The 110964-nt window shown below is 37.7% G+C and carries 102 protein-coding genes, 4 tRNA genes, 1 pseudogene and 2 riboswitches; of the genes and pseudogenes, 86 read left to right on the top strand and 21 right to left on the bottom strand.

What is annotated here, in order from left to right:
- Positions 1 to 391 precede the first annotated feature (391 nt).
- On the top strand, positions 392 to 1585 hold the full coding sequence (locus HNQ98_RS08315) for an MFS transporter (protein WP_014973565.1): 1194 nt from the start codon (positions 392 to 394) through the stop codon (positions 1583 to 1585).
- A gap of 76 nt (positions 1586 to 1661) precedes the next feature.
- On the opposite strand, the gene HNQ98_RS08310 is transcribed toward HNQ98_RS08315, so the two are convergent.
- A complete protein-coding gene (locus HNQ98_RS08310) occupies positions 1662 to 2435 on the bottom strand; it encodes a TIGR01457 family HAD-type hydrolase (RefSeq protein WP_135197954.1) in 774 nt (257 codons plus the stop codon).
- A gap of 272 nt (positions 2436 to 2707) precedes the next feature.
- Here HNQ98_RS08310 and HNQ98_RS08305 point away from each other — a divergent pair, with 272 nt between their 5' ends.
- Positions 2708 to 3136, top strand: coding sequence for a hypothetical protein (locus HNQ98_RS08305; protein WP_135197955.1), 429 nt, complete (start codon positions 2708 to 2710; stop codon positions 3134 to 3136).
- Entirely contained in the window at positions 3136 to 3927 is a 792-nt protein-coding gene (locus tag HNQ98_RS08300; RefSeq protein WP_135198216.1) for a DUF6681 family protein, read from the top strand. The genes HNQ98_RS08305 and HNQ98_RS08300 overlap by 1 nt, the downstream gene beginning before the upstream one ends.
- A 62-nt stretch (positions 3928 to 3989) precedes the next feature.
- Here the strand turns inward: HNQ98_RS08300 and HNQ98_RS08295 are convergent, their stop codons facing one another.
- Complete coding sequence (locus HNQ98_RS08295) at positions 3990 to 4430, bottom strand: GNAT family N-acetyltransferase (protein WP_135197957.1); 441 nt, start codon at positions 4428 to 4430, stop codon at positions 3990 to 3992.
- Between the two features lie 49 nt (positions 4431 to 4479).
- Here HNQ98_RS08295 and HNQ98_RS08290 point away from each other — a divergent pair, with 49 nt between their 5' ends.
- From HNQ98_RS08290 to HNQ98_RS08275, 4 genes are all read left to right on the top strand, one after another.
- On the top strand, positions 4480 to 6690 hold the full coding sequence (locus HNQ98_RS08290; protein ID WP_184285044.1) for an LTA synthase family protein: 2211 nt from the start codon (positions 4480 to 4482) through the stop codon (positions 6688 to 6690).
- Positions 6691 to 6790: 100 nt separating this feature from the next.
- A complete protein-coding gene (locus tag HNQ98_RS08285) occupies positions 6791 to 7852 on the top strand; it encodes a glycosyltransferase (protein WP_135197959.1) in 1062 nt (353 codons plus the stop codon).
- Positions 7853 to 7897: 45 nt separating this feature from the next.
- The gene (locus HNQ98_RS08280) at positions 7898 to 8356 is read left to right on the top strand and encodes a MerR family transcriptional regulator (RefSeq protein WP_014973572.1); all 459 of its coding nucleotides are present in this window, start codon (positions 7898 to 7900) and stop codon (positions 8354 to 8356) included.
- On the top strand, positions 8356 to 9273 hold the full coding sequence (locus HNQ98_RS08275; RefSeq protein ID WP_172600995.1) for an RluA family pseudouridine synthase: 918 nt from the start codon (positions 8356 to 8358) through the stop codon (positions 9271 to 9273). Before HNQ98_RS08280 ends, HNQ98_RS08275 begins: the two co-directional genes overlap by 1 nt.
- A gap of 64 nt (positions 9274 to 9337) precedes the next feature.
- Here HNQ98_RS08275 and HNQ98_RS08270 read toward each other — a convergent pair whose 3' ends face one another.
- The 3 genes from HNQ98_RS08270 to HNQ98_RS08260 all read right to left on the bottom strand — a co-directional run bounded on the left by HNQ98_RS08270 (position 9338) and on the right by HNQ98_RS08260 (position 12675).
- Positions 9338 to 10072, bottom strand: a complete 735-nt coding sequence (locus tag HNQ98_RS08270; RefSeq protein ID WP_327059299.1) for an MIP/aquaporin family protein — start codon at positions 10070 to 10072, stop codon at positions 9338 to 9340.
- Between the two features lie 133 nt (positions 10073 to 10205).
- Positions 10206 to 12245, bottom strand: a complete 2040-nt coding sequence (locus HNQ98_RS08265) for a copper-translocating P-type ATPase (RefSeq protein ID WP_135197962.1) — start codon at positions 12243 to 12245, stop codon at positions 10206 to 10208.
- Positions 12235 to 12675, bottom strand: a complete 441-nt coding sequence (locus HNQ98_RS08260) for a CopY/TcrY family copper transport repressor (RefSeq protein WP_184285043.1) — start codon at positions 12673 to 12675, stop codon at positions 12235 to 12237. The genes HNQ98_RS08265 and HNQ98_RS08260 overlap by 11 nt, the downstream gene beginning before the upstream one ends.
- Positions 12676 to 12763: 88 nt before the next feature.
- On the opposite strand from HNQ98_RS08260, the gene HNQ98_RS08255 reads away from it, so the two are divergent.
- The 4 genes from HNQ98_RS08255 (at position 12764) to HNQ98_RS08240 (ending at position 16317) form a co-directional block, all read left to right on the top strand.
- Complete coding sequence (locus tag HNQ98_RS08255) at positions 12764 to 14203, top strand: o-succinylbenzoate--CoA ligase (protein ID WP_135197964.1); 1440 nt, start codon at positions 12764 to 12766, stop codon at positions 14201 to 14203.
- Positions 14204 to 14251: 48 nt separating this feature from the next.
- On the top strand, positions 14252 to 14962 hold the full coding sequence (gene ubiE, locus HNQ98_RS08250) for a bifunctional demethylmenaquinone methyltransferase/2-methoxy-6-polyprenyl-1,4-benzoquinol methylase UbiE (RefSeq protein ID WP_135197965.1): 711 nt from the start codon (positions 14252 to 14254) through the stop codon (positions 14960 to 14962).
- 67 nt (positions 14963 to 15029) lie between these two features.
- A riboswitch (THF riboswitch) is annotated at positions 15030 to 15134 on the top strand.
- A gap of 43 nt (positions 15135 to 15177) precedes the next feature.
- A complete protein-coding gene (locus HNQ98_RS08245; protein ID WP_135197966.1) occupies positions 15178 to 15756 on the top strand; it encodes a folate family ECF transporter S component in 579 nt (192 codons plus the stop codon).
- Between the two features lie 84 nt (positions 15757 to 15840).
- Entirely contained in the window at positions 15841 to 16317 is a 477-nt protein-coding gene (locus HNQ98_RS08240) for a DUF805 domain-containing protein (protein ID WP_135197967.1), read from the top strand.
- A gap of 53 nt (positions 16318 to 16370) precedes the next feature.
- On the opposite strand, the gene HNQ98_RS08235 is transcribed toward HNQ98_RS08240, so the two are convergent.
- From HNQ98_RS08235 to relB (HNQ98_RS08225), 3 genes and pseudogenes are all read right to left on the bottom strand, one after another.
- A complete protein-coding gene (locus tag HNQ98_RS08235; RefSeq protein ID WP_135197968.1) occupies positions 16371 to 17054 on the bottom strand; it encodes a DUF6198 family protein in 684 nt (227 codons plus the stop codon).
- 191 nt (positions 17055 to 17245) lie between these two features.
- Positions 17246 to 17524 (bottom strand): hypothetical protein, encoded by a 279-nt coding sequence (locus HNQ98_RS08230; protein WP_135197969.1) that lies wholly within the window; start codon positions 17522 to 17524, stop codon positions 17246 to 17248.
- A gap of 289 nt (positions 17525 to 17813) precedes the next feature.
- Positions 17814 to 18134 (bottom strand): annotated as a pseudogene (gene relB, locus HNQ98_RS08225) (type II toxin-antitoxin system RelB family anti-toxin); the annotation flags it as partial.
- A gap of 421 nt (positions 18135 to 18555) precedes the next feature.
- Here relB (HNQ98_RS08225) and adhE point away from each other — a divergent pair.
- The 4 genes from adhE to HNQ98_RS08205 all read left to right on the top strand — a co-directional run bounded on the left by adhE (position 18556) and on the right by HNQ98_RS08205 (position 25858).
- Entirely contained in the window at positions 18556 to 21258 is a 2703-nt protein-coding gene (adhE, locus tag HNQ98_RS08220) for a bifunctional acetaldehyde-CoA/alcohol dehydrogenase (RefSeq protein ID WP_184285042.1), read from the top strand.
- 114 nt (positions 21259 to 21372) lie between these two features.
- Positions 21373 to 23787, top strand: coding sequence for a YhgE/Pip domain-containing protein (locus HNQ98_RS08215; RefSeq protein ID WP_135198218.1), 2415 nt, complete (start codon positions 21373 to 21375; stop codon positions 23785 to 23787).
- 76 nt (positions 23788 to 23863) lie between these two features.
- Positions 23864 to 24364 (top strand): Rrf2 family transcriptional regulator, encoded by a 501-nt coding sequence (locus tag HNQ98_RS08210; protein ID WP_014973584.1) that lies wholly within the window; start codon positions 23864 to 23866, stop codon positions 24362 to 24364.
- 210 nt (positions 24365 to 24574) lie between these two features.
- Positions 24575 to 25858 carry a chloride channel protein gene (locus HNQ98_RS08205; RefSeq protein WP_135197973.1) on the top strand — a complete coding sequence of 428 codons (1284 nt, stop codon included), beginning with the start codon at positions 24575 to 24577 and terminating at the stop codon, positions 25856 to 25858.
- Between the two features lie 101 nt (positions 25859 to 25959).
- Here the strand turns inward: HNQ98_RS08205 and HNQ98_RS08200 are convergent, their stop codons facing one another.
- Positions 25960 to 26292 (bottom strand): VOC family protein, encoded by a 333-nt coding sequence (locus HNQ98_RS08200; RefSeq protein ID WP_014973586.1) that lies wholly within the window; start codon positions 26290 to 26292, stop codon positions 25960 to 25962.
- A gap of 27 nt (positions 26293 to 26319) precedes the next feature.
- Complete coding sequence (locus HNQ98_RS08195) at positions 26320 to 27579, bottom strand: MFS transporter (protein ID WP_135198219.1); 1260 nt, start codon at positions 27577 to 27579, stop codon at positions 26320 to 26322.
- A gap of 96 nt (positions 27580 to 27675) precedes the next feature.
- Between HNQ98_RS08195 and HNQ98_RS08190 the strand changes: the two genes are divergently transcribed.
- From HNQ98_RS08190 to HNQ98_RS08160, 7 genes are all read left to right on the top strand, one after another.
- Positions 27676 to 28626, top strand: coding sequence for a helix-turn-helix domain-containing protein (locus tag HNQ98_RS08190; RefSeq protein ID WP_135198220.1), 951 nt, complete (start codon positions 27676 to 27678; stop codon positions 28624 to 28626).
- Positions 28627 to 28646: 20 nt separating this feature from the next.
- Entirely contained in the window at positions 28647 to 30203 is a 1557-nt protein-coding gene (locus HNQ98_RS08185) for an ABC-F family ATP-binding cassette domain-containing protein (protein ID WP_014973587.1), read from the top strand.
- Between the two features lie 3 nt (positions 30204 to 30206).
- The gene (locus HNQ98_RS08180; protein ID WP_135197976.1) at positions 30207 to 30662 is read left to right on the top strand and encodes a DUF6314 family protein; all 456 of its coding nucleotides are present in this window, start codon (positions 30207 to 30209) and stop codon (positions 30660 to 30662) included.
- A gap of 166 nt (positions 30663 to 30828) precedes the next feature.
- Positions 30829 to 32193: a sugar MFS transporter gene (locus tag HNQ98_RS08175; protein ID WP_135197977.1), complete on the top strand. Its 1365-nt coding sequence runs from the start codon at positions 30829 to 30831 to the stop codon at positions 32191 to 32193.
- A complete protein-coding gene (locus HNQ98_RS08170) occupies positions 32183 to 33202 on the top strand; it encodes an aldose epimerase family protein (RefSeq protein WP_135197978.1) in 1020 nt (339 codons plus the stop codon). The genes HNQ98_RS08175 and HNQ98_RS08170 overlap by 11 nt, the downstream gene beginning before the upstream one ends.
- Before the next feature lie 28 nt (positions 33203 to 33230).
- Positions 33231 to 34739, top strand: coding sequence for an FGGY-family carbohydrate kinase (locus HNQ98_RS08165; RefSeq protein WP_135197979.1), 1509 nt, complete (start codon positions 33231 to 33233; stop codon positions 34737 to 34739).
- A gap of 52 nt (positions 34740 to 34791) precedes the next feature.
- Positions 34792 to 35721, top strand: coding sequence for a sugar-binding transcriptional regulator (locus tag HNQ98_RS08160; RefSeq protein ID WP_135198222.1), 930 nt, complete (start codon positions 34792 to 34794; stop codon positions 35719 to 35721).
- 239 nt (positions 35722 to 35960) lie between these two features.
- Here HNQ98_RS08160 and HNQ98_RS09375 read toward each other — a convergent pair whose 3' ends face one another.
- The 4 genes from HNQ98_RS09375 to HNQ98_RS08140 all read right to left on the bottom strand — a co-directional run bounded on the left by HNQ98_RS09375 (position 35961) and on the right by HNQ98_RS08140 (position 38777).
- Positions 35961 to 36101: an LPXTG cell wall anchor domain-containing protein gene (locus HNQ98_RS09375; protein WP_223822750.1), complete on the bottom strand. Its 141-nt coding sequence runs from the start codon at positions 36099 to 36101 to the stop codon at positions 35961 to 35963.
- A gap of 244 nt (positions 36102 to 36345) precedes the next feature.
- On the bottom strand, positions 36346 to 37752 hold the full coding sequence (gene uhpT / locus HNQ98_RS08150; RefSeq protein WP_184285041.1) for a hexose-6-phosphate:phosphate antiporter UhpT: 1407 nt from the start codon (positions 37750 to 37752) through the stop codon (positions 36346 to 36348).
- A 135-nt stretch (positions 37753 to 37887) separates the two neighbouring features.
- Positions 37888 to 38406, bottom strand: coding sequence for a dihydrofolate reductase family protein (locus tag HNQ98_RS08145; RefSeq protein ID WP_135197982.1), 519 nt, complete (start codon positions 38404 to 38406; stop codon positions 37888 to 37890).
- A gap of 185 nt (positions 38407 to 38591) precedes the next feature.
- Positions 38592 to 38777, bottom strand: a complete 186-nt coding sequence (locus HNQ98_RS08140) for a hypothetical protein (RefSeq protein ID WP_019040410.1) — start codon at positions 38775 to 38777, stop codon at positions 38592 to 38594.
- Between the two features lie 716 nt (positions 38778 to 39493).
- On the opposite strand from HNQ98_RS08140, the gene HNQ98_RS08135 reads away from it, so the two are divergent.
- From HNQ98_RS08135 to HNQ98_RS08015, 24 genes are all read left to right on the top strand, one after another.
- Positions 39494 to 39934, top strand: coding sequence for a DUF536 domain-containing protein (locus tag HNQ98_RS08135; protein WP_135197983.1), 441 nt, complete (start codon positions 39494 to 39496; stop codon positions 39932 to 39934).
- 162 nt (positions 39935 to 40096) lie between these two features.
- Positions 40097 to 40507, top strand: coding sequence for a type II toxin-antitoxin system RelB family anti-toxin (gene relB / locus HNQ98_RS08130; protein WP_172600994.1), 411 nt, complete (start codon positions 40097 to 40099; stop codon positions 40505 to 40507).
- Positions 40508 to 40677: 170 nt separating this feature from the next.
- The gene (locus HNQ98_RS08125) at positions 40678 to 41433 is read left to right on the top strand and encodes a helix-turn-helix domain-containing protein (protein WP_135197984.1); all 756 of its coding nucleotides are present in this window, start codon (positions 40678 to 40680) and stop codon (positions 41431 to 41433) included.
- A 132-nt stretch (positions 41434 to 41565) separates the two neighbouring features.
- Positions 41566 to 42108 (top strand): biotin transporter BioY, encoded by a 543-nt coding sequence (locus HNQ98_RS08120; protein WP_135197985.1) that lies wholly within the window; start codon positions 41566 to 41568, stop codon positions 42106 to 42108.
- A 312-nt stretch (positions 42109 to 42420) separates the two neighbouring features.
- On the top strand, positions 42421 to 43401 hold the full coding sequence (locus HNQ98_RS08110; RefSeq protein WP_135197986.1) for a biotin--[acetyl-CoA-carboxylase] ligase: 981 nt from the start codon (positions 42421 to 42423) through the stop codon (positions 43399 to 43401).
- 35 nt (positions 43402 to 43436) lie between these two features.
- Complete coding sequence (locus HNQ98_RS08105; protein WP_014973613.1) at positions 43437 to 43973, top strand: biotin transporter BioY; 537 nt, start codon at positions 43437 to 43439, stop codon at positions 43971 to 43973.
- Positions 43974 to 44241: 268 nt separating this feature from the next.
- Positions 44242 to 44409: riboswitch (Lysine riboswitch) on the top strand.
- A gap of 78 nt (positions 44410 to 44487) precedes the next feature.
- The gene (alr, locus tag HNQ98_RS08100; protein ID WP_135197987.1) at positions 44488 to 45600 is read left to right on the top strand and encodes an alanine racemase; all 1113 of its coding nucleotides are present in this window, start codon (positions 44488 to 44490) and stop codon (positions 45598 to 45600) included.
- 29 nt (positions 45601 to 45629) lie between these two features.
- Positions 45630 to 46727, top strand: coding sequence for an aspartate-semialdehyde dehydrogenase (locus tag HNQ98_RS08095; protein ID WP_019040594.1), 1098 nt, complete (start codon positions 45630 to 45632; stop codon positions 46725 to 46727).
- A 13-nt stretch (positions 46728 to 46740) separates the two neighbouring features.
- Positions 46741 to 47694 carry a YdcF family protein gene (locus HNQ98_RS08090; protein WP_135197988.1) on the top strand — a complete coding sequence of 318 codons (954 nt, stop codon included), beginning with the start codon at positions 46741 to 46743 and terminating at the stop codon, positions 47692 to 47694.
- Positions 47695 to 47750: 56 nt separating this feature from the next.
- Positions 47751 to 49520: an ABC transporter ATP-binding protein gene (locus HNQ98_RS08085; protein ID WP_135198223.1), complete on the top strand. Its 1770-nt coding sequence runs from the start codon at positions 47751 to 47753 to the stop codon at positions 49518 to 49520.
- 2 nt (positions 49521 to 49522) lie between these two features.
- On the top strand, positions 49523 to 51325 hold the full coding sequence (locus HNQ98_RS08080) for an ABC transporter ATP-binding protein (protein ID WP_135197990.1): 1803 nt from the start codon (positions 49523 to 49525) through the stop codon (positions 51323 to 51325).
- A 180-nt stretch (positions 51326 to 51505) separates the two neighbouring features.
- Complete coding sequence (locus tag HNQ98_RS08075) at positions 51506 to 52243, top strand: amino acid ABC transporter ATP-binding protein (protein ID WP_041773116.1); 738 nt, start codon at positions 51506 to 51508, stop codon at positions 52241 to 52243.
- A gap of 119 nt (positions 52244 to 52362) precedes the next feature.
- Positions 52363 to 53229 (top strand): transporter substrate-binding domain-containing protein, encoded by an 867-nt coding sequence (locus tag HNQ98_RS08070; RefSeq protein ID WP_019040418.1) that lies wholly within the window; start codon positions 52363 to 52365, stop codon positions 53227 to 53229.
- Positions 53229 to 53870, top strand: a complete 642-nt coding sequence (locus tag HNQ98_RS08065; protein WP_014973623.1) for an amino acid ABC transporter permease — start codon at positions 53229 to 53231, stop codon at positions 53868 to 53870. Before HNQ98_RS08070 ends, HNQ98_RS08065 begins: the two co-directional genes overlap by 1 nt.
- 9 nt (positions 53871 to 53879) lie before the next feature.
- The gene (locus HNQ98_RS08060) at positions 53880 to 54539 is read left to right on the top strand and encodes an amino acid ABC transporter permease (RefSeq protein WP_014973624.1); all 660 of its coding nucleotides are present in this window, start codon (positions 53880 to 53882) and stop codon (positions 54537 to 54539) included.
- A 152-nt stretch (positions 54540 to 54691) separates the two neighbouring features.
- Positions 54692 to 56329 (top strand): peptide ABC transporter substrate-binding protein, encoded by a 1638-nt coding sequence (locus tag HNQ98_RS08055; RefSeq protein WP_135197992.1) that lies wholly within the window; start codon positions 54692 to 54694, stop codon positions 56327 to 56329.
- A gap of 84 nt (positions 56330 to 56413) precedes the next feature.
- Positions 56414 to 57331, top strand: a complete 918-nt coding sequence (locus HNQ98_RS08050) for an ABC transporter permease (RefSeq protein ID WP_014973626.1) — start codon at positions 56414 to 56416, stop codon at positions 57329 to 57331.
- Positions 57332 to 57342: 11 nt separating this feature from the next.
- Entirely contained in the window at positions 57343 to 58374 is a 1032-nt protein-coding gene (locus HNQ98_RS08045; protein WP_014973627.1) for an ABC transporter permease, read from the top strand.
- A 14-nt stretch (positions 58375 to 58388) separates the two neighbouring features.
- Complete coding sequence (locus HNQ98_RS08040; protein ID WP_014973628.1) at positions 58389 to 59444, top strand: ABC transporter ATP-binding protein; 1056 nt, start codon at positions 58389 to 58391, stop codon at positions 59442 to 59444.
- Entirely contained in the window at positions 59444 to 60376 is a 933-nt protein-coding gene (locus HNQ98_RS08035) for an ABC transporter ATP-binding protein (RefSeq protein ID WP_014973629.1), read from the top strand. Before HNQ98_RS08040 ends, HNQ98_RS08035 begins: the two co-directional genes overlap by 1 nt.
- A 97-nt stretch (positions 60377 to 60473) precedes the next feature.
- Complete coding sequence (locus tag HNQ98_RS08030) at positions 60474 to 62369, top strand: M13-type metalloendopeptidase (RefSeq protein WP_184285040.1); 1896 nt, start codon at positions 60474 to 60476, stop codon at positions 62367 to 62369.
- A gap of 178 nt (positions 62370 to 62547) precedes the next feature.
- Positions 62548 to 63441: a sodium:solute symporter gene (locus HNQ98_RS08025; protein ID WP_135197994.1), complete on the top strand. Its 894-nt coding sequence runs from the start codon at positions 62548 to 62550 to the stop codon at positions 63439 to 63441.
- Positions 63442 to 63495: 54 nt separating this feature from the next.
- Positions 63496 to 63578: transfer RNA gene (locus HNQ98_RS08020), tRNA-Tyr, on the top strand.
- 39 nt (positions 63579 to 63617) lie between these two features.
- A tRNA-Gln gene (locus HNQ98_RS08015) sits at positions 63618 to 63689 on the top strand.
- 109 nt (positions 63690 to 63798) lie between these two features.
- Here HNQ98_RS08015 and HNQ98_RS08010 read toward each other — a convergent pair.
- The 3 genes from HNQ98_RS08010 to HNQ98_RS08000 form a co-directional block, all read right to left on the bottom strand.
- Positions 63799 to 65223, bottom strand: coding sequence for an aspartate ammonia-lyase (locus HNQ98_RS08010; protein WP_019040990.1), 1425 nt, complete (start codon positions 65221 to 65223; stop codon positions 63799 to 63801).
- A gap of 209 nt (positions 65224 to 65432) precedes the next feature.
- Positions 65433 to 66116 (bottom strand): ribose-5-phosphate isomerase RpiA, encoded by a 684-nt coding sequence (gene rpiA, locus HNQ98_RS08005; protein ID WP_135197997.1) that lies wholly within the window; start codon positions 66114 to 66116, stop codon positions 65433 to 65435.
- Complete coding sequence (locus HNQ98_RS08000; RefSeq protein ID WP_135197998.1) at positions 66113 to 66397, bottom strand: GNAT family N-acetyltransferase; 285 nt, start codon at positions 66395 to 66397, stop codon at positions 66113 to 66115. Before HNQ98_RS08000 ends, rpiA begins: the two co-directional genes overlap by 4 nt.
- A gap of 240 nt (positions 66398 to 66637) precedes the next feature.
- Between HNQ98_RS08000 and HNQ98_RS07995 the strand changes: the two genes are divergently transcribed.
- The 7 genes from HNQ98_RS07995 (at position 66638) to HNQ98_RS07965 (ending at position 71939) form a co-directional block, all read left to right on the top strand.
- Positions 66638 to 67186 carry a dCTP deaminase/dUTPase family protein gene (locus HNQ98_RS07995; protein WP_014973635.1) on the top strand — a complete coding sequence of 183 codons (549 nt, stop codon included), beginning with the start codon at positions 66638 to 66640 and terminating at the stop codon, positions 67184 to 67186.
- The gene (locus HNQ98_RS07990) at positions 67186 to 67647 is read left to right on the top strand and encodes an NUDIX hydrolase (RefSeq protein ID WP_014973636.1); all 462 of its coding nucleotides are present in this window, start codon (positions 67186 to 67188) and stop codon (positions 67645 to 67647) included. Before HNQ98_RS07995 ends, HNQ98_RS07990 begins: the two co-directional genes overlap by 1 nt.
- Positions 67648 to 67664: 17 nt before the next feature.
- Positions 67665 to 69032 (top strand): DNA repair protein RadA, encoded by a 1368-nt coding sequence (radA, locus tag HNQ98_RS07985; RefSeq protein ID WP_081579526.1) that lies wholly within the window; start codon positions 67665 to 67667, stop codon positions 69030 to 69032.
- 17 nt (positions 69033 to 69049) lie between these two features.
- Positions 69050 to 69466, top strand: coding sequence for a hypothetical protein (locus HNQ98_RS07980; RefSeq protein WP_014973638.1), 417 nt, complete (start codon positions 69050 to 69052; stop codon positions 69464 to 69466).
- A 173-nt stretch (positions 69467 to 69639) separates the two neighbouring features.
- Complete coding sequence (locus tag HNQ98_RS07975) at positions 69640 to 70236, top strand: helix-turn-helix domain-containing protein (protein WP_014973639.1); 597 nt, start codon at positions 69640 to 69642, stop codon at positions 70234 to 70236.
- A gap of 52 nt (positions 70237 to 70288) precedes the next feature.
- Complete coding sequence (locus HNQ98_RS07970) at positions 70289 to 71008, top strand: SDR family NAD(P)-dependent oxidoreductase (RefSeq protein ID WP_014973640.1); 720 nt, start codon at positions 70289 to 70291, stop codon at positions 71006 to 71008.
- A 109-nt stretch (positions 71009 to 71117) separates the two neighbouring features.
- A complete protein-coding gene (locus HNQ98_RS07965; protein WP_135198000.1) occupies positions 71118 to 71939 on the top strand; it encodes an oxidoreductase in 822 nt (273 codons plus the stop codon).
- A gap of 133 nt (positions 71940 to 72072) precedes the next feature.
- Here the strand turns inward: HNQ98_RS07965 and HNQ98_RS07960 are convergent, their stop codons facing one another.
- The gene (locus tag HNQ98_RS07960; protein WP_014973642.1) at positions 72073 to 72684 is read right to left on the bottom strand and encodes a helix-turn-helix domain-containing protein; all 612 of its coding nucleotides are present in this window, start codon (positions 72682 to 72684) and stop codon (positions 72073 to 72075) included.
- A 172-nt stretch (positions 72685 to 72856) separates the two neighbouring features.
- On the bottom strand, positions 72857 to 73105 hold the full coding sequence (locus HNQ98_RS07955) for a hypothetical protein (RefSeq protein ID WP_014973643.1): 249 nt from the start codon (positions 73103 to 73105) through the stop codon (positions 72857 to 72859).
- Between the two features lie 238 nt (positions 73106 to 73343).
- Here HNQ98_RS07955 and HNQ98_RS07950 point away from each other — a divergent pair, with 238 nt between their 5' ends.
- Positions 73344 to 74225: a DegV family protein gene (locus tag HNQ98_RS07950; RefSeq protein WP_014973644.1), complete on the top strand. Its 882-nt coding sequence runs from the start codon at positions 73344 to 73346 to the stop codon at positions 74223 to 74225.
- A 144-nt stretch (positions 74226 to 74369) separates the two neighbouring features.
- A complete protein-coding gene (gene trhA / locus HNQ98_RS07945) occupies positions 74370 to 75008 on the top strand; it encodes a PAQR family membrane homeostasis protein TrhA (protein WP_014973645.1) in 639 nt (212 codons plus the stop codon).
- 78 nt (positions 75009 to 75086) lie between these two features.
- Here the strand turns inward: trhA and HNQ98_RS07940 are convergent.
- Positions 75087 to 75159 (bottom strand) — tRNA-Lys (locus HNQ98_RS07940).
- 183 nt (positions 75160 to 75342) lie between these two features.
- On the opposite strand from HNQ98_RS07940, the gene HNQ98_RS07935 reads away from it, so the two are divergent.
- The 3 genes from HNQ98_RS07935 to nrdG all read left to right on the top strand — a co-directional run bounded on the left by HNQ98_RS07935 (position 75343) and on the right by nrdG (position 79194).
- Positions 75343 to 76194 (top strand): undecaprenyl-diphosphate phosphatase, encoded by an 852-nt coding sequence (locus HNQ98_RS07935; protein ID WP_014973646.1) that lies wholly within the window; start codon positions 75343 to 75345, stop codon positions 76192 to 76194.
- A gap of 275 nt (positions 76195 to 76469) precedes the next feature.
- Entirely contained in the window at positions 76470 to 78677 is a 2208-nt protein-coding gene (gene nrdD, locus HNQ98_RS07930) for an anaerobic ribonucleoside-triphosphate reductase (RefSeq protein ID WP_014973647.1), read from the top strand.
- Positions 78613 to 79194 carry an anaerobic ribonucleoside-triphosphate reductase activating protein gene (nrdG, locus tag HNQ98_RS07925; RefSeq protein ID WP_014973648.1) on the top strand — a complete coding sequence of 194 codons (582 nt, stop codon included), beginning with the start codon at positions 78613 to 78615 and terminating at the stop codon, positions 79192 to 79194. The genes nrdD and nrdG overlap by 65 nt, the downstream gene beginning before the upstream one ends.
- Positions 79195 to 79251: 57 nt before the next feature.
- Here nrdG and HNQ98_RS07920 read toward each other — a convergent pair whose 3' ends face one another.
- Positions 79252 to 79923 (bottom strand): NAD(P)H-hydrate epimerase, encoded by a 672-nt coding sequence (locus HNQ98_RS07920; protein WP_014973649.1) that lies wholly within the window; start codon positions 79921 to 79923, stop codon positions 79252 to 79254.
- A gap of 135 nt (positions 79924 to 80058) precedes the next feature.
- Between HNQ98_RS07920 and HNQ98_RS07915 the strand changes: the two genes are divergently transcribed.
- From HNQ98_RS07915 to cysS, 28 genes are all read left to right on the top strand, one after another.
- On the top strand, positions 80059 to 80679 hold the full coding sequence (locus HNQ98_RS07915) for a carbonic anhydrase family protein (RefSeq protein ID WP_014973650.1): 621 nt from the start codon (positions 80059 to 80061) through the stop codon (positions 80677 to 80679).
- 111 nt (positions 80680 to 80790) lie between these two features.
- On the top strand, positions 80791 to 81735 hold the full coding sequence (locus tag HNQ98_RS07910; protein ID WP_014973651.1) for an AEC family transporter: 945 nt from the start codon (positions 80791 to 80793) through the stop codon (positions 81733 to 81735).
- A gap of 138 nt (positions 81736 to 81873) precedes the next feature.
- The gene (locus HNQ98_RS07905) at positions 81874 to 83385 is read left to right on the top strand and encodes a peptide chain release factor 3 (protein WP_014973652.1); all 1512 of its coding nucleotides are present in this window, start codon (positions 81874 to 81876) and stop codon (positions 83383 to 83385) included.
- Positions 83386 to 83968: 583 nt separating this feature from the next.
- Positions 83969 to 85246, top strand: a complete 1278-nt coding sequence (locus tag HNQ98_RS07900; protein ID WP_014973653.1) for a solute carrier family 23 protein — start codon at positions 83969 to 83971, stop codon at positions 85244 to 85246.
- Between the two features lie 497 nt (positions 85247 to 85743).
- A complete protein-coding gene (atpB, locus tag HNQ98_RS07895; RefSeq protein ID WP_014973654.1) occupies positions 85744 to 86469 on the top strand; it encodes a F0F1 ATP synthase subunit A in 726 nt (241 codons plus the stop codon).
- Positions 86470 to 86714: 245 nt separating this feature from the next.
- Complete coding sequence (gene atpE / locus HNQ98_RS07890) at positions 86715 to 86942, top strand: F0F1 ATP synthase subunit C (protein WP_004902064.1); 228 nt, start codon at positions 86715 to 86717, stop codon at positions 86940 to 86942.
- A gap of 26 nt (positions 86943 to 86968) precedes the next feature.
- Positions 86969 to 87478, top strand: coding sequence for a F0F1 ATP synthase subunit B (atpF, locus tag HNQ98_RS07885; protein ID WP_014973655.1), 510 nt, complete (start codon positions 86969 to 86971; stop codon positions 87476 to 87478).
- A gap of 11 nt (positions 87479 to 87489) precedes the next feature.
- Positions 87490 to 88032 (top strand): ATP synthase F1 subunit delta, encoded by a 543-nt coding sequence (gene atpH, locus HNQ98_RS07880; protein ID WP_014973656.1) that lies wholly within the window; start codon positions 87490 to 87492, stop codon positions 88030 to 88032.
- Between the two features lie 12 nt (positions 88033 to 88044).
- Positions 88045 to 89559 carry a F0F1 ATP synthase subunit alpha gene (gene atpA, locus HNQ98_RS07875; protein ID WP_014973657.1) on the top strand — a complete coding sequence of 505 codons (1515 nt, stop codon included), beginning with the start codon at positions 88045 to 88047 and terminating at the stop codon, positions 89557 to 89559.
- Between the two features lie 15 nt (positions 89560 to 89574).
- Positions 89575 to 90483, top strand: a complete 909-nt coding sequence (locus HNQ98_RS07870; protein ID WP_014973658.1) for a F0F1 ATP synthase subunit gamma — start codon at positions 89575 to 89577, stop codon at positions 90481 to 90483.
- A gap of 120 nt (positions 90484 to 90603) precedes the next feature.
- Positions 90604 to 92004: a F0F1 ATP synthase subunit beta gene (atpD, locus tag HNQ98_RS07865; RefSeq protein WP_014973659.1), complete on the top strand. Its 1401-nt coding sequence runs from the start codon at positions 90604 to 90606 to the stop codon at positions 92002 to 92004.
- A gap of 14 nt (positions 92005 to 92018) precedes the next feature.
- A complete protein-coding gene (locus HNQ98_RS07860; RefSeq protein WP_014973660.1) occupies positions 92019 to 92462 on the top strand; it encodes a F0F1 ATP synthase subunit epsilon in 444 nt (147 codons plus the stop codon).
- Positions 92463 to 92782: 320 nt separating this feature from the next.
- A complete protein-coding gene (locus tag HNQ98_RS07855; RefSeq protein WP_014973661.1) occupies positions 92783 to 93829 on the top strand; it encodes a phosphate/phosphite/phosphonate ABC transporter substrate-binding protein in 1047 nt (348 codons plus the stop codon).
- Positions 93830 to 93946: 117 nt separating this feature from the next.
- Positions 93947 to 94693 carry a phosphonate ABC transporter ATP-binding protein gene (gene phnC, locus HNQ98_RS07850; RefSeq protein WP_014973662.1) on the top strand — a complete coding sequence of 249 codons (747 nt, stop codon included), beginning with the start codon at positions 93947 to 93949 and terminating at the stop codon, positions 94691 to 94693.
- Positions 94693 to 95514, top strand: coding sequence for a phosphonate ABC transporter, permease protein PhnE (gene phnE / locus HNQ98_RS07845; protein ID WP_014973663.1), 822 nt, complete (start codon positions 94693 to 94695; stop codon positions 95512 to 95514). Before phnC ends, phnE (HNQ98_RS07845) begins: the two co-directional genes overlap by 1 nt.
- Positions 95515 to 95526: 12 nt before the next feature.
- Positions 95527 to 96336: a phosphonate ABC transporter, permease protein PhnE gene (gene phnE, locus HNQ98_RS07840; protein WP_014973664.1), complete on the top strand. Its 810-nt coding sequence runs from the start codon at positions 95527 to 95529 to the stop codon at positions 96334 to 96336.
- A gap of 43 nt (positions 96337 to 96379) precedes the next feature.
- Positions 96380 to 97885 carry a bifunctional metallophosphatase/5'-nucleotidase gene (locus HNQ98_RS07835; protein ID WP_014973665.1) on the top strand — a complete coding sequence of 502 codons (1506 nt, stop codon included), beginning with the start codon at positions 96380 to 96382 and terminating at the stop codon, positions 97883 to 97885.
- A 150-nt stretch (positions 97886 to 98035) separates the two neighbouring features.
- Positions 98036 to 98668, top strand: a complete 633-nt coding sequence (locus tag HNQ98_RS07830; protein ID WP_014973666.1) for a LysM peptidoglycan-binding domain-containing protein — start codon at positions 98036 to 98038, stop codon at positions 98666 to 98668.
- A gap of 79 nt (positions 98669 to 98747) precedes the next feature.
- Entirely contained in the window at positions 98748 to 99992 is a 1245-nt protein-coding gene (locus tag HNQ98_RS07825; protein ID WP_041773121.1) for an NADH-dependent flavin oxidoreductase, read from the top strand.
- Between the two features lie 77 nt (positions 99993 to 100069).
- Positions 100070 to 100141 (top strand) — tRNA-Glu (locus HNQ98_RS07820).
- A 127-nt stretch (positions 100142 to 100268) separates the two neighbouring features.
- Positions 100269 to 102632, top strand: a complete 2364-nt coding sequence (gene helD / locus HNQ98_RS07815; RefSeq protein ID WP_014973668.1) for an RNA polymerase recycling motor HelD — start codon at positions 100269 to 100271, stop codon at positions 102630 to 102632.
- Positions 102632 to 103309, top strand: a complete 678-nt coding sequence (locus HNQ98_RS07810; RefSeq protein ID WP_014973669.1) for a nucleoside/nucleotide kinase family protein — start codon at positions 102632 to 102634, stop codon at positions 103307 to 103309. Before helD ends, HNQ98_RS07810 begins: the two co-directional genes overlap by 1 nt.
- Positions 103310 to 103405: 96 nt before the next feature.
- A complete protein-coding gene (locus HNQ98_RS07805) occupies positions 103406 to 104908 on the top strand; it encodes an MDR family MFS transporter (RefSeq protein ID WP_014973670.1) in 1503 nt (500 codons plus the stop codon).
- Position 104909: 1 nt separating this feature from the next.
- Complete coding sequence (locus HNQ98_RS07800) at positions 104910 to 105587, top strand: DUF4811 domain-containing protein (RefSeq protein WP_014973671.1); 678 nt, start codon at positions 104910 to 104912, stop codon at positions 105585 to 105587.
- A 114-nt stretch (positions 105588 to 105701) separates the two neighbouring features.
- On the top strand, positions 105702 to 107153 hold the full coding sequence (locus HNQ98_RS07795) for a glycosyltransferase (RefSeq protein ID WP_014973672.1): 1452 nt from the start codon (positions 105702 to 105704) through the stop codon (positions 107151 to 107153).
- Positions 107143 to 107976 carry a glycosyl transferase gene (locus HNQ98_RS07790; protein ID WP_014973673.1) on the top strand — a complete coding sequence of 278 codons (834 nt, stop codon included), beginning with the start codon at positions 107143 to 107145 and terminating at the stop codon, positions 107974 to 107976. Before HNQ98_RS07795 ends, HNQ98_RS07790 begins: the two co-directional genes overlap by 11 nt.
- A gap of 81 nt (positions 107977 to 108057) precedes the next feature.
- A complete protein-coding gene (locus tag HNQ98_RS07785; protein ID WP_014973674.1) occupies positions 108058 to 109275 on the top strand; it encodes a phosphoglycerate kinase in 1218 nt (405 codons plus the stop codon).
- Between the two features lie 137 nt (positions 109276 to 109412).
- Positions 109413 to 110825, top strand: a complete 1413-nt coding sequence (gene cysS, locus HNQ98_RS07780; protein ID WP_014973675.1) for a cysteine--tRNA ligase — start codon at positions 109413 to 109415, stop codon at positions 110823 to 110825.
- The last annotated feature ends 139 nt before the right edge of the window (positions 110826 to 110964 follow it).

The raw sequence follows: 110964 nt of genomic DNA, 5'->3' as shown, positions 1-110964 counted from the left end.
GAGCACTGTGTTGATAACGCAGGGGTCACAGGTTCGAGTCCTGTCAGGCCCATCAGATGAAGCAAGTCACGTGAGTGCCTTGCTTTTTTTGTCTTTGAAAATGACATTTCACTAACTATTTATTTAATTGTCTATTGATTAACTCCTAGTTGTCAACGTACTTTACAATTAAATGAGATTGTGAAATTTTTTTGCGCTGCTTGTGAAAAAGTGGTACTCTAAGAACAGCCGTTTTTTATTTACAATTGTTTGTGTAAAGAATAGTGCAAAAATGAATGAAGGTTTCTGAAAATGGATAGCGTAAAGACCGTATTAAGATTGTCCCCATCACCCACGTAGCAATATTTTCTTGAAAAAAATGTTGTGTCGGTGAAAAATTGAGAATGGACTTATGGAAGACAAATTATTTAATAAAGGTTTTATTACAATTACGATTATTAACTTTATTGTGTATCTTGTGTATTATCTAATGATGGTTATTATTGCTGTCATTGCACACAATGAATTACATGCGAGTTTTGGACAAGCTGGAATGGCATCAGGAATTTACATTATTGGTACCCTGCTAGCACGATTAATTATGGGAAAAGAACTAGAATTAATCGGACGAAAACGCGTAGCACGTTGGGGAGTGATTTTTTATTTAATTACTACAATTGCTTACTTAACAATACCAACTATAGGTACCTTAGATATTGTTCGTTTATTAAACGGATTTGCGTATGGAATGACATCAACAGCATTAAATGCTATTGTTACCGAATTTATTCCTGAAAATCGTAAAGGTGAAGGTATTAACTATTACGGATTAAGTACGAGTTTAGCTGCAGCTATCGGACCGTTTATTGGTTTACTGTTGTTAAATATGACGAGTTTCCACTTTATTGTGTTGCTATCAGTTGCTATGATTGCTTTGTCAATGATTGCGCTGTTTGCTATTCAAATTAATAATGTAAAATTAACTGCAGAACATTTAGCAGAATTAAAGTCTTGGAAAGTTTCAAGTTTTATTGAATATAAAGTATTATTGATTGCTTTCATTGGATTTTTGATGGGGCTCTCATATTCAAGTGTTCTATCTTTCTTAGCATCATATGCACAAAGCATAAATCTTGTATCGATTAGTTCATTCTTCTTCGTAGTTTATGCTGGTATAGTGACGGTAACACGCCCTATGTCTGGTCGCATCTTTGATCGCTATGGTGAAAACTATGTGATGTATCCGAGTTACATTTTCTTGACACTTGGTTTAATCGTGCTAGGATTGACCACGAATGGATTAATGTTATTAGTATCAGGTGCATTTATTGGTTTGGGATATGGTACATTTATGTCCAATGGACAGGCAGTTACTTTGAAATTGGTATCTAGTCATCGAATTGGTATTGCGCTGTCAACCTACTTCATCGGTTTGGATCTTGGTTTAGGTGTAGGACCATATGTCTTTGGTGCATTGCACGGACAAGTTTCATTTAGAGGATTATACTTTATTGCAGCAGCAATTCCAGTAGTATCTGCAATTCTTTATCTTCTTTTCTATAAGTCAGGTAAAAAGAGTTCACAACCTGCTAAAAAATTAGCCTAAATGTCTATCATTTAAAATAAAAAATAGCAAAAACCCATTGGTGGTATTTTTATACCACCAATGGGTTTTTGCTATTTTATAATTGCCAATCATCAAGTGTTTCTACTTCGTGGGTAGGTTTAACAGAGGTATTTTGAATTTGTTCATGTGTTGAGACACCAGAATAAACCAATAGCGTGTCAATATCATTATTAATGCCTGCCAGAATATCTGTATTATAGTTGTCGCCAACCATGATAACGTCTATTTTTTGCAAATTCATACGCTTTAAGGCACCAGTCATAATAGGAGATTCGGGTTTTGCAATGACTATTGGGGTGGTTTGTGTCGCTGTTTGAACGGCAGCAATTAAGGCGCCAGCTCCAGGAGTCATACCACGTTCTGTTGGCAAATTTGTATCACGGTTTGTGGCGATAAATTTTGCACCGGCGTTAATCGCTAATGTGGCGACTGTTAGTTTTTCGTAGTTAATATCACGATCTAAACCAACAATGACTGCTTGTACATCTGTATCAGATGATAAATTAAAGCCTGCGTTTAATAAGGCTTCGCATAATCCAGGCTCACCAATGACATATATTTTAGCATGTGGTGGTAGGATAGTTATCAAATAATCAGCTGTTGCCAGCGCACTAGTGTATATTTGATCTGGAGTAGTGGTGATATCATGATTAGTCGTTAAATTGGCCGCGACATCAGCAGGGCTTTTAGTAGAATTATTCGTAACAAATAAGTAAGGTATATTTTCTTTTTTTAAACGATCAATAAATCGTTTGCCACTAGGGTATTTTGTTTTACCACGATAAATTGTACCATCTAAATCAATGAAATAAGCTTTGTATTTTTTCATATTTTGTATTTAATCTCCATTTAATTTCAATTAATTATATTATATACATCAACAAGTGTTGATATCAAACAACGAATCAACGGACTTCTCTCCAATCTCAATCTCCCTAAAATAAAATCTCCTAAAACATTTTATAAAATGTCCGCCCACAAGTAATTGTGGGTTTTCGTTTTCTAAAGACATTTTTATACAGATATAATATCAAACGAGTAAAATAGAATTATGCAATTCGGGCTGTATCATGTATGGCCGAATAATCTTTTGGAGAAATCATGGCAAAAAAATATCGAACACCCCCATTTTTAATACCTTCAGCAATTGTTTCATTTATTATTGCCATTAGTGCGGCTAATTTAGCCGTTAATGTTGCGACAGGAACTAATGAAGGTGGTAAAAGACCACCAGAACAAAGTAGTGTAATGCCTTCAGAAAGCGATTCTCAAACAAGTAGTTCAAAGATGGTGGATAAGTCGAGTAGTAGTAATAGTACATCAGATGCGTCTTCAGAATCAACGTCAGAGTCATCAGCGGCAACAACAACGAGTGACAGTGATGCATCATCTTCTTCTGTAAGTTCATCATCTGCGTCTAATGCTAGCAGTGGACAACAAGAAAATAAAGATGGCAGTACATCAAGCGCTAATACATCCTCAGCTGTTTCACAAAATAGTGCCACCAGTAGTTCGGAGGAAACACAATAATGTTAACAATTCTTGATCTGATAAACCATTATCTTGGTTATTTTACCACTAATTCAAAGACAAAAGGGCGTATTTATACAGTTGTTAGCGCCATAGGTGTGTGGTACCTATTGTATTTGGCATATCGCTTCTTCGCCAACGGGCGTTGGTTACGTGGCACGTTGATTGCTGGCGTGTTTATACTGTTATTATATTTTGTCTTTTTAAATATTTTGTATTATTTTACAAAATCAGTTACAAAGTGGGATGTGTCACCGTATATTGAAAAATTGTTAGGAGGCCCCCATATTGAAGAAGAAACACAGCAGCAGACAGTTATTATGCCAGCTAATGGGCTTTATGAGCGTCAAGATGTTATGCCAGGTGTAGTCGATACCAACGCTACACAACAGGCTAATATGGACCTTTTAGCAACTGAATTAGAGCAATTAGGATTGATGAGCACTAATTATGGACATCTTGGAACGCAAGCACAGCGTCATATTATAGCACAGCATGATATTATTTTTGCTAACCATCCGGGCACGTTATTACCTTATTTTGATATGGTGACAACAGATAATACGGTAAAAATAATGGGGGGTGTTAACCAATTGCAAGCACGTGAGTTAGCGACATTGAGCATGGTTGGCATGGTACCAGCTCGACAGGCGATGGAGAAATATCATCTTGCACTAGCATCAGTTGTCCTCAATGGAGGTATTGGTCATACAGCAACACGGACAGAGCTGATTGAAACTGAGGGGCCATACAGTCTAAAAGTTGAAGTCGCTTATGAAAAAAGACGTTAGGGTAATATAAAACCTCGACATCAGTTAGTATGTCGAGGTTTTATATACATAGCGAGTGGTAATTAACAGGATTTTTTCATGTGAACATGCCAGATACCAGCATCCAAAAATTCATCACCATAAGAACTAAAACCAAGGCGCTCATAAAATCCTTTGGCTTGAATTTGAGCACCTAAATATAGTGTGTGAATATCATAATTGGTTGCAGTATTTTCTATGAAAGCTATCAAATTAGCGCCCAAACCCTTACCACGTAAGGGGTATAATGTCGCGACACGTTGAATATGCCAGACACCAGGTTCTTCTTCTAACGCACGTGCAGTAGCCGCAAGGGTACCATCAACATAGGCTACAAAATGGCGTGCAGATTCTTCATTGCTGGGTGTGTCTATTTCATCAACGAGACTAACGCCTTGTTCGGCAACAAAAACGGCTTTACGGATTTTAAGTGCATCATCATGGACTTTTCCTAATCCAACTTGGTGTGTGATTTCTATTGTCATGCTGTTATTATAACAAGATTTTATACAAGATGCATAGGTTATTGGTATAATGGAAATTATGAAAAAACGAGCAAAAAAAAGTTTAAATAATTTTTGGGATCATATTTTATCACCTAAAAATTGGTTAAATCAATTAAATACCCGCATAGGTTTTTTTATGTGGACAATTGTTTTCTTAACGCTTAAAACTATTCTAGCTTATGGCGCCGATTTTCAGTGGTTACATGTTCAAGACTTGTTTCAAATTATTTTAATGTTAGTGAATCCAATTGGATTCACTGTGATGCTCTTTAGTTTAATCTTGTTTATTAAATCAAAGCCGATTTATTATGGGGCATTAATTATCTTAAATGGGTTAATGTCATTATTGTTATATCTGAATGTCATTTATTTTCGTGAGTTCTCGGATTTTATGTCAATTAATACGATACTTGGCTATAAAACAGTGAATCAGGGTGGAAAAGCAGCTGGTGCGATAGCTTTTAATATTCATGACATTTTATTTTGGGTGGATATTATCATATTAATTGTCTTGCTTGTGTTGCGAAAAATTAAGTTTGATAATCAATTATTACCACGTTTTAAGCCATTTAAAATATTTACAGTTGGTGTATTTATCTTCATGGCTAACCTATTATTTTCCGATATTGATCGACCACAACTACTCACACGTCAATTTGATCGAGAATATATGGTTAAATATCTGGGTCTCGGACCATTTACGATATTTGATGCTTTTAATACATACCAAACAGAACAGGTACGTAAAAGTGCAACACCAAAGGAATTAACTCAGGTAAAAGATTATGTTTCCAAGCACTATGCTGGCATTAACCCTGAGTTTTATGGTAAAGCAAAGGGTAAAAACGTTATTGTACTTCATTTGGAAAGTTTCCAACAGATGTCAATTGATCGGCGCATTAATGGACAAGAAGTGACACCGTTTTTGAATAGCATTTATCATGATCAAGGAACAATTGCTTTTGATAATTTCTTTAATCAGGTGGGGCAGGGTAAAACTTCAGACGCTGAAAACATGCTAGAAACTTCTACCTTTGGTTTGCCACAAGGATCGCTATTTTCCAAATTAGGCAACGATCAAACCTTTCAGGCCATGCCAGGTATTTTGCAACAACGTGCTGGCTATTCAAGTGCTGTGTTCCATGGGAATCAAGGTACATTTTGGAATCGTAACAATGTTTATAAACATATGGGATATCAAAATTGGATATCTAGTGATTATTTTGACTCTACTGGTAAAAAAGCCACAACATGGGGCTTAAAAGATAAGTTATTATTCCGTGATTCGGTACCTTATTTAGAATTATTGCAACAGCCATTCTATGCGAAATATCTGACTGTGACAAACCATACGCCATTTACCTTAGATCGAGCAGACTTAGACCCAGAGTTTGTAACATCAGATACAGGATCGGCATTGGTCGATAATTATTTTGTGACCAATCATTACTTAGATGAAGCTGTTAAAGAATTCTTTACCTATTTGAAAAAATCTGGTCTATATGACAATACAATGGTAGTCATGTATGGCGATCATTATGGTATTCCAAATACAGATGCGAAGTATTTAGCCTCTGTTTTAGGCAAAGATAGTGATAAATGGGGGGATTTGGATAACGCGAATCTACAACGTGTGCCGTTCATAGTACATATTCCTGGTATGAAAAAGGGATATATTGACCACCAGTTTGGTGGTGAAATTGATGTGGCCCCAACAATTGAGCATTTGTTAGGCATAAGTACTAAATCTTATATTCAACTTGGACAAGATCTATTGAGCAAAGATCGTTCCAATGTTGTTGCTTTCCGTAATAAGGACTGGATTACACCAACTTATGCGAGTTTATCTGGGCGCTATTGGTCTGTTAAAACAAACGAGATCATTGTGAAACCAAGCGCGAGTTTGCAGAAAAAATTTGATGATATTCAGAGTAGTGTTAACAAGAAACTGGCAATGTCAGATAATTTGAATCAAAAGAACTTATTATGTTTTTATACACCTAAAAAGTTTAAACCAATTGATGCTGATAAATTTAACTATAGTAAGATAGCAACTCAAAATCGTTTAACCAAGCAAAATAAATCACTCGGGCAAGATTCAAAGAGTTTATTGGCAAAAAATGGCAATAAATCGACTCTGAGTCAGTATGTCACTGACGCGCCTGAGGCAAATGATGAAACAACTGATTCAACACGTTTGATGCCAAGGAACGCAGATGACTGGAGTCAAAGTGAGTAAGTCAACAATACCAACTGCTGGTGGTATAAATAGTCAGCAGTTGGTTTTTTTGTTGACTTTTTTGGTACAATAGAGGCAATGTCACATGGGAGAGATGCACATGACAAAAATATTGATTGCTTTAGAGAACATTGGTTTAGGCGGTTTGAAGCGTGCGACAACTGTTGTTGGTAACGCTTTGGTTGAAAATCATGAGGTGTCATATTATAGCTTTTCCGATTTAGAACCATTTTATAATTTAGAAGCGCCGCTGATTTTCGGTAAAACACCAGTAACACTGGATAATGGCGTAAAGCCTTTTGAGCGGTTTGCTACTCAAATTTCAGAATTTAATCAAGTAGCAAGTGATTTTGATGTCGTTATTTTGTCAGGTGGTCTATTGTCAAGTTTTGCGGCACGTTTAACGTTACCTCATACACAGCTCATTGGTTGGATGCATAATAATGTCGTGACTTATTTAAAACAGTATTATGCTGACCTTGAAGATGAGTTTATTGCTGGTTTGCGTGCCCTAGATGTTATTGTATCGTTGACGGAATCTGATTTATCTGGGTTTTCTCAATATAATAGAACCGTTAAAATATGGAATCCATTAACAATTACGCCCAGTGGTCACTCAGATTTATCGCAACATCTGATTGCTTTTACAGCTCGAATTGCCATTCAACATAAGGGAATTGATTTTGCAGTACAGTTAGCGGCTAAGCTACCCGATGATTGGCAACTAGCTATGGCAGGTGGTGGTAGCGATGAAGATATGGCAATATTTAAGTCATTGATTGAAAAATATCATGCTGAGAACAAAATTATTTATAGAGGTTCTTTGAAGGATGATGCGTTAAGATCACATTATCAAAATGCTAGTTTATTTGTACAAACTTCACGTTGGGAAGGGCTGCCTTTAGTTTTAGCTGAAGCAATGAGCTTTGGTTTGCCAATTGCGGCTATGCGTAATACAGGCGCAGCGGAAGTGTTAAATGAAGGGCAATATGGTATTTTAACTGATAATGGCGATGTTAATGCATTCTATGAGGCAATTGCACCATTATTGCATGATAAGAAGTTACGACAGACGTATGCTGATCAAAGTTTAGCACGCGTTGAGGATTTTAAAATAGCACCTATTTTAACGCAATGGGAAACGATTTTTAGTGAAAAATGAACAAATAACTCATCGCATATATCAAATTATTAGAGGCTTTCGAATATGAATCAAGAATCAGATTTAAAACAATTTAAAAAACCGACGTTTGAGAATATGAGATTTCGAATTGGTGAATTAGCACGAATGACAGGTGTATCGACACGTCAGTTACGGTACTGGGAGAAGCAAGGTTATGTATTAGCTATTGACCGCGGTGGTGACAATGAGTCACGTTTGTATGGTTTACACGCATATGTTAAGGTATCTATCATCAAACAACATTTAGATGATGGCGAATCACTGCATGACGCGGTTATTGCTGCTGAAAAACAGTTCGAAAATTTTATGATTATTAAACAAATCGTGAAAGTAGCTTTTCAAGGGCTAGAAATAGATGGCGATAAGTCCAAAATTAATCTAGGATACTTTGATGATACAGAAACACAGTGGTTATATGCCTATCTTGAGGACGATAAAATTAAATATCGTTTGGTCGATACGGCAAATAATGAATGCACATGATGACAAGTTGGCATTATCAAATCACTGTTTGCGATGGGCAGGTTGGCAAAACAATTAAAGCGCTATTTATTAGTTGGCTTATTCCACAACGTATTCGCGGTGCACTACGAATGAAACAACATTTTCGTGTTAATGATCATGAGGTACCAACGAATTATGTATTAAAAACAGGTGATGTGCTGACGCTATTGTTTGAAAATGATGATTTTCGAACGAGTGAATCGCATTATTTACCAAATGATAAACAACAAGTAGCGATTGTTTTTGAAAACGATGATTTTGTTATCGTTGATAAACCAGCTGGTATGAAGATGCACCCACATTCAATAACAGAAACAGATACCTTATTGAACTATTTAGCCGCTAATTTTCAGATGCGGCAACTGCTGAGTGCGAGTGCGCAGGCCAAGCCTTATATGGTCCATCGTATTGATCGTGAAACGTCAGGTCTAGTTATCGTCGCAAAGAATCCGGTGGTTGTGCCAATTTTAAATCGATTATTATCTGAAAAAATAATTAAGCGTACGTATTTAGCCTGGGTCACAGGTGCAATGGGCGAGCGAAATGGGAGCATTAATGTGCCGATCGGTGTTGATTTCTTGAATGATCGCAAACGGTGGATTAATGGTATAGATGCGCAAACAGCAATAACGCATTGGACGTGTATTCATACTGTTTATCAAAATTCACTTCTTCGTTTACAGTTAGAAACTGGTCGTATGCATCAAATTCGAGTGCATCTCGCTAGCGTTGGGCACCCTATTATTGGTGACTCACTGTATGGTTCACAGAGTGAAGCAACGCGTATGATGTTACACTCTGTCAGTATTGAATTACCATTGCCTTTTGATGGTGGTCATAAAATCATTACTGGCGCGTTGCCTGTTGATTTTCCGAGACAGCTGATGATTGATTAGGTATTGATAAACAAAAAGAACATCTCATATGAGATGTTCTTTTTGTTTATCAATAAACGTTTAATTAATCTTGGGTAGCAGGTGCTTCAGATTTTGAGTTAAAGAAGTTAGCTACGAATGCTGCTAAGACACCACCAAGTAAGTCGGCAACAATGTATACCCAAACATTGGTCAAAGCCTTACCTTGCACGAAGATGGCTGGTGACAAAGCACGAGCTGGGTTGAATGCACCACCAGTAATTGGCAATGCAACAATGATTAAGACAGCTAAGAATAAACCAATCACAACTGGTGCAGGCACGTTGGCAAGCTTAGTCACAATAGAAATAACAAGAATAAACAAGAATGTCAAACCAAATTCAAATGCAAAAGCTGAAATACCTTGACCATCAGTGAAGTTTGTTTGACCCATACCAGCTAAGTCAATGAATTGTTTAACTGACATTTTTTGACCAGATAAAGCTTGAGTCACTGTTGATGTTTTTAAGTAACTGGCAACACCACCTAGAACAGCTGCTGAAGCCACAATAGCACCCAATAATTGCGCCACAACATACCAAGCGAAATCAAGCCAAGATAGGCGTTTTTGGATGGCCATTGATAATGACACAGCTGGGTTGAAGTGACCACCAGAAATATGACCGAAGGCATAAATGGCCACCATCAGAGCCAAACCAAAGGCTAAACCAATGGTCAAGGGTGATTGTGCAGTAGCGGATGAATAAACGACACTACCAGTTCCGACGAACACTAAAATAAATGTTCCTAAAAATTCTGCGATGTATTTACGCATGAATATCTTTCTCCTTAATATATCTAAAATTACCAATATATTTAATTATACACGTCCAGATTAAGTAATTGTTAAATGACTTAGAAAAATTAATATAACATAAAGAATAGCTAAGTCATAATTTTTTGTGTTAATCGGTTTAATATTTTAGTGTTAATGCATTTAAGGCAACAATAACAGTAGATATTGACATGGCAATGGCACCAAACATTGGATTGATCATTAAACCAATCCATGCAAATACGCCGGCCGCCAATGGAATGGCAATGATATTGTAACCTGTTGCCCACCATAGATTTTGGATTTGTTTTGCATTGGCATGTTTAATGAGTGAAAGGAAAGTAATGATTTTAGGCAATTGGTCAGCAATTAAAATAGCATCGGCAGATGCCTGAGCAACTTCGGTACCAGCACCAATGGCAATGGATAGGTTTGCTTGTGCTAGAGCAGGCGCGTCATTAATGCCATCCCCAATCATCAAAACATCACCGCGAGCCTGGTATTGTGTGATGAGATCAATTTTTTCTTGAGGCGAAACTTGTGAATGAACATCTGTAATACCGAGTGTTTCGGCTGCAGCTGAAGCAGCTTTTGTGTTATCACCAGTAACTAACACGGGTTGAATATCTTGTGCTACGAGATGATTGACGAAATCTTTTGCAGTATCTTTAATAGTGTCACCTTGAACGACTGCAGCAATGACTTGGTTATGACGCAAGAGATACGAAATTGAACCGTCATCTGTCAGTGGTGTAAATGCTACCTGGTTTTCTTTTAAATAACGTGCCGAAACTAATAAGTAGTGCATGTCATCGATCATACCAGAGACACCGTACCCTGCAATATTTTCTACGTGCTGGGCATGCTGATGCGGTGCGTTAGTACTTTTAGCATAGTTAACAATTGATTTGGCGAGTGGATGTGTTGATTGCCTATCAAGGGCAGCCATGATGGATATAGCTTTCATTTTGTCGAAGTCATATGTGACAATGCGTGTGATGGTAAATTGACCGGTTGTCAGGGTGCCTGTTTTATCCATTAAAGCATATCGTAAATGATTACCAGCTGTCAGTGCTTTGCGGTTTTTAATTAGAATACCTTGTGAAGCGGCAATTGACTTTGTACGTTGAATCACTAGCGGTACGGCCAAACCCAATGCGTGGGGGCAAGCGATGACCAGAACGGTCACTGCGATATTGGTTGCTGCACTGACACCGCGTAAATAAGTCCAAATAACGAACGCAGTGATGGCAAAAGCCAGAGCAATCCAGAAAAGGTAAGATGCAACGCGATCGGCGAGTGTTTCTGCACGCGATTTTTTGTCTTGTGAATCTGATAAGATCGTTTGTAGTTGACCAATAAAAGACTTCGAACCGACATTGGTCACGCGAACGTCTAATGTACCATTACCATTTATTGTGCCACTTATGATAGGGCTATTTTTAGTTTTGTCGATGAGTTGGCTTTCGCCAGTCATTAACGATTCATTAACTTGGCTATACCCACTTAGTACGGTGCCATCAGCTGGAAAAGCTTCGCCAGCCAATACCTGTATCACCATGTCGTTTTTAAGCGTAGCAATGGGCATATCCATGATTTCATTACCATGTTTGATATGAGCAATATTGGGCAAGAGTGCCCGAAGTTTGGATGTCGCGTCGCCGGCTTGCATTGTGGCGGTCATTTCAATACGATGGCCTAATAACATGATGACGGTCAAAGTCGCGAATTCCCAGAAAAAATCCATGATATGTTCCACGTGAAACAGTTGGTTTACAATTAGGGCATATATGGAATACCAAAAAGTAACGAATAGCCCCATAGTAATTAAACTCATCATGGCTGGTTTTCTGGCTTTGATTTCATTTTTGGCACCCTCAAAAAAAGGTTTGGAACCAATGATATAAAGGATGAGTGATAGTATAGCTGTTAACCAAATACTACCGGGAAATGTTAGAGTGAATGGCAGTGTGATGCCCATAAACGGTGTGATGACAATGATTGGTATCATTAAAGCAAATGACCACCAGAAACGACGCTTCATATCATGCATGTCCATTGATGCCATACCCGGACTAGTCATAGACAGATGTGATGTCTCATTATGCTGTGAATGATTATGGGACATGTGATTTTCTTGTTCGTGATTCATTTGATGATTGTGTGGATTAGTGGACATGGTGAGTGATCCTTTCTTTTGGTAAACAATCACAGGCAACTGTGGTTGGTGCTTGTGTTAATTTCTTTTGTAATACGCTTTGTAATTGGGTAATGTCATCGCGAGACAGTGTGATATCAGGTAGCACCTCTGCTAGTGACTGACCAACGTACATCGCACACATCGCGCCAATTGTGTGTGCTAGTGCATGATGCATGGCTTCTTGTTCGCTGATAATCGGTAAATAGAGACGGTCGCGTGGCGCACCATTATCAGTTAAGTAGCCTTTTTTTTGTAGACGGGTAATGAGTGTTTTGACAGTGGAAGGGGCCCAATTCTTTTTGAGGCGCATAAAATGAATAATTTGTTTACTGGTGGCCTCATTTAATGTCCATATGATGCGCATTACTTCCCATTCACTTGTTGTCATTGTTTGTTCATGTGTTATCATATCTTTAGTTTACAACTGTAGATTAATAAATGCAAGGTAAATTTGTCAGTAATGGTATGATAGTATAGTTATTAAAGAGGTTAACATCATGGAAAACTGGCTGACAAAACGTGCACGTCTAACACCGAATCGTGTGGCCGTAACTTATCAAGACAAAGAATTAACATTTTTAGAAGTGAATCAACAAGCACTCCGAGTAGCTGGTAAAATTGCAGCCATCGGTGACAAAAATGACAAAATTGCAGTGATTATGACGAATAACTTGAGTGGTTATTTAGTAATTATGGCATTGCAACAATTAGGTCAAACAATTGTATTTATCAATCGTCGGTTATCCGTTGATGAAGTTAATTATCAGCTACAGGATGCAGGTGTCACGTTATTATTAACGGATGATGCCTATGATGGGGTATTGGCTGTTAATCGTCAATTAAAATTTTCATCCCTACCTGAAGGGGAAAAGATCCAGCCAATGGCCGAGTTTCCTGATGAATTTGTCACGAGCATCATGTATACTTCAGGTACATCAAATCGACCAAAGGGTGTGATGCAAACTTTTCATAATCATTTTATGTCAGCAGTGGGCAGTGCTTTGAACCTTGGTGTGACAGCTGAAGATAGTTGGCTGGCGGTTGTACCAATTTTTCATATTAGCGGCTTTTCCATTTTAATGCGTAGTTTGATTTATGGTATGCACGTGATATTAATAGATAAATTTGATGCAGAAAAAATCAACCATATGTTAGTTCATGATACAATTACAACAATGTCTGTTGTACCGGTAATGCTCCAACAATTAGTGGGTCAGTTACCTGAGCATGCCAATTATAATCGGCAGTTTAGAGCCATGCTTTTAGGTGGTGGGCCGACAGACCGAATAACGTTAGAAAAGGCACAATCACATCAAATTCCAATTATTCAGTCCTATGGTATGACAGAAACAGCATCACAAGTTGTGGCACTTGATGCCGCTAGTATAACAACTAAACTAGGATCTGTTGGCAAACCACTATTCCCAGTGTCAGTTGAAATACGTGATACCCAAGGTAAGCCAGCGACTACCGGTAATATTTGGATCAAAACGCCAACCTTGACGGTAGGGTATTTAAATAATTCCCAGCAATTATCTAATAATATAGTAGATGGTTGGTTTAATACAGAAGATTTTGGTTATTTTGATGCGGATGGTTTTTTATATATTCAAGGGCGTGAAGGGGATATGATTAGCTCTGGTGGTGAAAATATTTTCCCAGATGAAGTAGAGTCAGCATACGCCAACATGCCGGGATTGGATGCGATAGTTGTTTTTGGCGTGGCTGATGATAAGTGGGGTTCAGTCCCAGTTGCAGTCGTTTCAGATACGCATGTATCTGCGCGTCAATTAAGGCAATTTGGTCGAGAAAAATTAGCGCATTATAAAGTACCACAGCATTTTTACGTTGCTAAACAATGGTATCGTACGGCTAGCGGGAAAGTGCAAAGACGTTATTTCGCAGCAGACGTACCTGAATTAGAGGAATTACAATAACAGAGGAGGAAAGCTTGAGAACATGTCACAGTATCAAGCTTAAATAATATGGCTTTATCACCCAAAAATACAGATGTAAAGGCATTGTTTAATACAATTGCGCCTGAATATGACAAAATGAATAATATTATTTCTTTCGGTACACACAAAAAATGGCGTCAAAAGGTTATGGCTAAGATGACAATACCTATGGGCGCACAAATTCTTGATTTAGCGACAGGTACGGCCGATTGGGCTTTGGCTTTGGCTGATAGTAGTGACGAAACGACTCACGTCACTGGTCTTGATTTTAGTGAAGAAATGTTGGCTATTGGTCAAAAAAAGGTGGACTTGAGTGATTACCCTGATAGAATTACCCTTGTGCAAGGGGATGCAATGGCTTTGCCTTTTGATGATCATACATTTGACATTGTAACAATTGGTTTTGGCTTGCGAAATTTACCAGATCCAACACTAGGTTTGCAAGAAATGTTTCGTATTTTAAAACCAGGTGGTCAATTAGTTGTACTAGAAACATCACAACCTGATAATCGTATAATCAAACCATTTTGGAAATTATATTTTGGTAAAGTGATGCCTGTTTTCGGTAAAATATTTGCTAATGGAAAATATACTGAATATCAATATTTAGATCAAACAACTGAAAATTTTATGGACTATATGACGCTTGGTAAGCTGATGTTAAATACGGGCTTTAAAAAAGTAACCATTTCACGCTTTAATTTAGGCGCGGCTGCAGCACATTATGCCACAAAGTAATTAATAATTGTTTTGTCATTGTTCGTGTTGAAAGATGTTATAATATGGAAGTCAATATGACAAAATAAACGGGGTAGATATCTGCGCGTTAAGTGTGAAGGAAACGGAATGTGGGCCTTCAACGAAGTAAATGGTAAAACATTTATGCGGTGCGGATATCACATTCACCAAAATGTACCTTTTTCGGTGAACACTCCACTCGGAGGTTCAGAACTATGTCAGTTCAAAATTCTACAAGTGTTAGGAACACTTGGACTTTACCCAAATTAGACATTCGTCAATTTGTGGTACTTGCTTTGCTTATGGGGCTTGATTTAGCTCTTGGGAAACTAACTGTTGGAACGAATGTTCTTAAAGTGAGTTTTGTGTTTGTTGCGATGTCACTGATTGCTAAATGGTACGGTCCTATATGGACGATGTTTATTGCGGCTATATTGGATGTCGTTAATGCTACCATTGTGAATCCAAGTGGTACATTTTTTCTTGGTTTTACATTGAGTGCTATTGTTGCGGCGTTCATTTATGCACTGTTTTATTATGAACAGTTACATGTCAGTTGGCTGAGAATATTAATGGCAGTTGGGTTAATTACACTAGTTGTGAATGTTGGGTTAAATACAGTATGGCTATTTATTATGTATTCCCATGTGCACACGGTTGATTCATTTATTACATTATTAATACCACGTGCGATTAAGTCTGCCATGATGTATCCTATTCAAGTTATCATTACTTATGCTTTCTTGAATAATACAGCAGTGAAACAGGCAACAAAACAGATTTTTCATAAATAATCGTCAAACAGCTTAGGCTGTTTTTTTTATTGTGATAAAAATCAAACAATGTTATGATAATATTTGATTTTAGGGGGAGTATATATGTCGGCTTGGGAATCATTAGTTGATTTTTTTAAGAAGTACCATACATTTCGAGGCTCAAGTTCGCGTAGTGCTTACAATTGGATGGCTTGGTTTTGGGGATTAATTTACATCAGTTTAGCGATAGTGATTGTGCTTATTGCAGGACTAGGTACTTTTTTTGGTCAACATGGTCATTTTCAGAATAATTCATCATCTTTTTTAGAAACAGTAATTGTGGTATTAGTGATTTCTGTTTGTATGTCAGTAGTGGTTATTTTGCCTAATTTAGCTTTAAAAACTAGGCGACTGCATGATATGGGTTATTCAGGTTGGTGGCAACTATTACCAATAATTATAGCTTGTATTGCGGCAGGGATTTTACTCGCGTTAGGCTTAGACATAGCGCCTTACGAATCTTTCTTGATGGTACCAAACTTACTATTTACACTGTGGCTGACGTTTACTAAAACGAATAAACGTTCTAAATACCAATAAAAAAGCGTAGACGAGAAGTCGGCGCTTTTTTATTGGTAAAATATAAGGTTAGATTACGAATTACCGTGAATATCACCATGTACGAGGTGTTTGAAAATGTGGCGGTCTGTCCAAGCGATATTACGACCTTGGAATAGAAAAGCAAATAATGTGCCAATACCTAAGGCGACAACACTGTGTTTAACAGTTAAAGCTATGAGTGATATTGCAATGGCAATAATGAAATTGCTCATTTGTGCTTTTGATGCATTACCATGAAAGTAATCAAAACGTAAAATATTGGTTAAATCATCTAAAGGATGTAAAATCCAGTTGGTGCGTTGATAAATTGAAATTGCGACGCCAATTGTCCAAATTGAGAAGAAATTTAGTGGTAAACGCCACCACCAGGCTAGAGAATCGACACCTAAACTGATAAAAAAGTTAGCGAAAACACTGACCAAAAAACTAAAAGACAGGCCGAAAAAAACATTTCCAATCAAACGTGGCCAATTAATGCTCATGGCTAACCACATATTTAAAAAAGCAACAACCGTTGCAAAGATAGCTAGGAAAATACCAATTTGCCACCCTGTAATGTGAGCCAAGTTTGCTGCACCGGCAGTCCAAGGTGCTGATCCCATTGCAGTTGCAACACTTAAACCATTGCCAAATGAATTAATGACTAGTGAGATAGTGAAAAAACTTATTTTTTGTTTTAATCCTAGTGGATAAAATTGTCCGTCGATATAGTACATAGTATTCTCCCAGAGATGATACTAATTAATTATAGCAGTAATGGCAAAGTAAGTAATGCATTTTATGCTTTGAAATGCATTAATGACGTTAAATATTACTACCTAGGATAGGTATTCAATAAAAATACAAGCTAAAAGTCCTTAGAATTGATTAATTCTAAGGACTTTTAAAATGATGTTTCGAACAATTGTTAGTGAGCCTTATCAGCTGTCTTTTTCCCAGCACGATAGCCGCGAATAAATTCTGATATTTCTATGGCTTTATTATTGGATAGCGTATTCAATAATATCATTGAGAAATGAGGATAATGATGATGCATTTGACCACTTTTATAATCAGCAAGCGCTTGCTGATAGCCCTGCTGATAATCTGAACTTGCTGTTGGGGGCGTAGTTGTTTGGTAATCATATGCGTAATCACCATTTTGATAGTGATTCTTAATATAGTTATGTAACTGACGTAATAACATGGATAATAATCTCCTTGAGTAATCTACTAAGTATGATACTTAATGAGCATGTATGTGGTCTCTTTTTTGTAATAGATAGAGTATAGCTATAGGAACAATAGCCAATGTAAGCGTCAACATATATTTTAAAATAGCGCTACTGATACTTATGTCGTTGATTAAGTTAAAAATGATGGTTACTAAGTAGTAACCAGGAAAAGCTTTTTGAATTGGTGTGATGATGTTGGCAAATGTACCTGAAAGCCAAGTATTAAAAGGGATCATCAATATAGCTGTGAACATAGTCAGTGGCACCTAATAAAGCAATGCGATCACGACCATAAATTGATAAATTGATACCTTGTAATACTGGCTTTTCAAACGACTTGCTGATTTGATGTAATTCTAATATGAGATCTGTGGCTGTTTGTTTGCCAGCTAACAAAAAATCCAAGTCGACTGATAAAATTTCAGATAAAGCAATCAATTTATCGATATCTGGTTCAGCGTCGCCATTTTCCCATTTTGAAACAGATTGTCTTGACACATACATTTTTTGTGCCAGTCCTTCTTGTGAGAGGCTACTCTGTTGGCGCAGCATATTCAATTGTGATTTAAAGATATTTTTCATATAACATTTCTCCTTGTTCATACAGACACGAGCTGTGTGAAATTGAATAATTATGATTATACAGATAATTAATCGTAGGGGAATGCTTTTTCAAATATAGCTGTAACATATTGTTTGCGTAGGGTGCAACCTAAGGTTGCGAGTTGAAAAATAACTGGTCTAGATGATTTTTTTGTTTGAATTCACGAATGCATGTTGATTTGTGGTAAATAAATCTCTGATATGACTTTATAAGCTAGTAAACGCTTAAAAACAAACGATTTGTAAATGAATGCACAAGAGTAAATTGGGACATGTAATCGCTTACAAACGCTATTTTATATGCATTTTAAAATGTTTTATGATAGATTGTTGCTTTTTTAACAAAGGTGTTATATACTTATATTGTTAATAAATGAGCAAACAAAAAGGAGTACATACGATGGCAAATGCAACTGAAAAGAAACCTGAAAAAAAGGTTTTAACACCAGAAGAAAAGGCAAATTTACAAGCACAAGCTGAAAAAATGACTGCCGAGTTAGTTAAAAAATCACAACAGGCGTTAGCAGAATTTTCAACTTTCACACAAGAACAAGTTGATACAATTGTGGCGGCTATGGCGTTAGCTGGTTCGCAAAATTCATTGGTATTGGCTCACGAAGCACATGATGAAACTGGTCGTGGTGTGGTTGAAGATAAAGATACTAAAAATCGTTTTGCATCTGAATCAGTTTATAATGCGATTAAGTTTGATAAGACAGTTGGTGTCATTAATGAAGATAAAATTCAAGGGAAGGTTGAATTGGCTGCACCACTTGGCGTGTTAGCTGGTATCGTACCAACCACGAATCCAACATCAACAACAATCTTTAAGTCAATGTTAACAGCAAAGACACGTAATACAATTATCTTTGCTTTCCACCCACAAGCGCAGAAATCATCAGCACATGCAGCCCAGATCGTTTATGAAGCTGCAGTTAAGGCTGGCGCACCAAAGAACTTTATCCAATGGATTGAGAAGCCCTCAATTTATGGTACAAGTGCTTTAATCCAAAATACAGGCATCGCCTCAATTTTGGCTACCGGTGGTCCTTCAATGGTCAATGCAGCGTTGAAATCAGGAAATCCATCAATGGGTGTTGGTGCAGGAAACGGCGCAATTTATCTTGATGCAACTGTGGATACAGATCGTGCAGTTTCTGACTTACTATTATCAAAACGTTTTGATAATGGTATGATCTGTGCCACAGAAAACTCAGCAGTCATTCAAGCACCAATTTATGATGAAGTACTAAAAAAGTTGCAAGATCAAGGCGCTTACTTAGTTCCTAAGAAAGATTACAAGAAAATTGCTGACTATGTCTTCAAAGCAAATGCCGAAGGTTACGGTGTTGCTGGACCGGTTGCTGGTATGTCAGGACGCTGGATTGCTGAGCAAGCTGGTGTTAAAGTACCCGAAGGCAAAGATGTTTTGCTGTTTGAATTAGATCAAAAAAATATTGGTGAAGCATTGTCTTCAGAAAAGTTATCACCATTGCTTTCTATTTATAAAGTCGAAAAGCGCCAAGAAGCTATTGATACAGTGCAATCTTTGTTAAATTATCAAGGTGCTGGTCACAATGCGGCTATTCAAATTGGTTCACAAGATGATCCATTTATTAAAGAATATGCTGATGCTATTGGGGCATCACGTATCTTGGTTAACCAACCTGACTCAATTGGTGGCGTTGGCGATATTTATACAGATGCTATGCGCCCATCATTGACGCTTGGTACCGGATCATGGGGGAAAAATTCATTGTCTCATAACTTATCAACATATGATTTGCTTAACATTAAAACAGTAGCTCGCCGTCGTAACCGCCCACAGTGGGTACGACTACCAAAAGAAGTTTACTATGAATCAAATGCGATTACTTATTTACAAGATTTACCTTCAATCAATCGTGCTTTCATTGTAGCTGATCCTGGTATGGTACAATTTGGATTCGTTGGTAAAGTTCTGAGTCAGTTAGAACTCCGTCAAGAACAAGTTGAAACAAATATTTACGGTTCAGTTAAACCAGATCCAACCTTGTCACAAGCTGTGGATATTGCTCGCCAAATGGCTGCTTTCAAGCCTGATACAGTTATCTTACTAGGTGGTGGTTCAGCACTTGACGCCGGTAAGATTGGTCGATTCTTGTACGAGTATTCAACACGTAACGAAGGTATTTTGGAAGATGAAGAGCAAATCAAAGCGTTATTCATGGAATTGCAACAGAAGTTCATGGATATTCGTAAGCGTATTGTGAGATTCTATCATGCACGTTTGACACAAATGGTTGCCATTCCAACTACCTCAGGTACAGGTTCTGAAGTAACACCATTTGCTGTGATTACTGATGATACAACTCATGTGAAGTATCCATTGGCCGACTACGAATTGACACCTGAAGTTGCGATTGTTGACCCTGAGTTTGTTATGACAGTACCAAAGCGTACCGTTGCTTTCTCTGGACTAGATGCCTTGTCTCATGCTTTGGAGTCATACGTGTCAGTGATGGCATCAGAATTCACACGCCCTTGGGCTTTGCAAGCTATTAAGTTGATTTTTGATAACTTAGCAGAATCATACCGTTACGATCCAAAGAATCCGACTAAAGAAGGTCAAACAGCACGTACAAAGATGCACTACGCCTCAACATTGGCTGGTATGTCATTTGCCAATGCCTTCTTAGGTATTAATCATTCTTTGGCACATAAAGTTGGTGGTGAATTTGAATTACCACACGGATTGGCTATTGCTATTGCGATGCCACATGTTATTAAGTTTAATGCGGTCACAGGTAACGTTAAGTGTACGCCTTACCCACGTTATGAAACTTACACAGCGCAAAAAGATTACGCCGATATTGCACGTCATATTGGTTTGAAGGGCAGCACGGATGCTGAATTAGTTGATGCTTTGATTACAGCCATTAAGAAGTTGGCTAAGTCAGTTGAAGTTGATCAGACATTAACTGGTAACGGCGTTAAAAAGGCAGATTTGGAACGTAACATTGATGCGTTGACAGATCTTGTCTATAATGACCAGTGCACACCTGGTAACCCGCGCCAACCAAGTTTGGATGAAATTAAACAATTATTGAGAGATCAATTATAAAAGATCCACAAAACATCAAAAGAAATTTTGGTGTTTTTGTTTACAATTATCCCTAACCGTGTATATAATATATCCATAGATATTTAAAGTACACGAAAATAAAGGGGTGGCGTTATGAAATTTTGGCGAAGCGCGGAATGGCAGCGCATTAGTAAATTACGTGGTTTAAAATTATTATTAGTAGGAATCACATTAATTCCTAGTATTTATGCGGTTATTTTTTTATCATCGTTGTGGGATGCGTATGGTAAAGTAGATAATCTGCCTGTGGCTATTGTTAATCAAGATAAAGCAGCCAAAATAAACGGTAAAACACAACATTTGGGTACAGATTTAACGGACAAACTGATGAAAGATCAACCGTTGAAATTGCGCGAAGTGTCTGCTCAAAAAGCAAAAGATGGTTTAAAACAAGGTCATTATTACATGACAATTACCATCCCTAGCGATTTTACAAAAAATGCTGGTTCGTTATTAGATAAGAAACCAACGACTTCAAAAATTGCTATCGCCCATAATGCCGGACAAAGTTTCATCGCTGAAAAAATGACGAGTTCTGCTGCCGATAAGATACAAGCTAGTGTGACAAAATCACTACAGAAAGTTTATAATGAAACGATTTTGTCAGCCACTAATTCTTCACAAAAGGGTTTCCAATCCGGATCCCATGGCGCAAATCAGTTGAATAATGGGCTGGGTCAACTTGCTGATGGCAGTGCTAAGCTGCATGATGGTGCGCAGACTTTGACCTCTGGCACATCAACATTGGCTAATGGGTTATCGCAATATACTAACGGTGTATCGCAAGCTAATGGTGGTTCTAATAAACTTGTAAACGGTGCTGATTCAGCGGCCTCAGGGGCCAATAAATTAGCATCCGGAACCTCTCAGTTAGCTAAAAGTGCTCCTCAACTAGAATCCGGGAGTCAACAATTAGCCGCTGGTGCTCAGCAATTAGCTGATCAATTGAGAGCGGTTAGTGATCAAATTGATACGCAACAGAAAGCTAAAGCAAGTGATTTAAAGGCACTCGATAATGGGCTACAACAATTGACAGGTGGATTGAATGATTTGAAATCTACTTTGAATAATATCCCTACAACAACTGTTAATGTTGATAATGGCGCAATTACAGCAGCCTCAAATCAATTGAACACTAGTTTAACAGGTTCAGCGGTAGCTGGAGCCAAGATGAAAGCACAATTCGGACAATTAATGAAAGATCCGGCCTTTGCCGCATTTCTCGCCAAAAACCCTTCTGCTGCTAAACAATTTCAAGATATTTCTCAAACATCAGATCAATTGAACACGGGGTTAGTTGCTAGTGGTGCAGCAGCTAAAAACTTACAATCATCGTTAGAACCGCTTCAAAAAGCCTTACCAGCTTTAAAAAATTTGCAAAGTCAACTAACCACCGTACTACCTAAACTACAACAACTAAGTCAAGGTGCACAAGCAACTTCAGCTGCGCAACAAGCCATCAAGACTTTGAACGGTAGTTTAATAACTATCAGTAGTGGTTTATCACAACAAGCTGTACCTGGCGCTCAAAAACTAGCTACTGGAGCAGCTACTCTGAATGCTGGTCAGAAACAAGTAACTGCCGCTTCATCACAACTCAATACTGGTGCGAATCAACTCGCTAGTGGCAACTCACAGTTAGCCGCAGGTACGAGTCAATTGAATAGTGGGTTGGGCCAGTTATCAGCTAAAAATGCGCAACTTAATAGTGGCGCTGGTCAGCTCAATAGTGGTGCTCAGCAATTGACAACTGGCACAGCACAAGCAACTTCGGCCTTGAATGAAGCACAATCTGGTACGAAAACATTGGCTGAAAAACTTGCTACAGGTGCGATTCAACTAGAAGCAGTTCATAACGATAAAAGTAATGTTGATGCATTAACACAACCTACTAAAAGTGCTAACACAAATCTTTCCAATGTTGCAAATAATGGAACAGGTATGGCACCATATATGATGTCAGTTGGTTTGTTTGTTGGTATGATTACGTTAAGTACAATTTATGACTTTATGACTGTTGCCAAGAAACCAAGAAGTGGTTTTGCTTGGTGGGCAGATAAACAAACCGTTAATTTCCCAGTATGGATTGGGCAAGCTGTAGTGATGACGACGCTATTAGTATTGGTTGATGGACTAAATGCTGCGCGTCCAGTGATGGTATTTGTTGTAGCACTGGTGGCAGCGTTCTCCTTTAATCAACTTGTCTTGTTATTCAATGTATTATTTGGTAAGCTTGGATCGGGTATTATGCTGGTCTTGATGGTCCTTCAGCTGAGTGCCAGTGCAGGATCATATCCAATTGAATTATCAAATGGTTTCTTTCAAGCTATCCATCCTTGGGTACCGATGACCTATTCTGTACACGCTTTCCGTGAAACAATTTCTATCGGTGGCAGTGTAGCTAATGATTTGACAATTTTGCTAACTATAGGTGTTGTGTCAATGGTATTAACCTGGGGTGTTTATCATTGGAAACTGCGACATAATCAGTTGATTTGGGCAGAATAAGCCGAAGTAGAATGATATGAGTGATGCTGTTTTATACTTCATTAAGTGGTGGTAGAGTGAGACACTGGAGAATATTATGAAAATGTCAAGTGCAGTTGAACAAAGTTTGGTTGTTTTGGTGATGTTATCGTTGCAAAAAGATGATCTACCGGTTAAAAGCTATTTGCTCAGTGATCGTCTAGAGGTTTCGGAATCTTATTTGAAGAAAACAATGCGGAAATTGGTTGTTTCTGGTATCGTGGAAGCGATTGCTAGTAAAGAAGGTGGCTTCAAGTTAGCGCGACCAATTGCTGAAATTACTTTGCTTGATGTCTACCAAGCAATAGAAGGTGCCGGAAGTTTTATTCATTCAACACAATTAGCAGATCGTATTTTCTTGAGTCAAGAGTCCGATAATCGCGTGGAAGATGTGCAACAGGCATTGGAAGTTGCAACAGATGATGTACTATCTGTATTTAATGAAGCAGAGCAAGATTTCAAAAATAAATTACAAAATTATACAATTGCCAAATTATTACAACATATTAATGTTGATGAATTTGGTAAAATTGATTGGCGACAGTCAGCGGTAAATTAACAATATTTACCGCTTTTTTATTTTAATGAGATAGTGCAGTATTGTGGTGGTGGTGTTTTAGCAATATAATATTGATATTGATTAGTGAACATTTTAATACAAAGCTTAAGATAACATGGTAACTTAGTTATTTTCGCTTCATGTAAGAAGTCATGATTTAATATTTTGAAAGAACGGTGTGAGCAAATGGTACAAGGTGGCTCCAAAAATATGGACAGTACGGCCTCTTTTTATTCTAAGCAACAAGTGATAATTACCTTAGCGGTGTCAACTATTGTTCTCGGTATTTTGGTTGGATTAAGTTCTCTATTTTTGGGATTGTTTCTTGAATGGGTGGAACAGGTTTTTTTGCATTATGAAGAAACTGCGAAAATACCATCACCAATTAGTACGGCACCGAGGACGCGATTACTATCAGTGACCATTGGTGGGGTTATAGCTGCCATTATATGGTGGTTGCTACGCACTAAGAGTCAGCCAACGGTTAGTATTAAGCAGACGTTGGCTGGTGAACAGATGCCTTGGTGGCAAACAGTGATACATGTTATCACACAGATTTTTTATGTTGGTGTTGGTGGCTCGATAGGTCGTGAATTAGCCCCTCGGGAGGCAGGTGCTTTGTTAGCACAACGATGGCAGAGCCTGTTAGCCAAAACACGACTATCACCGTTATCGACAGCAGATCGACAGTTATTAATTGCAGCCGCTGCTGGTGCTGGATTTGCGGGTATATATATTGCGCCAATTACGGGGATGCTGTTCTGCGTTGAGGTGTTGTTGAAAAAATTATCTTTACGGACTGTTACGGTCAGTTTAACAATGTCGACAATTGCAATGTTTGTTGGGTCAATAGCTAAGGGATTTAAGCCGTATTATTTGATTGGTGATGCTAAATTTTCGTTAGCTAGTTTAGTATTTGTTTTACTTTTAGCGCCGATATGTGGATTGATTGGCGGCTTATGTCGGCAGCTCTTTCAATGGGCAGAAAAAAGACAAACAAAAAATTCACATATATTGTGGCAGCTACCATTAATAGCAGTAATTACTGGTTTGGTGTCTCTTAAATTACCAGAAATTATGGGGAATGGTCGTTCATTAGCTCAGCTAGCAATAAATAGTAAGCAAGAACATTTTTTGGTCATATTATTATTGGGTGCCATCGGTAAAATTATTATAACAACATTAACTATTCGCTTCGGTGCTGCAGGTGGAACATTAACACCTGCTATTGCCATTGGTGCTGTTGTTGGTGCTGCGATTGGATTGGTTTTATTGCCTATGTTTCCTGCGTTAGTGATCTGGCAATGTGCAGTCATTGGTGCTTGTACATTACTTGCTGCATCACAACAAGCACCATTTATGGCATTGTTTATGATTATTGAAATATGTCATCTCGATTATTCGGCATTTTTGCCATTAGCCATAGGCACCTTGCTATCTATTGCTGTCTCGAAACAAGTCATTCAGCGATTGACTAATAAAAGGTCATATTAGCATGCTAAAATAGCTCACAGTCTCTCGTATGAGGAATCTGTGAGCTATTTTTATGAATTGAAAAATATTTAACTTGGTGCAAAGTGAGAATTTAAAATTGTTTATTTGTTAGATTCTATCGTGATTAGATTACCTTCAGAATCTGATATTTGGAAAGCAATTTTGTTACCAAAACGTTCTTTGGGTTCACCAACAATTGGTACAAAATTATTGCGTAAATGCTTTTTCAAATTATCTTGATGATCTCGAACCAAGAGTTCGAGTTTATCTGTAGGTTGGCCCGGCACAAAAATAATATCTTCGCCATCTAGCATGAGATGGCGACCACTTTGGTGACCGGATTGGGGGAGATCAAATACGTCACGCCAAAAACGATAGGCGCGGTTTGTATCACTAGCTGGCACTGTTTTGATGTTCAGTTTACGTGGTTTCATAATACTTATAAGTATAACGGAATGAGGTTAATTTTCAACTTTTTCTAAATCCTGTTTGTTTGTCATTATTATGTAAATAGCAAGTAATGAGAAAAGTAAAGCGACTAATAACCACGAGAAGCTTGGAGAAATAATGTTAGCAGCACCTAAAAATAATATTTGTCCGACAGGTGCACTAGACATGACCATAGTGTTAATTAAACCACCGACACTTGCCAATTTGTCAGATGAGACACGTTGCATGATAATAACGCCAATTTTGGGGTTCACTTTAGCTGAAACATAAGCGGAAGTAGCCATTAAGACCATCCATAAAATACCATTAGGATAAAAAGTTGGTAGGAGACCTATAAAGGCAGAAATGATACAAGCGATGCCAATCAATTGTTTTGTTGTTAATTGACGTAGAAAATCATGTGTGATGATGGAGCCCAGTAGCATAAAAATAGATTCGACGGCACCAAATAAAGCGACGGTTGTGCCAAAATTTCCAATAATCAAGCTATTGGTATGCAACAGTGTTAAGTTAAATAAACCAGACATTGATGTACCGACAAAGTTTATAGCTGTAGCGAGCAATAGTAGTTGGAAAAATAATGTATCTTTGCGTACATAGTTGAAAGTTATTTGTAAATGTTTAAACATCCCCGTTTTTATTGATACAATAGGAGTCGATTCAATATTCTTTTCGGCAAGTTGAAAGTATTTGTGATTAATGACCATGATGAACCAAGCTAGAATAAACATAGTGACATTCATGAGACTAAATAATGCGTAGTTTTGATTTAAAAGACCTAACATACCAATACCAACGAAGCTACCAATCATGCTAACTGTGATACTGACTGCTTGTTCTAGGCTCATGGCATCATGTATCTCATGGTCAGCTAAAATATAACGTGATACAGGTTTCATCAGTAAATTACTATATATACCTATAATATCTACAATAAAAATGAGTATCACGAGTCCGAAAAAACTATCCAAACGGCCACCAAAGCGCCACAAGATAACTGTGACACCTAAAAAAATAGCGGCTTGTGTGAGACGGGATATTGCCCAGGCACGCAAATGGTTGCTTGTCTTATCCGCAAAATTACCAAGAAATACTGATAATAATGATGGTAAAAATTCAGCAACTGCCACTAAAGTAACAGTGAATGTTTTATTGGGTAACGTTGCTGCATAGACAAGAAATACAATATTAAAAAAACTACTACCAATATTATTGAAAAATTGTGCGATAATCATGACCCGAAAAGCAATATTATTTTTAGCGATATGCATATCATAGCCCCTTTTAAATTTGAATATATTTAGTTTATACGGTAAAATCAATAAAACAACAAAAAGAGAATATATTCTCTTTTTTATGGGTGAAAAATGGATTACGGTCAAACATTCAAAAGATTACGTGAAGATAAAGGGCTTAAAATTATTGATTTAGAGCAATCCAACATCTCGCGATCACTAATTGGTAAGTTTGAAAAGGGACAGTCACGAATATCTGCTGATAGATTAGATAAATTACTTGCAGATATGGGTGTGAATCACGATGAATTTTTATTTTTGGGTGGAGATGCAAACAATAATTATCTATACAGTATGATTCATCGTATGGGTATACAAGCAGGTGATCCAAAAGAGTTTCAACGGCTTGATATAATGATTCAGCAGGTAACAAATGACTTGAAAAATGGCCGAGGTGGTATGAGTGCGCGCTTTATGCGCGAATTTGGACTAATGATTCGGGCAGGGTTTGCTGGTGGCCTGTCTATCAGTGAGTTGTATGAATCTGACCAAGTTCAAAAACATGTGAGGCCAGCAGTTGCGTTCTTAAAACAAGCGGAAACCTGGGGGCATATGGAGTTGGATGTATTCATGTTGTTCTACATGGGGATGACACCAGCTGACTTATTAATATTGGGCCGCTTAGCAATTGAGAGGGCGCGTTTTTATACGCAATTACGCAATGAAAAAACGCGATTAGTTGACACGATCTATACTGCTTTTAATGGCTTATTGTATGTTGATATTGTTGGTGCAGCAGAGATGTTGTTGTTAGAAGAGCAAGTACTGGATGATATGGACGATTTCTTAATTGATTGGACGAGCGAACGGATTCGTTTGAAAATGGGCCAAGGTTTACTGAAAATGATGCAAGGCAATGTGAATACAGGCTACGAAGAAGTTATGTCGGTAGTATCAGTATATGAGTTGGTTGGATTACGTGAACGAGCCGACTCAATTCGAAACAATGTTAGGGTTACTAAAGATGCTATTATCGCAGGAAAACCAAATAAAATACCACATATTTATGCACTGTTGATTTAAAGTATGTTAAACTTATAGTTATGGCATTATTAGAAGTAAGCGGCCTATCGATGGCCTACGCAGAAAAAACTTTATACGAAGACGCTGAATTCGAGCTACAAAAAGGCGAACACATGGGAATTGTAGGCCAGAACGGTGCCGGTAAGTCAACGCTTATCAAAATCGTGACAGGTCAAGAGTTACCATTGTCTGGTAAGATCGAATGGCAAAATGGCTTAAAAATCGGTTATTTGGATCAGTATGCTGAAATTCCAGAAGGTATGAATCTGGTTGATTTTTTGCATACAGCTTATCAAGATTTATACGATAAACAAGATCGCATTACTGATTTATATAATGAGTACGCAGAGTCAATGAATGATAAGCTGCTCGAACGCGCTGGCCGTATGCAAGAAGAGCTTGATGCAGATGGATTTTACGACATTGACACAAAGATTGAGCGTGTTATTTCAGGATTAGGACTGGAATCTATTGGACGTGATCGGGAATTAGATGCGATGTCTGGTGGGCAACGTGCTAAAGTCATTTTAGCAAAGTTGTTGCTCGAAAATGATGATGTGATTATTCTCGATGAACCAACAAACTATCTGGATGTTGCTCATATTGAATGGTTGGAAGATTTTTTGCAGACCTTTGAAGGCTCAGCAATGATTATTTCCCATGATTTTGATTTTTTGGACAAAGTAACTAACGCAATTATTGATGTTTCTTTTGGCAAAATTACTAAATTTCGTGGTTCATTTAAAAAAGCTATGCGACAAAAAGAAGAGCGCAGTGAACAGCAGCTTCGTCAATATGAAAAGCAACAAGGTGAAATTGAGAAAGCACAAAAGTTTATTGCAAAAAATAAGGCGCGTGCTTCCACTTCTAAACAGGCTAAGTCGCGTGAAAAGATGTTGGCCAGAATGGATCGTGTTGATCCACCGGCTGATGCTTTGCAAGCAAAGTTTAGTTTTCCATATGTTAATTCACAGTCCACTAACGCACTAACAGTTAATAATTTATCTGTTGGATATGTGACACCAGTTTTGGAACCAGTGACATTTTCAATTACAACAGGACAAAAAATTGTATTTAAAGGGTTCAACGGCGCTGGAAAATCCACGTTAATTAAATCAATTTTGGGCGTGATTCCAGCGTTACATGGGGAATCAGAGTTTTCGCCATCTGCTATTGTTAACTATTTTGACCAAGACTTAGAGTGGGAAAATGATAGTAAGACACCTTTACAAGAAATGCAAGACCGTTTTCCAACCTTGGAACCTAAAGCGCTACGGACAAGATTAGCTGCAGCTGGTATCAATTCAGAAAATGCTCAAAAACCGTTACAACAACTTTCAGGTGGTGAACAAACGAAAGTTAAGTTAGCCATTATGGAAATGAAACCAAGTAATTTTTTGGTTCTAGATGAGCCAACTAACCACTTAGATGAGGGCACTAAAAATGCCTTACGTAAGGCAATTGATCAATTCCCAGGTAATGTTATTATTGTTTCCCACGAGGTAAGCTTTACAAATGGTTTCGGTGATCAGGAGTTAAACGTGGCCGCTTTATCATTTAAACAAGAGTCAGAATAGTTAATGATGAATTTGAAACAGTTTTTTTCTGGGCAATGGGATATTACGAGAACAATAACTGATTCTGATAAGCGATTGTACGCGACAGTTCAAGGCACAGCTAATTTTTTTCACCATACTCAGAATGCCTTAATTTTGGAAGAAAAAGGGCAAGTGAGTTTAGTTAATACAGGAAGAAATTTAGATTTTACGCGTCAATATATCTATGTTTTTGACCAACAAGGGATGTCAATTTATTTTCATGATGATATAACTGCAAACAATGGTTTGTATCAAGCCTATGATTGGGATGATAAATCAAAACAGTTACAGCCACGTGATAAGTATTTATGTTCGTTAGATGTTTATGATGCACAATTTCATCTTGAAAATGCGAAAACTTTTTGGCAAAATACTGACGTTGTTGGTCCGCACAAAGATTATCATGTTAAAACTATTTTTACTAGAAAAAACGCCTGATGGCGTTTTTTTGTTGGGTTAATAATATTGGTCGTAATTTATTTTATAGTGAGAATTTATTCTATTGAAAAAAATTTCTATTTATTTGTGGACATATGTTCATTTTTGTGATATAACTGTCTGTGATGTAAGCGTTATCATATAATAATAAGGAGACGTTATAATTATGGATCGGTCTAAGTCACGTCGTTTTGGTTTTATCAAGTTTCAAGGCAAAGAATTGAATAACGGGTATATTGATAAAACACCTGTTCTTCAATTTATTCTTGTGTCCCTGCTTTTCCCTATGTGGGGTGCTGCAGCCAGTTTGAATGATATTTTAATTACCCAATTTAAAACAATATTTAATTTGAGTAACTTTGCTTCAGCATATGTTCAAAGTGCGTTTTTCCTTGGCTATTTTATTATGGCTATTCCAGCTTCTTATTTAATTAAGAAGACATCGTACAAGTTTACGATCGTTGTGGGATTAGTTCTATATTTAATTGGTAGTACATTATTCTTTCCAGCTTCTGCAGCAGCAACTTATGGTTTCTTTCTCATCGCGTTATTTGTTTTGGCAACGGGCTTGAGTTTAATTGAAACATCTGCAGATACTTATTCAGCGTTATTAGGTCCAGTAAAGGGACGTACGTTAAGGTTAAATATTTCACAAACTTTTCTACCTATTGGTTCGATTATAGGTATTTTATTAGGAAAATATTTGATTTTTACCAATGGAGACAATTTAGAAACACAATTAAGAGGGCTCAGTGGCAGCGTTAAAATTGCGTTTGGTGAGCAAGCATTGAGGAAAACGTTATTACCTTATCGATACATGATTATTGCCCTTTTAGTGATGATCATCATATTCTTGATAGTTCAATTTCCAAAAAGTAAGCCACGCATTTCTAAAACAAAAGCTCAGGAGAACCTATGGCAAACAATCACTAGTTTATTAAAAAATAAAGATTTTTGTTATGGATTGTTTACTGAATTTATGTACGTTGGTCTTCAAGTGTCTGTCTGGTCATTTACCATTCGGTTAGCTTTAACATTAAATACTAGTTTAAATGAGCGCAGTGCGTCAAACTTTGTTATTTATAGTTACATAGCATTCTTTATTGGTCGTGTCATAGCTGACTATCTTATGCGTACAATTCCTCATCTAAAAGTATTACTTGCTTATTCGATTCTTGGTGTCATAGCTATTGCTTATATGCTCATTGATAGAAGTTTCAACGGAGTTTATGTCGCAATACTTGTTTCAGGATTGATGGGTCCTGGATATGCAACTATTTATACAGAAACACTGAGCTTTATAAAAGATCCACAGCATACTGAGACAGCTGGTGCAATGATTGTGATGATGGTTATAGGTGGGGCCTTTTGGCCATTAGTACAAGGTTGGTTAGCTGATTTCACCGGATCTATGTCTCTGTCCTTTGCTGTTCACTTGCTGACATTTGGTGCAATGGCAATATTCGCACATCATTATATTAAACATCCAGTATCTAATGTATTTTCGAGAGGGGCAGAGCATGACAACTAAAATTAATTTAGATAAACATTTTTTTAATACGCATGAGAGAATTGTGGCACAAAATGATGCGTTTAAAATTATTTCATTTAAATATTCTTCTAGCGTTGAAGCACTTAAAATCATTAATTCTAGGGGTTATCTAATATTTTTACCCTTCGAGGGTTTAATGATATGGGATGCAGTTTTTGATGGTCTTGATTTGAAGATGGCAAATCCTTTTACGCAACCATATCCAGGTACTAAAATTACTGATTCGTATGGTGCATTTCAGTTTCATTCGGGATTGTTAGCAAATGGTAATCCGGGTCCAACTGACACACACAATCCTCATGGAGAGTTTCCATTATCATCAATGGATAGTTCTTATATCGAGATATCTGATGATACGGTTACTATAAGAAGTCAAAAAGAGTATGTTAAAGGGTTTGGATTTCATTATTTTGCCGAGCCTGCAGTTACGTTGAATGCGGGACAAGCTTCTTTTCGTATCACGATGACCGTCCAAAACTTGTCTAAATTTGAAGAAATGCCTTTACAATACTTGGTTCATCTTAACTATAAATTTATTAAAGGAGCTAAGATAACACAAAATATTCCTGATGATTCATTTCAATTACGAACAACAGTTCCAGAACATATTCATCCCAAGAGTGAATGGCTGAAATACATGTCCTCATTAAACAATGAAAAAATATTAGTGAACGAATTAAATGATACGCAACACTTCAATCCGGAAATAGTTTACTTTGGCGATGAGTTAAATAAAATAACAAATATTGCTAAATTCAGAATGATTATGGATGATCAACACCAAGTTAAAGTAGAATTTAACACAAAAGAGTTTCCAAATGTAACAAGGTGGTTGATGTATAATCCAGATATACAAGTTGCAGCATTTGCATTACCGGCGACATGCCGAACGGAAGGTTATACAGCTGCCAAAGAAGCGGATACTTTAATTATGTTAAAGCCTCAAGAAATCAGACATTTTCAAGTTGTTACAGGATTACAAGATTAAGCAACATCAAGAAGGAGTAATATAAAAAATGGCAAAATATATTTTGGGTATTGATGTGGGTACGTCTGGAACAAAAGCAATGCTTTTAACAACAGATGGAGAAGTCATTGCGCAGCAGAAAGACAATTATAGTTTTGAAACACCCCATCCAGGTTGGGCAGAAGCAAATGCTAAAGATTGGCTAAACGCTGTGACATCATTAATTCGAACACTTTCTTCACATGTAGAAGATGCCGATATTGTAGCCATTGGAATTGATGGTCTTTATGGTGGATCTGGCATACCTGTTGATAATAAAGGACAGGCGATAGGACCAGCGTTAATTTGGATGGATAGGCGTGCAGTTCTAGAAGCAAATGAAGCAACTAAACTGGTGGGGGAAACAGAGTTAATGGCAGTGACAGCTAATTTAGCTGATCCATACTATGGTTATACTAAACTGATGTGGCTTAAGAAAAATAAGCCTGATTTATATGCAAAAACGGCGACATTTCTTCCCCCTGAATCATATATTATAGCTGAGTTAACTGGTGAAGTCAGTATGAATTATTCTGCAGCAGGTAATCTTGGTGGGGTATTTGATATTAATCAAGGTGAGTGGTCACCAGAGTTAGCTGATAAACTAGGAATAGATATTGAAAAATTGCCGCAAAAGTTTGTAACCAGTACAGAGCCTGCTGGTTATGTGATTAAAGATTGGGCAGAGCGTTTAGGTTTGCAAAGTGGAACACCTGTTTTTAATACGGGTGTAGATGTTGGTCCTGCTACTGTAGGAACAGGTGTTTTAAATCCAGGGAAAGTAACTGTGGCCTTGGGTACTTCGATGAATGCGGCGTTAGTTACTAAACAGCCACAAAGAAATAAAGATCTGATTATTTGGCCATATGCCTATAAGCCTAAAGAATATTATTATAATTTTGCTGGTGCCAATACTGCTGGTGCTATAGTAGCTTGGTTTGTAAAAGAATTCGCTACAGAATTTGATGAAAATTCTGGGCCTATTGCGCTTGATATTCAAAGTAATCACATACCGGTAGGCAGCAACGGCTTGTTAGTGTTACCTTATTTCATGGGTGAGCGCAGTCCATTGTGGGATTCAGATGTTAGAGGAACAATTTTAGGTATTTCTTTAAAAACGACACGTTATGAATTGTATAATGCATTTCAGGAAGCAATTGCCTACTCTGTACGTCAAAGTATTGAGCAATTTGGTCCAGATATTGGAGATACTATAACGCTTGTAGGCGGTGTGAGTTCTTCTAAAAAAATGGTACAAATGATTGCAGATGTGACGGGAAAAGCTGTCTTAATAACTAAATCAGGTGGAGAAGCGAATTTAGGGAGTGCTATATTAGCAGGGATTGGTATCCATGCAGTTAAGGCTGAAGACGTATCGAAGTGGGTCAAGATAGATCAAAAGATTTTACCTAACAAAAATAATACTAAATTATACAATCAGTATTTTATAATGTATAAAAAAGCTTATAATAGTGTTAAGGGATTTTATCACGACTTTACTACTATTCAAAACGATTAGTATCATTTTTATAAAAGAGGACACTAAAATTAATACTAACCGAAGAGAACAAATGCTACGTATAGCGAGATTATATTATATTGACGGAATGGAACAGAGCCAAATTGCTAAAAAAGAGTCTGTTTCCAGACCTACAGTTTCACGTTTATTGGCTATGGCAAGGGAAAAGGGATTCGTTTCTATAAAAGTCAATGATGATTTTCGCGATTCACAAGTTTTATCTGAACAACTGGAAGCTATCTATCCAGATGTGAAAATTAATGTTATCTCAACAGCACAAGATGATCAAAAGTTAAAAATTGATAGAGTTGCTTCGTCTGTGGCCAAATATCTACATAGCATCATAAAAAGTGGTGATATTGTTGGACTGGGATCTGGTCAGGAGATTTATGAGATAGCTCAACGAATTGAGGCCAAAGATGTTAGAGATGTTGAAATATTACCACTCACAGGATTATTTGATACAAGAGAATATCCAGCGTTTCATTCTGAAATAGCCACATTATTCGCTACTGCATACAAGTCATCTGCTAGATTGTTACCAGTACCTGTTATTTTTAATAGTATTTCAACAAAACAATTAGTTGAAACTGAAAAATATGTACGATATTTAGAAAAATTAGCTAGACTGTCTAATATTGTTGTATTTACTGTTAATAATATAACGAGTAGTCCGCTTTTTTATAGCAATAACTACCTTTCTGAACAAGAGAAAGAAGTATTAGCATCTGATTCGATTGGCGAAGTGCTATCTCATTTTATTGATATAAACGGGGTACTTGTCAACCGAGATTTAGATAGTAGGACTGTTTCGCTACCTATTGATAACTTACATTACAAAGATCACGCGATAATGATGGTAAGTGATGTGGCAAATACTGCAATCTTATGTACAGTTCTAAAAATGAAAATTGTCAGTCAACTGTTTGTCGACCAACAGACAGCACAATGTTTACTTGAGTATGATATGAAGGAGAAGTAAATAAGGTATCTTCGAAAATGTAGAGCTTATTACTTACAATGAAACTAGTGCTTTTCAATAACGCAGAATAAAATATGATCAACTATTGCGTAATTTAAAATGATAATTCTTATGTTACTATAAAAAGCCCGACCGCTAGACACGTTCTTATGTGTCTAAGCGGTCGGGCTTTTTATATGATATTGAATCAGTATCTTACGCTCAATTTAATGGAGTAATCATCAGATTGGTTTACTATCTTAATGCTTTCTTCTTTTCAATGAAACTAATCCTAACGTAGCAATAGATACTATACCAGCAAGAATAGTGCTTGCTGGTATAGTACTTTGTCCCGTTTTAGGAAGAGCTTCTTTGTCTTGATTAGCATTACTATGAGTAATATGTTGCTTTGGAACTGTTTGTGTGTTACTTATGAGTACTTGGAACTGTTTTATCTACTCTTTTTGGACTAGTATTCGTTGGCTTTTCAGGTTTATCATTAGGTGTTTTTTGATTAGCCGTATAAGTCACAGTTGTGTGTGTGGTTTGGGTGAATCAGATATCCAGAGACCAATCTGCTAATATTGATGTTACATCAATGTTAAATCTCATGTGAGTAACTGAATAAGAAGTAACGATTATTTTTTATTTATTGCTTGCTAATTGAACCTCTTTAGCAGCGTGTCTAATCTTATGTTCTTCGGCAATGGCCACAAAAATTAACAAAATAGCAGCTATGACAAGTGCGGCATACATGACGATAAATGTTGATTGCCAGCCATGCAAAACAGTGCCAAATACGTGTAATCCTTTTGCTGTTGGATCAGCAATATAACCCAAACCAACTTTAGCCAACGAGTCACCGAACAAATAAGCGAATGTACCTGTTAGTCCATTAGAAACTGACAGTGCTTGCTTTGGTACAAACCCAACAACGGATACACCAATTAATAATTGTGGACCAAATACTAACCAACCCATAATAAACAATGCTATAAACAGTGCTGTTTCAGTATGCGCGACTGTGTACATATGGAGAACAAAGAATTGTAAAAAGATTGAAATCAGAGCCACCATGATACGACGTCCCTTTAACAAATCAGAAATCCAGCCCCAAGACAATGATCCCACCAGTGCACCCATTTCAAAATAGAAGATGGTTGCCACGGCAGCGCCATTATTCATATGTAATGCTTGGACGGAATAAAGAGGTGCCCAGTTATCAATACCAATACGCACAATATACACGAACACATTAGCAACAGCTAACAGCCAAACCCATGGGTTTTTAAGCACAAATTGTTTTAAAATCTCGCCTTTTGACATAGTGGCTGCTTGTCGATCTTCAACAGATTGCGGCTCATTGAAGATAATTGGAGCCGGATCCCATCCCAATTCTTCTGGTTCATCATGTCCGATAAACAAACCAGCAATACCAATTATAAATACAATAACAGCTGGGAAAATAAACATACCAGCAACATTACCACAAAAAAGATGATTAGCACCCCAAAGTGCTAGTATACCAGCAATTCCACCACCAATATTGTGGGAAGTATTCCAAAAACCTAGCCAGCGACCACGTTTTGTTTGTGGTGTCCAACGGGATATCGTTGAGTATGAAGCTGGACCACCTGGTGACTGGAACAAACCGTTTAGTCCCCACAAAGCTAACAAAATACCTGTGGTTGCGTTGTTTGTTAATAAGGCAATACCGAATAGTAATGATAGAAATGCGGAAACCATTAGAAAAGCAGAAATCATACGTTTTGCATTTTGACCATCAACGAAAGCGGACATTAATGTTTTACCAATACCATATGTAATTGAGAATGCTAATCCAATAATACCCATTTGTGTGGTTGTAATCACACCATTTTCTACCAATAGTGGTGTAGCTGCTTTGATATTGTTGCGGACAAGATACATGCCCAAATAAATGAAAAAAACGACACCAAATGTTTTAATGAACTGACCAAACCAAGCTTTTCGTTCGTCTGTGACTGAAATGTTGATTCGATTTGGATGATGTAGTGCAAAAAAATTCTTCATTTTAATCAATCTCCTTATTTAATCACTGTAACCGCTTACATATATTAATATAGCACTACGCTTGTTTCTGTCAAGGAGACTCTGAAAGAATGCAACATCAAATGAGTTTAGTAATAATTATTGAGAACCATTCACCTATTTTTTTAAATGTAATTGTGTTAACTCACCTATCGTAGTGGTACTGACAAGATTAAGCCTTGTTTTATATTCGTTTTCCTCAAATAATCGTTTTCCAGTACCTAAAACTACGGGGGCAATTTGAATCCAAAATTCATCAATGAGATTTGCTTTCAGTAACTGAGTAAATATAGCGGCGCCACCAACTATCCAAATGCTTTTACCAGAGTGAGTTTGTAAGTTTTTTATGATATTTTCTGGATTACCAGATACATAATGACCTTCAAGTATAGCACCAGTATACTGATGAGAAAATACTATTTTCTCTTTATTTGGAAAAATATTTTTGTTACCAGATAGCTTCAGTGTCTCTAGGTAAGTTGTGTTGCCCATGACAACTGTATCAATGGTATTCTCGAATGCTTGAATATCATAATCATCATCTAGTTGAGTGTCAAACAGCCACTGTAAACTATCATTTTTTGTTGATAAAAAACCGTCTAAACTAATTGCACCATAAAAAACCACTGTTCTCATGATTAATATTACCTTTCATTTGGCTCTTTTTTAATGTGTACATATTTTACGATTTCAAGGTTTTAAAAAATAGTTTAAGGGTTAGAAACTTGATAGTTTGTTTTTGATTTCAGATATAAAAAAATACCTAAAATGTTGATCAACATTTTAGGTATTTTTTATCAGTCTCGTTCTTATTTTTGATATCAGTGAGTAAAGAATGGTAGTTGTTTCTTATTTTGTTTATATGCGTTGTATAGTATCACGGCATTTAGTATCATACCGAAAGATGCCAATGTCTTGTTTACTAGCGGCATAGTTGGATCTAACAAAACATGCATCCCCACAATTATAAATAATAGCGCTACCATTTTTTTAACTTTAAATGTCATATGAACCCCCAAGTGTCTTATTCATTTTTTATATGGATAAAGGTATCAAATCTAACTCGTAAACTATATTTATTGTAACATAGCGGTTATGAAATACAAAATTATCTTGGTACCCGTAAGATGGATAACTATTGATTATGTAAGCGCTTGCATTATTGAGATATTAATGTTATACTTTAGACATAGGTTAGGAGAAGTCCTAATAACAATTATAATTGTTGAAGTTATCGTCAAAGATAACGTGAATGGGTCTCTTACGATCTAGGAACAACCTGCTCGGTGTTTAAATTAACAAAACGATAGGTAGCTTAAGATACTTAGGCGGTTTGTAGTTTGAACGGGATGACAATAGTATGCTTGGTGAGAGCCCAAGGTGTTGTTGTTTGAGAGAGGGTTGTTTTTTGGTGTTTGTATAGGATGAGTATGTCGCAATAAGGCCTTGGTCACAAGGATATAGAACTGATTAATCTTTTTGTCAATATAGCATTTAAGCAATTTTTTTGAAAGTTGATTGCTAGCTACTGTGTTATTGTTCTTAACAGCGCTAGACTTCGTGTACAGTATAGGTTTCTTCCTTTGATCAACCAAAGATTTGGAACTGATACCGTTGGCTATTAAAATAACAGATGCGTTATAATGAGTATTTATGAGTAGCTTTATACCTGACAATCACGGTATACTATTAGTATCAATAAGAATCAGAAAGGTATCAGACGATGAGTGAACAAACAACAACGACGTTTGAGACATTATCAGACATTCTTAAACATCTTGATATTAGTAAGGCGACCTATTATAGACGTGCAAAGGCTTGGAATATTAATCCTAGCCAGCGTGAATTCACCAAAGAGAATCTTAATAACCTTGAATCTATGCCTGATAATTTTGATAATACACAGTCTGATAATGAATCAGAAAGTATTAAGGCCTTATCAGAACAACTTAAGACAAAGGATGATCAAATTGAACGTCTTCATAAATTATTAGATCAGCAACAATCATTGTCATTAGATTTACAACGTAAATTAGACGTCAAAGATCAGCAATATCTGGAAGTCTCAGACACGTCTCAATATGTATCAGAAATTGATGAACTACAAGAGCAGCTGCAAGAAGAAAAAAATAAAGGGCTTTTTGCTAAACTATGTGGTAAGTAGTCGCAACTGGCGTAGTTACTGCTATTATAGGCTTATTGACATATTATGCTACTAATAAGTGCGCACTTTATCATTGCTGGTTGCTCATTTTCGTACTCTAATTGCTACCAATTTGTAAGATACTGTTTAATAATGATTTCAAATACATTTAGGAGAAAAATTATGGAGATACAGTTTCCGTCACAATTGAAGAAGTTTCGTATTGCATTAAGTATGTCGCAGGAAGATTTAGCTGAAAAGCTTTTTATTTCTCGTCAAGCAGTTTCCCGTTGGGAGTCTGGTGATGCAACACCAGATATGACTAATCTGATTAAGTTAGCTGAGATACTTGGTTGTTCACTGGATACACTTGTGTTAGGTATTGAACCTCAAAAAGATAACATAGACGATAAAATTGATCATAATGAATTTGTATTTGACCCACGTAATGGGGAATATACACGTAGGCGTCGTGGAAATATGAATTTTTGGGAATTTGCAGCCAGCTATTGGTGGCTTATTTTTCCAATCGGCTTTCCAATCGGCTACTTTCTGTTTAGTTTGATTATTGAGATTATAAAAACGTTTAAATAATGTTTGATTTGAAAATGTAAATAGCTAAAATGAATTTAAACAAATTATGTGTAGAATGACTTGCTAATCAAATGACACGAACCGTATCATAGTAATTTTTCTATGTGATACGATTCGTGGCTAGTTTTTTCAATAAACTATTCTCATAATATTTAATAGAGGTATTTCAATTGGACATTGGCGATAGAATTAAAGAGCAACGTTTAAATAGGTCTTGGACACAAGAAAAGTTAGCTAGTAGCCTTAATGTTTCACGTTCTGCTGTTTCAGGTTGGGAGGTTGGACGCAATTATCCTGATTTGGAGACCATTGTATTGATCAGTGATCTCTTTGAGATATCTCTTGATAAATTATTAAGAGAGGATACTTCAATGGTTAAAGAAACAAGCAAACGTACCAAACGTTTTAAATTTTATCAGATTGCTTTGATTATTTTAAGTTTACTTGTAGTCTCATACATAGGATACAATCAAAAATTAAGGCATGATGAACACACTTATAGAGCGAATCTTAAGTCACATGGTTGGTTGATGGATAATAATGATGGGCATTCAGATGGTAATGCCTATACAATTGAACAGGAGGGTATCAATTATTGGACTTACATTATGCCAACTGGTTGGATTGGATTCCCCTTAACAGAAAACAAGGTTAATGTTATTGTTAGAAATAAACACCTGGTAGTTGACATTAAAGATGATAAAAATTTTGAAGCAATTATATCTAAAAATAATGATAAGAATGTTACTTTTAGTGCGTCAGTCACAATAGACAAAAATGCTAATTTTCTTCATTCAAATGAAACGTTATCTTCAAATAAGAAACATAAAATAAAGCGTTATCTATTGGAGTACAAAGACAATTACCGGCAAATGATCGATCGTGGCACAATTAAAAGAGCACAAATTATTTCTAAAACTAAATAATCTGTGCTTTTTTTTATGCGAGTAATATTAATTGAAAAATATATTAAACTCAAATTTTTGTTCAATCAAGGGTTGACAATTCCTTTTTAGTAAACCATAATTATAAAATAGTTTACTAAAAAGGAAAAGAACATGCCAACAAAAGCTATTTCATTATCCGCTATTACACTAGCAATCATTATTGTTTTGGGATTCATACCAGGAATACCAATTGGTATTCTTCCTGTACCAATCGTTATCCAAAACTTGGGCATCATGCTGGCAGGCGTCATATTAGGGCGTCGATATGGATTTTATACGGTAGTCATATTTTTGTTAATGATTGCCGTGGGGTTACCGGTATTAACTGGTGGTCAGGGTGGTTTTGCACATTTAATTGGTCCAACTGCAGGATATCTATATAGTTACGCTATTGCTGCTTTTTTTATTGGATGGGTAACAGAACACTTACGTGTGAAAGGTCAATTGAATTTTGTGACATTACTATTTACAATAGTTATTTTTGGTATTTTACTCATTAATTTTGGTGGGGCTATTGGCTTGATTATCCAAACGCATATGTCAGTGAAGACGGCATTAGTGGGACAAATAGCCTTTATTCCTGGGGATATTATTAAAGCTATTCTGGCAACGATAATTGGATTGGTGCTAGCGCGTCAAAAGCTGTTATTATGATTAAAGGTATTGGTTTAGATGATGAAGGGCGGTGTCGTCATTGGCATAGTTTTCACGATGTTGTTGCCAATCGTTGTGCGCAATGTGATGAATTTTATGCATGTTATCAATGTCACGATGCTATGGTAACGCATCATTTCTGTCCCATGCCTCTAACTGATGAGCGGGTAGCTGTATTGTGTGGTGCATGTCATTTTGGCATGACAGGACAAATGTATCTGAAGGCAAATTACTATTGCCCGAAATGTCATCATCCTTTCAACAATCAGTGTGCGCGCCACATTGAAATTTATTTTTCGTAGGATAAAAAACATGAAAACAGATGAACGATTATTACAATTTTTTGCCAAACATGAAGGTGAATATTTAAGTGGTGAAACTTTAGCACAAACGTTAAATATTAGTCGTGCTGCTGTATGGAAAGTTATCCAAAAATTAATTGACCAAGGGCATCGTATCGATAGTCAACACCGTGTTGGTTATCGATACCAAGCTGGGCAAATATTAAGTGCACCAATTATTACGGAATTAGCAAAATCTAATTGGAAAATTAGGGTTTTAGATAGTGTTAACTCGACTAACACCTATGCGAAAGAAACTTTAGCACATGATGATATAACAGAACCAACCATGATTATTGCTGATTATCAAACTGATGGTCGCGGGCGTTTGGGTCGTACGTTTATTGCACCACCGGAAACGGGGTTATATATTTCCTTTGCTTTACCGTTACCAATCGGGGCGGCAGTTATACCAGGTCTATTGACAACAGGTACGGCTGTTGCAGTTTCTAGAGCAATCCAAAAAACACTAGGCATTCAACTAGATTTTAAATGGGTTAATGATTTATTATTTAAAGGACGTAAAGTTGGCGGAATTTTGACCGAAGCGGTTATGGACTTTGAAAGCCAACAAGTATCTGCTTTGGTTGTAGGTATTGGCTTGAATTTATTACGTCCTGAAAACTTAACTGGCGCTTTAGTGAACAAAATTGGCGGCATGGTGGAGACTTTAACGGTATCACGGAATATTATTGCTGCCAACGTGCTTGATGAATTTGTCACATTCTACGATGCCTACACTACCGGATCATTTTTACCCGAGTATCGTGAGCGTAATATTGTTATTGGGCAAGAAGTTACTATTAAATATGGGCGAGAGTTATTAACTGGCATTGCTAAAGATATTGGTACAGAAGGTCAATTGCTTTTGGATGTTGGGGATAAAATGGTTACCGTGAATTCTGGGGAAGTCACGAAAGTGAATCTACCACCGAATATTTACTGTGGTTAATTTTGTTGTTCAACTAGTATAAATTGGAGAGAGAAATGAATTCAAAAACACAACGTATAGCTGTTACGGCAGTTTTAACGGCATTATTACTTGCTGTTGCACCTTTGGCAGTTAACATTGGTCCGGTTCCGCTGACGCTGCAGACATTAATTATTGCCTTGGTAGCTTCAATTGCATCGACACGGGTTAGTTTAACTGCTATTAGCTTATATTTATTATTGGGCGCTTTGGGATTACCAGTATTCGCTGGCTTTAAAGGTGGATTTGTCTTGTTATTGGGTCCAACAGCGGGATATTTGTGGTCGTTTCTTTTATTCGCGCCTATCATTGGGCTGTCATTTAAAAAATGGTCGACTGTGACTGGTTTAGTCATAACAAATATTATTGCCTCGATATTGAACTTAACATTTGGGACAATTTGGTTGGCTATTAGTATGAATATGCCTGCGCAAGCAGCGATCACAGCGGGATTCACACCCTTTGTTGCCACGGGTGCATTGAAAATCACTGTCGTTGTGATTGTAGCAATTGCCGTGCGTAAATTACAAAAACGAACAGTATTAGCATTTTGAACTAAGTCAATCTTCGGATTGGCTTTTTTGATATACTAATTTAAAAATGTATATTACATAGTGAAACGTTACATTAAGAGCCTGATATCAGGTGGACCTAAGCAATATAAGCAGTTGTGTATATTTCTAGAATGGCAAAAAAAGTGGCGCAAATATGATTGTGATGAACTTAATAAGTTATTAAAATTCTATCATACTAAAGTGACGGTAATTAAGAATTTAAGGTGTTTGACAAAGAATAAAAATTAGAATAAAATAAAAACAATTAGAAAATCATAGAGGTTGCCGCAGACATAAGTCGCTCGCGGAGTGCTGGCAGGTACTTTGAAACGGGTAAAAGGGGATACGGCCGAAGCACTAACACTGTCATGTTGGTTAGCTGGGTCATTAGTTAATATCTAATGGACTGTCGCGAAAGCGGAGTGCTATGACAGGAACGATTGTTTAAATGCGATCCGTGACTGCCACACTTGGCAATCACGGATTTTTATTTTATGTGAAAAGAGTGTGAATAATGGTAGAAGCAATTACGCGGCCTACACGAATTGAAATTTCAAAAAGTGCTTTAAAAAACAATGTTGATGTCGTGAAAAAAACTTCTGGTGCTGACAAAATATATTTAGCAGTGAAGTCTAATGCCTACGGCCTTGGTCTCATACTAACAGCTAAAGCAGCAGTTGCAGGTGGTGTGTATGGTTTGGCTGTGGCAATCATTGATGAAGCATTGGCCTTACGCCATGAACGTATTACGGCACCCATTTTGATTTTGGGTATTTCTTCAGCTGAATATTCTGAGTTAATGGCCGTTCAGCATATTATGGCAACGGTTGTATCTTTAAATTGGTTAAAGGAAGCTGCAACATATTTAAGTGGTGAGCAACGATTACATGTTACCCTTGGGGTAGATACGGGGATGGGACGCATTGGATTCCGTGATCGTCAATCATTAGCTGAAGCGATTGCATATGTGCAAATACATTCTGATATTTTTGATTACGTTGGGGTATGTACACATTTTGCCGAGTCTGATTCGTCAAATACAGACTATTTCTATAAACAATTAAAACGGTGGCATGATATAACAGATGGGCTACCGGAGCCAGAATTTTATCATGTTGCTAATTCTGGTGCGGCGATGTACCATGCTGATGAAGTACCACATGAAGTGATTCGCGTTGGTACAGTCTTGTACGGTATTGAACCATCACGTGGTGAATTAGCAGATGGGAAAGATTTAAAAGCTGTCATGTCTTTGCGTAGCGAAATGAATTTTGTGAAATTATTGCCAGCAGGCGAGGGCATTAGTTATTCGCATAAATATACAACGACTGGCAACGAATGGATTGGTACGGTACCAATTGGTTATGGTGATGGCTGGTTACGCAAATTAACTGGTTTCAATGTTATTGTTGACGGACATTATGCGCCGATTGTTGGTCAAGTGGCTATGGATCAATTGATGATCAAACTACCACATGAATATCCGGTAGGCACCACAGTGACCTTTATTGGTCGAGATGGTGATCTAGAGAACACAATTGAAGATGTCGCGCAGCATGCCGGTTTAGCGCCTTGGGAAATTACCACTGGTCTGCAAGAGCGATTACATCGGGTCTTAGTTGATTAATAGTTTATTATGAGGAGAAGTATAATAAAATGACAGAACGTAAGTATAACGTAGCTATTCTTGGTGCTACAGGGGCTGTTGGTACACGCCTAATTGAACAACTAGAACAATCAACGGTGCCAGTGAACACGATTAAGCTTTTAGCATCATCGCGGTCAGCTGGTAAAACACTACAATTCAAGGGTCAAGATGTGACAGTTGAAGAGGCAACAGCAGAGAGCTTTGAAGGGATTGATATTGTACTAGCTTCAGGGGGTGGTTCAGTATCTCAACGTTTTGCCCCTGAAGCTGTGAAACGTGGTGCGGTTGTCGTCGATAACTCAAGTTATTGGCGTATGAACGATAACGTGCCTTTAATTGTACCTGAAGTTAACGAAGCAGCTTTGCGCGGGCACAATGGCATTATTGCCAATCCTAATTGTTCGACAATACAGATGGTTGTTGCGTTAGAACCAGTACGACGTGCTTATGGGTTGAAGCGTGTGATCGTTTCAACGTATCAAGCAGCATCAGGTGCTGGTCAGTCAGCTTGGCAAGAACTTGTCGATGAGACGGAAGCCTATAATCATGGTGAAACACCTCACCCAGCAATTTTACCCGTTAAAGGTGCAGAAAAGCACTATCCATTGGCTTATAATTTATTACCACAAATTGATGTTTTTGAAGATGATGGCTATACGCATGAAGAGTGGAAAATGATTCATGAAACAAAGAAAATTATGTTTGGTGACAAAAATTCTAAGGATGTTAAGGTCACAGGCACTGCGGTACGTGTACCCGTGCCAATTGGTCACGGTGAAGCAGTTTATTTTGAGACAGCAACTCATACTGGTGCAACAGTAGCTGGTATTCAAAAAGTTTTGAGTGCTGGTGCTGGTGTTGTTTTGGAAGATGATCCGCAACAGCAACTTTATCCACAACCTGTCAATGCAGCGGGCAAGCGTGAAACATTTGTCGGTCGTGTGCGCGCCGATGTTGAAAACGATGATTCATTTCACATGTGGGTTGTTTCAGACAATTTGTTGAAAGGTGCAGCTTGGAATACTGTCCAAATTGCAGAAAGACTGGTTTCATTAGACCTAGTAGCTGTCCCTGCCAATGCGGCTGAAAAATTCAACTCACTTTAAGTAGTTAATGATAATGGTAATAGTCTTATTCATAGCTTTGGCGATATGCTTTTCTGCGCTATTGTATTATCAAGTCAAACGAAATCCTGGCACACTCACAATTGGTACGTATGCCTTTTTTGTGACCATTTCACTGATTGGTGCGATTACTGTACTATTTGGTATATCATACGACACGATAGTACGTATTTTAGAATATCTTTATTATATCGTGGTGCTTTTAGGTCTCACATTAATGTGGCGTTTGGTTTGGTATAGTTGGAAACGTTTTCGTAGTTTTTTATTACCTATAATGTTTATCGGATATATAGCTGCGATTGTATTGTTATCGCCATTCATCTTATTACGTTGGGGAATTACAGGTTTAGCGTTGTATTTTGTTTGGCAATTTCTACGTTTTTTAATAAGCAGCTTGATTTATGGACAGGTTATTTCAGCTCCTAAGCAAGGACCACTTGTTGTGCTTGGCGGGGGTTTAGCTGACGGCTACAAGATCGGCAATATTGTGAATGCGCGTATTCGCGCTGCAGTAGCAGATGCTAAACTCATGACGATATTTCCAATGATTGTATTTTCTGGTGGACAAGGCGAAGACCAATATCTTAGTGAAGCACAGGCAATGAGAGACTGGGCTGTTGATAAGTATGGTATTCCGCCAGCAAAAACAATGTTAGAAGAACAATCACACAATACTTTGCAAAATTTGACATATAGTGCTGAAATTTTAGGATTGCAGCCTTTTACATTTTATACAAGTGAATATCATGTATTCCGTGGTGTCCTTTTAGCTGAAAAGTTGGGGATTACTGTACAGGGGCGCGGCGGTTATACACCAAAATTGTATCGTACGTCTGCTTTTTTCAGGGAATTTGCAGGTACAATGAATATTAATAAACGACGTCATGTTGCATGGGGGATGGCATGGCTAGTTGTTGGAACTATCCTGAATGTTATTTTACAATGGTAAATGATTGTGTAACATCATGATTAATAACGGGGGAAACAACTCAAAGGGAGAGCATCATGAGTATTTTTACACAACTAATGTGGTTCTTTCGGGCGAATAAAAGGCTCTATATTTATGGGTTGTCTTTCTTATTCTTAACGGAAATATCACAAATGGTATCGCCAGCATTGCTCGGCAGCTTTACAGATAGAGTGATAGCACGTGAAGTCACGCCTGAAATTTTACTTCTCTATGCAGGTGGTATCTTGTTTTTTGCCATACTGATGTATGGTTTTCGATATGCTTGGATTACTAATATTTTCCAAGGTTCTGCTTTGTTAGAAAAGACGTTGCGACAACAGCTTTTTGACCACTATATGCAAATGGATACTACTTTTTATCAACGGCATCGGACAGGCGATTTAATGGCACATGCCTCGAATGATCTTTCTGCAATTCAACGTGTCGCCTCTGGTGGTATCTTAATGTTGGTTGATTCACTTGTGATCATTGTGTTCACAGTAATTTCAATGATCTTTGTCGTTGACTGGCGGTTAACTTTAATTGGCGTATTGCCATTACCTCTGCTGGTTATTGGTGTTCGTTATCTTTCACCAAAAATCCGTGAAGCTTTTACTGCATCACAAGAAGCATTTTCAGAATTATCTAATAAATCACAAGAATCTATTGCAGGTATCAAAGCGATTAAGACACTAGGACAAGAATCACAAGATGTGCAAGCGTTTGAAAAAGAAGTTACAAAAACGATTAAGATCAACAAGAGAGTCGCCTTGATTGATTCGTTATTTGGTCCGATGGCCACTGTTATAATGACAATTAGTTATGTCATTATGATGACTTATGGTGGCTCGCTTGTCGTGTCAAATGAGATTACTATTGGTCAATTGGTGTCATTTGCAACTTATTTAGGCTTGCTAGTATGGCCGATGTTTGGCTTGGGTCAATTATTTAATGTGCTAGAGCGTGGCAATGCGTCTTACATGCGAGTGCAAGATATTCTGATGGAAAAATCTGCTATTGTTGAGGATATAGCAGGCATCGATACATTAGCTCAGGGTAATATAAAAATTGATATTGAATCGTTTGTCTACCCAGATGATAGTGATACAAAAAACGCCCTTAAAAATGTGCATATAGATATTAAATCTGGTGAAACACTGGGTATTGTTGGACGTGTCGGTTCAGGGAAAACGACCTTACTGAAATTGTTGCTACGTCAGTTCGATCACTACGAAGGTAGTATTAAGATTGGCAATATTGATATTAAGTCATACCGTTTTGAATCTTATTTGCGAACGATTGGTTATGTTGCGCAAGAAAATTTCTTGTTTTCAGATACTGTTGCAAATAATATTCGTTTTGCAGACGTCAATAAAACACAAGAAAATGTTGAATTAGCAGCTAAAAAGGCAGCTTTTCATGAAGATGTATTGAAGTTCCCTGAACGTTATGAAACAGAAGTAGGCGAACACGGCGTGAGTTTGTCAGGTGGTCAAAAACAACGCCTAGCAATCGCACGTGCCTTAATTATTAATCCTGAGATATTAATTCTAGACGATGCCTTGTCAGCGGTTGATGCACGAACAGAAAAACAAATTTTAAGCGCATTAAAAGCTGAACGTCAGGAAAAAACGACTATTATTGCGGCACATCGAATGAGTTCAGTGATGAACGCTGATAAGATTATTGTTTTTGAACAGGGTGAAATTATCGAATCTGGCACACATGCAGAATTGATGCTTAAGCAGGGTTGGTATGCCCAGATGTATAAACAACAACAACTGGTGACAACACTTGTCAGTAAATTAGACGGGCAAGGAGGGTGACCATGGTAGAAAAAAATAGTTCAGTTTGGGCAAAAAGTATTCCTATTAAAGAACAGCTACGTGTCATTGTGACCCTTATCAAAATGGCAAAACCTTTCCGTAAAATGTTCTTCACAGCGTTAGCAATTGGTGGCATCTTTGCTTTACTACAAGCTGCTGCACCTCGTATTATTACTTATTACATGAACACATACTTGCATGGAAATGATCACGTTACATGGACCATTATGATTAGTTTTGCTGTGATTGTAGCAATTATTCGTCTCGGACAAGCAGTCGCTGATGCCTTTAATGCTTATTATTTTACTGTAGCAGCTGAATACGCATTGGAAGACATCCGTGTTAAAGTGTTTCGTAAACTACACACTTTGGGTATGCGCTTTTTCGATCAAGTACCAGCGGGATCACTGGTCACACGTGTTAATAATGATACGGCATCGTTGGCAGATTTCTGGCGCTTTTTTATGCAATTAACCTTTGCCGTGATGAGTATGATAGGTGCTTACATTGGTATGCTAACGGTCAGCGTGAGTGCAACATTACTTATGCTAGTTGTGGTGCCTTTTATCATCGCTTCTGTCATTATCTATCAGCGCTTTTCATCCAGTTTATTTCGTCATATGCGTGAACGACTATCTAGTCTCAACGCTAAAATTGCCGAAAGTATTACTGGTATTGATGTGATTCAAGAATTTTATCAAGAAGAACGTTTTAAAAAAGAATTCGACAGGGTAAACGGCGAGTATTTTAATGCACGTTTTAAGATGGTAAAGGCAGATGCTTTACTATTGGAGCCAATGATTGATTTGCTTTTGGGTGGCGCTACAGTTTTAGTTCTTTGGTATTTTGGTGTTTTGTCCATGTCAACAGCAGTCGCGGCTGGTGCAATATATGCGTTTACCACTTATCTTAGTAATATTTTTGGACCTTTAGAAAGTATTATGTCATTATTTAGTCCGTTTCAAGAAGGGCTAGTGTCCGGTTATCGCGTATTAGATATTCTTGATAATGATACGTACGCACCAGCTCAGAATCCTGATGCAGATCAAGTAATTAGTAATGGTAAGGTAGAATTTAAGCATGTTAATTTTAGTTATGACGACGAACATCCGATTCTGAAAGATTTGAGTTTTGTTGCTAATCCTGGCGAGACAGTCGCGTTAGTCGGACATACCGGTTCAGGTAAGTCATCAACAATCAACACGCTGATGCGATTTTATGATTTTCAATCTGGTGAGATTTTGATTGATGATCATGATATACGTGACATTAAATTAGACAATCTACGGAAACAAATGGGGTTAGTTTTGCAAGAGCCATTTATGTTTTTTGGGGATGTAACATCAAATATTGCCATGTATGATGACACAATAACTGATGAGCAGGTCAAACATGCAGCTGAATTTGTTGGTGCAAGTCACTTTATTAATCGCCTGGATGATCAATATCATGCTGAGATTCAAGAGGGTGGTTCTGGCTTTTCCGCTGGTGAAAAACAGTTGATTAGCTTTGCTAGAACAATCATTCAAGATCCTAAAATTCTGATTTTAGATGAAGCGACCGCCAATATTGATACTGAAACAGAAGCAACCATTCAGCAATCGCTCAAAAAGATGCGCCAAAATCGTACCACGCTGATAATAGCGCATCGTTTGTCAACTATTCAAGATGCCAATCTCATTTTGGTATTAGATAACGGTGAAGTTGTTGAACGAGGTACGCATGAAGAATTATTGGCACAGCGTGGCCAGTATTACGATTTGTATCGGTTACAGGGTGTTGATAATAACACTTCAGATAATTAATCTGAGTAATGTAATGTTTTCTACCATAGCTTTGACCTGCTGTATGGAAAACAGGTACAATGAATTATAGAACAAAATGGGTAGGTACCACATAATATTGGGCTTACTGATTTTAGTCCCTTTTGTATTGAAGAAATATGTGTTGTTACTACACATATATAAATAAGGAGAGATTTACTCATGTCAATGATTGAATTCAACAATGTCGAGAAGTACTATGGTAACTTCCATGCACTAAAAAATATTAATTTGCAAATTGATGAGGGTGAAACCGTTGTTTTGATCGGTCCTTCAGGTTCTGGAAAGTCAACTTTAATTCGCACAGTCAATGGTCTTGAAGAAATTCAAGAAGGAAATTTGCTAGTCAATGGTTTTGACTTGCATGATCCTAAAACTGATATGAACCGCATTCGTAAGAATGTTGGTATGGTATTCCAACATTTCAATTTGTATAGTAACAAAACAACTTTAGAAAATGTCATGCTGGCACCACGCTTGGTTTTGAAACGTGATGAAGCTGAAAATAAAAAAATTGCGATGGAACTACTTGAAAAAGTTGGTTTGGCTGATAAAGCGGCTAATATGCCATCTGAATTATCTGGTGGTCAAAAGCAGCGTGCTGCGATTGCGCGTTCTTTGGCAATGCAGCCTAAGGCTTTATTGTTTGATGAACCAACTTCAGCGTTGGATCCAGAAATGATTGGTGATGTGCTAGATGTTATGCGTGATATTGCCAAGGATTCATCTATGACAATGCTGGTTGTGACACATGAAATGAGCTTCGCTAAGGCTGTTGCAGATCGTGTTATTTTCATGGCTGATGGACATATTTTGGAAGATAGTTCGACAAAGGAATTCTTTGAAAAGCCAAAAGAACCACGTGCACAAAAGTTTTTGAGTCAAGTTGAACAACATTAATATAATGGAGGAAATGCGTGTGTAGATGTTCTGGGAAGTCAGATGGTGTGTATCAATTTTTACTACAAACCATTATTATAAAGTGACTATACCAGTGTATTTATAAGCGCTTCAATACTATGGAAAAAGCTAAAAAAAAGCAGTTTGGTATTATTGCTACAATCGTCTTAGCTGCCGTGATTGTCCTCGGACTAATGTGGGCTACAGCAACTGCTAGGCGTAATGAAGAACACCAAGACACGTTAGCACGTGTGCAAAAATTAGGGCGCATTGTTTGGGGTGTCAAGGCTGATACCAAATTATTTGGATTAATGGATACTAAAAGTGGTGTCCCACAAGGATTTGATATTGATATCGCTAAAGCTGTGACAGTACAAATAGCTAAACAAACCGATACCCCACTATCGGCTGAGTTTGTACCTGTTTCAGCTTCGTCAAAGATGCAGCTGATCAAAAATACAAACATTGATGGGTCAGTATCAACCATGACAATTACACCGGAACGTGAAAAAATCATTGACTTTACAGATGAATATTTCGATGCGGGTCAATCAATTTTGGTTAAAAAGGACTCAGGAATTCATTCTATTAAAGATATGAATGATCCAAAGTATACAGTCATTGTTATTGTTGGAACGACTGCAGCAACAGAAACTAAAAAATTTGCACCAAAAGCAAAAATACTTGCAGTTCAAGACTATGCTACAGGTATGCAAGCTTTGAAAAGTGGTCAAGGTGAAGCAATGTCAACAGATAATGCCATTCTGTATGGTTTTGCTACCGAAAATCCAGACTATCAAATTGTAGGTGGCACGTTTACTCATGGACCATATGGTATTGCATTTGATAATAATCAAGGGCCTATGATTAGAGAGACAAATAAAGCATTAGCTACAATTAAGAAAAATGGCGTTTATAACAAACTCATTAAAAAATGGTTTAGTGATGTTCCCGGCCTTGACTGGCACAGTTTGGAGGCGAAATAATGAATTTATTACAAGATAATTTCCCAACATTCATGCAAGGATTTGGTTATACATTATTGTCAAGTATTATCGCGCTTGTTGGTTCTATGATTTTGGGAACAGTATTTGCTATCATGCAAATTTTACCCCAGAATTGGGTGAGAACTATTGGTAATGTTTATGTACAGGTATTCCGTAATATTCCATTATTGATTATTACTTTCTTCTTTTTCCTGGTCGTTGCAAATTACGTTAAAATTAGTGGTTTTACATCAGGAACGATTGCTTTGACATTGTATACGTCGGCTTTTATTGCTGAGACAGTACGTGCAGGTATTTTATCAATTGATGGCGGACAAATGGAAGGTGCGCGCGCTAATGGGTTGTCTTTCTGGCAAGCTATGCGTCACATTATATTACCGCAAGCTTTCCGTGTTGCGCTACCATCTTTGGGAAATCAATTTATTAACTTGGTCAAAAATTCATCTGTTTTAGCATTCGTTGGTGGATTAGATTTGATGTATCAAGGAAATATGATTGCCGCTAATACTTTTGATACGTTTTTGACGTATATCATTGTCGCAGTATTCTACTTGGTAATTACATTACCACTTAGTTATTACGTGAAGCACCTTGAGATAAAACTCAAGCACGCAGCATAAGGAGGAAGTATGGTTACATTAGGAATTTTTAGCGCCTTTACACCAGAAAATGTTCTTTACTTACTGGGTGGTTTAGGTGTGACAGTCGGCGTATCAATTATATCCGTTATTTTAAGTTTGATATTTGGCTCTATCGTGGGTATCATTCAATTTGAACGTATCCCGTATTTCTCAAAATTTGTGGGTATGATCAACAATATTATTCGTAACTTACCATTATTGTTGATTATATTCTTCGTCTATTTCGCGCTACCTAAATTAGGCATTCATTTACCTATTTTTTGGGCAACGGTGTTGGCAATGACTACATTTGAGTCATCGATGCTTGCTGAAATCGTACGTGGTGGTCTTGAGTCAATTGATATTGGCCAATTTGAAGGTGCACGGGCTAATGGTTTGAGTAATACTCAGACAATGGTTTATATTGTTTTGCCACAAGCTTACAAGAAAATGATTCCACCAATTATTTCTCAGTTAATTTCATTAGTTAAGGATACTAGTTTGGCATTGGGAATTGTGTTGTCAGAAATGACTTATCGTGGACAAATCGTCTATGCACAAAACTCAAATTATATCATACCGGTCTTGATTGTGATTACATTAGTGTACTTCTTACTAAACTATGGTCTATCATTAATTGCTAAGTGGGCAGATCACAAGTTAGCTTAAAGTCATTGTAAAATATTTTATTAAGAGTATATTATGAACGTGTGATAACTTTTATAAGAATAAACACATAATGAGTTGTATATGGCAATAAAAAATAGTATACTTGTTTTTACATAGTAAGGATTTACTCATATCTCGGGAGGATATAAAACATGGATACATGGAAAAAAGTTGCTATCGGCGCAGCAGCAGTTGTTGTTGTCGTTGGTGGCACACGTGCAGCAGGACTTTGGGGTGGCTCAGGGTCTTCTAATAATAAGAACTTGTCGTTCCAGTTACCAACACCTATTCAAACATTGGATATTTCTAAGAATACTGATACTTATTCTGGAACAATCATTGGTAACTCAGGCGCTAACTTGATGCGCGTGGACAAAAAGGGCGATGCACAGCCTGAATTAGCTAAATCTGTGAAGCATTCAAAAGATGGTTTAACTTATACAGTTGTTTTAAAAGACAATTTGAAATGGTCTGATGGATCAAAGTTGACAGCTAAAGACTTCGTGTATTCATGGCAACGTATCGTTGATCCAAAGACTGCATCACAATATGCTTATCTAGCTTCAGGTGTCCAGAATGCTGATAAGATTGCGGGTGGTAAGGGTGATGTTGACACTCTTGGTGTTACTGCCAAGGGTAATACAATTACATTTAATTTAGAACGTCCCCTGCCTCAGTTTGAATATTTATTGACTTTTTCTAATTTTATGCCACAAAAAGAGAGTTTTGTAAATAAAGAAGGCAAAAAATATGCTACAACAGCAGCAACTTCACTGTATTCAGGGCCATATAAGGTTGAAGGCTGGAATGGTACTAATAACAAATTTAAACTAGTTAAGAATGATAACTATTGGGATGCCAAGAATGTCAAGACAAAGCAAGTTGATGTTCAAGTTGTTCAAAAGCCAGACACGGCAGTTCAGCTTTACAAGCAAGGTAAGATTGATCGCGTGTCAATTGCTAATACACCAGAATTGTATAATGCTAACAAGAACAATAAAGATGTTGTTAAGGCACCCGAAGCTACAGCAGCGTACTTACAATATAATCAAACTGGAAAAAATAAATTCTTATCTAATGCTAAAATTCGTGAAGCTCTAAACCTTGCAACTAATCGTAAAGAGTTAACGAATCAAGTGACATCAGGTATTTCAACGGCAGCTACTGGTTTGGCACCAGAAGGGCTAGCTAAGACAACATCTGGAGAAGATCTAGCGAAGTATGTAGCGCCTGGATATAAATTCGATGCAACTGCAGCTAAAAAGGCTTTCGAAGAAGGCCTGAAAGAATTAGGCGAAACAAAAGCAACCTTTACCATTACCTCTGATGCTGATTCACCAGCTGCCAAATCAACATTGGATTACTTGCAGGGTTCATGGGAAAAGGCGTTACCAGGTTTGAAAATTAACCAAAAGTTTGTACCATTTTCACAACGTATCAAGGATTCACAATCTCAGAATTTTGACATTGTAGTTTCATTATGGGGTGGTGACTATCCTGAAGGATCAACGTATTATGACATCTTTAAGTCAGGTGCATCAAACAATAATGGTCAGTTCAAAAATGAAGCATATAATACGGCCGTTAAAGAAGCAGAATCAACAAATGCATTAAATCCATCTGCTCGCGATAAGAATTATAAGGATGCTGAAGCTGCCTTATTGAAAGACAATAACTTTAATCCATTGTACTTCCGTTCAGGCTATTCACTACAAAATCCTGATGTATCAGGTATTATTTTGAATACGACAGGATTGAATCAGGACTGGAAGTCAGCTGTTAAAAAGTAAAATTTGCTACTATTAGTTTACATTGAATTCAGTAATAAGAATTGACGCAAGTTAATTCTTATTTTGTTATAGGAAGTCATACACATGTGGAAATATATTTTAAAAAGACTAGCACTTCTGCTTTTTACACTTTTCTTAGTGATTACAGTAACGTTTTTCTTGATGCAGATCATGCCAGGTACGCCGTTTAATAATCCTAAACTAACACCTGAAGCATTGGCACAATTAAAAACAACATATGGATTAGATTTGCCACTTTGGCAGCAATATTGGAATTATTTAGTTGGTGCATTACACGGTGATTTTGGTACCTCATTTCAATACCAAAACCAGTCGGTTAGCATGCTGATCGGACAACGCTTGCCAGTGTCTGCTCAATTAGGCGCACAGGCTTTAGTTGTTGGTGTCATTGCTGGACTTATTATGGGTGCAGCGTCAGCGCGTAATAAAAACAACAAAATAGATGGCACTCTGGGTATTGTTTCAACACTTGGTATTTCGGTGCCTAGTTTTATTTTAGGAATTGTCTTGGTTTATTTGTTTGGATTTAAATGGCCTCTGTTCCCAGTATCTGGGTGGGGAGACTCATTTTCACAATCTATTTTGCCAACTATTGCCTTAGCCGTGAGCCCAGCAGCAGTAACCACACGATTTGTTCGTTCAGAAATGATTGAAGCATTGAGTTCTGATTATGTGCAATTGGCTAAAGCGAAAGGTTTGAGCCCTAAAGAAATTGTAAATAAACACGCATATCGTAATTCAATGATTCCGGTATTGACATTAATTGGTCCAATGGCAGCCGGGTTATTAACCGGTTCAACATTGATTGAGCAAATTTTCTCAATTCCTGGTATTGGACAACAATTTGTTTTGTCAATTCCTTCAAAAGATTTTCCAGTTATCATGGGAACAACGGTTGTGTATGCAGCTATGCTAATGGTAATGATTTTGATTACGGATATTTTGACAGCGATTATTGATCCGCGTGTCCGTTTGCAATAAGGAGGCCTATAATGGCAGCAAATACTCAAGATTTTGTTATTGTTGGCGCACAGGATTCTGAAGCCAACGAACATATTGCTAAGCCTGCCTTGTCATTTTGGCAAGATGCTTGGCGTCGACTTAAGCTCAATAAGCTGGCAGTCATTTCATTGTGGTTCCTAGCATTCATTTTGGCATTCGCTTTTGTGTCAAACTTTGTTATGCCACAGCAGCAAGCGAATTCATTTAATTCCGATAAAGTAGGTGTTTATAAAAATTTGCCACCTAAATCCGGATTACCTATTCCTGGATGGAGTGGTCAAATCAAAGCACCTGGTGATACAACTTCAACTGATGTGTATGCTTCACAAAATGTACCTAAAAGCGAAAAATTTATTTTGGGAACAGATAATATCGGTCGTTCATTAGCTAAACGTGTCACTGTAGGATTGCGTATTTCATTGTTAGTTGCCTTAGTGGCGACATTCATTGACTTATTAGTTGGTGTGGCCTATGGTGTCCTTTCTGGTTGGAAAGGTGGCTGGGTTGATAATGTGATGCAGCGTATTATTGAAATTTTGTCATCTGTCCCTAATTTGATTATTGTAACGATGTTAGGGTTAGTACTTGGTGGTGGTGTACTATCTATTATTTTAGCGATTGCCATGACAGGCTGGCTGGGTATGGCACGACAAGTTCGTAACATGACGTTAACATTAAAAGAACGTGACTACGTCTTGGCAGCCAAATCACTTGGTGAAAGTTCATTTAAAATTGCTATTAAACATTTGATTCCAAATATGGCTGGTACAATTATTGTTCAAATTATGATGACAGTACCGACTGCTATTATGTTTGAAGCGGTTTTGTCAGCGATTAACTTGGGCGTTAAGCCACCAACTGCATCATTGGGTTCATTGATTTCGGATGCCTCGTCAATGCTGCAATTCTATCCTTATCAAGTATTAATTCCGTCTGCTATGCTGGTCTTAGTATCATTGGCCTTTATCCTGTTGGGTGACGGCTTACGTGATGCTTTTGACCCCCGTGCGAGTGAAGATTAAGAGGTGTGCAGATTATGAGTAACCCAATTTTAAAAGTTGAAAATTTGCATGTGAATTTTAATACGTATGCAGGGACTGTACAAGCAATTCGTGATGTATCATTTGATCTTAATCAGGGTGAGACATTGGCAATTGTTGGTGAGTCAGGATCAGGTAAGTCGGTGACGACAAAAACATTAATGGGACTAAATGCTAAAAATGCTTTGATTCCAGACAATTCAAGATTAATATTTAAAGATCGTAATTTATTGGATTTGACGGAGTCAGATTGGCAATCAGTTCGTGGTAATGAAATTGCCATGATTTTTCAAGATCCTATGACGAGTTTAGATCCAACGATGAAAATCGGTATGCAAATTGCCGAGCCTTTGATAAAACATCGGAATATGAAAAAAGAAGATGCGCTAAAACGTGCTTTGGAACTGATGAAGGGTGTTGGTATTCCTGACTCGGAAGAGCATATCAACGATTATCCGCATCAATGGTCTGGTGGTATGCGTCAGCGTGCGGTAGTCGCTATTGCTCTGGCTGCTGATCCAGAAATACTGATTGCTGATGAACCTACCACCGCTCTAGACGTTACAATTCAAGCGCAAATTCTGAACTTAATGAAAACATTGCAGAAAGATACTGGTAGTTCAATTATTTTTATTACCCATGATTTGGGTGTTGTTGCTGGTATGGCCAATCGTGTTGCTGTTATGTATGCTGGTAAAATTGTTGAGTATGGTACTGTGGATGAAATTTTCTTCAATCCCCAACATCCGTATACTTGGGGATTGTTAAATTCGATGCCAACAACTGATACACAGCAAGGTGGGCTTCAAGCTATTCCCGGAACGCCTCCTGACTTATTGGAACCGCCAAAAGGTGATGCTTTTGCATCACGTAATGCCTATGCATTGGCAATTGATTCTAAAGAAGAACCACCATTTTTCCGTGTGAGTGATACACATTATGCTGCTACTTGGCTACTTGATGAACGGGCACCAAAGGTGACACCGCCTGTAAAAATTCAAAAGCGTTGGGCACATTGGCGAGAAATGCAAGAACAGGAGTCTCAAGCATGATGGATGAAACACCAAAGAAGTTAGTTGAACTGAAAGATTTGCAACTGTACTTTAACCAAGGTAAATCAAATGAAGTTCGTGCCATTGATCATGTTAGTTTTGATATTTATGAAGGTGAAGTTTTTGGATTAGTTGGTGAGTCAGGCTCTGGAAAAACAACAATTGGTCGTGCTATTTTGAAGTTATACGAACCAACTGCTGGTCAAATTCTATTTGATGGTCAAGACGTGACACATCTAAAGCATAAACATCTATCTGAATTTCGTAAAGATGCACAGATGATTTTCCAAGATCCACAAGCCAGTTTAAATGGTCGTATGAAGGTACGTGACATTATTGCTGAAGGTATTGATATCAATAAACTAGCAAAAAATAAGGCAGAACGTGATGCCAAAGTGCAACATTTGTTAGATTTGGTTGGTTTAAACAAAGATCATGCAACGCGTTATCCACATGAATTTTCAGGTGGTCAGCGGCAACGTATTGGTATTGCGCGTGCTTTAGCAGTAGATCCAAAATTCATTATTGCAGATGAACCGATTTCAGCTTTGGATGTATCTATTCAAGCTCAAGTTGTTAATTTGATGAAAGAGTTGCAAACAGAGCACTCTTTAACGTATCTCTTCATTGCGCATGATTTGTCAATGGTGAAATATATTTCTGATCGTATTGGTGTCATGCATTGGGGTAAATTACTTGAGATCGGGACGGCTGATGCTGTCTATAATCACCCATTGCATCCCTACACGAAAAGCTTGTTATCAGCTATTCCTGTGCCAGATCCAGAAGTTGAAAGCATGCGTCAACATATTGAATATGATGCTAGCATCGAAACAGACGGCAAGGAACGCCAGATGGTTGAAATAAATCCTGGGCACTTTGTTTTGGCAACACCAGAAGAAGTTTCAGTTTATAAAAATCAACAAAAGTAAACGTGAGTATATTAATCGAACATCTATTAGATGTTCGATTTTTTTATAAAAATTGTGTATAATTTATATTAGTAAAAAATGAGAAAGAAGCCAATTAATGACAAGACTACAAGATGATTTTTATGAAAGCGTCAACGGCGAATGGCAAAGCACGGCTGTTATTCCTAATGATAAAACCAGTACAGGTGGATTTAATGATTTAGCTGATGACATTGAGAAATGGTTATTGTCTACTACTAGTGATTGGTTACAAGGCAAAAATCTACCTAAAAATAATCCGATTTTAGATAATTTCATTAAATATCATCAATTAGCATCGGACATCGAGACGCGTAACAAGATTGGTACGCAACCAGTGAAGGAATTGATCAAACAGTATAAGCAGTATACCTCTCTAGCTGATTTTGCCAGTCATATCGTCACTTTAGAAAAAGCGGGATTACCTAATGCATTGCCATTTGAAATTGCACCAGATTTCAAAGACGCGCGTCGGAACGTATTGTGGGCTGGTGGATTGTCTTTGATTTTACCAGATACAACATATTACGCGTCAGATAATGAACAAGGACCACAACTCTTAGCTGCTTTCCGTGCAGAGCAAGAGGCTTTGCTACCTAAGTTTGGCTTTACGGCAGATGAAGTCGCGGATTTATTGGATAAATACCTTGAATTAGATGCACGTGTGTCTCAAGTTGTCTTGAGTAATGAAGAAAGCTCAAAATATGCAGATCTTTACCATCCATATCAATGGGATGATTTTGCACAATTAACACCAGAATTACCATTAACTGAGATGCTCGAGGTACTGGTGGGTGAAAAGCCTGACTTTGTGATTGTACCAGAAGAACGTTTTTGGCAGGCGTCTGCACAATTTTATACGGAGGCGGCTTGGCCATTATTGCGAGCACGCTTATTAGTAAACTTGGTTAATCAGTTTACAGAATATCTTTCAGAAGAGGTACGCGTATTAGGTGGTGCGTATGTACGAGTACTAACTGGCTTACCTGAAGCACGCAGTAACCAAAAAGCTGCTTTTTACTTAGCAAATGGTGAATTTAATCAGGCTGTTGGTCTATATTATGCGAGCCAAAAATTCTCATCTGAGGCAAAAGCTGATGTTGAAACTAAGGTTGCAACGATGATTGATGTTTATAAATCACGCTTGACAGCCGCTACATGGTTGGCACCAGAGACACGCGACAAAGCAGTAGTTAAATTAGATACTATTGTGCCTCACATTGGTTATCCTGAAAAAGTACCAACCCGTTTAAAAGAGAAAAAGGTTCTGTCTGGAGAAACGTTATTTGAAACGGCAACTAAATTTAGAAAAATAGAAGTGGCTTACCAATGGTCAAAATGGCATCAACCTGTTGACCGTAGCGAGTGGCACATGGGCGCTCATTTGGTAAATGCCTATTATGATCCACAACAAAATCAAATTGTTTTTCCGGCAGCTATTTTGCAAGCACCATTCTATAGTTTAGAGCAATCATCATCAGCAAATTATGGTGGTATTGGCAGTGTGATCGCTCACGAAATTTCACATGCGTTTGATACTAACGGTGCCTCTTTTGATGAATTTGGGAGCTTAAATAATTGGTGGACCGACGCAGATTATGCTGCCTTTAAAGAGCGTACTCAAAAAGTTGTTGACCAATTTGATGGCCTAGACTCATATGGTGCTAAAGTTAATGGTGAACTGACAGTGTCTGAAAATGTTGCTGATCTTGGTGGCCTCGCAGCAGCTCTAGCAGCAGCAAAATTGGAGAAAGATTTTTCATCAGAATCATTTTTCTTAAGTTGGGCAACAATTTGGCGTATGAAAGCAAGACCAGAGTATATGAAATTACTGACCTCAGCTGATGTTCATGGTCCTGCAAAATTACGTGTTAATGTTCAGGTAAAAAACTTTGATGACTTTTTCGAAACCTTCAAGGTTACGCCCAAGGATGGCATGTGGCGCGACCCTGAGAATCGTGTGACTATTTGGTGATATTGCTTCCAAAATAAATTTGTTCATAAGTCATTAAAAATGTCATGTTTTTCACAACATGGCATTTTTAATGTGCTTGTTTTTGGTACTTTTAAAAAAGAATATGACTCAAGAGGCAAACAGAGGTATAAATTTGATATAATATGACGTATTGATTTGTTGAAAAGAGTGAAGTAGAATGAATGAAAAAATAGTTTTACTAATAATTCAAGTGTTATTAGTAATCGTCTTATTCTTTATGGTTATCTTAGTTTCTCGAGCATACTTAGTGCAAAAAAAGCCGATTTTTCAACGCTTTGGTTTGGGTATGGTAATCGGATTTTTTACGGACTTTGGGGATACCTTAGGCATTGGTTCTTTTGCGACCACAACGGCGGCATTCCGTGTAACAAATTATGTACCGGATGAAAGGCAACTGCCTGGTACGCTTAATGCCATGCACGCCATACCAGTTATGGTGGAGGCACTGTTCTTTATAACTGCCGTTCAAGTTGAACTGTTAACACTCATACCGATGACCACAGCAGCTGTGGTTGGCGCCTATGTGGGGACACACATTACTAAGAACTGGCATGCACCCACGGTGCAAAGGGTCATGGCGAGTGCGTTATTAATAGCCGTCATTATTATGATTGTTCGTATGTTTACTAATCCAGGGTCGGGTAATTCGATGAGCGTACATGGTTTACATGGTTGGTTATTATTTATTGGGATCGCTTTTAATTTTGGAATTGGTATTTTAATGACGATGGGGTTAGGAAACTATGCGCCAGAGTTAATTTTCTTCTCACTTGTTGGTGTCAATCCAGCGATTGCTTTTCCTGTTATGATGCTTGATGCTGCTTTAATTATGCCTACCACGGCGTGGAACGTCATTAAAATGGATCGGGTGTCATGGCGTGGATTTGCTGGTGTCGCAATTGGGGGCGTACTAGGTGTGGTTGCTGCAGCGCGGTTTTTCACCAGCCTAGATACAGAATTATTGAAAAAGTTAATTGTTGTTGTTTCTTTGTGGACTGTATTTGGTTTATTTCGTGACTCATATAAAAAGAATTGGAAGAAAGTTCATTAAACCCCTTGCCAAGTCTCGAAAAATTTGGTATTATTATATAGTTGTTTGAGATATGGGAGTGTAGCGAAGTCTGGCTAAACGCGACGGACTGTAACTCCGTTCCTTCGGGTTCGTAGGTTCGAATCCTACCGCTCCCATAGCCGATATAATAGTTAACGGCTAAATAAATTAACTATTGCCCCTTCGCCAAGTGGTAAGGCAGTGGTTTTTGGTACCGCTATGCGCTGGTTCGAATCCAGCAGGGGCAATAATAAAAAGCAGGAAGCCTAGTAGGTTTCCTGCTTTTTGCTCGTTTTAGAATAACTGTCATACTTATTCTAAAGCACAATTGTCAATTATAAAAGTGAGATTATTTACTTACTTTTTCGGTGCACGTAACACTAAACCATGTTCAGGGGTTCGTGCATTGATGACGATATCTTCGATTCTGAAGATATGTGCGAGTTGATCAGGTGTGAAACAGTTTCTTGTTTGAGCAATTTGACGCAAAGATTTACCGGTTTTAATCGATTCCTTTGCCATTTTTGCTGCTTCTTGATACCCGATGATTGGGGTCATAGCAGTTGCGAAACTAACTGATAAATCAATATCTTGAGCTAGTCGAGACTTATTACTATTAATGCCATCAATGGCATTGAGACGCAAAGTGTCCATAGCTGAAGTTAGGTGTTCAATACCTGCAAAGAGTGAACGGAAGACAATGGGTTCGAAAGCGTTTAATTCTAGTTGACCAGCTTCGGCAGCAGCGGTAATTGTGGCATCAAAGCCAAACATTTCAAAGGCTACTTGGTTAACAACTTCAGGAATGACGGGATTAACTTTACCTGGCATAATAGATGATCCAGCTTGCTTAGCTGGTAGATTAATTTCAAGGAGTCCAGAACGTGGTCCTGAGCTTAATAGTCGGAGATCGTTAGCAATTTTAGATAGATTCATTGCTAGTGTTTTCAAGGCTCCTGATAAGGCGACAAAACCATCAAGGTTCTGTGTCGCATCAAATAAATCGTGTGCCTGTGTTAGTGGTAATTTAGTAATGCCCGCGAGGTTTGGAACAATATGTACTTGGTAATGGTAGCTCACGTTAATACCTGACCCAACCGCTGAGCCACCCATATTTAGCATATATAATGGTTCACGTGCAGCATTTAGTCGTTCAACATCTCGACGTAGCGGCTTAAGCCAAGCGTGAAAACTATTACCTAATGTTGTGGGTACGGCATCTTGTAGTTGCGTGCGTCCCATTTTGTAGGTTGATGAAAACTCATCGGCTTTATTACCCAGCGAATCGATGAGTGCTGTTAATGATTCAAAAAGTGGATCTAATAATCGTAAAAGGGCAATTTTTCCAGAACTAGGATAGGTGTCATTGGTACTTTGTCCCATGTTGACGTGATCATTTGGGTTAATATACTTGTAATCACCACGTTCACGACCAGTTTGTTCAAGTGCGACATTGGCAATCACTTCATTGACATTCATATTTGTTGATGTACCAGCACCACCTTGAATATCACTAATTGGAAACATAGACATGTCAAGAGGTGAACTGAGTAGTGTTTTAGTTGCACTCACAATATGTTTAGCCACTGAGCGATCCAGACTACCAGCTGTTGCGTTTGTTTGTGCGGCAGCTTGTTTGATTTCTAGAAAGGCACGAATCAATTCAGGATGTGTTGCTTGTGAAGAAATAGGGAAATTATGTAAGGCACGTTGTGTGTGGATACCATAGTAGGCCACTTTTGGGATGTTTAATGATCCTAGTGAATCTGATTCTGTACGCATGATTAATCTCCTTGATTACTGATTATAAGACTATTTTAACTGTTGATTTTGATATACCAATTAAACATGTTATCTATTGTGACATCTTAAATGGCATGTTTTTAATATAAAAAAGAGATAGACCAATTTTAAAGGAAAATGAAGTAATTATCCATAATATTTTTACTCGCAAAAAAACATGTCCTAAAAAAGGCCATGCTTAGTAGGGATTATTTTACTTCTAAAATATCAACCACATTATTTTCATTACCAATAATCACACGATCTACAACGTCAGTGAATAAACCATGCTCGACGACACCAACCATTTTAATTAATTCATCACCAAGTAACCGTGGGTTTTCTATGATCGGTAGATGTAAATCAATTAAAAAATTAGCAGAGTCTGTGCGTACAGGGTTACCATTTTGATCTAAACGCCAAGTAGGATGGAAGCCTCCAGATTTAAAACGCTTAAACAGTTGGTCTGAACCGTAAGGAATGACTTCAACGGGTAGATATTGGTTAAGTTTTGGGACGCGTTTTGACGCATCAACGACCCAAATATTTTCACGAGAGTTGAATGCAACAATCTTTTCCCAAAGTAACGCAGCTCCGCCACCTTTAATGGCTGAAAAATCGTCGGCAATTTGATCAGCACCGTCAATCGTGAGATCAATTTTGTCAACATCATCGACATTATGCATTGGAATACCAAGTTGTGCAGCGTTACGGCGTGTCTTTTCAGAAGTGGCAACACCCACAATGTTTAAATTTTCATTGGCAACACGTTCACCTAAAGCGTCGATAACATGAGCAATTGTTGAACCAGAACCTATGCCAACAACCATGTCATTCTGTACAAATTCAGCTGCGCGGCGTCCTGCGATAATTTTCTGTAGATCTTGGCTCATGATTTGTACTGAATCTCCTGATATTGGTCTGGGTTCCTAGCAAAAAGTTCACGTACATAAGGACAAACTGGTTTAATCGTCATCTGTTCTTCGTGTGCTTCATGGACAACTGCATCAACTAATTGCCGCGCAATCCCTTGGCCACGCAGACTAGAATCAACGACTGTTGAATTAATGGCATAAGTTTTACCATCATTTACGGTTGTGTATAGAATTTCTGCAATTGTTTTGTCACCATCTAACAAAAAATAGCGACCTGGTTCGTGTTGGAATGTTGTCATGTGATGCCTCCTTATTGTCATAATTGCTCATCGGAATAACTATGTCTGTTCTGTATTATTATAACAAAAATAAAGCGATGCTTGATGATAGTCATCTTATATTTAATATCGCACGGAAATATATTAATATTGCCAAAAATACCGTACAATAAAATAAGAATTAAATATTGGAGGAAAGTGTTGGTTCTGTTGTGGCTAATTGTTTAGCTCTGCGGGTACTATTAACACTAAAAATTAAAAATGACGCAAAAACGTGGATTTGAAATTGTATCAAAAAAGATGACAGATGGTATTCATACACCAAAACGTAGTACGCAAGCTGCGGCAGGTTATGATTTCGAGGCCTCAGAAGATGTGACGATACCTAGTGCGCTAAGTAATCATTTTTTTAAGGGCCTAAGCATATTATCATTAGGAAAACTAAAAAATGTGCGTAATAATGAAGATTTGCAAAACTTATTGAAGCCAGTATTGATACCTACGGGCATTAAGGCTTATATGGCAGAAGGTGAGTATTTACAACTAGTTTCACGCTCAAGTGGGCCAATTAAAAAGCGTATTATGATGCCGAATTCAGTTGGTATTGTGGATGCAGACTATTATAATAATGACGCAAATGAAGGTGAGATATTTTTTCAGTTTATTAATTTTGGTATCAAAGATGTACATATCAAGAAGGGTGAACGCATTGGACAAGGCATCTTCTTACCCTACTTATTAGCTGATGGGGATGAACAAGATACTAAATCACAGCGTCAAGGTGGATTTGGTTCAACCGGGCAAAATTAATGGCAGATGAAGCCAAAGATATTGTGTTACGTGGTAATCAATTTAGTTTTAAATATCGAACAACTGGTATTTTTATCAATGCCAAAGGTAATATTGCCATTAATGTGGACCCTGTTACCCAACAAGCTGGTTTACCTGGCGGTAAAGTGAAATACGGGGAAACAAGTCGAGAAGCCATTGAGCGTGAATTTATTGAAGAGATGGGTATCCATGTCCGCGCAATACGTCTTATTGCTGTTATTGAGAATTTGTTTAATATTGATGACCAACAATACAATGAAATCATGTTCACATGGTTGATTGAACGTGTGGATCAAGAACAAGTATTTGCTAAAGATAGTTGGGAACAATGTGTAACGTGGCGTAAAATAAGTGAACTACCTGACATTAAACCAAAGATATTACAAACAGTTTTATGTGATTTACCAACAATACCAGTACATTTGATCAATCGTGATTAACGAAAAGGAGAAAAATCATCGCCAAAGTAAAAACACAATTTATTTGTTCAAACTGCGGTTCTGTTTCAGCACGATATCTTGGTCGTTGCTCAAATTGTGGTCAATGGGGCACGTTAGTTGAGGAAAAACTACAACCAGAAACAAATGATCGCAAGAGCCGCGTCAGTTTAGATGGTCGCACAGCTAAAGTTCAAAAAATTAACGCAATCACATCTGAAGAAACGCCCCGTGTTGCAACTAAATTACAAGAACTTAATCGCGTGTTAGGTGGTGGTGTAGTACCGGGGTCGATGGTGTTAATCGGTGGGGATCCAGGTATTGGTAAATCAACGCTATTGCTACAAGTTTCTGGGCAATTAGCACAAGAAGGTCGTGTGCTATATGTCACCGGAGAAGAATCAGCAACACAAGTTAAATTACGAGCTGATCGTTTAGGAGTAGGTCATGATGAATTTTATCTTTACCCCGAAACAGATATGGTAGCTATAAAAAAGCAGATTGATGAATTACAGCCAGATTTTGTAGTGATCGATTCAGTACAAACGATGCAGGAGCCAGATGTTACCTCAGCAATCGGGTCGGTTTCACAAATTAGAGAAGTGACAGCTGATTTGTTACAAATTGCAAAGACAAATAATATTTCAGTCTTTATTGTTGGTCATGTCACCAAAGATGGTGCAATTGCAGGACCTAAAATTTTAGAGCATATGGTTGATACCGTGCTTTATTTTGAGGGCGATATGCATCACAATTATCGTATTTTACGAGCAGTCAAAAATCGTTTTGGTGCAACGAACGAATTAGGTATTTTTGAAATGCGGGATGGTGGTTTGCGCGAAGTAGCTAATCCATCTGAGATTTTTTTAGAAGAACGACTAGACGGTGCCACTGGCTCGGCTGTGGTTATTGCTTTAGAAGGATCACGTCCGATACTTGTTGAATTACAAGCATTAGTGACACCAACTGTTTTTGGTAATGCACAACGCACAGCCACTGGATTAGATCGTAATCGTGTCAGTTTAATCATGGCGGTTTTGGAAAAGCGAGCTAACTTATTATTGCAAAACCAAGATGCTTATTTAAAAGCTGCTGGTGGCGTTAAGCTAGATGAGCCAGCTATTGATTTAGCTGTTGCCGTGGCGCTGGCGAGCTCATACCATGATAAAGAAACACGCCCAACAGATGCGTTTATCGGTGAGTTGGGTCTGACTGGTGAAGTACGCAGCGTGCCACAAATTGAAGAACGGCTGAAAGAAGCAAGCAAATTGGGATTCAAACGGGTTATTGCACCACAAAATAATTTGAATGGTATAGAAATACCTGATGGGCTACGAGTGCTCGGAGTTGCCACGCTGACGCAAGCATTGAAAGTTGCTTTTGACTAAATTAAAAGGAGAAGCGATTGGATTTTATAGGTAATATTCTTGTTGAAGTTATTAAGGTGATATATCGTACACATTATCAGTATGTTAGCGACGGCAAAGCTTATAGTTTGAGATGGTGGACTGGGGGGGTGCTAGTCGCTGCCATTGAATTGTTTTCTAGCTTAGCTCTCCTATATTTGACGGTCTTTGTGATAATCAGCCGACGTTTTGGCGGCTCTGATTGGCTGTCAATCGCAGCGTTAGCGTTGGTTCTTTTATTATTAGCTGCTGGTTCTTTTTATTTAGTAGCTTTGTGGTGGCCCGTACTATATGGCCTAACGAAACAACGTGATGATAGTGGTAATATAATTGCAGCTGAATCATATCATGCTGGCAAACATTTTGTGAAATCTGATCAGTATGATGGTATTCTAAAGAAAAATAAAAAACCTTAAAAATATAATATATTGCAATCAAAGCCCTAAGGGGCTTTTTTGCTTCTAAAGAAAGACAAATATATGATTCAACAGTTGTAAAAATATTTTCTTATAGGAAAATTGAAATAGTCATGATTATTTCTGTGTATAATATAAGCTATTCATACAATAAACTATAAAAGGAACACCGAATGAGCATAGTAGCGAATACTTTTTCAGAAGTCCAAAATGTAGGTCAGTTAATTCGTGACATTCGTAAAACACGAGGAGTATCTGTAAACGAGCTGGCACAAGTTACAGGATTAGCGTGTAGTGTTATTTCTAAGTTTGAAAGAGGCAAAACAGATATTCAATTTAGTAGTATGATTAAAATTTTGAGTGCAATGTCTTTGACACTAGAAGATTTATGTCATTCGGCAGTTTTTGATGAATTTTTGATTAATGAACTTGTTGAGAAAGCTTATCAGTTTAAAAATGACCCGGTCATGTTGAAAAATATTTTAGATGAAATACAGCAGCGAGATATGCTATTACGACAAGAACGGGTTTTTAAACTAATTTTGATAATGCGTATTAACACTAGCCAGTTATGCCCGATCGAAGTCAATGACTATTTCGATAATCTAGAAGAGCTTTTGACTTTTGATGCCTATCTAGCACTTTTAGCAGAACCATTTTTATCACGACGTATTGGTTTGAGAATTGCTAAAGCGGTATCTCGTTATCAAGGTCAACATCCACAAATTATGGCTGCCGTTTTTGATGCTTTTGTAGATAGAATAGTGTAAGAGTAAGTAAATATTTGATTCACTAAACGGTTTAATTGGGGGAAGAATACTCATGAAAAATATTGTCATAACAGGCGGTTCATCAGGTGTTGGATTAGCCATCGCTAAGGATCTGGTTCAAGAAAATAACATCATCATTATTGGGCGGAATCAACAAAAGGCGCAGCTTGTTCAAGTTAAATTGGGTGCTAATGTCAAAGTTGTCATTGGTGATTTATCCAAAGCATCTGAGCGTATGCAGGTGGTTTCCAAAATTAAGGAGATTTTTTCTCATATTGATGTTTTGATTCATAGTGCAGGCGTCATGCCACATACGGCTGGTGAAAATATTAATAATAATCTATTATCTCATTATTATTTAACATTGAATTTGCAGGAGGCATTGGTAAACAGTCGCGTGTTAATTGTGACAGGTAATCCTAGAGCAATCAATTTGATGCCAATTTGTGATATACAAAATAGTGTGTTGGCTAGAGCGGGTTGGTTAGTGACACATAAGACACTTTTGATGTTTTTATTAGCAAATCAATTGGAAAATCAAAATACAACAGTGAATAGTTTCTTTCCGGGTGATGTGCGTAGTGATTTGATGGATTACACAAAGACATTAACTAACACAGACGTTCCCGTTGGTAAATATTTGGCAATTAGTCCTGATGTTAAACATTTATCTGGTATTTTCTTTGATGAAGATGGCACAGTTGTTCCGCTCAATACTAAAAAGTTTAGTTTTGAAAATGCAGAGAAAAACTTACGTCAGTATTTAAGCTAACTTAAATGATGTCATCAATCAAACTATGCCCAATTAAGTCAATCAGTAGTCTTTTCATTATGATATGATAAAATGGTTTTATTCATACTTGAAGGGCAATTAAGAAAAAATGACAACTAAAAAAGTAGTTTTACTCACTGGTGCTAGTAGCGGTATCGGTTATCAAACAGCGGTGCTTTTGGCCTCATTAGATTATAAAGTTTATGGTGCAGCGCGTCGCGTTGAAAAAATGGCGCCTTTGGCAGCCTTAGGTATTACACCCATTAAGCTTGATGTGACTGATGAGGAATCAAGCAAACAAGCTATTCAAGAAATTATTAATCAAGAGGGGCGCATTGATGTTTTGATTAATAATGCTGGGTATGGCTCATATGGCGCTATCGAAAATGTGGCACTTGATGAAGCTAAACATCAATTTGATACGAATTTATTTGGTGTGGCAAGGTTAGTTCAATTAGTCATGCCTTATATGCGGGAACAACATGCAGGTAAAATCATTAATATCTCATCCATGGCAGGACGGGTGACAACGTATATGGGTGCTTGGTACCATGCCACAAAGTATGCCCTAGAGGCATTTAGTGATGCACTACGCATGGAAGTTAAACCTTTTGGTGTGGATGTTGTATTGGTTGAACCAGGTGGTATTAAAACTGAATGGGGTATCATTGCGGCCGATCATCTGAAACAATCTTCACAAGGCACAGTTTATAGTGAACATGCCTTAGCAGCCGCAGATCGCATGCATAAACTTTACAATTCAGATAAATTAACTGATCCAAGCGTTATTGCTGGCACTATTGTTAAAGCAGTTGAAAGTAGTCGGCCACGTGCACGTTATCTGGTCGGTTATGGTGCCAAATTCTCAGTGTTTTTGCATACCATTTTGCCAGCAAAGTTTTTCGATAAGCTCGTTCAAAAATTAATTTAACCAGTCAATACAAAATAATGACCTTTCACGTGCTTTTACTTTTCGCCTAGAAATTAAGCAAGTCGATTGTGGAAAATAACCTCATCATTAATTTTATTAACTTTTTCAATGTTATGAATAGACATGGTAATCATTATTTCTTTTTTAGTCTAATTATTAGCAAAACAAAAATAAATACTCCGATACCTATGGGGTAAATACCGGTAAGACTATTCTGAGCCCAGATGATCATGATACCCAGTAAAATGAAGATTGCAGGGAGAATACTTGCATATAATAAACCGTAATCACCAGATAAATATTTTTGCCAAGTCTGCTGAAGATTGAGGTGATATGTTTCATCGAATTTTGTAATCTCATTGAGTGCTACTATTGTCAATACAGTTATGATACAAATTAATGACATTACGATACTGTTAATTTGAATCCAATTTAGTAAACTTGATAACAAGATTAATGATAGAATAACATCAATACCTAGTAAACTAATTCTTACTGGACTGAGACTTTGTGATACATCTTTTTTCTCAAGATATTTACGAAGGCCATCGTCTTCTTTTAATAGTGTATCCAATGAAATATGGTAATACTCACTTAGCTTGATTAAGTTAGTAATATCAGGATAAGTTTTTTCATTCTCCCAACTTGATATTGTTTGCCGAGTAATAAAAAAATCTTTAGCTACTTGATCTTGAGTTAAGTGTTTCTCCAATCGTACGCTTTTTAAATGGTCACCGAATGTCATAAAAATGCCTCCTAAGTCTTGACTATTATTTTAGACGGAGACGATGTAAATCGTAAGCAATAATTCATTGCGCCGCATACTTAATAGGCTTCTAGCTATTTACATCAATTAAAAATGCATCAATTTAGCTCTCGATGAGCTGTAATTGGTGCATTTTTTAAATAATAGTTGCTTATTTTTGTTGTCGCACTCGTGCTATAACACGACCCATCGAAAATAGTAATGTGATATTAAACCATAAACCGTAAAAGCGGGTTAAACCACTATTTGTAATGGTCACAGCTAAAAATGCCAGTAATAATGATTTCATCATTACGCTTTGGAATTCATTGACAGTAATTGCGAAACGATCAGGTTTTAATGATGAAAAGATGAAGAGTAATATGACATAAATTGTTGGTAAAATGTAGTACGCAAACATGTGTCTCCCTAGAATTATCGTGAGTTTTTGTTCAAAATGGATAAAATCAGTACTTCAATTGTCACATGCTCACTATAAAAAAGCAACGTGAAAGCGTCTTTTTTGCTCATTAGATATAAAATTGATAGAATAATAGTTATGCAAAGTAGCGTAGATAGTGTTACGTATGCTTTACGTCATGATTTAAAGAGATAATCAAGCACAGAACTCATGATGTGTTCATTCTGGAGAAAAAATAATGTCTAAAATAGCAATAATTAGCGATTCAGCATCAGCGATACCACTTACAGTGCGTAATCGCTACCATATTTTTCAAGTGAATGATCCTATTATTTTTGGGAATGAAGTTTACAAGGAAACAGTCGATATTCATAATCTTGGTGAGTTAGTCAAGCTGATGAAAGATAAAAAGATGATTGCCTCGACGTCACAACCAGCACCGGGTGATTGGGAGGAAGTACTGAATTTAGCCAAAGCATCAGGCTATGATTCAGCACTAATTATCCCAATCTCATCAGGTATATCCGGTGCTTACCAAACAGCTCATGCTGTTGCCTCTGCATACGAAAGCATGTCAGATGTACGTGCGTGGGATTCAAAATTTGCAGTGATGGGTTCTGGTATGCAAGCTGTCATGGCAGCTGCACTGGCTGAAAAAGGGAAGACCTTAGATGAAATTTTGGCAACGCTTGATATATTAAGAGAAACGCTAGATGTACGCTTTGTTGTCAATGACATCTCCCATTTACAACGAACTGGACGTTTATCACGAGGTGCAGCGTTAGTTGGTGGCTTACTTAATATTAAGCCAATTTTATCAATAGATATTCAAGGTGAAGGTAAGATAGGCGCTGTAGGTAAGGCACGCAAAATGAGTGGATCACTGAAAGAAATTAAAGAAGCACTTAATCAATATTTGACAAGGGCAGATTTTCCAGTGCGTGCTTTTGTGATTGATGGCAATAATGCTAAATTGGGAGATAAGTGGCTCAAAGATTTGCAACACGATTATCCAACAGTTAAATTTGAACGTGGTGAAATCGGTGCTTATATTGGCGTTCATACGGGAGATGGTACGATGGGTGTCTTGTGGGGACGTGATTGGGAGACTTTAATTTAAAATTTTTAAAGTGATTTGGTCACTAGTTTTTCTATTGATTAACTCGATAGCTGAAAAGTTGTTATTTCAGTTATCGTTTTTTATTAACATAGTGTGTAATAATGTTATAATATTAACAATAAATTGATTTACGGGGACAACTAAATGCAACGATCAAAACGTTATCAAATTACATACGAGGTTTTGAATGCTGTCACACACGGTTTCGGATTTTTATTAGCTGTTTTAGCTGGTATCATGCTGCTAATTCATGTTTTCCGACACCCAGTTTCCGCCTTTGAAATTACCGCAATTATTATATATGCTGTCACAGTAGGATTCTTTTTGTTAGCTTCAACATTATTTCACTCATTAGTTTTTACACGCGCGGCTAAAATTTTCCAATTTTTTGATCATGCCGGTATTTATCTGGTTATTTTGGGCAGTTATACGCCGTATACATGGTTATTAATCAGAGGTTGGGTTGGTTGGTCGATTTGGGGCGCTATCTTGACCATGACGATTGCTGGCTTTGTCTATGATTTGTTTTTTGTTGGTCGTTGGCCGTGGGTATCTGTGACAATTTATCTGGTTATGGGATGGCTTATTGTCCTTGCTATGCCTGTTTTATGGGGCGTCTTGTCACATACCGCCTTTTGGCTCCTAGTAGCTGGCGGGTTGACTTATTCAGCTGGGACTATCTTTTATCTCGTACCAAAGATCCCAATGGGTCACGTTTATTGGCATATATTTGTTTTAGGTGGTGCAGGATTGATGTTTGCTAGTATTTATTTAAGTTTATAAAAAAGCTGAACCATGAGGATTCAGCTTTTTTTGTATAATAAAAGACCAGCAAATAAATTATTTACTGGTCTTAGTTAGTGGACAGCCAGGGGCTCGAACCCTGGACCCACGGATTAAGAGTCCGTTGCTCTACCAACTGAGCTAGCTGTCCATATGTTATTTGTTTTAAACAACATATAATATAATACCATGGGTAATTTTAAAAAGCAATAGGTTAATACCATTTATGGACGAACAGGCGTTTTATGGTTTATCAGTGCTATTTAGTATAAAATAGAGAAAGTTAAAGCGAAAGGAAATGTTTTGGAAACAGATTCTAAAACATCAGAGTAATATGCTAGATCTTATTAAATCAATTATTATTGGAATCGTTGAAGGTATAACAGAATTCTTACCAGTTTCATCAACGGGACATATTATCTTGGTATCGTCTCTCATGAATATTCCAGGTGGTGCGGTTTGGACAAAAAGTTTTACTGCAGTTTTTGATTACACCATTCAATTAGGTGCCATTTTCGCGGTTATTCAGCTTTATTTCCACAAACTTAACCCGTTTTCATCAACCAAAACACCGCGTGAACGTTTTCAAACGTGGCGGTTGTGGATTAAGGTTGCTGTTGGTTTCTTGCCAGCTTTGATTTTTGGCTTCTTACTCAACGATTTTATGGATGCCCATTTATTAAATGTTTGGGTTGTTTCAGCTATGCTGATTCTTTACGGTATTTTGTTTATCGTAATTGAAAATCGACAAAAAGGTATTGCACCAAAGGTAACTGATCTTAATAAGATGACATACCAGTTAGCATTGTTTATTGGGTTATTTCAAGTTTTGTCATTAGTTCCTGGAACCTCTCGGTCGGGGGCAACGATTTTAGGGGCGATTCTTCTAGGCGCATCACGTTTTGTGGCAGCTGAATTTTCATTCTTCTTATCTATTCCAGTGATGTTCGGGGTAACTGTATTAAAAGTTGGGTCGTTCTTAGCCCACGGTGGTCGCTTTACAATCATGCAAAGTCTCGTGATGTTAATTGGATTTGTGGTATCTTGGATTGTGGCTTGGTTCGCTATTAAAGTGATGATGAGATATATTCAAAATAATGATTTCAAGATATTCGGTTGGTATCGTATTGTCGTTGGTGTGCTATTCCTATTATTAGCTGTCTTCGGTGTGATAACAATCGCTTAATTTTAAAAAAGATGCAAACATTCGTTTGCATCTTTTTTGTGGATAAAATGCTTTAACTAGTAGGTAAATAGCCCAATAAATTATAAAAAAATCGCTAATTCGTTAAAAATGACACAAAAACTTTTTTAAGTCTAAATAGAGTTGATGTGTCATTATTTGTTGTCCTAAAAACACATGCTACTTATTTATAGTCAGTATTATTCTCTAAAAAATAGTTGTAATATTGAATGTACGACATCAAATATTTTAAAAGAAAAGGGGGTAGTTATTTGTTTATGAACAGTAAAATAAAACAATACACACTCACGGATTTAAATGTTATAAAACGGAGTGGTGAGGTGATGCCATTCTACACCTATAAAATCAATTACATCCTAGAGCAGCTTGAGTTATCACTAGAAGAGCAACAGCAGGTACAAAATGGTTTGTACGAGATATTAAGCCATCACACAAGCGTCACAACTGTAGAAATACACGATTTTTTGGTTAAATTGCTCAATGATGAACAAGAGGGTGCTGCGCAGGCTTATGAAGCTAGTTTTGCGGATAAACAACAGCAATTTGCTGACGCCACTAATATTGAGAAAAATATTTCAAAATTATTCAACCAAGACGAGGCGATAGTACACGAAAATGCGAACAAAGATAGTCGTGTGTTTAACACACAACGTGATTTAGAAGCAGGCGTTGTTAGTCGCGCGTTAGGTCTAAAAATGTTGCCACCACGCGTTGCCAGAGGGCATCTCCGCGGTGAAATTCATTGGCACGACTTAGACTATTCACCAGTAACGCCAGCAACTAATTGTTGCCTAATTGATTTTGAAAATCTATTAACCAATGGTTATAAAATTGGTAATGCATGGGTTGATTCACCAAAATCTATTCAAACAGCTACTGCGCAAATGGCGCAAATTATTGCCAACGTTGCATCGTCTCAATATGGTGGTTGTTCTGCTAATCGTATTGATCAGCTGTTAGCACCCTATGCCCAATTAAATTATGACAAGCATCTAGTTGACGCTAAAAAATGGGTCAGTGATGATCAGCAAGCAGCCTATGCCAAAGAAAAGACGTGCAAAGATATTTATGACGCGATGCAGGCACTAGAATATGAAATTAATACTTTATATTCTTCTCAAGGTCAAACACCGTTTACGACGATTAATTTTGGGTTAGGGACAAACTGGATTGAACGTGAAATTCAGAAAGCGATTTTAAAAATACGAATCCTAGGTTTGGGGAAGGAACATCGTACAGCAATTTTTCCCAAGTTAACTTTTACGTTGAAAAAAGGGCTTAATTTTGCGCCTGATGATGCCAACTATGATATCAAACAATTAGCAATTGAATGTTCTACAAAACGGATGTACCCTGATTTATTAATGTACGATAAAATCGTTGAAATTACAGGGAGTTTCAAAACACCGATGGGCTGCCGTTCATTTTTACAGGGTTGGCAAGATGAAAATGGACAAGAAGTTAACGACGGTCGCATGAATTTGGGTGTTGTATCGGTTAATTTACCACGAATAGCCTTGTATGCAGCGGGAGATTTTGATACTTTTTGGCGTATTTTCGATGAAAAGATGATGCTTTGTCATGAGGCGTTAGCTTACCGCATTGAGCGGACTAAAGAAGCGATACCAGAAAATGCACCGTTGTTGTACATGTATGGTGCTTTTGGCAAGCGTCTGAAAGCTACAGACAGTGTTGATGAAGTCTTTAAAAATGGACGTGCAACGGTTTCGCTGGGATATTTGGGGTTATATGAAGTTTGCACGGCATTTTTTGGCCCTGAGTGGGAAAAAAATAAAGCGGCGCATGACTTTGCTTTGCAGATTGTGGCCAAGATGCATGATTATTGTTTAGCCTGGGAAAAGGAAAGCGGCTATCATTATAGTCTTTACTCCACACCGGCAGAATCTTTGACGGATACATTCTGTCGGTTAGATATGAAAAAATTTGGTCATATACCAGATATTACGGATAAAGATTACTATACCAATAGTTATCATTATGATGTTCGAAAACATCCAACACCATTTGAAAAAATCACTTTTGAAGAAGCTTTCCCTAAATATGCTGCCGGTGGTTTTATTCACTATTGTGAGTATCCAAATTTGAAACAAAATCCGAGTGCATTGGAGGCAGTTTGGGATTGGGCGTACGATCATGTGGGTTATTTAGGGACGAACACATGTATCGATAAATGCTTTAAATGTGGCTTCATGGGTGAATTTAAAGCGACCGCACGGGGATTTGTTTGCCCAGAGTGTGGGAACCATGATCCAGCATTCTGTGATGTTGTTAAGCGAACTTGTGGTTACTTAGGAAACCCACAACAACGACCAATGGTGCATGGTCGTCATATTGAAATCAAATCACGACAAAAGAATTTAACTCAGGAGATGATTGCACATGCCGCAGCATATTCGAAAACCAAACAATCCGATTCCCAACGACTGGATCGCACCGAATTATAGTGAACATCGAATTGCCGATTATAAACCCTTTAATTTTGTTGATGGTGAAGGTGTACGCTGTAGTTTGTATGTGAGTGGTTGCCTATTTCTTTGTCCGGGTTGCTATAATGTTGCCGCTCAAAACTTTCATTTTGGACAGCCTTATACAAAAGATCTTGAAGATAAAATTATTGAAGATTTGAGCCATGATTATGTTCAAGGGTTAACATTACTAGGTGGTGAGCCTTTTTTGAACACTGAGGTTTGTTTACAATTATGCCGCCGTATTCGTAAAGAATTTGGAAATAGTAAAGATATTTGGTCTTGGACTGGCTATACATGGGATGAGTTAATTCATGATTCTTACGACAAGGTGCGTTTACTGTCATTAATTGATATTTTAGTAGATGGGCGTTTTTTAGAAGATGAAAAAGATTTGACGTTACAATTTCGAGGAAGTGCTAACCAACGTATTATTGATGTACAAAAATCGATTAATGCTCATGATGTAGTTATTTGGGATAAATTAGTACGATAATTACTTTTTCTTAATCATAGTAATCAAAAAAACTGCCAATTGGCAGTTTTTTTTGATTTAAACAGCGGCAACTGCACTGTCTTTTATTTGACATGAAAATATAAAATCAGGTGGGGTTAACAAGCCGATATTTTTGACAATGACATTACCTGATAAATAGCCACCAACATGTTGGTTGAGGCCAGACTTACCATAGCCAAAGGTAACTGTGGTATGCGCTTTTAATGCGGCACCACGGACTTCTCCAGTTGTTGCATCAATACCTGTAGGTACGTCAACTGCAATGACTGTTTTTTCAATATGATTGGCGGCCTTAATCATTTTTTGCAAACCTTCGGGCAAAATATTGTTTAATCCAATACCAAAGATAGCGTCAATAATTAATGTTGCTTCATTAAAATCACTTTTTTCAGCACGAACCAGGCCATAATTTTCTATAATGTTGAGTTGTCGTGTCACAGTTTCTTTGGCACGAGCAACGTTACCGACAAATTGTAATGAGACATTAATGCCTTGTGCGTACAACAGGCGCGCAATTGCGACGCCATCAGCACCATTATTACCTAAGCCAGATAGCACGAGTACATGATCTAAATTAAAATGGCCAGCGCCGATAACCTCAACAACTGCAAGAGCTGCACGTTCAATTAAAACATCTTGTGGCATACCAATAGTTTCAATTGTATAATTATCAATTTTTTGCATTTCAGCAGCAGTAACAAGTTGCATTGTAATCACTTTTCTTTCTCAATATTATTGTTAATTATACAGGATATTATCGATTAACGTGAAACAATTTGTGAATTTTTCAATGTTCGTATTTTTTTCTGCTACAATATAAAATAAAAGTTTTGAGGAATTCACATGCAACATTTAGATTATAGTCAACAAAAAGATTGGTATCAAGCGGATGACACACCTTTTCAATCCCCAATCGCGATCAATACTTCACAAACTTTGCCAGAAACAAAGTCAGATTTAACTGTGAAATTTCATGACCGTACGCAATATCAAGATAGAGTAGTGGGTGAGCAGTTTTTGGTCCAAGGAGAGTTGGTTGTGAATGGAGAAACATGGCAACTCGAACGGTTTCATTTTCATGATGGTGCGGAACATTTAATTGATAATGTTCGACATGATGCTGAAATCCATTTTGTCTATCATAAAAATGATGATACGTTGGTTTTGGCTATCTTTGGGGATGTTGCTACGGGCGCAAATACACACATTCCAGATATTTTTACTGGTGAAATAGATGCCAAGCTATTAGCTGACTTATTGCCGCCACATCATGACTATTTCCACTATGTTGGCTCACTAACAACGCCACCTTTAGGTGAGAATATCTCATGGCTTATCTTGGCAGAACCGATTGCATTGAGTACGGTTGATCTGGCAATTTTACATGACCGTTATCCAAATAATTATCGTGATATACAAGATGTGGCGGGAAGAGAAGTGTCGTCGATTGATATCATAAAGTAGTTGGTTAGATTAGGCGTCATATAGTATTGGCATGGAGATATAATTTCCTGTGCTGACACCTTGATAACGTGATATGATAAAAGATAGTTTATTTATTAGGGAGTTATCATTTTGGGTGTTTTTTTTCAATCAATTCAAGGTGTGCTGGTCATATTAGTAATGATTGCCATTGGATATATATTGGCTAGTCGGCAATGGTTTACTGAAAAATCAGGCCAAATTATTGCGCGTATTGTCACGCAAATTGCGTTGCCAATGTATATGATTCATACAATTACTAGCGATTTTACAGTTGATAAATTGCGGCAATTATTACCAGACATCAAGTTTCCAATTATATCAATGATTATCTTGTTTGCAATTTCAATTGCTGTCTCGCGAATTTTGCAAATTCGGAAAAATCGGCGTGGATTATTTCAATCCATGTTTTTTAATTCAAATACAGTTTTCGTTGGATTGCCGATTAACATGGCTTTATTTGGCACTGAAAGCTTACCTTATGTGTTGGTTTATTATATGGTCAATACGACTTTTTTTTGGACGCTAGGAACTTATTTAATCCAACGTGATGGTGAAGGTGAATGGCGATTTGATTGGATAAGTACGCTAAGAAAAGTATTTTCACCACCGTTACTTGGATTTGTAGTAGGTGTGTTGTTAGTATTATTTGATATTCAGTTACCAACGTTTGTTGTTTCAGATTTGCAATATATTGGTGATTTAACAGTACCGCTATCTATGTTTTTCATTGGGATTGCAGTTCATCATGCTGGGTTAAAAAATCTGACATTTAATCAGTATAGTTTAGGTATTTTAGGTGGCCGGTTTATTTTGGCGCCCATTATTATGTTTTTGCTACTTTGGAAAACAGATATGCCACATCTAATGAAACAGGTTTTCATTTTGCAAGCAGCGATGCCAGTGATGACGAACGCACCAGTTGTTGCTAGTTTATATGGTGCTGATGCTGATTATGCCGCCGCCATGGTGACTGAATCCACAATTTTAAGCCTTATTATGGTACCTATATTGATGACATTAATTCAGCAAATATAATTAATAAAATAATATAAAATTGAGCGATGTGTTGTTAAGTTTTATATTATTTTATTATCGTGTAGTTCATTGAAATTGCTTAATGATTCATTCGCTTTTGTATTGTGAAACCGTGCCATATCAGGTAAACTAAATGATATGGAAAACTTTCAAGAACAATTAAAAAGTCGACGTACTTTTGCTATCATTTCTCACCCGGATGCGGGGAAAACAACCTTAACCGAACAATTACTATTGCATGGCGGCGTTATTCGTGAAGCAGGTACAGTTAAAGGGCGTGGGTCTCACAAATTAGCCTCTTCTGATTGGATGGCTATTGAACAACAACGTGGTATTTCTGTCACGTCATCTGTTTTGCAATTTAACTATGATGGTAAACGCATTAATATTTTGGATACACCAGGTCACGAGGATTTTTCCGAAGATACTTACCGTACATTAATGGCGGTGGATTCAGTTGTCATGGTTGTAGATGCGGCTAAGGGTATCGAGCCACAGACAAAAAAATTGTTTGAAATTGTCGCACAACGTGGTATTCCTATTTTTACTTTTTTTAACAAAATTGATCGTGATGCACGACCAGCACTTGATTTAGTAGATGAATTAGAAACTATTTTAGGCATTCAAGCTTATCCTATGAATTGGCCAATGGGTTCTGGTCAGATTTTACAAGGTATTTATGATTTAAAGCATAATCAAGTCGTTCCTTTTAAAAATGCGACAGCACATCCTGAAATTGTTGAAGAATCGATGGATGAAATCGAGCTATTGCGTGATGCCGGTAATGAATTTGATCAAGAAGCTATTGCACAAGGTAAATTAACACCAGTATTTTTTGGATCAGCTTTGGTAAATTTTGGTGTGACAGAATTTTTACGCGAGTACTTGACATACGCGCCAGCACCAGCCGATATGACAACAGTAGATGATCAAATCATTGTACCGGAAAGCACCCAATTTAGTGGCTTTGTTTTTAAAATTCAGGCCAATATGGATCCGAGACATCGTGATCGAATTGCTTTTGTGCGCATTGTTTCTGGGGCATTTAATCGTGGTATGGATGTGACACTGCAACGTAGTGGTAAGAAACTTAAGTTGTCTAATGTAACGCAATTTATGGCTGAAGAGCGCGAAAATGTGCAAACAGCCGTACCAGGCGATATTATTGGTGTGTACGACACTGGTAATTTTCAAATTGGAGATACCATTTATTCTGGTAAAAAGAATGTTCAATTTCCAGATTTACCAACATTTACACCAGAGTTGTTCAATCGGGTGGTAGCCAAGGATGTTATGAAGCAAAAGTCGTATCATAAAGGTATCGAGCAACTGGTTCAAGAAGGTACGATTCAACTATATAAATCATGGCAAGGTGGCGAATATATCATCGGTGCCGTTGGTCAATTGCAATTTGAGGTATTTCAATTCCGTATGGAAAATGAATACAATGTTGAAATTCAATTTGAACCAATTGGTTCAAAAGTAGCACGCTGGGTTTCCCCAGATCAATTAGATGAAAAAATGGCTTCGAACCGTAATTTACTAGTAAAAGATCGATATGATCAGCCAGTATTCTTATTTGAAAATAAATTTGCTATGAATTGGTTCCATGATAAATATCCCGATGTCATCTTAGAAGAAAAAATGTAACAGATAAGAAAAAGTAGCTCAAAGAGCTGCTTTTTTATATATAGTCAAGTTTTGGAAACTTTATTTACGTTTACTTGTAAGCGCTTACTTTTAGTGTTATAATTAAGTTAACAAATAAAGAGGAGGCCTTGAATGACGCAAAATAATTTATCAGAAATTGAAACGTCAGAGGCTATCATCTTGTAGACGACGGTTGATATACAACAGATCCGTATTAGGAAAACATTAATAAATGATTTGAATCAATCAACTTGAGTTATAAAAATGTATCCACTGTAAAATGGTTTAATGACCAGCAAACAAAGTTTTGGACACCTATTACAAGAAATACAGTCGTGATAGATTGGCAAGAAGCGAGATGATGGTGTGACGTTAATATTTCAGCTTCACCTATGCGTTTGCAGCGCAAAGCATATAATTAAATAACCATAGAACCTGACATTATGATGACATAGTGCCAGGTTTTTGGTTTATAATAAAAAAGATGCATTGTGACACAAATGTACAACAAAATGAGATAAACTTTAGGAGGAGAGGTGAGATACGCGTGATATGATATCATGTTGACTCACCATAAATACTTATGGAAACAAAAGGGAATAACGCTATTTACGATTTGCATGATAGGCCGCCATTGTTTACTTGGTTAGGGTTATCATTGCAGCATCTTTTCTCGATGTTTGGTGCAACTGTTTTAGTACCATTGTTAGTTGGTTTGAATCCGGGTGTGGCGTTATTTACTTCAGGTATTGGTACGTTGCTCCACTTATTAATTACGCATGGTAAAGTACCTGCGTATATGGGATCGAGTTTTGCGTTTATTATTCCTATGGCTTCGTTGTTGAAAACAATTGGTTATCCGGCTGTTGCCCAAGGAATTATCGCTGTTGGTATTGTTTACTTAGTTGTGGCATTAATTATTACTTATACAGGGACTGGTTGGATTGATAAAATTTTCCCAGCTGAAGTTGTTGGTCCTATCATTATGGTGATTGGTCTAAGTTTGGCAGGAGCGGCTGCTAGTTCAGCAACTACTATTAATGGTAAATATGATTGGAAAGTTTTTGTTGTTGCATTGCTAACGCTACTAGCAACCATTGCTTTTAACATGTTTCTGAAAGGATTCTTGGGTCTATTACCAGTATTATTGGGTATTATTTTTGGTTATATTATCGCTATACCTTTCGGATTAGTCGATTTGTCGCCGGTGGCACAAGCGCAATGGTTCCAGTTACCAAATTTTGAGACTTTTATTGGTTCAGATGGCTTTAAGTTCTATCCAAGTGCTGTGTTGACTATGGCGCCACTCGCCTTGGTCACTTTATCTGAACATTTAGGGCACTTAATGATTTTGTCGAAAATTACTGGACATGATTTCTTTGAGAATCCTGGATTGCAACGTACGTTATCTGGTGACGGAACCGCTTCTGTAGTGGCTGGATTAGTAGGTGGTCCAGCAGTTACCTCGTATGGCGAAAATATTGGTGTCATGCAGTTGAGTCGTGTTTATTCTGTTTGGGTTATTGGTGGTGCTGCATTTTTTGCTGTTATTTTTAGTTTTGTCGGTAAGCTGTCAGCACTTATTTCAACTATTCCCGGCGCAGTAACTGGTGGTGTTGGCTTCATGCTTTATGGTGTGATTGCTGCTGCTGGCTTGCAAGTTATTGTTGATAACAAAGTTGATTACAGTAAAAAGCGTAATCTGATGATTGCTGCACCAATTATGGTGATCGGAATTGGTAATTTCCATCTCCAACTTGGGGCACAAATTGATTTTTCAGGTGTGGCCATTGCAACGGTACTAGGTATTGTTTTGAGCTTAGTTTTGCCAAAAGTTGCGGCAAGTGAAAAAGAATTATAAAATTAACGTTTATTTTAAAGTGTTAACCTTAATATTTTGTGGTGTTATATTTGAATAGTAAACAACGAAGCGGCATATACCAATCACTCATGGTATATGCCGCTTTTATATGATATTCTGTTTATTCTATCACAATTTTGAGCAAATAATGATAGCTTGCGATGTAGCAGGTAGACGAATATCCAAGTCAAAAGTGTACGAAGAGAAATAGGAATTAAAAATGTTATGCAACCCATGAAAGCCCTTTCAGACGGGGTTTTTCTGAATTTATTAAGGATTTTAACATTCTGTAAATAATTAAAATCATTAATTTTTTTAATAATTACGTAGCAAAAACTAACATACTAGAGCTTTTTCAGATTATCTGAATAATCTTTGTGAAAAAGTGACGTAAAATGGTTGAATTTCATTTTTAAAAGAGTATTATTGGTTTATATGTTATGACGAATAGCCGATTACGACCATTTCGCCAAATTTATTGAGAAAGGAGAAAGCGCATGGATGACCCTACGGCACCGTTTGAGTTTCTAAACCTCACGTTTGACTGGGGTACGATACTTTCAACGTTGCTGGCAATGGCAATTGTTGTGATTGTATCGATTGTTCTGACACGAAATCTTGCAGTAAAACCAGGTAAGCGACAAAATGCTATTGAGTACTTACTTGATTTTACCAATGGCATCGTGGGTGGACAGTTGCCAAAGAAGCAAGCGCGTCAATTTGGTTTGTATGCATTTACGTTGTTTTTCTTCGTTGTTGTATCAAATGAAATGGGCTTACTGCTTCAATTGCAGGGAACTGATGGCGTGACTTATATTAAGTCACCTACAGCCAACCCAATCGTAACGATGACGTTAGCGATTATGTCTTTGATGGTTGCACATGGCATGGGTGTACAAGAACTTGGCTTTAAGGGGTACCTTAAAAACATGTTGTTCAAACCTTATGCTTGGATGTTGCCACTAAATATCATTGAACAGTTAGCTAACTTCTTGACGTTATCACTACGTTTGTTTGGTAATATCTTCGCTGGTGAAATGTTACTGACACTTGTGGCGAATAGCTTAGCATGGCCTGGACAGTTTAATGGGTTCTGGTCAGTGCTGGCATTGCCGATTGAAATGGTCTGGCAAGGCTTTTCACTCTTTATCGGTGGGATTCAAGCCTACGTATTCGTAATTTTGACAGGTGTGTTCATATCACAGTTGTCAGGTAACGAGTAAAGAGTGTTTCGACAAATGAGATTTGTGCCACAATTTGACTAATTATAATCAAGTTATGACACAAGTTGGTTTGTTAATGACGCGGGAGCGTATCATCCGACTAAAATGGAAACGCGTTTGACGGTGTACAATATCTTGGTACAGATAATTATTAGCAAGACTGGTAAACTCTGGTCTTAATATTGATAGTTATTAGTACTATGGTAGTTGCGCATCGTCTCACGCCTACAATAAGGAGTAATCTCATGGATTTGCACAATCTTGGTGTAATCGCAGCGGGTCTTGCAGCCGCTGGAGCCGCCGTTGGTGGTGGTATTGGAAACGGTGTTTTGATTTCACAATTCTTGGCAGGTATGAGCCGCCAACCAGAACTCGAAAGCCGTTTGTTGTCACGTATGTTCTTGGGTGTTGCGTTGGTTGAAGTTATGCCAATTTTGTCAATTGTCTTCGCCTTCATGTTGATGGGCAAGTAAACACAAATAAGTAGTGGAGGAAAATCATGTTTGGTTTAACAACCTTAGCAGCAGGAAAATTACCATTAGGTAATATGCTGTTTATTATCATTTCATTCCTCGTGTTGATGTACATTTTGAAATTGGTTGCCTATGGGCCACTGACAAAAGTCCTTGATGAACGTGCTGATAAGATTTCTAATGATATTGATGGTGCTGAAACAGCGCGTCAAGAAGCAGAAGAATTGTCAGCACAACGTCAAAGTGAGTTGGCTAATACACGTCAAGAAGCAACCAAAGTTGTGGCTGATGCAAAAATCAGTGCGCAAAAGCAAAGCGATTCTTTGATTGCTGTTGCTTCACAACGTGCGACTTCAATCAGCCAACAAGCACAAACTGATGCTGAAAAGCTCAAGGAAGACGCAATTTATAATGCAAAGAATGATGTTGCATCGCTCTCAGTAGCAATTGCTTCAAAGCTTATGCAAAAAGAATTATCGTTAAATGATCAACAAGCATTAATTGATGCTTACATTTCAGATTTAGAAACTAAATAAGGAGTATTGGTATGGCAAAAAATCTTAAAGATATCGCTGACCAGTACGCCAAAGCAATTTTTGAACTATCTAGCGAGCAAAACAACGTTGCAGAAACGCAGTTAGATTTGAACGCCTTGAAAACGGTATTCAATGATAATCCAAATTTTGTTGTTGTGGTTACATCTCGTGATGTTGATGTCGCTTTGCGCGATAATTTGTTACAAACGTTAACAAACGGCACATCTGAACCAATTGAAAATTTGGTCAAGTTGTTAGCTTATAATGATCGTCTGGACATTTTACCGTTGATTGTTGACGCATTCAACGAACAATATAATGAAGTAAATGGTATTGTTGATGCAATCGCTACAACAGCTGTTCCGTTAGATGAGGCACGTTTGAACAAGTTAGCCACAGTCTTTGCATCAAAAACAGGTGCGAAACAAGTGAACTTGAAAAACGTCGTTGATGAAGGCATCCTAGGTGGTGTAATATTGCAATCGCAATCAGCATTAGTTGATGGTAGTTTGCGAACAAAAATTGCCAAAATGAAGGCACAATTATTAGGTTAGTGAGGAAGAATAATGGCTATTCAAGCTGAAGAAATATCTGCTTTAATTAAGCAACAGCTCGAAAAGTTCGACACAACACTGACTGTAGAAGAAGTGGGAACTGTTACCTATATTGGTGATGGTGTGGCTCGTGCAACCGGCTTGGCTAATGCCATGGCTGGTGAATTGCTTGAATTTGCTAATGGCACATTCGGGATGGCCCAAAACCTCGACACAAACGAAGTTGGTATCATCATTCTTGGTGGTTTTGACGATATTCGTGAAGGTGATACAGTTAAGCGTACTGGCCGCATTATGGAAGTGCCAGTTGGCGAACAATTAATTGGACGTGTTGTTAATGCTTTGGGTCAACCAATTGATGGATTGGGTGAGATCAAAACAGACAAGACACGACCTGTCGAAGTAAAAGCACCTGGAGTTATGCAACGTAAGTCGGTTTTTGAACCGTTGCAGACAGGTATTAAAGCAATTGATGCCCTCGTTCCAATCGGACGTGGACAACGTGAATTAATTATTGGTGACCGTAAGACTGGTAAAACATCTTTGGCCATTGATGCAATTTTGAATCAAAAAGATCAAAATATGATTGTTATTTATGTTGCTATTGGACAAAAGGACTCAACTGTGCGTACGCAAGTTGAGACATTGCGTCAAATGGGTGCATTAGATTATACAATCGTTGTTAATGCTGGTCCTTCAGAACCAGCACCTATGTTGTACTTAGCACCTTATGTTGGGGCTGCTATGGGTGAAGAATTCATGTACAATGGCAAGCACGTCTTGATCATTTATGATGATTTATCAAAGCAAGCTACAGCTTACCGTGAACTGTCATTGATTCTTCGTCGTCCGCCAGGACGTGAAGCTTACCCAGGAGATGTCTTTTACTTGCATTCCCGTTTGCTAGAACGTGCTGCAAAGTTATCAGATGAATTGGGTGGTGGCTCGATGACAGCCCTACCAATTATCGAAACGCAAGCTGGAGATGTCTCGGCATATATTCCAACGAACGTTATTTCTATCACTGATGGTCAAGTGTTCTTGGATGCTGATCAATTCTATGCTGGTGTACGTCCTGCCATTGATGCTGGAACTTCTGTTTCACGTGTTGGTGGTGACGCTCAAATTAAAGCTATGAAGAAAGTTGCTGGTACATTACGTTTGGACCTAGCTTCATTCCGTGAATTAGAAAGCTTTGCGCAATTTGGTTCAGATTTGGACGAAGCAACACAAGCCAAGTTGGCTCGTGGTCGTCGCACAGTTGAAATTTTGAAGCAACCGTTGCATAAGCCTATGCCTGTTGAACAACAAGTTGTTGTGCTTTACGCATTAACACATGGCTATATTGATGACATTGCTGTTGACGATATTCAACGTTTCCAAGAGGAACTCATTGCCTATGTTGATGCTAATGCTACTGGTTTGTTCAAGACAATTATTGAAACAAAAAACTTGCCTGAAGAAACTGATTTGAACTCAGCAATTGAAGCTTTCAAGGCTGGCTTTGCTGGGTCAACAGCTGAATAATAGGAGGACGCTGCAATGGCTTCTTTGCAAGAGATTCAGCGTCGTATCTCATCCACTAAAAAGACGCGCCAAATTACGAGTGCCATGCAGATGGTTTCAACTGCTAAACTCAGTCAAATTCAACGTTACAGTGTTGGATATCAGGCTTATGCCGCACGATTGGAAGCAGTGGTTGAACATTTAGTTTCTGCTCATCTTTTTGATAATGCAGATGCTAAGCATATCCCATTAATTGCTCAACGCCAAATTAAAAAGACTGGTCTTTTAGTTGTTACGTCAGATCGTGGTTTAGTTGGATCATATAATGCAAATGTTATTAAACAAACAAATGCTTTGATGGCTCGCTTAAACTTAGATACAACAAATACAGCTATTTTAGCAGTTGGTGGTAATGGGGCTGATTTCTATAAAAAACGTGGTTTTGAAGTTATATTAGAACACCGTGGTGTATCAGATGTACCGTCATTTAACGAAATTCGTTCGGTGGTTAATACAGTAACAAGTTTGTATGAAGCAGAAGTGTTTGATGCATTGCATGTTGTGTATAATCACTTTATAAACCGATTGACAAGTGTTTACCAGGATGTCCAATTATTACCATTAACTGGTGATACTTTGAATACAATGGGTGGTACGGAAGCTGATAAAGCTGAATTAGATGTTCAAAGTACGTATGAAATCGAACCAGATATGACAGCTGTTTTGAATGTTGTATTACCACAATTTGCACAGAGTTTGGTGTATGAAGCGGTGCTTGATGCTAAAACGGCTGAACACGCAGCTTCGTCAACCGCGATGAAGTCTGCTACAGATAATGCTAAAGACTTAATTGGTCGTTTAGAGTTGCAGTTTAACCGTGCGCGTCAAGCAGAGATTACGACAGAAATTACAGAAATTACAGGTGGTATGGCTGCCTTAGAGTAAGCTATATTGCTTTAAACACTTATTGTTTAAAGTCAGAAATAACCTGATAAATTATATTAAAGATGTGCGGTCAGCTAATATTGATATTAGCGCGCAGTCTAAATTGAAAGGAAAACGACAATGAGTACTGGAAAAGTCGTACAAGTGATTGGTCCGGTTGTCGATGTTGCATTTGAATCAGGTCAATCCGTGCCTGATATTAACAATGCACTTAGAATCGATAAAGGTAATGGCCAAACATTGACAGTTGAAGTATCATTGGCATTAGGTGACGGTGTTGTCCGTACAATTGCCATGGATTCAACAGATGGACTTCAACGTGGTATGTCAGTAGCTGATACAGGTGATGCCATCACAGTACCAGTTGGTGAGACAACTTTGGGTCGTGTTTTCAATGTTTTGGGTGAGCCAGTGGACAACAATGGTGACATTAGTCCAGAAACACCACGTAATTCAATTCATCGCGAAGCACCAAAATACGATGAGTTAGCTAGTTCAACTGAAATTTTGGAAACTGGTATCAAAGTTATTGATTTGCTTGCACCATATGTTCGTGGTGGAAAAATTGGATTGTTTGGTGGTGCCGGTGTTGGTAAAACAGTTCTTATCCAAGAATTGATTCACAATATTGCACAAGGTCACAATGGTATTTCTGTTTTCACAGGTGTCGGAGAACGTACCCGTGAAGGTAATGATATGTACCATGAAATGGAAGAATCTGGCGTTTTGAAACAAACAGCCATGGTTTATGGTCAAATGAACGAACCACCCGGTGCACGTATGCGTGTTGCTTTGACTGGTTTGACAATGGCTGAAAACTTCCGTGATAATGAAGGTAAGGATGTGTTATTGTTTATCGATAATATTTTCCGTTTCACTCAGGCTGGTTCTGAAGTGTCTGCCTTGTTGGGCCGTATTCCATCTGCCGTTGGTTATCAACCAACGTTGGCTACAGAAATGGGACAATTGCAAGAACGAATTACTTCAACTAAGAAGGGTTCAGTTACTTCAATTCAAGCCGTTTATGTGCCTGCCGATGATTATACTGATCCAGCGCCTGCAACAACGTTCGCCCACTTGGATGCTACTACTAACTTGGAGCGTTCACTGACACAGCAAGGAATCTATCCTGCCGTTGATCCGTTGGCTTCTACTTCATCAGCACTTGATCCTGAAATTGTGGGACAAGAACATTATGAAGTCGCTACTGAAGTACAGCGTACATTGCAACGTTATCGTGAATTGCAAGATATTATTTCGATTTTGGGTATGGATGAGTTATCAGATGAAGAAAAGACAACCGTTAACCGCGCACGTCGTATTCAATTCTTCTTATCACAACCATTCTCAGTTGCTGAAACATTTACAGGTTTGAATGGTGAATATGTGCCTGTTTCAGAAACGGTACGTTCATTTAAGGAAATTTTGGATGGTAAGTATGATAATTTGCCTGAAGATGCATTCCGTAACGTTGGTTCAATTGAACAGGTTGTTGAAAAAGCCAAGACAATGGCCCAATAAGGGGGTATTTATAAATGGCAGATGAAACAGCTACTGCAACAGGAATCAGAGTACAAATTGTGACACCTGTAGGCGAAGCTTATAATGAAACTGGTATTGAACTGGCTGTTGTTAATACACAAGGTGGCCAAATTGGTGTGATGCGTAAGCATGTGCCAGTATTAGCTGCTTTAACAATTAATGAATTAATTGTTAAAAAGGATGGTCAAACAGATTCATTAGCTGTTAATGGTGGTGTTGCTGAATTTTCAAATGACACACTTACCATTGTCGCTGATAGTGCGGAAACATCAGATGTTATTGATATTACACGTGCTCAGAGTGCCAAAGAACGTGCTGAGGCACGTATTGCTCATGCACAAGATGATCATAACGATGCTGAATTAGCTCGTGGACGTGTCGCTTTGATGCGTGCTGTGAACCGTATTCACGTTGCCGCTATTAGGCAGGGAAAATAAGTTACAATGAAAACCGAACATTATTGTTCGGTTTTTTGTTTGCTAAAAATTAATCTAATGATTATAAAAGTTCAAATTACCAACGTTCGGAAATATACTTATATTTTCGTTTAATGTTCGGCATGTGCCGGGCGTTTTATTTTAATATGAGATAATTCTAACTACATAAGTGGTTTGAAAAAGGATTTTTCTGTTATATTAGTTTATGGAGATAAATATACACAAGCTTTACATGACAAACATTGAAAATAACGTTGGTTATGTAGAATAATATTTGTCACAGATGAATTCCCGATAGGGAATAAACAGGAGAGAAGTCCATGAGTAAAAATGCGAAAACACTCGCAGGTATCGTAATTGTGATTGTCATTGCTGTTGCAGCATATTTTGGTTTTGCACAAACTGGTTCAAAGTCAGCTTCAGAAAAAACAATCAAGGATTTGAAAGTTTATTTTGTTCCTTCAAAACAGCCTGATCAAATTGTGACAATGACAAAGCCATTGAAAGGCTTGTTGATTAAACAGTTGAAAAAAGAAGGCTATGATGTTAAAAATGTTGATATCAAAGTTGGAACTAGCTATGAAGCAGCCGGGGAAGCCTTAGCATCTGGTACTGCCGATATTGGATTTATTCCAGGTGGTACATATGTGATGTATCAAGATGGTGCACAAGTATTACTAACAGCAACACGTTCCGATCTTAATAAAAACTTCTCAGAAGCTAACAAATGGAATGATGGTAAAGAGACAAAAGCTATCACAAAGCAAGCGGCGACATATCGTTCATTAGTTATTGCAGGTCCTTCACAAAAAGGGCAACAATTAGCTAAGAAAATTAATTCAGGTGAAAAACTCACTTGGGAAGATGTTAACTCAGCGAAGTGGGGATTGTCATCTACAACATCATCTGCTGGATACATTTATCCATCACTTTGGTTGAATAAGCACTTTAATAAGACGGTTTCTGATTTGAAGAATACAGTGACTGTTGATTCGTACGGTTCTGGAATGGCTCGTTTAGCTTCTGGACAAATTGATATTTTACCAACATATGCTGATGCACGTCGTGATTTTGCTGATATGTGGACAACTGATTATAAGCAATCACAACCTATCTGGAAAGAAACAAATGTTATTGGTGTATCACAACCAATTTATAATGATACAATTTCAGTTTCCAAAAAATCAAAGACAATGACACCAGAATTTAAAAAAGCATTGTCAAAGTCATTTATTGATTTAGCTAAGACTAAAGAAGGTAAAAAAGTTATTGCCATTTACTCACACGAAGGTTATGTACCGGCCAAGTCATCCGACTATGATGGTGAACGTAACGCGCAGAAATTGTTAAAAGAGACACGCAAATAAGCACTGTGATTGAATACATTTAAAATACTAAGAAAAGCTGCGCCAAATGCGCTGCTTTTCTTGCGTTAGAGCTATGATATATAGCTCTAAATACATAAAAAAGCTAGGGAAATAATCATGATTAAATTTGAACATGTATCAAAGGTGTATCCTAATGGTGTTAAGGGATTGCGAGATATTAATTTAGAAATTCAAGATGGTGAATTTATTGGCATTATTGGTATGTCTGGTGCTGGAAAATCGACTTTTATCAGAACAATTAATCGCTTGAATAGCATAACAGATGGTACATTGACAGTAGATGACGTTGAAATTTCCGGATTGAAAGGAAAGGCATTACGACAATATCGTCGAAAAGTAGGCATGATCTTTCAATCTTATAATTTAGTTCCCCGCATTTCAGTCATTAAAAACGTGTTGAGTTCTTTAGTGCCTGACATGCCCTTGGGTCGTGTTATTTTAGGTATTTTCTCAAAAGAAGATAAGTTAAAAGCCCTAGAAGCATTGGACCGTGTTTCAATGCTGGACAAAGCATTTATTCGTACAGATCACTTATCAGGGGGACAACAACAGCGTGTCTCATTGGCTAGAACATTGGCACAAAATCCGAGTGTATTATTGGCTGATGAGCCGGTAGCTGCTTTAGATCCTGTAACTGCCCACGAAGTAATGGATGATTTTAAAAGAATTAATGAAGAATTAGGTCAAACTGTTTTGATTAATATTCATCATGTTGATTTAGCTTTAGAATATTCAAAACGAATTATAGGTATCCGTTCAGGTGAAGTGGTTTATGATGGACCAGCTGACGAAATAACGCAAGATATCTTGGACTTCATTTATAGTAAAGACGAGGCTGAATAATGGGATGGTATGATAAATTATTTGACGCTGAAAGTTATACCCTTGCAAATGGTAAAACTGTATCACAAAAATTTACCAGAGTACCACTACTCGTTCTTTTGTTATTGATAGCCATTGGTATATCAGTTTGGGTCACAGGCTTTAAGTTGACCACATTGTTTACGAACTTGTCTGGTTTTTGGAATATTTTTGGTAGTATGTTTCCACCAAAATTGTCTTATTTTATGCAAGTTTGGCAGCCATTATTGATGACAATCCAAATGTCGTTCTTTGGCTCGTTTTTTGGAGCGCTACTAGCGCTACCATTTGCTGTTTTGGCAGCTCATAATATAACAAATAATAAAATAGTTAACTTGCTGATACGTTTTATTTTAACTGTAGTAAGGACGATACCTACACTGGTTTCTGCTTTAATTGCCACATATATTTTTGGGCTGGGCACGTTTGCGGGTACGGTTGCTATATTCTTATTTAGTTTTTCATTCGTTGGGAAACAGTTATTTGAGTACATTGAGACTGTTGATATGGGGGCTTATGAAGCTTTGACAGCGACAGGCGCTAATGCACCACGTGCATTTGTTACAACTATTTTTCCTCAAATTTTGCCTATATACTTATCAACAGCTTTATTTGCTTTTGAAGGGAACGTCCGATATGCAGCTATTTTGGGTTATGTTGGTGCCGGTGGTATTGGTATGATTTTGAATGAGAAGATTGGTTGGCGTGAGTTTAACAGTGTTGGTATGATTCTGTTATCAATATTTGTAGCGGTAGTCATCATTGAAACTGTTAGTCAAAGACTACGTAAGCATTTAAGTTAAGGAGAGCACAGTATGAATAATAATTTAGAAAATGTTCTCAAAAAAGAACCGCGTCGAGCGTTACAATATAGTCTGATTGCTATCGTTTTGGTTATTTTGTTGGCTGTCTCATCCCCAGCATTACATGGTGCCCATGTGACTACTAAGGGTATTGAAATCGGATGGAATATTTTAATGGGTATCTTAATGCCCGACACAAGCTTACTATTTGGTTTAAATGATAGCAGTGTTGCGTATTTGATTTTACAGACTATTGCAATTGCTTTCTTAGGTACGCTAGTTGGTGCAGTTATTGCCGTGCCATTATCATTTATTTCGGCAACGAATATTGTGCCGCGTCCAGTAGTGATTGTGACACGTTTTATTATTATGGCTATCCGTACAGTGCCATCATTGGTTTATGGATTAATGTTTATTCGTGTTACTGGTCCTGGACCATTTGCCGGTGTTATGACATTAGCCATTGTTTCTATTGGTATGATTTCAAAGTTATTTATTGAAACAATTGAAGATTTAGATTCAGGTATCTTAGAATCTCTTGATGCCTGTGGGTCAACGTTTTTTCAAAAAATCCGTTATGGTGTTTTACCGCAGTTGAGTTCTGACTTTATCTCCATTCTTGTCTACCGTTTTGATATGAATTTGCGTGAAGCAACAATTTTGGGATTAGTTGGTGCCGGTGGTATCGGTGCACCAATGATATTTGCAATGGGTGCATATCATTGGCATCAGGTTGGGGCCATTTTGATCGGCCTATTCATTCTAGTATTTGTGGTTGAAATTATATCAAACAAATTACGTCAAAAGATTTTATATGGGTAATAAGAATGAGGGCGACTGGTGTCGCTCTTTTTTAGGAGAAACAATGAAACAATTTAAAATTTACTACACCTCTGATGTGCACGGTTACTTATTTCCAACAGATTATATCCAAAAAGCGCCGCAACCCCAAGGGTTAATTAATGTAGCAGCTAACTTTGATAAGAATGGTAATACAATTATTATCGATGGTGGTGATATGTACCAAGGATCACCGCTATTACAGTATTTACAAACACACGAAGATACTGATGCTGTAACGACGGCTATGAATTTAGCTGGCTATGATTATGTCACGCTGGGTAATCACGATTTTAATTTTGGCTATGATCAATTAGTGAAACATCTTGATAAATTAGAGGCAACAGTTGTTGCTGAAAATGTGACAGATAAATCAGGACATACACTTTATCCAGCGCAAATAAAAACACTGGAGAATGGGACTAAAGTTGGAATTATTGGATTAGTGACAGATTATATCAATATTTGGGAGAAACCAGCGCATATATCTGCCATTAATATTGAATCACCATTGGTCAAGGCAGATAAAGTTGTTAAACAATTACGTGATGAATCTGATGTTGTGATTGGTGTGTATCACGGTGGTTATGAACGAGATATATCTACTGGTAAAGTCGTTAGTAAGACAACTGAAAATATTGCTTGGCAGCTTACTGAACTGCTTGACCTTGATATTCTGTTGACAGGACATCAGCATGGTAATGTGCCGCCAACGGTTATTAACGGGGTGCTCACATTACAGATGCCAAATCAAGCCAAGTTGTTTGCCGAAATCAATGGTGTTGAAAATAAAGGGTCATGGCAATTCAAAGCAGAAACGAAATCAGCAGGTACAAAGAGTTGTGAGACTATCCTCTCAGCTTTGCAGCCTGTGCAAGATAAGGTCGAGAATTGGTTAGATCAACCAATCGCACAGCTTGATGCTAGCATTGCTGTTCAACCCCCTATAGAACTTGCTAAGCGCGGGAATGAGATATTACAATGGATTGCATCGGTACAATTAGCTGTGTCCGATGCAGATATCACGTTAGTTAGTTTGAATAATAATCCGTCCAGTTTGCCACAGAAATTGACTTTACGTCATATTTTACAAAACTATCCTTTTGACAATACACTGGTCACTAAGCGTGTTAGTGGTAAAGCACTAAGAGCCAGTTTAGAGCATGTTGCGAGTTATTTTGTCATCTCAGATGCTCAATTAACAGTGGATCCTGATTGGTTAATACCGAAAGTTGAGCATTATAATTATGATTTGGCTTTTGGTATTGATTATGGTTTTAATGTGACTCATCCGGTGGGAAGTCGGGTCGTTAAGTTACAATATCAAGGCCAAGATGTGCAAGATACGGACTATTTTACGATTGCTATGAACAATTATCGTGCTGTTGGCGGTGGTAATTATCATGAATATGCAACTGCAGAGACTGTTTTTTCTGGTGATCAACCTATTCAAGAAATGTTAGTAGACTATTTTAAGACACATATACAGTTACCGAACAAACCAAAATTACAATTTTTTGTTGAATATTAAACAAATTAGTTCATAATGTTTAATAAATAATAGTATGTAATAGAACTGACATCATCTCGATGTTTCGCTATTATATTTTAGGATTACTATTATAGGCATAGCTTAAACAGCTTAAAGAACAAAACTTAAATTACACAGAGGTAGGTATATATGCTTAATTTTAAACAGTCTTTGACAATCGCTGCTGGTGTTGCTGGTGCTTTCGCATTTGGTGCAACTAATGTTAGTGCAGACACTACAAACGCAGTGAACGCGTCAACAGACTACGTCGTTCAATCAGGTGACACATTAAATAAGTTGTCTTCAAAGTTCAATGTTACTGTTGACTCAATTGTTAACAACAACAACATTACTGATGCTAACTTAATTGTGGTTGGACAACATTTGAGCTTTGCTGAAAAGGCAAAGACAGTTGAAACAAACAATCAACCTGCAGTAGCACCTGCAGCTCCAGTACAAGCACCTGTTCAACAACAACAGGCAGCAGCTCCAGTACAACAAGCCCCTGTAGCAGTTGCTAAGACACAAACAACAACGACTTCAACTGGTTCAGAATCATCTGCGTTATCTTCTTTGATCGCTCGTGAATCAAGTGGTAATGTTAACGCTACTAACGGTCAATATTACGGTATTGGCCAATTATCACCTCAAGCACGCGCACAATATGGTGGTAATTCAACAGATTATAATGACCAATTGAATGCCATGAAGTCATACATTTCTGCACGCTACGGTTCTGCTGAAAATGCATGGGCACATTCACAAAGTAACGGTTGGTATTAATCTCAAGTTTTTCTAGATAATAGATTAATACAGATAAAAAAGTTCACCTTTGGGTGAGCTTTTTTTGTATAATGTGAGTATGCAAATTAATTTCGATTTTTTAGACAATTATACTTTCAAAAATAAAGCGATAACATTGCGTAATCATGTTGTGATGGCACCGATAACGTTACGATCATCATTCGAAGACGGTAATGTGACAATGGATGAGTTGCGTTTTTATCAGTTGCGCGCACAAGGTCCAGCTATGATTATTACTGAAGCAGCGCATGTCAACGAAATCGGACGTGGTTGGGAAGGTGGTGTCTCAGTTGCCGATGATGATAAAATAACTGGACTACGCCAACTTGCTAGCGCGATTAAATCTGGTGGGGCTAAAGCAGTATTGCAGATTTTTGCAGCAGGTCGACAGACGACCAGTACAATTTTGCGTGGTCATGCTCCGATTTCTGCTAGCGAACAGGCGTATCCGCATGGTACACACGAGACACCACGAGCATTAACACATGAGGAAATCACACAAACCATTGAGGATTTTGCACAAGCCACCAAGAGAGCCATATTAGCAGGATTTGATGGCGTCGAAATACATGGGGCTAATTTATATTTACTTCAGCAATTTTTTTCGCCTGACAGTAATCGGCGTGAAGATATTTGGGGCGGCACATTAGAAAAGCGGAGTCGCTTTGGGTTGGCAGTTACAGCAAAAGTTGCCCAAACCATCAATAAATATGCTGATCGCCCGTTTTTGTTAGGTTATCGACAATCACCGGAAGAAAGTACGGTACCAGGTATTTCACTGGCGGACTCACTTTATTTTGCCAAAAAGCTAGCTGAGCTACCGGTTGACTATCTTCACTTATCTTTAAAAGATGCTTTCCAAAAACCCTTTAATGATAAAACGGATACCAAGCGAGTTATTGACTATTATCTTGAGCAATTACCACCTGATTTACCATTGATGGTAGCAGGTTTGCTCAAACAACCTGAACAAGTTGAATCTTTAATGGATACAGGGGTAACTTTTGGCGCCTTGGGACGTGAACTCATTACAGAACCTGATTGGGTACAAAAGGTGATGCTGCAAGATGTTGCGTCAATTCGTTATGCAGTATCCCCAGCTGATTTTAATTTGTTAGCAGTGCCTAAGCCCTTAGAAAATTGGTTACTGACCCGTTTTCGGAATGGCTTCCCGATAACAACCGATATCGAGTTTGATCCTAAAAAGCCGTGGCAGTATTATAAACATGCAGTTAACGAGCCAGCAAAACCAATTGATCCAACTAAATTAATGACACTAAAACCTAAAAATAAAAATAATTAAAAAATAGTTGACGAGTTTATAATTTCTTGCTATACTAATATAGTTGTCTGATAGAGATATCGGGCATCACTGACCATGGCTCGTTGGTCAAGTGGCTAAGACGCTGCCCTTTCACGGCGGAATCGAGAGTTCGATTCTCTCACGAGCTATATCAAGTCGCAACTTCGGTTGCGGCTTTTTATATGCATTTATGTAATGGCTAGTATGTATCTTTTGTATTCTTTCAATATAAGGCGTACAATTAAAGCACTGAATTTGAAGAGAGCGAGAGACATTTTGGATAATCAAACTAAAATTGAAGAAACACAGTATCTTGAAAAAACCCTCACTGAGATGAAAACATCTTTAAAATCGACTGAAACAGAAATCAAGCGTACTAATAAGAATATTAATACAGTATCTCAAAGTTGGGGAGAAGTTCGTCTTAAAACTGATACCTATTCTGGTATTGTTGAAACAGCGGCTTCTATTCGTCAACAACAACAAATGCTGTCTGAACGAGAAAACTCAAAAACACGAGCAGAACAACGTTTTGCAACTTTGACGAAACAAATTGATAAGCCATATTTTGCTCGAATTGATTTCAATGAATCAGTGAGTGACAGTGGTGAAGCTGAAACAATTTACATCGGGTTGGGTTCATTTAGTGACGATAAAAATAAGTTTTTAGTTTATGATTGGCGTGCACCGGTGGCATCTATCTACTATGATGGTGGTATTGGGCAGGTTACTTATTTAACACCAGACGGTACTCAGCAAGCTAATGTGATGCTTAAGCGTCAGTTCCAAATTGAAGATGGTGTCATCGTGACGTTGTTCGATACGGAAGAAGCCATTGGGGATGCCATGTTGATGAACGCCTTATCTGGGGAATCATCAACAAAAATGAAGTCCATTGTGACTACCATCCAAAAAGAGCAAAATAAAATTATTCGTAATACAAGAGCAGATTTGTTATTTGTACAGGGAGCTGCTGGTTCTGGTAAAACTGCGGCTGTTTTACAGCGTATTGCTTATTTACTCTATCGTTATCGTGGTAAATTGACGTCAGGACAGGTTGTGCTATTTAGCCCGAACCAACTATTTAACGACTATATTGATAATGTTTTGCCAGAACTTGGTGAACAAAATATGGTGCAAATGACGTTTTATCAATATGCTTCTAGACGGTTACCTAAAATTAATGTGGAAACACTGCAGGAACGTTTTGAAAATGATATGACTGACGATAAAATCAGTTTAGTTAAGGGTAGTTTGGCTATGTTTCATGCTTTATCTACGTACGCTGATCACCTCAATAGATCAGACATGAGAATACGGCATTTGATGTTTCGTGGTGAACCATTAGTTAACAAGGAACGGATTACTGAAATTTACTATCAGTACAATGAAAATTATAAGTTAGGGCAACGATTAGAGGCAACTAGAGAGACATTACTACGTAGTTTGAATGCCCATATTAACTCAGAGATGCGTAAAGAATGGGTTGAACTAGCCATTGAGAATCTGTCTAAGCAAGAATACGATGAGCTGGTTGGTGCCGGAAAAGTACGTATTGGGGATGATCAAGAACAAGATGCAGCATCACGCACGCGACAAACGCAATTAGGTAGTGGACCTAAAGAACGTGAATTTGCTAGTGAAAAGTCTGAACGGCATTTCTTAGCTAAGCAAATTGTGACACAATCTCTCAGACCATTAGCGCGACAAATTCGTCGGGGCAGTTTTTTAAATATCAATGCACAGTTTGTTGATTTTTTACGCCATGTGCATGAATATGTTGATTTGTCACAATTTGGTATTGTTGATAATGACTGGCATAATCATGTAGAGCAGGTCATTGACTCCCTTAAAGCAAAAAGATTATCATTGGCAGATACAACGATGTATTTGTATTTGTATGACTTGATCACTGGCAAACACGGTGAACGTGACATTCGTTTTTTGTTTATTGATGAAATTCAAGACTACACGCCTTTTCAATTAGCGTTTTTAAAGTTTAGCTTTCCGTTAGCTAAATTTACTGTTTTAGGTGATTTAAACCAAGCGATTTTCACGAAAGACAATGCTCAGAATCTACAAACTGATTTTGCGACATTATTTGATACGGACCGTGTTGAACAGGCCAAGTTAACACAAACTTATCGATCAACGCAACAAATTACTGATTTTACCAAATATATTTTACGTGACGGGCAAGATATTACGGCTTTTAATCGTGAAGGCGAAAAGCCGAATATATGTGTCGCTGACTCTCAGCCTAAAATGATGACACAATTACGTCAGCAAATATTACAAAATAAGCAGGACAGCGAATCAACTGCTATTATTACTAAGACATTAGCTGATGCGCAAGAGCTAATGGCAGAGTTGGGTGATAAATCCGTGACGTTAATTCAATCAGAAAATCAGCGATTGGCGCAAGGCGCCATTGTTGTGCCCTCATATTTAGCTAAAGGGTTAGAGTTTGATGCTGTTATCATTTGGCATGCTGATGATACACGGTATGGTGATGATTCTCAACGACGCTTACTTTACACTGTTGCTAGCCGTGCGATGCATCGTCTCACGTTACTATCACAAGGTGAAATGACAACTTTGATTGATGATGTACCTCAACATTTATATGAGGTAAAGTAATGGATAAGCTTATTGCATTAATTAAGCAACGTTACGTGGGTCAGTTCATGACAATAGCTGTTACTGGTTCGGTATCCGTTGGGAAAAGTACATTTGCCGAGACAATATCAAAAGCCTTAGGAATTCAAGTGAAAGTGATTAGTACTGATCATTTTTTAATGTCAAACCAAACATTAATTGCGCAAGACTTATTTGGTCAAAAGGGTTTTCCACAAACCTATGATTTAGAAAGCTTAGAACAGGTTATTAAGGCATTCAAACAAGGGGAAAAGTCGGTTGAAATACCGATTTATACACAAGAGAATTCTGATATTGATCCAAATAATCAACAAATTATTGAACGACCAGATATACTGATTATCGAAGGCGTGGTTGCACTGCGTCTCAAACAAACTGATTTTAAAATTTATCTAGAGGCTGACTTAGAAGATATTAAATGGTGGTATTTATCTCGAACACTAGCAATGACTGCTCAGGCAAAAGATAATAAATCATCATGGCGGTATCAATATACAACTATGCCGATTGGTGAGCTTGCTGATTTAACCATGAAGACATGGGACGAAACGAATCAAGTGAATTTGGATAATTATATTTTGCCAAGTAAACAATATGCAGATGTCGTGGTTTATTTAGACAAGAATCATGACGTCGAAGATATCAAAATAAAAGATTAAAAAAGATTGTCAACAAAGTTGACAATCTTTTTTTTGAGGTGTAGTATATTTAAAAGTAGTTCAATGACATATTTAAATATAGAGGAGAAATCACTCATGAGTGATGAAGTACGCGACACCCATGGTAAGCCAATCAATCGTACAGCGATGATGATGGTATTGCTAATTGGTGTCTTTTCAGTGATGTTAATGCAAACAGCATTAGGCACTGCTTTGCCCACATTAATGAAGGCTTTTAATGTTAATGCGTCAACAGTGCAATGGTTAACGACCATTTTTTTAATGGCTAACGGTATTATGGTACCTGTATCAGCTTTTTTAACAACTCGTATTCCAACTAAAAGATTGTACATGTCAGCTTTAGCACTGTTTACAGTAGGAACACTTGTTGCTTTTTTAACACCTACTAGTGCTTTTTGGCTATTGATGGTAGCACGAGTACTTCAAGCAATGGCAGTTGGAATCTTGATGCCATTAATGCAAGTTGTTTTACTATCAATTTTTGATCCCAGTTCACGTGGTAAAGCCATGGGGTTAGGTGGATTAGTTATTGGTATGGCACCAGCAATTGGACCGACCTTATCTGGATGGATTTTGGAAAAAGATCATACCATTTTAGGTTTTACTTTAGAAAATTCGTGGCGGTCAATTTTTGGTATCGTATTACCCGTCGTAATTGCCGTTATGATTGCTTCGCTGTTCCTTTTCCATGATGTCTTACCAACACAAAAGGTCAGCTTAAATGTCCGTTCATTAATTGAATCCACTCTGGGATTTGGTTCAGTATTGTATGGTTTTGCGATGGTGGCAACAGATGGCTGGGGTAGTGCAAAAGTTATCATACCATTGATCGTTGGATTCGTAGTCTTGATTGAGTTCATGTGGCATCAATTACAAATGGATAAACCATTCTTAGACATGTCAGTGTTTAAGTCAAAGCAATTTACGATTACAACTATTTTGGTATCTCTTGCTATGATGGCTATGATTGGTGTCGAAATGGTATTACCAATTTATATGCAAAATATCCGTGGCTTATCACCATTAAAATCAGGCTTGACGTTGTTACCTGGTGCATTGATGATGGGAATTGTCTCGCCGATTGCCGGTTCTTTCTATGATAAACATGGCGCTAAACGTCTGGCAACAACTGGATTCATTATTTTAATTATTGGTACGGTACCACTGTTCTTCTTGACAGCTGATACGCCAACACTTTATATTACCTCACTTTATACCTTACGTATGTTTGGTATTGCTATGACAATGATGCCTTTAACAGCTTCAGCCATGGGTGCTTTGTCACCGAAGACGGCGGCACAAGGTACAGCTGCAAACAATACAATGCGGCAAGTCGCCTCATCATTGGGGACAGCTGTTTTGGCATCAGTCATGCAATCAGTGACAGAAAATAACATGCCAAAGTCTTCATTAAAAGGTCAAGATCCGTTAGCATTTGGACAAAAAGCCTTGGATGCGACATTAAATGGTTTCCATGCCTCATTTCTCTTAGCTGCTGCTTTTGCAGTAGCGGCACTACTTGTTACCTTTTTCTTGCACAGTGGCAAAGTAGAAACACCAGCAAAGGAGGCATCATAAAATGATTATCATAATAATGGCTGTATTTGCAGTGTTAGCTTTTTTTGCCAACATGATGATCAAACCAAAGGGTTTGCGTTTAACTGTCACAGTGGTAATGTTTGCTGGACTCGTTTTGAGTGTGGTTGGTATAGTAGCTAACATGCATGATCATTACGGTATGACAGAAGAAAAAAAGATAGTTAAAAAAGAAATACATTCAGCTGGCTCTTCAGAACAAGGTTTTGGTTTATTACTGTATCAAGGTGTTGGGACGAATGGTACCGAGAATGTATACATCTATAAAAACACTAAAGATGCTACAAAAAATACTGTCGCTAAGCCAGATTTGCACACGACATCTGATCGTGCAGCGATTAATGGTACTAAAGCATATAAAGTAACAACTACAACGCGTTATGTATATCAGTCTAGCGGTTGGAAATTATTATTTGGTATTGTTGGTAATAATAATCAATTAAAGCACCGTCATGTGGTTTATCAAATACCTAACACTTGGGTGGCATTAACGACAGAGCAAGCACAATCGCTGCAGTCAAAAATGGCGCCAAAGACTGATAAAGAAAAAATGATAGCTGCTGAACAACAAAAACAATTAGCTGCTTTAGCTCAAAAAGATCCAAATAAAGCAGCAATGATGCAAGTACAACAAATTAAAAAAATATACAATATTAATTAATTGGATATGAGTCAAAAGACAAATTCAGAAATGAAAATGTCTTTTTTTGTGCGCTCGCTTTCATGCATTTGAAAATGTTAAAATTAGAATTAAGTAAATAGAAAAGGTGTTCTGATGATTTTTTTTGTTAACAAAGGTATAGGGCATGGCAATAGCGGTGTTGAGCATGCACAATTTTATCGCGCGGCTCGTTTCCGTGAAAAAAATATACCGTTTAAGCTGATTTTTACTGATTTATTACCCAAATTACATCAACATATACAAGAATGGCAATTAGCTGAAAATGAAGTCATTGGGCTCTATGACTATCTGTTGCATGATGATCCGGATACTTATTTGCGCGAGGGAGAAGTGAATATTCACAGTTATCAGCAAGATATTCTTTTAGATGATACACAGACACAACGTATGATGAGGTGTCAAACGACCGGAAACTATCAGGCAACAATTTATAAGCATAAAAAGCATGTACCAGAAAAAGATATTTATGTAGTTGAAGATGATCGTGTCATACTTGAGAATAATAATCATCGTATCAGTTGGCATTATCGAGATACAGCTTCCCGTGGCCGACAAATGACTAATATTCATGTCGATAATTTTCGTGGTGAGTATTATGTTTTTAACACTTTTGAGACTTTAGTTGCCTTTTTCTTTGCTGAAATACAACAGCGTTATCAGAAAAATATTTATGTGATTGATCGTGGCACAGAAAATGAAGTGGCATTGATACAAATGAAGCGCAGTGGTCAGCCAATTGTGCTAATTGATGTCGTTCATGCTGCTCATTTTGTGAGGTTCCAACATGGGCAGCCACTTTGGAATAGTTATTACCAATATATGTTAGATCATGTACACGATTTGGATGTGGTTATTGTTTCTACTCAATTACAGAAGAAAGCCATGTTAACTCATCTTCGACATATTGGTATTAATCATGTAGACAGTGAAATTATTGCCATACCAGTAGGTGGTGTTACAAATATTTCTGCTCCACGTCGGTGGTCAGGTGGGATTGCTCATTTTGTGACTGCTTCGCGGCTACACTCGGAAAAAAATATAAATCATATTATTCAAGCTATTCATCAATTACGTTTAGAAGGATTTAAGTCAACGCTCGACATTTATGGTGTTGGCAGTGAAGAACAATCATTGATAAACTTAGTGAATGAATTACATTTGGATCAGGTGATTCAATTTAAAGGATTAAGTCACCAGCTTACTGATACGTTGGCACAGTATGATGCATTTGTATCAGCGTCTTATTCGGAAGGTTTTGGTTTAACTTATTTAGAAGCAATGGCGGCTGCTTTACCAATAGCAACATATGCTAATCTATATGGCGCACAAGAATTAATTCATAATGGTAAAAATGGTTACTTAGCAAATTTCGACCCCCATCGTGATCAAATAAGTGATAATATTAATCATTTATCAACCGCAATGCGCAAAATTTTTGATCATTATGATGCCTTATCTCTTGGTGCGCATCAGCTGGCCAATAACTATCAGGCAGAAATAATCGCTACGCAGTGGCAGAAAGTAGTGGCAAAATATGACAATTGAAATGATTAATTCGTTGTCAGATACTAATTCTGCTGGGGTGAGATGGCAAATTGAACAAGTACGGTTAGGCTTAAGCAGTGCCTTGTGGTTTGCTACACCGCACGAAGATGCTGTATATTTGGTTAAAAAATTAGGTATTAACCCTAAAAAAGTTTATGACATATACGCGCAAAGTTACTTGTCAGATAGTGATGATACAAAAGGTATTTGGTGGACCAATCTTTTAGTACCAAGTGATGCACAGTTTGTGATTAACACAGATTGGACTAAAAATATCATGCAACAAGGTCGTGAATTGGCTAGTTTACGTTGGTTTTCGGATGCGCAAAGAATAGTACAGGCGGTGATCTGGAAAGATTTAGCCGGCAAAATAGATTATAAAGATATCTATCGGCGAGATGGTAAATTGTTTGCTAAACAGTATTTTAGTTCAGGTGAGTTACTGGTATCTGATTTTTATTTTGGGCAACAAGCGGTTCAAGTACAAGATTTTTATTTTAATAAAAAGCGAAATCTTGTTTATGCTGGTGGAGAAAGTTTTAGCACAGCAGAGGCTTATTTGAAAGCGGGTCTTCGTCTATCATCAGCAACGCCTATCAATATCACACAATTAGATCGTGAAGTGGATTTGGTGCCGCCGCACACAACGCTAACTCTGATAGCCGGTGTATTAGACGATCAAGGACAAATTGCCAAAAAATTAGTTGATATTTTACAAGATGACACACATGCGATTGATTACGTTCAAGTGACCCAAACGGACTTTGAATTTTTACAACGAAATCAGTTACCAACAAAAAAATTGCATATAAAAACATTTTGAACAGTATTTCACATATCACAACACAAAAACGACTTTTTGTTCTATAATAGATGATGTAATAATAAAATTTTGGAGGCTATCATGGCTAAATTGACTGTTTCAGATTTGGAACTTTCAGGTAAGAAAGTATTGATGCGCGTTGATTTCAACGTGCCTATCAAAGCAGGTGTTATCGGAAACGATAACCGTATCGTGGCAGCTTTGCCAACGATTAAGTACGTGCTTGAAAACAATGGACGTGCAATCTTGTTCTCACACTTGGGTCGTATCAAGTCTGAAGACGATAAGAAAGAACTCTCATTGGCACCAGTTGCCACACGCTTGGGTGAATTGTTAGGTAAGGACGTTAAGTTTGTACCAGAAACTCGTGGTGCAGAACTTGAATCAGCTATTTCAGCTTTGCAAGATGGTGAAGTTTTGATGGTCGAAAACACACGTTTTGAAGACGTTGTTAACGGCGAAGAAGTTAAAAATGAATCAAAGAATAATCCAGAACTTGGTAAGTATTGGGCATCATTAGGTGACGACCTATTTATCAATGATGCATTTGGTACAGCTCACCGTGCCCACGCTTCAAACGTTGGTATTTCTGCAAACGTATCACAAGCAGCTGCTGGTTTCTTGATGGAAAAAGAAATTAAGTTCTTGGGCGAAGCTGTTGCTAACCCAGTACGTCCCTTTGTAGCTATCATTGGTGGCGCCAAGGTTTCTGACAAGATTGAAATTGTTAAATCATTGTTAGGTAAAGCTGACAAAGTGATTGTTGGTGGCGGTATGGCTTATACATTTGATGCAGCTAAGGGTTATAAGATTGGTAATTCATTGTTTGAAGCTGATAAGGTTGAATTGGCTAAGCAATTGATGGCTGAAGCTGGCGACAAGTTGGTTTTGCCAACTGATTCAATCGCTGCAGATGCTTTCTCAAATGATGCCAAGACTGAAGTTGTTGATGCAACCACAGGTATTCCTGATGGCTATATGGGACTTGATATTGGTCCTAAGTCAGTTAAGTTGTTGCAAGACACTTTGGCAGGCGCTAAGACAGTTGTATGGAACGGACCAATGGGTGTGTTTGAAATGCCTAGTTTTGCTAAGGGAACATTAGCTATTGGTGAAGAATTAGTGACTGTCACTGAAAATGGTGGTACAACAATCGTTGGTGGTGGTGATTCAACAGCCGCTGTTCAACAATTAGGTGTTGCTGACAAATTGACACATATCTCAACTGGTGGTGGTGCTTCTCTTGAATACCTTGAAGGTAAGGAATTACCTGGTATTGCTGCTATTTCTGAAAAGTAATCTTTTGAATATACAAAAACAGGCTCACTTAATTGTGGGTCTGTTTTTTCATGATGTGATTACTATAGTTTTAGCGACAAAAAGTTTGACATCTCCTGTATAATAGGATTAAATATTAACAATCAAAGGAAGCTAACATGATTCGTATTTATAATACATTGTCACGTGAAAAAGAAATATTCAAAGCGATAACGCCTAAAAAAGTCAACATGTATGTTTGTGGACCGACAGTATATAACTATATTCATATTGGAAACGCGCGTTCAGCAATTGCATTTGATGTGGTACGTCGATACCTTGAATACCGTGGCTATGACGTCAAATATGTCTCGAATTTTACAGATGTTGATGATAAAATTATCAATCGCGCGCGTGAAGAAGGCGTTGATGAGATGACAATCGCTAACAAATATGCTACGGCGTTTGATGAAGATACATTGCCATTAAATATTCGCCCAGCGTCAGTACGATCCCGTGCAACCGAGGTTATTCCTGATATTATTACTTTTGTTCAAGATTTAGTCACTAAAGGCTATGCCTATGAAAGCCAAGGGGATGTCTATTTTCGTGCCAAAAAGTTTCATGGGTACGGTATTTTAGCACATCAAGATTTGGCTGAAATGGAAGCAAATGCTGCAGGTCGCTTGAATGATGAAGAAATGACTCGTAAAGAAGATCCAATTGATTTTGCTGTATGGAAAGCCAGCCATAGTGAAGAAGAAATTTCGTGGCAGTCGCCTTGGGGAAAAGGTCGTCCAGGCTGGCATATTGAATGCTCTGTGATGTCACAAAAGTATTTAGCCAATACCCTAGACATTCATGGCGGGGGTATTGACCTAGCTTTTCCACATCATACAAATGAAATGGCACAATCTGAGGCTCGTACGGGTCAGAAGTTTGTTAATTATTGGATGCACAATGGGTTTGTCAATGTTAACAATGAAAAAATGTCTAAATCATTAGGTAATTTCACAACATTACATGATATGTTAGCTAACTATGATGATCCAATGACAATTCGCTATTTTCTGGCAACAACGCAATATCGTCGACCAATTAATTATTCATCTGAGACTTTGGAACAAGCACGCGGGGCGCTAGATCGTATCCGAACAGGCTACCGTAATTTACTATTTCGCATGGATAATGCAGTTGTTGGATCCGATAGTACAATAGAGGATGAAATTAAGCAACATGTACGTGATTTTGAATTTGCTATGGACGATGATTTCAATACACCAAATGCATTGGCTTCTGTATTTGAGCTGGTAACGCTGGCAAATACTTATACTGACGAAAACGAAGTTAAAAAAGCAACTGCAGAATTACTATTAGAAAGTATATCGACAATGATGGGCATTTTTGGCGTGGATGGATTGGCTGATAGGTCGGAATTGACGACAGAACAAAAAAGTCTACTTGAAGCACGTGTTGTTGCACGTCAAATGCACAATTTCGAATTATCTGATCAGTTACGTAATCAATTACGAGATTTAGGAATTAGCGTAGAAGACACAGCAACTGGACAACGCTGGAAACATGAACGGTAACAATAGATAACTAAGGAAACCGGGAGAAAAAGCGAACGGAAGAGGGGGGATAGAGAGAAAGAGTAAGGGAAAGAAAAAGAGTGAGAGAAAGAGATTGACGGAGGGGGAGAAAGTTGGTATATTAGAAGATGTCTTAAGG

It is taken from the genome of Leuconostoc carnosum, assembly GCF_014207505.1.
Taxonomy (GTDB): domain Bacteria; phylum Bacillota; class Bacilli; order Lactobacillales; family Lactobacillaceae; genus Leuconostoc; species Leuconostoc carnosum.
This window is presented reverse-complemented; position numbering and strand designations above follow the sequence as displayed.

What these genes read in the sequence shown, in the direction of transcription:
- HNQ98_RS08315 (WP_014973565.1), top strand. Translation starts at nt 392, where the DNA reads ATGGAAGACAAATTATTTAATAAAGGTTTTATTACAATTACGATTATT.
- HNQ98_RS08310 (WP_135197954.1), bottom strand. Translation starts at nt 2,435, where the DNA reads ATGAAAAAATACAAAGCTTATTTCATTGATTTAGATGGTACAATTTAT.
- HNQ98_RS08305 (WP_135197955.1), top strand. Translation starts at nt 2,708, where the DNA reads ATGGCAAAAAAATATCGAACACCCCCATTTTTAATACCTTCAGCAATT.
- HNQ98_RS08300 (WP_135198216.1), top strand. Translation starts at nt 3,136, where the DNA reads ATGTTAACAATTCTTGATCTGATAAACCATTATCTTGGTTATTTTACC.
- HNQ98_RS08295 (WP_135197957.1), bottom strand. Translation starts at nt 4,430, where the DNA reads ATGACAATAGAAATCACACACCAAGTTGGATTAGGAAAAGTCCATGAT.
- HNQ98_RS08290 (WP_184285044.1), top strand. Translation starts at nt 4,480, where the DNA reads ATGGAAATTATGAAAAAACGAGCAAAAAAAAGTTTAAATAATTTTTGG.
- HNQ98_RS08285 (WP_135197959.1), top strand. Translation starts at nt 6,791, where the DNA reads ATGACAAAAATATTGATTGCTTTAGAGAACATTGGTTTAGGCGGTTTG.
- HNQ98_RS08280 (WP_014973572.1), top strand. Translation starts at nt 7,898, where the DNA reads ATGAATCAAGAATCAGATTTAAAACAATTTAAAAAACCGACGTTTGAG.
- HNQ98_RS08275 (WP_172600995.1), top strand. Translation starts at nt 8,356, where the DNA reads ATGACAAGTTGGCATTATCAAATCACTGTTTGCGATGGGCAGGTTGGC.
- HNQ98_RS08265 (WP_135197962.1), bottom strand. Translation starts at nt 12,245, where the DNA reads ATGTCCACTAATCCACACAATCATCAAATGAATCACGAACAAGAAAAT.
- HNQ98_RS08260 (WP_184285043.1), bottom strand. Translation starts at nt 12,675, where the DNA reads ATGATAACACATGAACAAACAATGACAACAAGTGAATGGGAAGTAATG.
- HNQ98_RS08255 (WP_135197964.1), top strand. Translation starts at nt 12,764, where the DNA reads ATGGAAAACTGGCTGACAAAACGTGCACGTCTAACACCGAATCGTGTG.
- ubiE (WP_135197965.1), top strand. Translation starts at nt 14,252, where the DNA reads ATGGCTTTATCACCCAAAAATACAGATGTAAAGGCATTGTTTAATACA.
- HNQ98_RS08245 (WP_135197966.1), top strand. Translation starts at nt 15,178, where the DNA reads ATGTCAGTTCAAAATTCTACAAGTGTTAGGAACACTTGGACTTTACCC.
- HNQ98_RS08240 (WP_135197967.1), top strand. Translation starts at nt 15,841, where the DNA reads ATGTCGGCTTGGGAATCATTAGTTGATTTTTTTAAGAAGTACCATACA.
- HNQ98_RS08235 (WP_135197968.1), bottom strand. Translation starts at nt 17,054, where the DNA reads ATGTACTATATCGACGGACAATTTTATCCACTAGGATTAAAACAAAAA.
- HNQ98_RS08230 (WP_135197969.1), bottom strand. Translation starts at nt 17,524, where the DNA reads ATGTTATTACGTCAGTTACATAACTATATTAAGAATCACTATCAAAAT.
- adhE (WP_184285042.1), top strand. Translation starts at nt 18,556, where the DNA reads ATGGCAAATGCAACTGAAAAGAAACCTGAAAAAAAGGTTTTAACACCA.
- HNQ98_RS08215 (WP_135198218.1), top strand. Translation starts at nt 21,373, where the DNA reads ATGAAATTTTGGCGAAGCGCGGAATGGCAGCGCATTAGTAAATTACGT.
- HNQ98_RS08210 (WP_014973584.1), top strand. Translation starts at nt 23,864, where the DNA reads ATGAAAATGTCAAGTGCAGTTGAACAAAGTTTGGTTGTTTTGGTGATG.
- HNQ98_RS08205 (WP_135197973.1), top strand. Translation starts at nt 24,575, where the DNA reads ATGGACAGTACGGCCTCTTTTTATTCTAAGCAACAAGTGATAATTACC.
- HNQ98_RS08200 (WP_014973586.1), bottom strand. Translation starts at nt 26,292, where the DNA reads ATGAAACCACGTAAACTGAACATCAAAACAGTGCCAGCTAGTGATACA.
- HNQ98_RS08195 (WP_135198219.1), bottom strand. Translation starts at nt 27,579, where the DNA reads ATGCATATCGCTAAAAATAATATTGCTTTTCGGGTCATGATTATCGCA.
- HNQ98_RS08190 (WP_135198220.1), top strand. Translation starts at nt 27,676, where the DNA reads ATGGATTACGGTCAAACATTCAAAAGATTACGTGAAGATAAAGGGCTT.
- HNQ98_RS08185 (WP_014973587.1), top strand. Translation starts at nt 28,647, where the DNA reads ATGGCATTATTAGAAGTAAGCGGCCTATCGATGGCCTACGCAGAAAAA.
- HNQ98_RS08180 (WP_135197976.1), top strand. Translation starts at nt 30,207, where the DNA reads ATGATGAATTTGAAACAGTTTTTTTCTGGGCAATGGGATATTACGAGA.
- HNQ98_RS08175 (WP_135197977.1), top strand. Translation starts at nt 30,829, where the DNA reads ATGGATCGGTCTAAGTCACGTCGTTTTGGTTTTATCAAGTTTCAAGGC.
- HNQ98_RS08170 (WP_135197978.1), top strand. Translation starts at nt 32,183, where the DNA reads ATGACAACTAAAATTAATTTAGATAAACATTTTTTTAATACGCATGAG.
- HNQ98_RS08165 (WP_135197979.1), top strand. Translation starts at nt 33,231, where the DNA reads ATGGCAAAATATATTTTGGGTATTGATGTGGGTACGTCTGGAACAAAA.
- HNQ98_RS08160 (WP_135198222.1), top strand. Translation starts at nt 34,792, where the DNA reads ATGCTACGTATAGCGAGATTATATTATATTGACGGAATGGAACAGAGC.
- uhpT (WP_184285041.1), bottom strand. Translation starts at nt 37,752, where the DNA reads ATGAAGAATTTTTTTGCACTACATCATCCAAATCGAATCAACATTTCA.
- HNQ98_RS08145 (WP_135197982.1), bottom strand. Translation starts at nt 38,406, where the DNA reads ATGAGAACAGTGGTTTTTTATGGTGCAATTAGTTTAGACGGTTTTTTA.
- HNQ98_RS08140 (WP_019040410.1), bottom strand. Translation starts at nt 38,777, where the DNA reads ATGACATTTAAAGTTAAAAAAATGGTAGCGCTATTATTTATAATTGTG.
- HNQ98_RS08135 (WP_135197983.1), top strand. Translation starts at nt 39,494, where the DNA reads ATGAGTGAACAAACAACAACGACGTTTGAGACATTATCAGACATTCTT.
- relB (WP_172600994.1), top strand. Translation starts at nt 40,097, where the DNA reads ATGGAGATACAGTTTCCGTCACAATTGAAGAAGTTTCGTATTGCATTA.
- HNQ98_RS08120 (WP_135197985.1), top strand. Translation starts at nt 41,566, where the DNA reads ATGCCAACAAAAGCTATTTCATTATCCGCTATTACACTAGCAATCATT.
- HNQ98_RS08110 (WP_135197986.1), top strand. Translation starts at nt 42,421, where the DNA reads ATGAAAACAGATGAACGATTATTACAATTTTTTGCCAAACATGAAGGT.
- HNQ98_RS08105 (WP_014973613.1), top strand. Translation starts at nt 43,437, where the DNA reads ATGAATTCAAAAACACAACGTATAGCTGTTACGGCAGTTTTAACGGCA.
- alr (WP_135197987.1), top strand. Translation starts at nt 44,488, where the DNA reads ATGGTAGAAGCAATTACGCGGCCTACACGAATTGAAATTTCAAAAAGT.
- HNQ98_RS08095 (WP_019040594.1), top strand. Translation starts at nt 45,630, where the DNA reads ATGACAGAACGTAAGTATAACGTAGCTATTCTTGGTGCTACAGGGGCT.
- HNQ98_RS08090 (WP_135197988.1), top strand. Translation starts at nt 46,741, where the DNA reads ATGGTAATAGTCTTATTCATAGCTTTGGCGATATGCTTTTCTGCGCTA.
- HNQ98_RS08085 (WP_135198223.1), top strand. Translation starts at nt 47,751, where the DNA reads ATGAGTATTTTTACACAACTAATGTGGTTCTTTCGGGCGAATAAAAGG.
- HNQ98_RS08080 (WP_135197990.1), top strand. Translation starts at nt 49,523, where the DNA reads ATGGTAGAAAAAAATAGTTCAGTTTGGGCAAAAAGTATTCCTATTAAA.
- HNQ98_RS08075 (WP_041773116.1), top strand. Translation starts at nt 51,506, where the DNA reads ATGTCAATGATTGAATTCAACAATGTCGAGAAGTACTATGGTAACTTC.
- HNQ98_RS08070 (WP_019040418.1), top strand. Translation starts at nt 52,363, where the DNA reads ATGGAAAAAGCTAAAAAAAAGCAGTTTGGTATTATTGCTACAATCGTC.
- HNQ98_RS08065 (WP_014973623.1), top strand. Translation starts at nt 53,229, where the DNA reads ATGAATTTATTACAAGATAATTTCCCAACATTCATGCAAGGATTTGGT.
- HNQ98_RS08060 (WP_014973624.1), top strand. Translation starts at nt 53,880, where the DNA reads ATGGTTACATTAGGAATTTTTAGCGCCTTTACACCAGAAAATGTTCTT.
- HNQ98_RS08055 (WP_135197992.1), top strand. Translation starts at nt 54,692, where the DNA reads ATGGATACATGGAAAAAAGTTGCTATCGGCGCAGCAGCAGTTGTTGTT.
- HNQ98_RS08050 (WP_014973626.1), top strand. Translation starts at nt 56,414, where the DNA reads ATGTGGAAATATATTTTAAAAAGACTAGCACTTCTGCTTTTTACACTT.
- HNQ98_RS08045 (WP_014973627.1), top strand. Translation starts at nt 57,343, where the DNA reads ATGGCAGCAAATACTCAAGATTTTGTTATTGTTGGCGCACAGGATTCT.
- HNQ98_RS08040 (WP_014973628.1), top strand. Translation starts at nt 58,389, where the DNA reads ATGAGTAACCCAATTTTAAAAGTTGAAAATTTGCATGTGAATTTTAAT.
- HNQ98_RS08035 (WP_014973629.1), top strand. Translation starts at nt 59,444, where the DNA reads ATGGATGAAACACCAAAGAAGTTAGTTGAACTGAAAGATTTGCAACTG.
- HNQ98_RS08030 (WP_184285040.1), top strand. Translation starts at nt 60,474, where the DNA reads ATGACAAGACTACAAGATGATTTTTATGAAAGCGTCAACGGCGAATGG.
- HNQ98_RS08025 (WP_135197994.1), top strand. Translation starts at nt 62,548, where the DNA reads ATGAATGAAAAAATAGTTTTACTAATAATTCAAGTGTTATTAGTAATC.
- HNQ98_RS08010 (WP_019040990.1), bottom strand. Translation starts at nt 65,223, where the DNA reads ATGCGTACAGAATCAGATTCACTAGGATCATTAAACATCCCAAAAGTG.
- rpiA (WP_135197997.1), bottom strand. Translation starts at nt 66,116, where the DNA reads ATGAGCCAAGATCTACAGAAAATTATCGCAGGACGCCGCGCAGCTGAA.
- HNQ98_RS08000 (WP_135197998.1), bottom strand. Translation starts at nt 66,397, where the DNA reads ATGACAACATTCCAACACGAACCAGGTCGCTATTTTTTGTTAGATGGT.
- HNQ98_RS07995 (WP_014973635.1), top strand. Translation starts at nt 66,638, where the DNA reads ATGACGCAAAAACGTGGATTTGAAATTGTATCAAAAAAGATGACAGAT.
- HNQ98_RS07990 (WP_014973636.1), top strand. Translation starts at nt 67,186, where the DNA reads ATGGCAGATGAAGCCAAAGATATTGTGTTACGTGGTAATCAATTTAGT.
- HNQ98_RS07975 (WP_014973639.1), top strand. Translation starts at nt 69,640, where the DNA reads ATGAGCATAGTAGCGAATACTTTTTCAGAAGTCCAAAATGTAGGTCAG.
- HNQ98_RS07970 (WP_014973640.1), top strand. Translation starts at nt 70,289, where the DNA reads ATGAAAAATATTGTCATAACAGGCGGTTCATCAGGTGTTGGATTAGCC.
- HNQ98_RS07965 (WP_135198000.1), top strand. Translation starts at nt 71,118, where the DNA reads ATGACAACTAAAAAAGTAGTTTTACTCACTGGTGCTAGTAGCGGTATC.
- HNQ98_RS07960 (WP_014973642.1), bottom strand. Translation starts at nt 72,684, where the DNA reads ATGACATTCGGTGACCATTTAAAAAGCGTACGATTGGAGAAACACTTA.
- HNQ98_RS07955 (WP_014973643.1), bottom strand. Translation starts at nt 73,105, where the DNA reads ATGTTTGCGTACTACATTTTACCAACAATTTATGTCATATTACTCTTC.
- HNQ98_RS07950 (WP_014973644.1), top strand. Translation starts at nt 73,344, where the DNA reads ATGTCTAAAATAGCAATAATTAGCGATTCAGCATCAGCGATACCACTT.
- trhA (WP_014973645.1), top strand. Translation starts at nt 74,370, where the DNA reads ATGCAACGATCAAAACGTTATCAAATTACATACGAGGTTTTGAATGCT.
- HNQ98_RS07935 (WP_014973646.1), top strand. Translation starts at nt 75,343, where the DNA reads ATGCTAGATCTTATTAAATCAATTATTATTGGAATCGTTGAAGGTATA.
- nrdD (WP_014973647.1), top strand. Translation starts at nt 76,470, where the DNA reads ATGAACAGTAAAATAAAACAATACACACTCACGGATTTAAATGTTATA.
- nrdG (WP_014973648.1), top strand. Translation starts at nt 78,613, where the DNA reads ATGCCGCAGCATATTCGAAAACCAAACAATCCGATTCCCAACGACTGG.
- HNQ98_RS07920 (WP_014973649.1), bottom strand. Translation starts at nt 79,923, where the DNA reads ATGCAACTTGTTACTGCTGCTGAAATGCAAAAAATTGATAATTATACA.
- HNQ98_RS07915 (WP_014973650.1), top strand. Translation starts at nt 80,059, where the DNA reads ATGCAACATTTAGATTATAGTCAACAAAAAGATTGGTATCAAGCGGAT.
- HNQ98_RS07905 (WP_014973652.1), top strand. Translation starts at nt 81,874, where the DNA reads ATGGAAAACTTTCAAGAACAATTAAAAAGTCGACGTACTTTTGCTATC.
- HNQ98_RS07900 (WP_014973653.1), top strand. Translation starts at nt 83,969, where the DNA reads ATGGAAACAAAAGGGAATAACGCTATTTACGATTTGCATGATAGGCCG.
- atpB (WP_014973654.1), top strand. Translation starts at nt 85,744, where the DNA reads ATGGATGACCCTACGGCACCGTTTGAGTTTCTAAACCTCACGTTTGAC.
- atpE (WP_004902064.1), top strand. Translation starts at nt 86,715, where the DNA reads ATGGATTTGCACAATCTTGGTGTAATCGCAGCGGGTCTTGCAGCCGCT.
- atpF (WP_014973655.1), top strand. Translation starts at nt 86,969, where the DNA reads ATGTTTGGTTTAACAACCTTAGCAGCAGGAAAATTACCATTAGGTAAT.
- atpH (WP_014973656.1), top strand. Translation starts at nt 87,490, where the DNA reads ATGGCAAAAAATCTTAAAGATATCGCTGACCAGTACGCCAAAGCAATT.
- atpA (WP_014973657.1), top strand. Translation starts at nt 88,045, where the DNA reads ATGGCTATTCAAGCTGAAGAAATATCTGCTTTAATTAAGCAACAGCTC.
- HNQ98_RS07870 (WP_014973658.1), top strand. Translation starts at nt 89,575, where the DNA reads ATGGCTTCTTTGCAAGAGATTCAGCGTCGTATCTCATCCACTAAAAAG.
- atpD (WP_014973659.1), top strand. Translation starts at nt 90,604, where the DNA reads ATGAGTACTGGAAAAGTCGTACAAGTGATTGGTCCGGTTGTCGATGTT.
- HNQ98_RS07860 (WP_014973660.1), top strand. Translation starts at nt 92,019, where the DNA reads ATGGCAGATGAAACAGCTACTGCAACAGGAATCAGAGTACAAATTGTG.
- HNQ98_RS07855 (WP_014973661.1), top strand. Translation starts at nt 92,783, where the DNA reads ATGAGTAAAAATGCGAAAACACTCGCAGGTATCGTAATTGTGATTGTC.
- phnC (WP_014973662.1), top strand. Translation starts at nt 93,947, where the DNA reads ATGATTAAATTTGAACATGTATCAAAGGTGTATCCTAATGGTGTTAAG.
- phnE (WP_014973663.1), top strand. Translation starts at nt 94,693, where the DNA reads ATGGGATGGTATGATAAATTATTTGACGCTGAAAGTTATACCCTTGCA.
- phnE (WP_014973664.1), top strand. Translation starts at nt 95,527, where the DNA reads ATGAATAATAATTTAGAAAATGTTCTCAAAAAAGAACCGCGTCGAGCG.
- HNQ98_RS07835 (WP_014973665.1), top strand. Translation starts at nt 96,380, where the DNA reads ATGAAACAATTTAAAATTTACTACACCTCTGATGTGCACGGTTACTTA.
- HNQ98_RS07830 (WP_014973666.1), top strand. Translation starts at nt 98,036, where the DNA reads ATGCTTAATTTTAAACAGTCTTTGACAATCGCTGCTGGTGTTGCTGGT.
- HNQ98_RS07825 (WP_041773121.1), top strand. Translation starts at nt 98,748, where the DNA reads ATGCAAATTAATTTCGATTTTTTAGACAATTATACTTTCAAAAATAAA.
- HNQ98_RS07810 (WP_014973669.1), top strand. Translation starts at nt 102,632, where the DNA reads ATGGATAAGCTTATTGCATTAATTAAGCAACGTTACGTGGGTCAGTTC.
- HNQ98_RS07805 (WP_014973670.1), top strand. Translation starts at nt 103,406, where the DNA reads ATGAGTGATGAAGTACGCGACACCCATGGTAAGCCAATCAATCGTACA.
- HNQ98_RS07800 (WP_014973671.1), top strand. Translation starts at nt 104,910, where the DNA reads ATGATTATCATAATAATGGCTGTATTTGCAGTGTTAGCTTTTTTTGCC.
- HNQ98_RS07795 (WP_014973672.1), top strand. Translation starts at nt 105,702, where the DNA reads ATGATTTTTTTTGTTAACAAAGGTATAGGGCATGGCAATAGCGGTGTT.
- HNQ98_RS07790 (WP_014973673.1), top strand. Translation starts at nt 107,143, where the DNA reads ATGACAATTGAAATGATTAATTCGTTGTCAGATACTAATTCTGCTGGG.
- HNQ98_RS07785 (WP_014973674.1), top strand. Translation starts at nt 108,058, where the DNA reads ATGGCTAAATTGACTGTTTCAGATTTGGAACTTTCAGGTAAGAAAGTA.
- cysS (WP_014973675.1), top strand. Translation starts at nt 109,413, where the DNA reads ATGATTCGTATTTATAATACATTGTCACGTGAAAAAGAAATATTCAAA.